A 115343-nucleotide genomic window follows, 5' to 3' on the forward strand; every position below is an offset into this window, starting at 1 on the left:
TTCGTCCTGAGCCAGGATCAAACTCTCCATAAAAGTGGTAAGCCCGAAGGCTTGGCCATTTTTAAGAATTCGCTTGTTAGCTCATTCAAAAAACTAGCTTTGCGAAACGTTATGTTTCGCGGTATTTAAAACATTTTGTTGAATCTGACGTGATTCATATGTTCAGTTTTCAAAGAACTTGTTTGTCTCACTTTCGTGGTGACAAGTGATTATTTTACCAGCTTCGTCATCATGTGTCAACAACTTTATTACTTTCTGTCGAAAGCTGTATGTTGTTGTTGCCGTATGTCTCAGAAGCGACAAGAAATAATTTAACATATCGGAAAACCCATTGCAACTTGTAAAAAATGACAAAGGAGCATGCTCTCTACGGTCTGCGTAGAATTCATGCTCCTAATCATTTACTACATCAATTACTGCAGTAGCTTAAGCAGTTCCTCTTCATCCTCGATAACGGTTACCCCGAGATCGCGCGCCTTAGTAAGCTTGCTGCCTGCACTCTCACCGGCGATGACGAAGTCGGTCTTCTTAGAAACGCTTCCGCTGATCTTCGCTCCAAGCGCCTCAAGCTTCTTCGCTGCCTCATCGCGCGTCATAAGGGAGAGCGTCCCGGTAAGCACGACGGTTTTGCCGCTGAATATGCTATCCGTCCGTGCAGCCTCTTGCTGCTCCGCTTCTGCTTTAACGCCAAGCGCCAGCATACGATCTAAGCTCTCCGCGATAATCGGATCGTTAAAGTACGTGTAGATGCTTTCCGCCACAATACCGCCTACGTCCGGTAAGCCTATAAGCTCCTCAACGGTCGCGGCCCGAACAGCACTCAAGCTGCCGAAATGATCCGCGAGCATCTTTGTCGTCGCTTTGCCAGTATTCGGAATACCAAGAGCAAATAGGAACGCTGCCAGATCGCGATCTTTGGACTTCTCAAGCGCCTCAAGCAGCTTACGTGCCTTGCGATCACCGAAGCGATCAAGTCCGATTAACTGATCATAGGTCAACGAATAGAGATCCGCAGGGTCGCGAACCCCGCACTCATCGAATAACTGCTCTGCTGTCATAATGCTGAACGATTCGATATCCATCGCATCACGGGACGAGAAATGCGTGATGCGGCCGATCGTCTGCGGTCTGCAGCCAAGCTTATTGTTGCAGAACAGATGCGCCCCGCGCAGCTCCAGAGGCGTCCCGCAGGATGGGCATGCGGTAGGCGCTACAATTTCTACGCCAGGCTCGTCGTCGGCTTTGCCCAGAATTTCCGGAATGACGTCGTTGGAACGGCGAATCACTACGTGGGTGCCGAGCGCGAATTTCAGATTCTTACGCTCGATATCGCCGATATTGTTGAGCGTACAGTTCTGAACGGTAACGCCTGCGAGATCAACCGGCTCGACGCGTGCGACCGGCGTGATTTTGCCGGTACGGCCCACTTCCCAGGAAACAGACTCCAAGATCGTTGTCGTCTCTTCTGCCTCGAACTTGAATGCTACAGCCCAGCGGGGGAATTTATCGGTATAGCCAAGCGCTTCGCGCGTCCGCATGTCCGTCAGCTTCACGACTGCACCATCAATGAGGAAGTCATGCTCGCTCCGTCCTTCGGCAACGCGTTCAAGCTCTGCTTGCACCTCTTCGATCGTCGTACAGTACAACGTATAGGGATTAACCTTAAATCGGTTATCCTTCAGGAATTGAATCATCTCTGCGTGCTGCTCGAAGGATACCCCCTCGGCAAACCCGATATTATAGAAGAACGCGTTTAGCTTCCGCTCTGCTGTAATCCGCGGGTTCTGATTACGAAGCGCGCCTGCAGCTGCATTACGTGCGTTCTTAAGCGGCTCAGCGGCCGTTACATTGTAAGCTTCGAGTACAGAGAGATTCATAATGCCTTCGCCTTGAACCTCAATAAGACCGTCTTTGAAAGGAATCGTAAGCGGTATGGAACGAATCGTCTTCACTTGCGCCAGAATCCCCTCGCCAACAACGCCATTACCGCGAGTCGATGCTTGCACGAGATTACCTTGATCGTAAGTCAAGTTAAGCGTAAGTCCATCAAATTTGAGCTCGATGACATAACTAGGCTCAGGCAGCGGATTTTCGCTTGGATTCTTGGTGTTATAGTCTGCGATTGCCTTCTTCACCCGCGTATTCCAAGCAAGCAGATCCTCGGTGTCCTGCGCTTTATCCAGACTCCAGAGCCGGGCGCGATGACGATGCGGCTCGAAGCCTTTCAAAATATCGCCGCCTACGCGCTGTGTCGGCGAATCCGGAAGCAGGCTGCCTGTCTCTTGCTCCAAGCTCACCAGCTCGTCATATAGCTCATCCCACTGTTTGTCGCTGATCGTCGGCCGATCCAGCGTGTAATAGTTGTGATTGTGCTCCGCAATGAGGTCTATTAGCTCGCGCATTCTCGCAAGCTTCATCGGCTCGGTATTAGGTCCCGGTTCCATCGCAGTCGTCATAGACGTTCTCCCTCTCTCGTTCAAATTACTTATACTTTCGTAATCGGTGCAAAGCTTGCGAGCAGCTTCTTCAGTCCTACCGGGGCTGGGAATGCGATTTGAAGCTCTTTGTCATTGCCTGTGCCTCGGACGGAAACAATCGTGCCGATGCCCCACTTGCCGTGTGACACTTTATCGCCGGCTACAAACTCGCCGCCTGCTCCCGCTCCAGCTGCTGCACCTGAAGCTGCACGCGCCGCATCCGCTGGCGAAGTGACTCTAACGCCGCTGCTATTACTACCAGCTCCGGATAAAGAGCCTGACCGCGCTGCCGGCGACGTCGCGCCGCTGCGGAATCCAAACCCCGTTGAACCGGAAGCTCCAGCGCCAGTTCCGCCTCCAATACCACCGGTACCACGGCTGCCTGAGCCAAATCCGATACCGCCGCCTGCCGGACGCCCGCGTCCCGTAGCAGATGCATCCGTCTTCAGCTCATCCGGAACCTCCCGCAGGAATCGCGAAGGCATATTCGCATTCGTCCGGCCAAACAGCGTACGCATGCGTGCGCTAGTCAGATAAAGCTGCTTCTCCGCACGTGTAATCCCAACGTAGGCAAGACGGCGCTCCTCTTCCAGCTCCTCGTTATCATTCATTGCCCGACTGTGAGGAAATACACCTTCCTCCATACCGATAATGAATACGATCGGGAACTCCAGGCCTTTGGCACTGTGCATGGTCATCAGCACGACTGCGTCCTTCACGCCGCCTTCCGGCTCATCTTTATCCATAGAATCGATGTCTGCAATAAGGGCAAGGTCTGTTAGGAATGAAACTAATGACTTGTCTTCGTTACGCTTCTCAAAGTCCTGCGTCACAGAGAGAAACTCGTCGATATTCTCCAGGCGCGCTTTCGACTCCAGTGTATTCTCACGATGCAGCTCCTCACGGTAGCCGCTCAGTTCCAATACCTTCTCCGTCAACTCTGTTACGGATAGGTATTCGACCATACGCGTTAAGTTATCAATAATATCGCGGAATTCCGCAAGCGCCGTGCGAGCACGCCCGGTCAGATCAAGCCAGTCCAACTGCTCCAGCAGCGCAAATACCGAAATCCCGCGCAGGCCCGCTTCGTCGAACAGCTTTGCAACTGTCGTATCGCCGATTCCCCGCTTCGGAACATTCACAATCCGTTGGAAACAGATGTCGTCATCCGGATTCGAAACAAGCCGCAAGTATGCAAGCAAATCCTTAATCTCTTTGCGATCATAGAACTTTACGCCGCCGACGATTTGATACGGAATATCGGATTTAATGAGCGTTTCCTCTATCACCCGTGATTGTGCATTCGTCCGGTACAGGATGGCATGATCGCCGAACTTCCGGCCGCCGCCAACATGTTTGCGAATAGCCCCGGTTACGAAGTACCCTTCGTCATGCTCCGTATCCGCCTGATAAACGGTGATTGCTTCACCTTCACCCTGATCCGTCCACAGCTTCTTCGGCTTCCGGCTGCTGTTGAGCTTAATGACGGCATTGGCCGCGTTCAAGATGTTCGCAGTGGAACGGTAGTTCTGTTCCAGCATGATCGTTTGCGCTTCCGGGTAGTCTTCCTCAAAGTTCAAAATATTTGTAATATCCGCGCCGCGCCACCGGTAAATCGATTGGTCGCTATCCCCTACAACGCAGATATTGTGATGTTTGTCGGCTAACATTTTGCACAACATGTATTGCGCTCTGTTCGTATCCTGATACTCATCGACATGGATGTAACGGAATTTGTTCTGGTAGAAAGCAAGAACATCCGGCTCGTCCTTGAACAATTGGATCGTCTTCATGATGAGATCGTCGAAGTCTAAGGAGTTGTTGCTCTTCAGCCGCTTCTGGTAAGCGGTGTACACCTTAGACACGATGCCGTCAAAATAATCCCCGATCTTCAGTTCGAATTGCTCCGGTGAAATCAGCTCATTCTTCGCCCCGCCAAGTGCAGCCTGCACACTCTTCGGCTCGACTTTCTTCGTGTCGATATTAAGATCCTTCATACAGTTACGGATAACCGACAGTTGGTCTGCGGAATCCAGGATGGAGAAGCTGTTCGTAAAGCCGATTCGGTTAATGTCTCTGCGCAAGATACGCACGCACATCGAGTGGAAAGTCGATACCCAAATATCTTGCCCGGCATTGCCGACCAGCGCACTTACCCGCTGCTGCATTTCTCGTGATGCTTTATTGGTAAAGGTAATCGCCAAGATGCTCCATGGCGCTACTCGCTTCTTCTCGATTAAGTATGCAATACGGTGCGTGAGCACGCGCGTCTTGCCGCTTCCCGCTCCTGCCATGATTAGCAGCGGCCCATCTGTTGCTTGCACAGCTGCACGCTGAGGCGCGTTCAATTTCTGAACGGCCTGGTCGATGCTGAATTCGTTTAACATAGAGAAAATAAACCCCTTTGTTCGCATTTGTTCGCCTTACTTCAGTCTAGACAACCGCCATGACTGTGTCAATTATAACCGATCGTTTGCAGGCATTTTCCTGTAAATAAAAACGGCCTCCGAAATGACGTAGCCGATTCATTTCGAAGCCGTTCTTGTTCATTTCTGCTATCGTTCGCTTACTTGGGCAGATCCGTAGATAATACAGCATCCACCGTGGACAAAGCCGCGGTCAGATCATCATAAATGACATTGCCTACGATAATCGTATGCGCCGCTTCTGCCGCCTGTCTTGCTTTTGCCGCATCATCAATGCCCCCGCCATAGAACAACCTTGCCCCCGTCACAAGCCGTGAGGCCCGCTTCACCAGCACCATGTCGCCGAACTTACCGCTGTACTCCATATAAATCACCGGCAAATGCATAAGCCGATCCGCCATATAAATATGAGCCGCTACCGTCTCAGAGTCAAGCCCTGCCTGAGCCCCCGTAAGCTTCGCCGCCAGGGCTTCCTCGTTCAAGATCAGGTATCCTTCTGCCGAAGTGTTCTCCCAGGGGATGAACGCTCCGAATTTACGCAACGCCTGTATTTGCCTGCCTGCGAGCCACTCTGCCTTATCGGTATTCAGCACAAGCGGAATGAAATAATGGTCAAATCCCGGCACTGCGGCCTCTTCGTTCGACACCTCAAGCGCGCAAGGCACCTCATACCGGCGAATGCGCGACATCAGATCGACGGTATTGTCAAAGGTAACACCGCTTGATCCGCCCACTATGATAGCGTCGGTTCCGGACATGCAGATGGCATCGAGCCGCTCATCACTGATTTCACGTTCCGGATCGAGCTTAAATACATGCCGCCATTCTTTATAAATTGCCGATTGCAGTTCCATGTTGCCCTCCGCCCAATCTAGATATCCTGTCATCTTCAAGCCGGCTTACAGCTCGAGCGCCTCAATTCGCTGCATAACGGCAAACTCATTGGGATAAATCATCATAAACTCCGTTAATCCTACCATGCGGAACAGCTTCTCGTAATGGGGCGTAATGCCCCATGCGAAAGTATGTACACCTGCTTTGCTGCCCATCCGAGCGAGCCGGATCAGCACCGCCATCCCGCCGCTATTAATATAATCGACTTTCGTTAGATCCAGTGCCAGAAACCGAATGCTTCGGCCGAGCTCCGATTCTTGCTCAAAGCCCGCGATCAGCTTACCCTCGGCTGCTTTGCTTAAATCGCCTTCCAGCTTCAGTACCATTCCGCTTGGGAATTTCCGCGTTTCAATTTGCAATGGTTGTTCGCTCATCTTCTCAAGCCCCCTTGTCCAGGTCATCAGTTATCCGCCAGAAGCCGTCTGTAATTTTCTCATAAAATAAAGCTCCGTATAAAATCCGCGCTCGTCTCGGCCTGTCGTCCAGTAATCGGCCAAGGAATCAATCATAACCAGTCCCCAGCCTCTCGGGTCCTCGGATTCCAGCTTCTTGCGCATCTCCGCTTCATCGCGGGAGAGCCTTGGATAATAGCCGCCGCCTTCATCATAAATGCGGCAAACGGACAGCATGCCGCCGATTTGGGCGATGACGGTAACGTAAGTATTCGGCTGCAGCTTATTGCCATGTTCAATCGCATTAATCATCGCTTCGCACACGGCACTCTGGACATCCTCTTTAATTCCGGATTCCGGCCATCTCTCTTGAATCCAGTCACCCAGTTTCAAGGCGATAATACGCTCTTCGCCGAGCTTGCTGCGCAAGGACCACTCGCGCGTCATAAACGGATTATCAAACGCGGCCGCTACATCACTGTATTCGCCTCGCGGAAGATCCAGTTTATCCAGTGCACTGCGATATTCCCCCACCAGCTCCAGCACTACCACGGTACGATCGTCTTGCCCCGGACCGCATGCCTGATCGACACGAGTGAGCCATTCATCCACAACGGCAGACAAATCGCCCTCTGACCAGGTGGCAATCTCCGCTTCCAGTCCTTCGAAGCTGTACATTTTGCCGGTTCGATCGATAGCCTCAATTAGTCCATCCGTATATAACAGGAAGCGGTCTCCATCCTTCAACTGTAAATCCTTCTCCTCGTAGATTGCCTCAGGGTCAATTCCAATCGGAAGTGAACTGCAATCAATGGCGGTGAACTGCCCGTCTTTGGCAATGATGTATGGCGATAGATGTCCTGCACTGGCATATTGTAACTTATTATTAGTTAAATCTATGACGCCTACACCGATGGAAACACAGCCTTCTTCCCCCATCGCTTCGCACAGCTGCCGGTTCATCCGCGCAAGCACCTCCGAAGGGCTGCCGTTTCTTCGGATTTCAGAGCGGAACACGAGAAGCTGCGCTGACATAATGAGTGCCGCAGGCAATCCTTTGCCTGACACATCACCAATCATGACCGCAAACCGGCTTGGGCCAAGCGACACGACGTCGAAGAAATCCCCGCCGACCTCTCGGTACGACTGACAGCGTGCTGTAATGTGATAGGCGCCAATCGTCAAATTCCCGGGTGGAAGCAGCTTCTGTTGCACATTGTAAGCCATTTTCAATTCCCGCTCCAGCGATTCATATTCCCGATTAATCCGATTTTGCAGCTCGCTGTATGCCACCGCAAGCTCTCCGGCTTCGTCATGAACAACAGACGTTGCATTGGCATGCCGAATATCATTGCCGCCAACCAGTCCCCGGATATCCCTTATGAGACCGCGAAGCTCCTGTCTAAATTGCATCGTCACATAGCTGAACAAACTTAACCCAATAAGAAAATAAAATAAAGCGATCAATCCGAATTTGTAGGGCTCCATCGATTCATGCGGTCTCGCGGTCACAATCGCCAGCTGAAACAAACTCAGAATCGTCACTAGGAAGGTACACGTATACGTAATAACCAGCGGCTGCGAAACAGAAGCTCGCCCGTCAAAGTTGCCGGAAAGCGGCTGCAGCTTCATCATATACGGACGAAACAGTCTCCGCACCGAGGTGAAGAGCACGAGTGCCACCGTCATGATCAGGCTTTGCTCGCCCGCCATAATGCCGGTCAACTGAAGCCAATCGAAGGAATACCCGTTCTCTTCATCATTCCACACCTGGATGATATCCGCCAAATGAAAGCTTGCTGAGATCAGCAGACCGAGCAGCAGCACGCTGACCAGAAGCTCATATGGCATACGATACAAACGGATGAGTGCGATATTCGTCAGACTGTTGTCGCGGCGTATTCCCTTCGAAGCGGACGACTCTTCTTCCTGGAGCTCCTTGATGACCGGCTGAAGCCGCCACGCCGATGCACAAACAAGAACGACGGCAAGCATGACAGCCCCGAGCACGTTCACGATAAACGGAAAAGGGAACATGGCCTCAAAGTGCGCAACCAGCATGGTTTCCGCACGCAAAATCATTAAACTGAGCACCAATGCAATGACATAGATGATCAATAACCGGTTAATCAGCGAGCGTCCTCCATTGGATGGCCGATTCTTGCTCGGTCTCGTCGTCAATTCCATAGCAGGTTCCTAACCTCTTCGAGCGGTTCACTGCCCAGTTCCTCTTTGCAAACACGCTCTAGGCGGCGATACCAGCCAATCGCTTCGATTCTCCGATCTCCGCGTAAGCATAATCTGATCATCGCCTCGTAAGCTTCTTCCTGGTCAGGCCGCAGAGCAATCCATTCCGCTAAACTCTGCTCAACTCTGGCCTCATCATGCAACTCACTGTAGTAGCCGGCAATTCGCTTAATCATATTCGTCTGCCGATCCAAGAGCTGTTCCCTGACTCGCTCCAGCCACTCCGCATACGGAAGCTCCGTACCGAGCAGACCATAGAGAGGCAGCGCCTTGTCGTACAAACGGCAGGCTTCTTCGCGGTCATCCATCCAGAGCTGGTCGCCAACACGTGACAGTGTCAAATAACTCTCCACATCGATTGCTTCAAAAGTGAGTTCCGAGATGCCGACAACACCTCGTTTGGCATAGACAAGATCCTCCGGCATGCCAAGCTCTCGCAACGAGGAACGTAAGTCATGAAGGGTGACATAGAGCTGATTAGAACGTTTAGCCGGATCGCCTTCACCGAAAACCCGTTCAATGACCTGCTCTCTGTTCGCCTTGTAGCCCGGTTGAAGCAATAAATACACGAATAATTCTCCGGCTTTCCGCCGTTTCCATATCGGCTCGGCCAGTTTGCCTTCAGGCGTACTGAAGCTGATCCCGTCAATGAGCTGTACTCGCCATTTCGCTGCCATGGTTTCAACGGCCTCTTCATTATCGTTCGCAGCGTCAGTCTCAGCATCCAGTTGTGTTTCTTCTCTATGCATCGGATCGGATCCGGACTGCTGGTCCAACTCGGATAATTGCTGCTGCCTAATTTGCTCTTGTGCAAAGAACGTAATCGTGTGCGCTTCCACATTCGCCTGTTCCGCCATCGTTTGCTTGATCTCCATTGCAATACGGTCTATCGCCGGCGTGGAGACAAGCTTACGCAGCCGATCCAGCTTCGGATAAAATTGTTCAGCGAGAACAAGCTGCCCCTCTTGGAGAAGTCGTTTCATTCGAGCGCCACTGGCAAAAATCGTGCTTTCAATATCCGCTGTCAGATCGGCAGGAAGCTCCTCATCCGGCTGCTGCATGAGAATGGCTTTGCTCAAATAAGCGAACCGTTCCGGAAGCCTCGCACACATCTCCGCGTCAGGCTCTTTACTTGTCAGCAAATGAACCAGCACCGTGCCTGATGGGTTGTTCGCCATATGACGCTTGAGCCAGTGCAGCCATAGCTGCCAATCGGGATGCTCCTTCTCGAGCGGATCAAACAACTGCCGATCGAGCAAAACAAACCCCATCCATAGCGGCTTGCCTTCTTCTCTAAAACGTTCAGCGGCCATAATAAAGAGACCCTGCGCCATTTCATATTGAGCGGCTCCATTCGCTGCCGCGCGGGCCAGTGCCCATGGCACAAAACCGCTGCAGTGCTCCGGATTACGCTCCCACTCCTGTGCCAGCAGTGCCATTACAGGCTTCGACTCCTGCTTATCGCCTACCTGCTCATACAATAGACCCAGCATCGCCATCATCGTCAGCATCGAGGAATCATCCGCTTGCGCGGCAAAACCTCGCAGCGCCGCTTCCAGCCTTTGCTTCGTTTCGATTAAGCGTCCGCTAAGCAGGCCATCCTCACATTCGGCACGAAGCAGCAGCGGCGACTTTAGTCTTATATCAGCCGGAATGGCCAGCAATTGCGTAATAGCGGGCATTTGGCCGTCCAGAATCGTCCGTTCGACCTTCAATACTTCCATTTGCCAACCGTCCTGGTTGGTCTTCACCTTGTTAGGTTGCTTCATTGGTTATCCTCACCAAGCCTATCTTATTCTCGACTCCCGGCAGGTCAGCATGACTTGCCGGCTCGAAATATATACAACATGAATTAATGCTACTATTCGCCCCCCAATCCCGAAAACCTCCCTGACTGTCGAAAATGAAAGAAATTTGTAAGGGGAGAATAGGAAATATAGACTATATAAGAAAAGAGGGGCCGCCAAAGCTGCCCCTCTACGTATTATTTTACCAGCTGACCTCTTGTGACGCCGAGTTGATTGATGGCTTTCAAACTGCGCCACACTTGCGTACCGCCAATGCGACCGGCGATTGCATCGCTGTACAGCTCGATAACCTCATCCACTTTATCGGCAGTCTCTTCCAGGAACTCAATCCGGAAAGAAGCTACACCGAGATCACCAAATTGTTTCATGTATTCCGCGCCTGACTGCTCGATGGCGTTATATACCGTATTCCGGCAGCCTTCGTCGACGCGAACCGGGTGAGACATGCCGATTCGGTCTTGCAGCGAAACGCGGCGGTCTTCACATGGTCTGCCGCAGTTCGTGAAGTCCGTGCCTTCGCTCAGGAACGTACAATATACGCAGTGCTCCGTATGGAACATCGGCAAATGCTGATGAATGACTACTTCCATGCGCGATGTATCGCTATTGCGAAGCAAATCGAACATCTGTTGTACGTTTAAGTCATAAGACGGTGTAACCAGGCTGCAGCCGGCATCGAAGAACAGATCAGCCGCTTTATGATTCGCAATGTTCAGCGAGAAGTCCCCGATTAACGTTGGGAACGGCTCATTGGGCTTGGAAGCACGTGCCCGCAAATAGTAATACAGCGCACCCGTATTCCGTACCAGGACGGCATCAGGCTTCAGCTTCAAAATATTCGCATGGTAGCCGTTCTCGTTCGGCATATGAATCCGCGGCGTCACCAGCCCAATCGGCTTGCCCGCGCTCCGCGCAAGCTCCATCGCAGCGGGAAGCTGCTTGATGAACTCGAAATCGGCATAAACCATGCCGACTTTCTCGGAACGCACCGCAGCTTCAAGCTGCGGCAAGCTGCGGCAGAGCACCGTCAGCTGTGCCCCAGCGCCGCGGCCCGCGGCCGCAAGCTCGCCACCGGCGCCGGCGCTGCCTGTGCCAGCGGCTTCGCCGCGTCTGCGCACGTCGTCGTAAACCTCGACGGGGCGCTTCACATACACGGGCGGCTTCGGCCGTTCGCCCGCCAAAGCCTCGGCCGCTTCGCGGCGCATCCGGTTCAGCTCGCGCATCGGCACGATGAGGTCGCCTTGCAGGTCGACCTCAAGCGATTCGAGCTGATACACCGTGCCGCCAAGGCGGCCCAGCTGCTCCTCGAGCAGCGCTTGGTCCATCGGACGTTTCTCCGCATGCTCCAGCAGAAGCTCGGAGGCAATCTCGACCGTATTGCCCTTCTCGACATCCGTCCACCACGTGCGAAGCGGCTGTCCAAGCTCGCCCGTCACTTTCACATGCAGCGGGAATACGCGGTAAGGCTTCTCGGTTTCATATGAAGCACGAAGACGTTTGTCCAGCGCCGGATCGTTTGTTTTCCAAACGCGATCGCCTACATGAACCTTGCGCAGGTCGATATCGTTACGCCCCGGCACCAATTCAATCACGGTACCCTCTTGTGCTTCGCCTTCGAACTTCGTGCCTTGTCTGCGCAAATCGTAGACCCGTCCGCCTTCTTCCTTCTTCGTCGGATCCCCGGCGTCGAAGACAATCCCGTCGCCGCGTTTAAGCGGCGCTTCGATCCGGCAGACAACCGCATCGCGAAGCACCCGCTCCACGCGTCCCAGATAGACGCCGCGGCTTTTCGGGAAAGTACCTTCCACGAGCTTCTTATTGTTGGTGCCGGTTAAGAAGCCATGTGTAAACCCGCGCGAGAAGCTCTGCTGCAGCTCGCGGATATCTTCCTTCGAAGGGGCAGAGCGATCCCCATCGAAATATTTATCAATCGCCTTGCGGTATTTGCTCACCACGTTGGCTACATATTCAGGGCTTTTGAGACGCCCTTCGATTTTAAAGGAAGTCACGCCTGCTTCGATCAGATCCGGTACAAGCTCAACAGCTGCGAGATCCTTCGGCGAAAGCAGGTACGTAACATCGCCCATCGGCTTCTGCTCCCCATCTACCATCAGATCGTACGGAAGCCGGCAGGCTTGCGCGCATTCGCCGCGGTTGGCCGAACGGCCTCCCCACATCTCCGAGGTCAAACATTGACCGGAGTACGATACACAAAGAGCTCCGTGAACAAACACTTCCATCGGAAGTTTCGCTTGCTCGCCGATTGTCTTGATTTGTTTTAAATTATTCTCCCGGCCAAGTACGACACGTTCGATATCGAACGGCTTCGTGAACTCTACCGCTTCCGGAGATGTAATCGTCATCTGCGTCGAGCCATGAATCGGGAAATCCGGCGACAGCTCTCTAATGAGCTTCACCAGGCCGAGATCCTGTACGATAACCGCGTCTACCCCTGCATCGATACAAGCTTCGATCAGCTGTTTCGCACTATTCAATTCTTCTTCAAACACCAATATATTAAAGGTCAGAAATCCTTTAACGCCATAGCTGTGCAGGAAAGCCATAATTTCCGGCAGCTCGTCCGTATGAAAATTGTTCGCCCGCGCCCGTGCATTGAATTTCTCTACACCAAAAAAAACAGCGTCGGCTCCATTTGCCACAGCTGCCCTCATACAATCCCAATCGCCGGCCGGTGCCAGCAGTTCGACATCTTGCCGCTTCATCATTACCATCTTGACTTCCGCCATCCTTATCTATCAATCACTTATTTGTTTTAAGTGTACCAGAGCTTTCGCCTAAACAAAAGCGACCGGCCTACGTATAAGTCTCTCCCTTCCGAAATATTTCCGGTAGAGAGCGACGCTTGTCGAGTACGACTCTTTAATTTTTGAATGCGAAGGAGTTAATAACTTCCTCGATCTTGCTGCGATTGCGCTCATGGGAATGCTAATCTTTAGGAGTCAGTATTTGTCCACTTACTATGCTTTTTTGGCATTGGAGACGTTGAATCTTAACCTTGTCTTCTGCCCATGCTATAATAAGAAAGGCCATTCGCAATACATATCCATTTGGGAGGTAACTATACACGTATGAAACTCGGCGTATTCTCTGTCCTATTCGCACAGAAATCATTTGAAGATGCTTTGGATTACATCGCATCTAAAGGCTTGGATGCTATTGAAATCGGAACCGGCGGCTACCCAGGCAACGCGCACTGCGACCCTGACACCCTGCTTGCTGACGAAAGCAAACTCAAAGCATTCAAAGATGCTATTGCGTCCCGCGGTTTGACGATCAGCGCGCTTAGCTGCCACGCTAACCCGCTTCACCCGCAAAAAGCGATTTCCAGCGAGCATGATGCCATCATCCGCAAAACGATCGTACTTGCTAACAAGCTTGGCGTACCTGTTGTAAACACATTCTCCGGCTGCCCTGGCGACCACGAGGATGCGAAATACCCGAACTGGCCGGTTGCACCATGGCCGAACGATTTCCAAGATATCTTGAAATGGCAATGGGAAGAGAAAGTAATTCCTTACTGGAGCGAGATTGCTAAGCTTGCTGCAGAAAACAATGTCAAAATCGGCCTGGAGCTGCACGGCGGCTTCTCCGTACACAGCCCTGCAACACTGCTTCGCCTTCGTGAGGCTTGCGGCGATGCAATCGGCGCTAACCTTGACCCTAGCCACATGTGGTGGCAAGGAATCGATCCGGTTCAAGCGATCCATATTCTTGGACGCGCTGGCGCGATTCACCACTTCCATGCGAAAGATACAACGATTGACACGAACAACGTGAACAAGCACGGCGTAACGGACATGCAGTCTTATGCATTGATGCTTGACCGCGCTTGGCAGTTCCGCACTGTTGGTTACGGCCACGATATGAAAATTTGGGCCGATATCATCAGCGCGCTTCGTCTTGTTGGCTACGACTATGTTGTCAGCATCGAACACGAAGACGGCCTGATGTCCGTAGACGAAGGTTTCACGAAAGCTGTTCAAAACCTGCAATCCATCCTCATCAAAGAGCCGCTTGGCGAGATGTGGTGGGTTTAATCTTCCTATAAGAAACTCCGGCCTATATGGGCCGGAGTTTTTTGTTGCATTGGTATTACGGTGAGCCTGAGTATCATGGCAGCACAAAAAAAGCCGCCCGGCCTTCTTGCATATGCGCAAGAACCGGAGCGGCTTATATCGGCACAGGCTGTATAAATTACTGCAGCCAGACTTTGAAGATCATAACGTAGTTCGCGAACAGAAACACGAGCAACGATACCGTTGTAAATCCGATTGCAAAAACGTTCTTCTTCGGGCGAGCCATGAGCAACCGCACCCAGCCGATAAAAATAACGATTGTAAACAAAAGCATCATAATATCCATGGGATCGAACTTTGCAAGTGTATTTGCTGCATTCTCAGCAAGAAACATTGGTGAAGACCTCCTTATTTTCGCACGTAGCCTATATTAGTTATGTTAGCCTCATCACGAGCTCGATGCAAGCCACAAACGAGAATCGTAACAAGTTTGTCACCATTCATAGAAGTAAAAGATCGCGAAGCCCTATTCTTTCTCCCATTTTGACGAAGGCGCATTCATTATAATCAGAGTCTTCATCTTTTATAAGTAACCCTTATAGATGACCCATTCCTTCTCATTGTCGCATGGTTTGAATTATGTTACCATTCATAATAGTAATTTCATACGGAAATCGTCGGATTTTCGAACCCTTTAGAGCAGAGCAAACCGAGCATAACATTCCTAGGAGGAACGAAGCAATGGCATATGAAGCCGTATGGATGAATGACCCTTCCAAATTAAATAAATTTGAGTTTATTAAAATGGAAAAAGACGGTCTGGATGTAATTCGTACCATCATCGACAAGTATTCGAAGGAAGGATATGCTTCCATTCCCGAAGACGATATGAACCGTTTCAAATGGGCTGGCGTTTACGAGCAGAAGCCCCGTGAAGGCTACTTCATGATGCGAATCCGGATCAACACCGGTATTCTTACATCTGCACAAGCACGTGCAATTGCTTCCATTGGCCGCGATTACGGTCGTGATCTTATTGATGTAACGACTCGTCAAGCGATTCAATATCACTGGCTTAAAGTCGAGGATCTGCCGGACATCTTCAACCGTCTCGAAGCAGTAGGCTTGTACTCCTACGAAGCTTGCGGCGACTGCCCGCGTACAATCGTCGGTAACCCGCTTGCCGGTATCGACCGCGATGAGCTGATGGATACGCGTGAGCTTGTTGAGCAGGTAAATGATTTTTACCTGATGAACCGTGATTTTTCCAATTTGCCTCGCAAATATAAAATGTCCATTTCTTCTAACATCTATAACAATGCGCATGCAGAGATTAATGACATTGCTTTCACGCCTGCAACTAAGGTGATCGACGGCGAAGAAGTCATCGGCTTCCATGTGTATGTTGGCGGCGGCTTGTCCGCAAAGCCTCATCTTGCGAAAGAGCTCGATATGTTCGTTCGTCCCGAGGACGTGCTTAAGGTTTCGATTGGCGTTACAACGATCTTCCGTGACTTCGGTTACCGCGAGAAGCGCCACCAAGCTCGCTTGAAGTTCCTCATGGCGGATTGGGGTCCTGAGAAATTCCAAGAGAAGCTCATCGAAATTATCGGTGAAATGCCAACTGCAGGCGAGAGCAAAATTGTAGGCTGGAATGCCGTTTACTATGATGGCGTTTTCCCGCAAAAGCAAGAAGGACTGAACTTTATCGGTCTGAACGTACCGGTAGGTCGGACGAACTCCGATGAGCTGGAACAGCTTGCTGACGCTGCAGACGAATTTGGCGACGGTACAATCCGTACTACGATGTCGCAAAACATTATGTTAGCCGGCATTCCGGACGATAAAGTGGAAGCCGCGCTTCAACTGCCTGTTCTGAAACGTCTCTCCCCTAATGCGAAGCCGTTCATGAGCCGTACTGTTTCTTGCACAGGCAACGAGTTCTGTAACCTGGCTGTTGTAGAAACGAAAGAACGCGCACGCCGCGTTGCTCAGTTCCTGGATGAACACGTAGAGCTGGATGAGAAAATCCGCATTCACTTCATCGGCTGTCCGAATGCTTGCGGTCAGAAGCACATTGCCGACATCGGTCTCCAAGGTGCGCTTGTGAAAACGCCTGAAGGCATGGTCGATGCATTCGATATCGCCGTTGGCGGTATTCTTGGACCAGGCGCTAAATTTAACGAATCGCTGAAAGGCCGCGTCAAAGGCGATGACCTTGGCGGCGTGCTTGCACAGCTGCTGCTGTTCTACAAAGAAGATCGCGAGTCCGGCGAAACGTTCCACAACTTCGTGAAACGTGTCGGCGTTCCGGCGTTCCAAGAGAAACTAACTGCTATTTTGGCAAGCTAATGATTAACGGCCCGAAGGATGATCCTTCGGGCCGTTATTTTGTGTTCTGAGTTATTCGGAAAGCCCCTAGGCTTATATTGGTGACCAACTGCCGTGTTTCATTCAGCTGGCTGCCTTTGTAGAGATTAGGGGCTTTGATGTATTGTTTGTGGCTTAAACGTTATTCTTCAATGCCGGCAGCAACGCTTTGAACTTCTCGCTGCTGTGCAATCGTCCGCTCACGGTCACGTTCCAGGATCGGCTTCAAGTAACGTCCTGTATACGAGCCCGCAACTTTAACCACTTCCTCCGGCGTACCTGTTGCTACGATGGCACCTCCGCCATTTCCGCCCTCCGGACCTAGATCCAGCAAGTAATCGGCTGTCTTTATGACGTCGAGATTGTGCTCGATAACGAGTACCGACTCGCCCGAGTCAACCAGACGGTGCAAGACGACTAACAAACGATCGATATCATCAACATGTAGACCGGTTGTCGGCTCATCGAGGATATAGAGCATCTTGCCCGTGCTGCGGCGATACAGCTCGGCTGCAAGCTTCACGCGCTGTGCTTCGCCACCGGAGAGCGTCGTTGCCGGTTGACCCAAGTTCATGTAACCTAGACCAACATCGAGCAGCGTCTGCAGTTTCCGGTGGATACGAGGCACATTGCGGAAGAACTCGGTGGCATTCTCAATCGTCATCTCCAGTAGTTCCGCGATGCTCTTGCCTTTATACTTCACATCGAGCGTTTCCCGATTGTACCGTTTGCCTTTGCAAATCTCGCAAGGCACATAAACGTCGGGAAGGAAGTGCATCTCAATCTTGATGATGCCATCTCCGCGGCAGGATTCACAGCGGCCGCCTTTGACGTTAAAGCTGAAGCGGCCTTTCTTATAGCCGCGAACTTTCGCTTCATTCGTCGATGCGTATAGATCCCGAATATCATCAAACACGCCGGTATACGTAGCGGGGTTCGAACGCGGCGTACGGCCGATCGGCGATTGATCGATATCGATAACCTTCTCGATATGCTCAAGCCCTCGGATCTCCTTATGCTCACCTGGACGAACCTTCGCTTTGTTAAGATCACGAGCGAGAGTCTTATAGAGGATTTCATTAACAAGCGTCGATTTACCGGAACCGGAAACGCCTGTTACGGCGGTAAAGACACCCAGTGGGAACTTCGCATTCACACCCCGAAGATTGTTCTCCTTCGCGCCTCTCACTTCCAGCCACTTGTCGCTCGTGGCACGGCGACTCAGCGGAACCGGAATGAACTTACGGCCGCTCAGATAAGCGCCGGTCAGTGATTGCTCGTCCGCCATCACCTCTTCCGGCGTTCCCATCGAGACCACTTGGCCGCCATGGATCCCGGCACCCGGTCCAATATCGATGATGTAGTCGGATGCCAGCATCGTATCCTCATCATGCTCTACGACGATAAGCGTATTACCCAGATCACGCATATGCTCTAGCGTCTGGATAAGCTTATCGTTGTCGCGCTGATGCAGCCCGATACTAGGCTCATCCAAGATATAGAGCACGCCCATCAGACTCGAACCGATCTGCGTAGCCAATCGAATACGCTGCGCCTCACCACCGGAGAGTGTACCAGCAGCACGGTTGAGTGACAAATATTCAAGTCCGACATTAACTAGGAAGCCCAGGCGGCTGTTGATTTCTTTCAAGATAAGGTTCGCAATCAGCTTCTCCTTCTCTGTAAGCTCAAGAGCATTGAAGAAACGATCTGCATCACCGATGGAGAGCGAAGTCACATGGGAAATATTTTGGCTGCCGATCGTTACGGCAAGACTTTCTTTGCGCAGACGATGGCCTTTGCAGCCTGCACATGGCTTAGCGCTCATGTATTGTTCGATATGTTCACGGATGCCGTCAGAACCCGTATCCCGATAGCGGCGCTCCAAATTGTTGATAATCCCTTCGAATGGCACGAGCGCTTCCTTGGAATGCCCGAAATCATTCTCATAACGGAACCGTACACGTTCTCCGCCTGTCCCGTTCAATAGCTTCTTCATATGATCTGCAGACAGTTCACTTACAGGTACATCCCTTGGAATACCGAAGTGCACACATACGGCTTCAAGGAATTGCGGGTAATAGTTCGATGTGCTGCCAGCCCATGCTTCGAAGGCGCCTTCTTCGATCGATTTGCTTGCATCCGGAACAAGAAGATCCGGATCCACGATCATTTTGGCACCTAGTCCGTCACAATCCGGGCAAGCGCCGTATGGACTGTTAAACGAGAACATCCGAGGTGCCAGCTCATCAATACTAAACCCGCAAACCGGGCATGCCAGATTGGAGCTGAACAACAGCTCTTCCTTCTCCATGACATCAACGAGCACTTGACCGCCCGACAGCTTCGTTGCTGTCTCGAGCGAGTCGGCAAGACGGCTCTGAATATCGCTCTTGACGACGATCCGGTCAACCACGACTTCGATATTATGTTTCTTGTTCTTCTCAAGCTCGATCTTCTCGCTTAGCTCGCGCAGCTCGCCATTGACGCGTACACGGACAAAACCTTGCTTCTGCACATCAGCCAGCAGCTTGGAATGCTCGCCCTTCCGTCCGGAGACGATAGGCGCCATAATTTGCAGCTTCGTCCGCTCTGGGTATTCCATAATCCGGTCAACCATCTGCTCTACCGTCTGGGAAGTAATTTCGATTCCGTGGTCCGGGCAGTGCGGTTTCCCTACACGCGCAAATAAGAGACGCAAATAGTCATAGATCTCCGTTACTGTTCCGACTGTCGAACGCGGGTTGCGGCTCGTTGTCTTCTGATCGATAGAGATCGCCGGCGAAAGCCCTTCGATGGAATCCACATCCGGCTTCTCCATTTGTCCGAGAAACTGACGGGCATAGGCAGACAGCGATTCGACGTATCGGCGCTGGCCTTCGGCATAGATCGTATCAAACGCCAACGAGGATTTGCCGGAGCCGCTGAGCCCGGTCAACACAACAAATTTATCGCGTGGAATCGTCACGTCGATATTCTTCAAATTATGGGCTCTCGCCCCTTTAATTACGATGGAATCACTGGCCACTGTTTAATCCTCCTAAGAATATAGCACGAACTATATTCGACTTCGTAAGCTATCTATAGCTTCAAACCGCCCTACATCCCCAGCTCTGCTTTAAGCTCAAGCAGCGCATCGCGAAGCTCTGCCGCACGCTCGAACTGCAAGCTCTTGGCCGCTTCCTTCATCTCGGCTTCCAAACGCTGCAGCAGCGACTGGCGCTCCTTCTTCGACATCTTCTCGACGCCGACACCGGATAAGAAATCGTTCTTCTGATCCGCGGACTTCGTCGCCTCGATAATGTCATGTACTTTCTTGCGGATCGTCGTAGGCGTGACGCCATGCTGCTCGTTATAAGCAATCTGGATCGTACGGCGGCGATTCGTCTCGTCAATTGCCTTCGTCATCGAGTCGGTCATCTTATCTGCATACATGATGACGCGGCCATCCGAGTTACGGGCTGCGCGGCCGATCGTTTGAATAAGCGACCGTTCCGAACGCAAGAAGCCTTCCTTATCCGCATCCAATATGGATACGAGGGAAACCTCCGGTAAATCCAAGCCTTCCCGAAGCAAGTTAATCCCGATCAACACATGGAATACGCCAATACGCAAATCACGCAATATCGCGAGTCGCTCCAGTGTCTTAATGTCGGAATGCAGATATCGAACCTTTATACCAACATCCTTCATGTAATCGGTCAAATCCTCTGACATCTTCTTCGTCAGCGTGGTAACCAGAACACGTTCGTCCTTGGCAATGCGATCGCGGATTTCACTAAGCAAGTCATCGATCTGCCCTCTCGTCTTGCGCACTTCGATAATCGGATCCAGCAATCCGGTAGGACGAATGATTTGCTCCACCATCGTAGGGCATTTCTCCAGCTCGTAAGGTCCCGGCGTTGCGGATACATAGATGACTTGCTTGACTTTCTCTTCAAACTCTTCGAAGCGAAGCGGACGGTTATCCATCGCAGACGGAAGTCTGAAACCGTGTTCGACCAGTACTTCTTTCCGCGCTCGGTCACCGTTGTACATGGCACGGATCTGCGGAATCGACACGTGAGACTCGTCGATGACGACTAGCATATCATCCGGGAAGTAGTCCATCAGTGTATAAGGTGTTGCACCGCGTTCACGGAACGTCAGCGGCCCGGAGTAGTTCTCGATCCCGCTGCAGAATCCCATCTCCTGCATCATCTCCAGATCGTAACGCGTCCGCTGTTCAAGCCGCTGCAGCTCCAGCAGCTTTCCTTGCTCACGGAGCTCGGCCAGCCGCTCTTCCAGCTCAGCCTCGATGTTCTTAATGGCGACCTTCATCGTATCCTCGTGAGTAACGAAGTGAGAAGCCGGGAAGATCGCGACATGATCGCGTTCGCCGACAATTTCGCCGGTCAACACGTCAATCTCGGTAATGCGTTCGATTTCATCGCCAAACAATTCGACCCGCATGGCCCGTTCATTGTTGGCTACCGGGAAAATCTCTATAATATCGCCGCGTACACGGAATGTTCCTCGAATAAAGTTAATATCATTGCGTTGGTATTGGATATCGACGAGTTTATGAAGAATGGCGTCGCGGGACTTCTCCATCCCTACCCGCAAACTAAGCACGAGCTTCCCATACTCCATCGGAGAACCGAGGCCGTAAATGCACGATACACTCGCTACGATTATGACATCACGCCGTTCGAACAAAGAGCTCGTAGCGGAGTGGCGCAGTTTATCAATTTCATCGTTTATGCTGGAATCCTTCTCGATAAAGGTATCCGAGGACGGGATGTAGGCTTCAGGCTGATAGTAATCATAATAGCTGACGAAATAGGAGACCGCATTATCCGGAAAAAACTCCTTAAACTCACTGCAAAGCTGAGCGGCAAGCGTCTTATTGTGCGCGATAACCAGCGTCGGCCGATTCAGCTTGGCAATTGTATTCGCAATCGTATACGTCTTCCCTGTGCCCGTTGCACCAAGCAGCGTTTGATGATGCGCTCCCGCTTCGATCCCATTCGTCAGTTGCTGAATCGCATTCGGCTGGTCGCCTTGCGGCGTATAATCCGATTTCAGATCAAAGAGCTTCTCTTGTCCTTGCTTCTCATACATCCTTCCTACACCCCAATCCTACGTCTTCTATGAATAAGCCTATTAATTTGTATGCCCAATATACAGGAAAAAAATAGATTGTCCGTTAAAATCATTCACTTTACAACCGCATAAGAATATGTGTTCCCATATGATGTTTATTATACCGATTAACAGGTTCAGTTGCAACGAAAGGTTACTACTTCCTGTCCGGTTTGGAAGGACTTACCGCATCATGAAAAATGCCCCGGCAACCGCCCATGAATGGACAGCGCCGAGGCACCGCTTCTTATTCTATAGTGTCGCCGATGTTGAAGATGAAGCCGCCGCACGCTGCTTCGACTTCGCCGTCCGTTTGCTCCAGAGCAGATCAAACAGGGATGCAGGCGCTGCCGCTGCGTAATAGTCGGCTTTGTCATCCGGTGCGAGCACGACGCCCAGCTGATGATGCTCGCCCGCGTAACGCGCACGCTGCGCAAACTTGATTTGGCCTTCATGATTGAGCACTTCAAGCTTACAAAAAGCCGAATTCACATGAAGCGCGCTATACAGCTCTTCCTTCGTCCAAACACGGACGCCATTCACCTTATGAATGACTTCACCAACCAAAATGCCCATTGATTCCGCAGGTGTACCCGGTATTACAGCCAGCACGCGCAAGCCCTGATCGTTATGCACATACATCGGCGCGCTTGCCGCTTCTTTGAAATAACTGACCGCCACGAGCGCCTCATGCAGCAATAAGGCACAAAGTGCAGCTACCAATGTTAGCGGACTCCAGAAGGAAGCTGCAACGGCCACGGCTCCGGTGCCAATCCCATAGAGCAGCAGCCCTTTCGAAGCACTGCGTGCCTTCGCGGCCGGAAGCAGCGAACGTGTCAGCTCCGAGAACCCGATCACCATCGGGAAGCCGATCATCGCAAACCCGCTGCTCCACTGGCTGCTGTCTCCGAGCAGCAGCGTCCAAGGCAGCGCTACATCTCCGCTTCCACCGGTAACAGCCGGTACAAGCAGGAGCATCGGCACCGGCCAATAGCCCTGAAGAGCAAGGCCTCCTACAAGCTTGCCTCTCTTGCCCTCAAGGAAGAGCGGGCTCGCAAATCGCGCTCCCTGCCAGCGAACGAGCAGCGCCTCTGCCACATGCATAAGCGCAACCAGCACAAGCAGTCCGGGGATATCTAAGCCGGCAAGCGAGGCTACTGCCGAGCCAATCCAGTCGCTTCGATCACCAAGCTCGGTCCAGCCGAACCCCCATTGCATGACACCCAGCAGACCTGCACTATAGGCAAAGCATAAGTACCTGACCCGGATAATGACTAGTACGGCGGCCGTTCCCCACATCCACAGCACCGCATCCGTAGTGACCGAGACCCCTAAAAACAAGCTAATGCATGAAATCAGTACACCAACGAGTAGACCCGCTATGATCGTTCTCCCAAGCTGAATCGGCCAAGCATGAAACCGGACATGGAACATCTTCCGCTCCATTCTTGTCTGCCGCATATATTGAAGCATGATCAGAAGCACCGCTACATAATAATACGGAGATAACAGCAATCCGATGGCCGCCGATCCCGCCTGACGAAGCAATTCCATTGCCGCTTCCAAAGCTTCCACTCCCTCTCGCAAACCATAGCCACATTGTGATCAAAATAAAAAGAAGGTCCCTCCGCATACCTACGCACGGAGACAACCTTCTTTCTATTCGACATCGTCCAAGCATTTTCCTGCCTGGCGTTATTGTCCGCTGGCAAGCTTCTGCTGCAGCACATTAACGGCTTTCAATAATTGGGTATCGTTCTTCTCATCGCGAATCTTCGCAACGAGCGCCTCTTCTACCTTCTCCGCAGTCACTTTATCGGCACTGCCGGTAATCGGCAATCCCGCCTTCTTCTGAAAGGCTTTGACACTTACGACGGTTTGATGGCTGTAATACCCATCTTTGCGATCGATCGTGTAGCCGAGTCCCGCGAGCATAATTTGAAGGCTGCGCGTATTCTCATTGATGGTGTCCGGCTGCAAGGTTGCTTCTTTGGACATACGGGCTACTGTGTAGTAATCCGGCGGCAGTACTTCGACGTCCGGCTTCAGCCCTTTCTCATGTACCCAGTTGCCAAGCGGCGTAAGCCACTTCGCAATGGTCATTTTGACTAAGCTTCCATCGGTCATCACTTTATCGTAACTGACTTGCACGGTCCCTTTGCCAAAAGAAGTCTCGCCCACCAGAGTAGCATGCGCCTCTTCCTTCAACGCCCCTGCCAGCACCTCGGACGCGCTCGCACTGCCTTTATTCATCAGTACGGCAATCGGGTACGTTTTGCCGGTTCCGGCAGACACGGTTTTCTCCCGATGCCCGTCCTTATCCTCTACCTGCACGATCGGCTCGCCTTTCGGCACGAAAGGCTGCGCTACCGATACAACGACAGGAAGTACGCCGCCGGGATTTCCGCGCACGTCAATGATTAACGCCTTCATCCCTTGCTTCTCCAGCTTCGTCAATTCCTCATCGAACCGTTCGCCGGTATTAAGGGAGAATTGACGGATCTCGATTACGCCGATGCCGCCATCACGCATGCGAGCATAGACCGTTTCATAATCGATATCATCCCGAATGATTGTGAGCTGCAGCGGCTGCGTCAGCCCGGCCCGCTGAATCACCAATTTCACCTTGGACCCTTTAGGTCCGCGGATTTTGGCGACGGCATCATTCAAGGAAAGCCCGTCCAGCTTCTCGCCGTTGACCGACAATAAGATATCGTTCGGGAGAACGCCTGCCCGCTCTGCCGGTGAATCCTTAATTGCAGATTCGACGGTGATTTTGCCATCCTTCATCTGGACGCCTGCGCCTATGCCTGTAAACGATCCTTCAATGGATTCAGAGAAATGCTTGGCTACTTCCTTCTTCATATAGACCGAATAAGGATCTCCCAGCGCCTCCATCATCCCGTTAACTGCCCCGTCAAGCACCTTCGTCCGATCTACTTCGCGAAAATATTTGTTCTCAATCAAACCGAGTACCGTGTTTAATTTCTGAAGCTCCTTCTCGCTTAGCTCATCATGTCCGGACGATTCCGATGACGCCGCTCTAGCTGTCGTTCCATCGCTCTCTATTGCTATCATGCGGTCTGCAACCGTCAAGGTTACAAGTGTAGATGCCGCCATTGTGAGCAAGATGAACGCTGCCACTGTTCGTCCTTTGAACTGCACGTCAACACCCCTTCGTGAGCATACCCTGCCTATGGTGAGATTGTTTTGCCCTTACTTTTACATCTCCCCTAGTATATGACAAGCCGCACCCAATTATTTGCATCTGGGTACGGCATCGTCAAGTCAGCATACGAGCCTCATCGGCTCCGCCCGTTATTTATTTCAGATAAGGCGCGGGATTAACCGCCTCTTGATTCTTACGCACTTCAAAATGCAAATGGTTCCCTGTAGACATGCCGGTGCTTCCGACCTCCGCAATTTTCTGGCCGCGCTTCACGGTTTGACCTTTCTCCACCTTGATGCCGCCATTGCGAATATGTCCATACACCGTCCACAGCCCGCCGCCATGATCAATGATGACACAGTTGCCATACTCGCTCCACCACTGTGCAACGATGACGAGTCCCGACTCAGCCGCATAGATCGGCGTTCCAGCCGGCGTAGCCATATCCATACCGGCATGCAGTTTCTTCCTGCCCGTTACCGGATGGATCCGATAGCCGAACGGAGAAGATAGACGCCACTCGGAACGAAGCGGCATTCCGAGTTTACCGCCGGTGTAATACACTTTAATTTTCTTCTTCTTCGCTTCCAGGTCGGACACTTTCTTCGCCAGACTAATCAGCAAATCCGCTTGCTCTTCGCTGATCTCTTCCAGCTCTTCCGCCTGGCTCTTATATTTAAGCACCATAACTTCTTTTTCTTTCTCTTTGTCCTTGAGCAGATCTTGGAAGCCTTCGAGCTTCGCATACATCTGCTTCACTTCGCCGAGCGACTTCTCCACTTCGACCTTCTTCTGCGCGATGAGTGCTTTGTCTTTCTTGTGGTCAGCGAGAATATCGCGGTCTTGGCTCAAGATCGACTTCAGCGAGTCCATCCGGTCAATGAAGTCTCCAAAGCTTGTTGCGCTGAGCATGACATCGATATAAGAGACGAATCCATTCGTATACATCAAACGAATGCGCGATTGCAGCAGCTTGTCCCGCGTCTTCAGACGTTTCTCCGCCGAATCGAGATCTTCGCCGGCTTGCTGCAGCTTCTCTTCCGTCGTTTCCACTTGGGCCTGCACGTTGCTAAGCTGCGTACTGACTTCGCTGATTTGCTGCATGATTTCGTCGACAGACTTGGCTGTTTTCTCTTTCATGGCCAGCACATATTCCTTGTCCTTGTCCGCTTGGTTGCGGTTATGGGAAGCTGCGCTCATTTCTTTGCGCACTTTAGCGAGCTCACTGTTGATTTTGTCTAGCTGCGAGGAAGCTTCGCCCTGATAAGGTTGAAACACAAATCCGGCAAATACGATAATGGCTAGAACGGCGAGTCCTTTCTTCACGTTCACGTTTCCATTCACCTACACTTTCAAGTACTTTCGCACCGACAAGGTGCTTCCCCAAATGCCAATCAAAATGCCGAGTCCCATAATGAGGACGGACACATTAAAGCCTGCTTCTTTCAATGTCACAAGTTTAATCATCATGAGTCCGAGCTCAACCTGAGACACCTCAACCAATCGGGAGTACCCGAACAGCAGCAAGGAAACGGTGACGGCCGAGCCCAGTATGCCGATCAAGGCTCCTTCGATAAAGAAAGGCCAGCGGATAAAATTATTCGTTGCTCCCACCAGCTTCATAATGCCGATTTCGCGGCGACGTGCCACAATGGTCATCTTAATCGTGTTGGAAATGAGGAACATGGCGGTTAGTCCAAGTCCTGCTACAATAACAAGTCCGATGTTGCGGACAGCGTTCATTATTTTGAACAGCGATTCGACGGTTCCTTTTCCGTACTTCACGCTCGTAATCGGCAATGTCTCGTCTGCTTTACCGATCGCTTCAATCTGTTTCGCGGCAAAAGCGATCTTCTGCGGCTCAAACACCTCGACAGTAAAGGAGTCCGGCAGCGGGTTGTTCGTCTTGTCATACCCTTCGAGCAGCTCAGCGCCGTCTGCACCGATGCTCTCGCGAAGGGATTCAAGCCCCTTCTCTTTGGATACGAATTCGATCTTGCTAACCTCCGGAATATTGCCGATGGCATTCTTAAGCTCGTTAATCTTGGCATCATCGGTATTCAGCTGCAAGTAAACCCGAATCTGCACCTGGCTCTCAATCTGGTCCGCCAAGTTGTTGACGTTCATTGCAAGCAATAGAAACGCACCCAGGATAAACAGGGAAATGACGATGGAGCTGACGGAAGCAAAAGTCATCCAGCCGTTGCGCACCACGTTCTTCACCCCTTCGCGAAGGTGGCGGATAATGGTGCTAGCTTTCATAGCCATACTCTCCTCTCACTTCATCACGCACAATCGTTCCGTTCTCGATGGCGATGACGCGTTTGCGGAGCGTATTCACAATCTCTTTGTTGTGCGTTGCCATGATGATCGTAGTGCCGCGGAAGTTGATTTCCTCAAGCAGATTCATAATGCCCCATGAGGTTTCAGGGTCAAGGTTGCCGGTAGGCTCGTCCGCCACGATGACGGCCGGATTGTTGACGATGGCGCGCGCGATGGCGACCCGCTGCTGCTCGCCGCCTGACAGCTGCTGCGGCAAGCTTGCATGCTTCCCGCGAAGTCCAACGAGCTCCAGCACTTCCATCGTCCGTTTCTTGATGACTCGGCGCGGCGCTTCGATGACTTCCATCGCAAAGGCGATGTTCTCATACACGGTCAGCTTCGGCAGCAAGCGATAATCTTGGAAAATAACGCCGATGTTCCGCCGAACATAAGGGATCTTTCGGGGCTTTAGCTTGCCGATGTTAAAGCCGTTCACGGAGATTTGCCCTTTGGTTGGAATTTCCTCTCGGTAGATCAGTTTCATGAAGGTGGATTTTCCAGCTCCGGAAGGTCCAACCAAGTAAACGAATTCATTACGGTCTATACGAACAGAAACGCCGCGGAGAGCGTGAGTGCCGTCTGCGTACGTCTTCCAAATATCTTGCAATTCAATCACAATATCACATCCTGTAGGTAGTCAGCTTTTAACTATTCGACATGTTCGCGGTAAATCCTCTACCAAAGTCCTGTTTTCTGCATTTTTCATATTTCTAATGATGCGAAAAACGGGAATCTAGTGCTTCGTACCGTATATTTTTCGACAAACGTCCTGCTCGCGGTTATTAACGGCTGCATTCATCGAAGAGAATTGTACAAACAGTTGGCAGAATTGAAGCCCTCGGCGCATATACATGTACGAATACTGGCCCCGAGGTGATAGGAAGCTATGAACACGAAACGGCTGCAGCTAATCTGGATTCTGGCGGGGGCGTGCCTGCTGCTCGCGTCTGCCGGATGGGGCGGGTTATGGATGTATGCGTCCCAGCAAACGATTCCGAAACAAGTACATGTTGTCTTGACGAAACCTACAGAGACGGACGGACAGATGCTTCAGAGCGACGCCGTCATTCCCATTGGTTCACTTCCTATTGAGGAAGCCAAGCAACTGCTGGCTAAGCGGAAGCAAACGCTCAAACAGCTTGCGATTACGATCAAAGGCGGAACCGGCGAAGGGAAGAAGAAAACGTGGACACTCGAACAGCTCGGCATTGAGGTGGAAACGAAGGAAGCCGAGGCGGCCATTGACCGTTTGACCAGCGGCAATTTGTGGACGAGGGCTAAGTATCGGTGGGGGTTTCAGCAGCAGCTGACCATTGGGGTGCGCTTGGACAAAGAGGTGTTCGTGGGAAAAATTCGCAGCACCTGGGGCTGGATGGACGCAGGGGAGCCGGTGAACGCAACGCGCAAGATTACGAGCGGCGACAAGGTCGTCTATACCCCGCACAAGAATGCCTATCGACTCGATACCGATAAAATGTATGCCAATGCTGTAGCCGCGCTTCAGAAGGCGATCGGGAGCAGTTGGGGAAAGAAGCTGTCTCCCATGACCTGGCCGATCGAACTCCGCGTCATCCATCCTTCTATAACCTTGCAGCGGCTGAAGGCTGAAGGGGTCGAGCGGCTGATCTCTTCTTTCACCACGGAGTTTCGGACGAGCGGCGCGGGCCGTGCTTATAATGTGACGATGACGGCCAAGACGCTTAACGACATGACGCTCGCTCCCGGAGAAGTGTTCGATTACAGCAAAATCATTGCCCTAACCAGCAAAAAATACGGCTATCGCCAAGCGCCCGTTATTCTAAACGGCGAGTTCGTTCCGGGCGTAGGCGGCGGGATTTGCCAAGTGTCCAGCACCCTGTACAATGCTGTGCTTTTTGCTGGCCTTGATATGGTAGAGCGGCGCAATCACTCCCTCCCCGTTGCTTATTTGCCTTTGGGCCGAGACGCGACCTACGCCGATGATGCGATCAATTTCAAGTTCAAGAATACGACCGGCAAGCATATCGTCATTCGGACGGCAGTGGAGAATCGGCAGGTAACCGTGAAGATCTTCGGGACATTGCCGAGAAATGTGCAGTACAAGATTGACTCCAAGACAGTGGCTACTGTCGTTCCACCGGTGAAAGAGGTTCCTTCGGCTTCCATGATGCCGGGTGAACGTCGGAAGCTTTCGTCCGGGAAGCCCGGCTATATAGTCGAGACTTACCGCACGAAGCTGGAGAATGGTGTGCAAGTATCACGCAACCGCATCTCGCGGGATACCTACCGGGCACAGCCGGTTGTCTATGCCGTCGCTCCGGAGCAATCGCACCCTGACAACGGCAAGCAAGAAGCGCCGCTGCTTGAGGACGGCGTGGCGCAATAGGCGCTGTTTAGGCAGAAAAAAGCCCGTTCTTCCTCGCTGAAGGTTCAGCGAGAGTAGAACGGGCTTCGATTCGTTTAGCGGCTGCGCTCCGCGTATTCGGTAATCCAATCCGCTGTTGCGGCTAGTTCTTGCTCCGCACGGGCGATGGCTTCCACGACCTGCGTCTTAGCAGTGCCGCCGTAAACGTTGCGTGCATTGACAACATTCTCCGGCTGCAGCACCTCGTAGATGCGATCATCGAACAACGAAGAGAACTGCTTGAACTCATCAAGCGTGAGATCGAGCAAGTATTTGCCTTGCTGGATGCAGTACAGGACGGTTTTGCCGATGACTTCATGCGCTTGACGGAACGGCAACCCTTTGCCAACCAGGAAGTCGGCGATGTCGGTCGCGTTCGAGAAATCTTGATTGACGGCTTGACGCATCCGGTCCTTGTTCACCTTCATCGTTGCCACCATTGGGGCAAACAACTGCAGTGCGCCTTGCAGCGTGCGGACCGTATCGAACATGCCTTCTTTGTCTTCCTGCATGTCCTTGTTATAAGCAAGCGGAAGTGACTTGAGCACAGTCAGCAGACCCACGAGGTTGCCGTAAACGCGACCTGTCTTCCCGCGGACAAGCTCCGGCACATCCGGATTTTTCTTCTGCGGCATAATGCTGCTGCCTGTGCAGAACGCATCGTCAAGCTCAACAAAATGGAACTCGGTGCTCGACCACAGGATGAACTCTTCGCTTAGGCGCGACAGATGCATCATGATGATGGACGCATGCGACAGGAATTCCAGAATGAAGTCGCGGTCGCTTACCGCATCGAGGCTGTTCTCGTAGACGCGGTCAAACTTCAGCTGACTTGCCACGAAATGGCGATCGATCGGGAACGTCGTCCCTGCCAATGCACCTGCTCCAAGCGGCAGCGTGTTCACCCGTTTGTAGCTGTCCTGCAAACGTTCGATATCACGGCCGAACATGGAAACGTAAGCCATCATATGATGCGCGAACAAGATTGGCTGCGCACGCTGCAGATGCGTATAACCCGGCAAAATCGTATCGATGTTCGCCGTTGCCTGCTGCACTAGCGCAGCTTGCAGCTTCTGCAGCAGATCAACGAACTCCACAACCCGCTTGCGCAGGTACAAATGCATATCCGTCGCAACCTGATCGTTACGGCTGCGGCCGGTGTGCAGCTTGCCGCCAACCGGACCCACATCGTCGATCAGCGTCTTCTCGATATTCATGTGGATATCTTCATCGGCAATGGAGAATTCGATGTCGCCGCGCTTGATGCGCTGCAGGACGCGGTGCAGGCCGTCCTTGATTTTCTCCACGTCGTCAGCAGGCAGAATGCCTTGCTTGCCCAGCATAGTGACATGGGCCAGGCTGCCTTGAATATCTTCTTCCGCAAGCTCTTTATCAAATAAAATGGATGCCGTATATTCCTCTACCAGTTGGTCGGTTTTCTTCGTAAACCGGCCGCCCCATAATTTACTCACACAGGTGCACTCCTTTATCGTTTCGCTTGCCTACTGCTTCTTGTTCTGCTCCACGCCGGAGGAAACTTTCAGACGCAGCGCGTTCAGGCGGATAAAGCCGGTCGCATCGCCTTGGTCATACGCTTTGGACGGATCTGCTTCCATCGTTGCGATATCCGGATTGTACAGGCTGACCGGGCTCTTCACGCCGGCGCCGATTACATTGCCTTTGTACAGCTTCAGACGAACTACGCCTGTTACGTTCTTCTGGCTTTCGAGCACTAGCGCTTGCAGCGCGAGTCGCTCAGGTGCGAACCAGAAGCCGTTATATACGAGTGATGCATATTTGGAAATGAGGGAATCACGCAGGTGCATGACGTCGCGGTCCATCGTGAGCGACTCCATCTTGCGATGTGCAGTGAATAGGATCGTACCGCCCGGTGTCTCATATACGCCGCGGCTCTTCATGCCGACGAAACGGTTCTCAACCATGTCAACGCGGCCGATGCCGTGCTTGCCGCCAAGCTCATTCAACTTCTCCATTGCTTGCAGAGGGCTCAGGTTCTCGCCATTAACGGCTACACAATTGCCGGCTTCGAATGTAAGCTCCACATATTCAGCTTGATCCGGCGCGTCCTCAGGGGACACCGACAAGACAAACATGCCTTTGTTCTCGTCGCTGCTGGGATCAAACCATGGATCCTCCAGCATGCCGCTCTCAAAGCTGATGTGCAGCAGGTTACGGTCCATCGAATACGGCTTAGCCGCAGACGCTTGAACCGGGATGTTGTGCTTCTCGGCGTATGCGATCATTTCGGCGCGACCCGGGAATTGCTCGCGGAACGCTTCGATGCGCCATGGCGCGATTACTGCGATGTCCGGAGCAAGCGCGGCAGCCGTCAGCTCGAAGCGCACTTGGTCATTGCCTTTGCCCGTTGCGCCGTGCGCAATAGCAGTCGCGCCTTCAGCGCGAGCGATGTCGACCATACGTTTAGCGATCAGCGGACGTGCGATGGATGTGCCCAGCAGGTACTGGCCTTCGTAGAGTGCGCCCGATTGGAACATCGGATAGATGAAATCTTCCGCGAACTCGTCGCGCAGATCGTCGATGTACACTTTGGAAGCGCCTGTAGCCAGAGCTTTGGCTTCCAAGCCATCCAATTCATCCTTTTGCCCGATATCTGCTGTGAATGCGATAATTTCCGCGTCATAGGTTTCTTTGAGCCATTTTAGAATAACAGACGTATCCAGACCGCCCGAGTAAGCCAGCACGATTTTTTCCTTCGCCATGATTCAGTCAACACTCCCTATTTAAAATTAAGTCCGAATAAGTTCGGTACTACATGATTGCAGCCATGATCGCCTTCTGCGCGTGCAGACGGTTCTCCGCTTGATCGAAAATAATCGATTGCTTGCCATCGATCACGCCTTCGCTTACTTCCTCACCGCGATGCGCAGGCAGGCAGTGCATGAACAGGTAGTCGCTCTTCGCATAGCGCACCAGATCCTCGTTCACTTGATACGCTGCAAAAGCCAGCTCGCGCTCTTTTTGTTCCGCTTCAAAGCCCATGCTCGCCCATACGTCCGTGTAAACAACGTCAGCGTCCGCAATCGCTTCCTTCGGATCACGGCAAACATGGATGCGCGAGCCCGTTTCGGCTGCGCTCGCTTTCGTCATTGCGACAACGTCAGCGTCCGGCTCGTAGCCTTCCGGCGTTGCCACCGAAATATGCATGCCGAGCTTCGCTGCGCCCATCATCAAGGAGTGCACCATATTGTTGCCGTCGCCGATGTACGCCACTTTAAGTCCTTCGAGGCGCCCCTTATGCTCGAGCACCGTCTGATAATCGCACAGCGCTTGGCACGGATGCGACAAATCTGTAAGGCCGTTAATGACCGGCACGGTAGCTGCACGAGCAAGCTCAATGACAGTACGGTGCGCAAAGGTACGAATCATCATGCCGTCCAGGTAACGCGACAGCGTTTGCGCCGTATCGGAAATTGTTTCGCCACGGCCAATTTGCAGATCGTTACGGCTAAGGAACAAAGCATGACCGCCGAGCTGGTACATCCCAACTTCAAAGGAAACACGCGTACGCGTGGATGATTTTTCGAAAATCATGCCGAGGGTTTTGCCCTTGAGCGGATGATAAATTTCGCCGGCTTTCTGCTTGCCCTTCAGCTCGATCGCAAGATCGATCAGGTAGCGAACTTCCGCAGGCGTATAGTCAGCCAAGCCGATAAAATCACGGCCTTTAAGGCCAATTGCTATTTCTTCAGTCAACAATTGAGACATGTGGGTGGTTCTCCCTTCTTTCTACAGCTGCGCTGGAGCCGTTTGATCCGCGAAAATCGAGGTCAGAATGCTCACCGCTTGATCTATTTCTTCACGCGAAACGAGTAGGCTAGGCAGCAAACGGACAACGTCCGGACCTGCTGTAACGACGAGCAGCCCACGCTTCTGGCCTTCTGCGATGATATTCGCAACCGGACCGCTGCATACGATACCGATCATCAGTCCCTTGCCGCGAATGTCCTTTACAAACGGATTGCCCGCAAGCTTCTCACGAAGCTGCCCAACGAGGTACTCGCCGCTCTCAGCCGCGCGCTCCGGTGCTTTCTCGCCGATAATGGCCTCCACCGTCGCCTTCACGACAGCTGTAGCAATTGGTGTTCCACCGAACGTCGAGCCATGGCTGCCGGCTGTGAACGCTTCGATCAGCTCGCCTTTGGCCAGCATAGCGCCGACAGGGAAACCGCTCCCCAGTCCTTTTGCCAATGTAAAGATATCTGGCTCGATACCGTAGTGCTCAAAAGCAAACAGCTTACCGGTACGACCCATGCCTGTTTGAATCTCATCTATAATTAGGAGCAAACCGCGCTCCTTGCAAAGCTTAGCCAAATGCTGCACAAACGCAGGCTCGACAGGGATTACGCCGCCTTCCGCCTGGATCATTTCGATCATGATGGCAGCCGTCTTATCTGTAATTGCCGCTTCCAGCGCTTCAATGTCATGCAGCGGGATGTAGCGGAACCCTTCCGGAAGAGGGCCGAAGCCTTCTTTCACTTTCTCTTGGCCCGTTGCCGTTAACGTCGCCAATGTTCTGCCGTGGAAGGATTGGGCGAACGTAATGATTTCATAGCGACCGTTGCCCTTTACTTTCTGATGGTAACGGCGGGCAAGCTTAATTGCCGCTTCATTGGCTTCCGCGCCGGAGTTGCAGAAGAACACCGCTTCGGCATGGCTGTTGTCCGTCAGCAGCTTCGCTGCCGCTTCTTGATTCGGAATGTGAAACAGATTGGATACATGCCACAGCTCGTCGAGCTGCTTCACAAGCGCATCTTTCACTTGCTTCGGCGCATGACCCAGATTCGTTACGGCCAACCCGCACATAAAGTCTAAGTATTTGTTCCCTTTGTCATCCCAGAGCCAGCTGCCTTCACCCTTCACAAGTGAAATCGGATATCTTGCATACGTCGGAAAAAGCGAGCTTCCAGCTGCTTCAGTACCTTTGTTCATATCGCTCATCATTCGTTCACCCCACTAATAATTAAGATTGTATAATTCTTGTGCCGATGCCGCCTTCGAGAACGGCTTTGCTGAGTACGCCCGGTACGTCGCCGTTTACGATGACGACTTCCTTCACGCGTCCTTGAATGCATGCGATCGCTGCGCGAACCTTCGGAATCATGCCTCCGTAAATTTCACCGCTGGCAATCATCTCTTCGATCTCTTCCACTGTTGCAGTAGGGAGCACTTGTTTCTCTCCGTCTACCTTCTTCAAAATACCAGGCACATCCGTTACCACGATCATCTGCTCCACACCCAGATGCGATGCAACCGCGCCTGCTGCAGTATCTGCATTGATGTTGTAGCGTTGTCCTGCCGCGTCGATGCCGATTGGCGCGATTACGGGGATGTAGCCCATGCCCATAACGCCTTCGATGATCGCTGCATTCACATCCGTTACATCGCCCACAAAGCCGATCTCTTCCGCGTTCGCCACAGGCTGAGCCGTGATAAGCTCGCCGTCAACGCCGGAAAGGCCAATTGCTTTCGCGCCGCTTTGACCGATACGGCGGACGATTTCCTTGTTGATCCGTCCTGCCAGCACCATTTCCACGACGTCGAGCACTTCGTCGCTTGTTTTGCGCAAGCCGTTCACGAACTCGCTCGCGATGCCCAGCTTGCCGAGCGTTTCCGAGATAGCCGGGCCGCCGCCATGAACGATGACGGCTTTAACGCCGCGTTCTTGCAAACTCCTCAAATCTTCGAAAAAAGAAGCCGGAAGCGCCGCAAGCGTGCTGCCCCCGCATTTCATCACAAACCGCTGTTCCATAGGTTCCGTCCGTTCCCTTCGTTCCCGAAATCCTGTTGCTATGTGCGATATGCAGCGTTAATACGGACATAGTCATAAGTCAGGTCACAGCCCCAAGCTGTTGCCACGCCTTCCCCCATATGGAGATCCACATGAATGACGACTGTGTCACCCTTCAAGTAAGCAAGCGCCGCTTCTTCGTCAAATGCGATTGGCCGCGACTGCGTAAGCGTCACGATATCGCCCAGCGCGATGTCGACTGTCTCCGGATTCACAGGCACGCCTGCGCGTCCAACAGCCGCGATAATACGGCCCCAGTTCGCATCTGCACCGAATACCGCAGACTTCACAAGCGATGATCCGATAACGGTCTTCGCGATCGCTTGCGCCGCATCGTCCGATTCCGCTCCGCGCACTTGCACTTCAACGAGCTTCGTAGCGCCTTCTCCGTCACGCGCGATCGCTTTTGCAAGTACCTCGCACACATAGCGCAGACCGTCTGCGAATGCCGCATAGTCAGGGTGACCGGCGTGAAGCTCTTCGTTGCCCGCAAAACCGCTTGCCATCGCAACAAGCATATCGTTCGTGCTCGTATCGCCGTCAACGGTAATCATGTTAAACGTTACGTCTGTTACTTGGCGCAGCAGCGTCTGCAACGCTTCGCTTCCGATCTCCGCATCCGTAGTAACGAAGCCGAGCATCGTTGCCATGTTGGGATGAATCATCCCGCTTCCCTTGGACGCGCCGGCAATATGTACGATCTTGCCGTCAATGGTCACGGAAACACAGACTTCCTTCTTCACAAGATCCGTCGTCAGGATCGCTTGGCAGAAATCATCTGCCGCTTCATAGGAGTCTGCCAATCGTGCAGGCAACTCCGCGATGCCGCCGCGTACGCGGTCCATCTTCAGCAGCTCGCCGATGACGCCGGTAGAAGCTACCGCCACTTGCTCGGCCGGTACGCCGATGGCTTCAGCGAATGCGCTGCGCATTTCATAAGCATCGGCATCGCCCTGCTTGCCTGTGCACGCATTCGCGTTGCCGCTGTTCACGATGACCGCGCGCAGCTTCCCGCCAGCGCCGATGCTCTCGCGCGTCACCTGAAGCGGCGCCGCTTGAAACACGTTCGTCGTGTACACGCCGGCTGCCGTTGCAGGCACTTCGCATACGATCGCGCCAAGGTCATGGCGCGTGGTCTTCTTCAAGCCGCAATGCAAGCCGCCGGCTTTAAAGCCTTTAGGTGTCGTAACGGAACCTTCCGGCACGACGATATAGGTTGGTGATGTGTTCCCCTGTCCCATTGTTCAATCGCGTCTCCTTTATTGAATGATTGCGGAGTCGACCTGAGGTCTCCTCTTTCTTTTACGGGTACATCGGAACGAAATTAAGGCCCAGCGCCTCGTCCCAGCCCATCATCAAATTCAAGTTTTGAATGGCCTGCCCAGCAGCACCCTTCACGAGATTATCTATAACCGACACAATCGTTACGCGTCCTGTGCGCTCATCCACGGAGAAGCCGATGTCGCAGTAATTGGAGCCGGATACTTCTTTGGTTGCCGGCCATGTGCCGTTCTTGCGAATACGGACAAACTTACGACCTTCATAATAATTACTATATAACGCAATGAAGTCCTCTACGCTGTGGCCATCCTTAACGGTTGCATAGATCGTGCTCATAATACCGCGCGTCATCGGAACCAAGTGGGTCGTGAACGTCGTCAGTACCTTTTCGCCTGCAACATCCGACAGCACTTGCTCTATCTCCGGAATATGCTGATGCTTATTGATTTTATAAGCTCTGAAGTTCTCATTGATTTCCGGATAGTGGTTGCCTACGCTCGTACCACGGCCTGCGCCGGAAACACCGGATTTCGCATCTATAATAATCGTGGAATGATCGATATAACCTTCTTGTACCGCAGGAATCAATCCAAGCAGCGCAGAGGTCGGGAAACAGCCCGGATTGGAAATAAGATCGACACCGCGAACAGCATCGCCATACACTTCACAGAGACCGTAAACCGCCTGATCCAAGTACCGCTGCTCCGCAGGCTCTTTCTTATACCAAGTCTCGTACTCGCTGCGAGATTTCAGCCGGTGGTCGCCGGAAATATCAATGACTTTCAACCCTTCAGCCAGAAGCGAAGGGATAAGACGGGCTGCAATGCCCGGTGGAGTCGCTATAAATACAACCTCAGCTTTGCTTCGTATCAAAGCCGGATCAACGTCATCAAGAATATCTGTGCAAATTTCGGTCAAATGCGGGAAACCTTCCGCGATCGGCGCGCCTGCGCTCGACGATGAAATGACAGAAGTCACTTCTACCTGCGGATGGTGGGCAAGAAGCCTGATAAGCTCAACGCCGCCGTACCCTGTTGATCCGATAATCGCTGCTTTCACTGCTTTACTCATGTCCGTTCTCTCCCATCCATATCCTTCCTAGCTATCCATTGTACACGAACAGGGGGATAGAGGAAATAGCTAACACTTTGTATTATTATACATACGTATTCATAATAATTCAACGTAAAAATGCGTATTTTTGCGGCAAATTTAAGGCAATTGGAAGCCTTCCCCCAGCACCTCCGCCGTATCGCTAATAATGACAAACGCATAGGGGTCTGCCGTCCTTACGAGCCCCTTCAGCTTCGACACTTCTCCTTGACCTACGACGACCATCAGTACCGTACGCGCTTCGCCTGTGTAACCGCCATGCCCATCCAGCTTAGTCAAGCCGCGATCCAGATCATGAAGCACCACCTGCGAAATCTCCTCCGGCTTGTCCGAAATAATGAAGGCAACCTTTGAAGTGGCAAGGCCCGTCTGTACAAAATCGATTGTTTTGCTTGTTACAAACAAGCCCACCAGTGCATAAAGCGCATTCTCCGGCGCAATGATAATCCCCGCTGCCGCAATGACGAGACCGTCGAAGCACGCTACCGCCAGTCCAAGGCGCACACCTGTAAAACGGTGCAGCAGCTGCGCCGCCAGATCCAGGCCCCCTGTCGAAGCCCGTCCCCGGAAAACGAGGCCAAGCCCTGCTCCAACGCCGATCCCCCCATAAATTGAAGCGAGCATCGCGTTATCGGTCGGCGGCTGCCAGTCCGACGTGAACAAGACAAGCAGCGGCAGCAAGAAGGAGCCGAGCGCCGTCTTCAGTGCGAAGCGTTTGCCAAGCAGCCAAAGGCCGAGCAGGAACAGCGGCACGTTAAGCGCCCACTGTGTATAGGCAGGCGGAATATCCCATACGCGATTGACCAAGATGGAAATACCCGATACTCCGCCTGACGCAATCCCCAGCGGTACCAGAAACATGTTGAAGCTGATGGCGATCAGAAATGACCCGATCAGCAGCAATGCCACGCTAAGCGCCGCTTCGCTCTTGGGTCCCATCGGTTTCCTTAGTCTTCGATTCTCTCTATGTAGCTTCTTCATCCCTTGCTCTTGCTGCGAACTCATTGCTGACCCCATCCTTCTATAGTTAACATCCTTTTTCCACAAAAAAGAGTCCCGACACATAGTAGTGTAGGAACTCTTACTCCAGGCTATGCACGCGAACATGCTAACCCTTCATCATTGCTCTTCATGACGGATCTTGCTCCGCAAGTAGCCATCGATAAAGATATTCAGATCGCCGTCCATCACGGCGCCGACATTGCCCGTTTCCACCGACGTGCGATGGTCCTTGACCATGCTGTACGGATGGAACACATAGGAGCGGATTTGGCTGCCCCATGCAATATCGGATTGCTCGCCGCGAATTTCCGCGAGATGCTTCTGCTGCTCTTCGATTTTACGTTCGTAAAGCTTGGAGCGAAGCATCTGCATCGCACGCTCGCGGTTCTGAATCTGCGAGCGCTGCGTCTGGCAGGAAACGACAATGCCCGAAGGCATATGCGTGATCCGAATGGCCGATTCCGTCTTATTGATATGCTGACCGCCCGCGCCGCTGGCCCGGTACGTATCTACCTTGAGATCCTCCGAACGGATCTCAATTTCGATGTCATCGTCAATCTCCGGCATAATGTCGCAGGAAACGAAGGACGTATGTCTCCGACCTGAAGCGTCGAAAGGCGAGATTCGCACGAGACGATGAACGCCTTTCTCTGCTTTCAAATACCCGTATGCATTATGGCCTTTGACGGAAATCGTAACGCTCTTGATGCCCGCCTCGTCCCCCGCCAGGTAATCCAGAAGCTCTACCTTGAAGCCGGACTTCTCCGCCCAGCGCGTGTACATCCGGTACAGCATTTGGCACCAGTCCTGCGACTCCGTGCCGCCTGCGCCAGGATGCAGCTCAAGAATGGCGTTTAACTTATCGTAAGGCTCGCTTAGCAGTAATTGAAGCTCAAACTCGCTTACTTTACTTACGAGTTCTGCCACGCTGCGCTTAAGCTCCGCCTCGAGACCTTCGTCTTCGCCTTCATCTTCCGCCAGCTCCAGCATCGTTTGCAGATCTTCATGCTCACTTTGCATCCGTTCGAATTGATCGACGACGGATTTGACGGCATTCATCTCGGAGATGGTGCTCTGTGCACGCTCGTTGTCATCCCAGAAGCCCGGAGCGCTCATTTTCTCCTCGAAATTGAGAATCATCTCTTGCTTAATATCTAAGTCAAAGAGACCCCCTGAGTTCTTGGAGACGCTTCGCCATTTCACGCAGATCTTGTTTCATCGTTATATCTATCATGACGGTCGCTTCACCTCAAAATTAACTTCGTTGCCCTACCTTATGCAATGGATGCGCTTATTGTCCATGGCATTGCTTGTATTTCTTGCCGCTGCCGCATGGGCACGGATCATTACGACGCACGCGTTCTTCTTTGCGAACCGGACGCTTCTGCTGCATTTCGCTGCTTCCGCCGGATTCCGTTTGACCTTTTGCCACCTCTTGGCGCTCCAGGTTGTTCTCCACGTGTGCTTTCATGATATATTTGGTGACTTCTTCTTGAATATGCTCAATCATTTCCTTGAACATCTCGAAGCCTTCGAATTGATATTCACGAAGCGGATCCGTACCGCCGTATGCACGAAGGTGGATACCTTGACGGAGCTGATCCATCGCATCGATGTGATCCATCCATTTGCTGTCTACTGCACGCAGCACGACAACCTTCTCGAATTCACGCATCGTTTCCTGGCCGATTCCTTCTTCACGCTGATCATAGAGCTCAATTACTTTGCCATACAAGAACTCGTTGATTTCTTGCGGCTCTTTGCCCCATAGATCGTCTTTCGTGATGGCACCCTCGTTCAGGAAGTTGCCTTCGGCGTAATCCACGATTTCTTGAAGCTCCCAGTTCTCGGGAACATCATCAGACGGACAGTGAGCATCTACGATCTTCGCAATAACCGGCTTGATCATCTCCAGCACGATTTCGCGGATGTTCTCGGAGAAGAGCACTTCACGGCGCTGCTTGTAGATAATTTCACGCTGTTGGTTCATAACGTCATCGTATTGCAAGACGATTTTACGTTGATCGAAGTTGTTGCCCTCTACGCGTTTCTGCGCGGATTCGATTGCACGGGAGATCAGACGGCTTTCGATCGGTTGATCCTCTTCGAAGCCAAGACGTTCCATCATGCCCATGATGTTCTCCGAGCCGAAACGGCGCATAAGCTCATCTTCCAGCGACAGGTAGAACTGCGAGGAACCCGGGTCACCTTGACGACCGGCACGACCGCGCAGCTGATTATCGATACGACGGCTCTCATGGCGCTCCGTACCAATAATATGCAAACCGCCAACACCTTCAACCGTTTCGCCAAGCAAAATATCGGTACCGCGGCCAGCCATGTTCGTTGCAATCGTAACCGATTCGGATTGACCGGCACGCGAAATGATTTCCGCTTCCTCTGCATGATACTTCGCGTTCAGTACTTTGTGGGTAATGCCGCGTTTCTTCAGCAATTCAGAAAGCTTCTCCGAGTTCTCGATGGAAACAGTACCTACGAGCACCGGCTGTTTGTTCTTGTGGCGTTTCACGATCTCTTCAACGACCGCTTTGAACTTGCCGTTCTCTGTTTTATAGACAACATCCGCGATGTCATCACGGATATTCTTCCGGTTTGTCGGCACTTGAATAACTTCAAGACCGTAAATTTTCTTGAACTCTTCTTCCTCTGTCTTCGCTGTACCTGTCATACCGGACAGTTTGCGATACATACGGAAGTAGTTCTGGAATGTAATCGTTGCGAGCGTCATGCTCTCGTTCTGTACTTTAATTTGCTCTTTCGCTTCAATCGCTTGATGCAAGCCATCGCTGTAACGGCGGCCAGCCATCAGACGGCCTGTAAACTCATCGACAATGATGACTTCTTCATCTTGTACCACGTAGTCTACGTCACGTTTCATAATGACATGCGCTTTGAGCGCTTGTTGAATGTGATGGTTGAGCGTTACATTGGCATGATCGAACAAGTTCTCGATGCCGAATGCTTTCTCAGCCTTCTCCACGCCTGCATCCGTCAACGTAACCGAACGCACTTTCACGTCAACCGTATAATCTTCTTCCACTTTCAAACGAATCGCAAAGCGATCTGCTGCAAAATAAAGTTCTGTCGATTTGGCAGCCTGACCGGAAATAATTAGCGGTGTACGGGCTTCATCGACAAGAATGGAGTCGACTTCGTCAATGATGGCATAATAAAGCGGACGCTGTACCATTTGTTCTTTGTACAGGACCATGTTGTCACGCAGGTAGTCGAATCCGAACTCATTGTTAGTTCCGTATGTGATGTCGCATGCGTATGCTGCTTGCTTCTCATCATGATTGAGGCCATGCAGGTTAACACCGACAGTTAAGCCTAAGAATTTATAAAGCTGCCCCATCTGCTCACTGTCACGCGTAGCCAGATAGTCATTGACCGTAACGACATGAACACCTTTGCCCAGAAGCGCGTTCAAATAAACAGCAAGGGTAGCGACGAGCGTTTTACCTTCACCGGTTTTCATCTCAGCAATTTGGCCTTCATGAAGAACCATACCGCCGATCAGCTGCACGTCGTAATGGCGCTTGTCCAGAACGCGTTTGGAAGCTTCTCTTACTACAGCAAACGCCTCTGGGAGAAGGGTATCGATGTCCTCGCCCTTTTCAAGACGCGCTTTAAATTCCTCTGTCTTCTCACGAAGTCCATCATCTGACAACTTGGAAACTTCCGACTCAAGGCCGTTAATTTCCTCCACGGTACGCATTAGACGCTTAATCTCACGTTCGTTGGCGTCTCCGAATAATTTCTTTACAAGTCCGAGCATGGTCTTCCCCTTTCGTCTGTTACGCCTGTTTGCATAAATTGTATCAGTTTGCGGCAGTTCCCGCAATGTTGACCCCCTGAGGGAGAAGCTGGATTGCACACGCAAACCCGCTATGATCCTGTATTTCTAGCAGGTTGCACGGAGCAGCGTCTCCATTATATGCCGCTTCCGTGACCCGCATGACCGCCTGTAAGCAAAAAGAGCCCCGGTTTCCCAGGGCCCGATGTTATCCTTATTAGTCTGCTTCTATTAATCCATATCGCCCGTCGCTGCGCTTATACACGACATTCACTTCTTTGGTAGTAGCATTCGCGAACATGAAGAAGCTGTGCCCAACCATGTTCATTTGAAGAATAGCTTCCTCTACGTCCATAGGCTTTAATAGGAAGCGTTTCGTCCGAACAAGCTCGTAGTCTTCCTCCTCCTCCAGCACCCGAACTGCTGCGCCGTCATCTTTGAACATCGTGCGAATGCCGCTTTCTTTGCGATATCGGCTGTTGATTTTAGTTTTATGTTTGCGAATTTGACGATCCAGTTTGTCCACTACCAAGTCGATGGAAGCGTACATATCCTCGCTCTTCTCCTCGGCTCTTAGCATAGCGTTCGAGAGTGGAATCATGACTTCAATGACATGTTTGCCTTTCGTAACAGACATGGTAACGTTTGTTTCGGAGGTAATCGGCTCTTCAAAATACTTTTCTAGGCGGCTTAGCTTCTTCTCGACATATTCGCGCAAGGCGTCTGTCACCAAGATGTGTTGACCTCGAATGTTGTATTTCATGTGGCATTCCTCCTTTTACATAGTCTTATTATAACACCCTCTGTAGGCGATCTCAAAGATATTTTCTGTATTTTGTGAATTATTTAATAATTTAATAGTTGGCAGTTTCTAGAAGTAGTTTTGTGGGTAAAAACAAGAAAAAGCCCTGGTTGCCCAGGGCTTCTGCCGATCACATACGGTTAAGCGCGTACCATTTATTATGTGGCCGCTTAACAGCGGTATGATTACAGTTTAGTAACGTTTGCAGCTTGAGGACCACGCGCGCCTTCGACGATGTCGAATTCTACGGATTGGCCTTCTTCAAGTGTTTTGAAACCTTCGGATTGGATTGCGGAGAAATGTACGAATACATCGCCGCCTTGTTCTGTCTCGATGAAACCATAACCTTTTTCTGCGTTAAACCATTTAACTTTACCTTGCATTGAGAACATTCCCTTCATCTTCAAATAGCTGCGAGATCACTAGGCGTGGCCCACAAATCGAATATAACACCCACTTCACAATATTGTCAATAAGTTTTTGTAAGCGAATACATTGCTGATTTCATTGGTTTAATTATTTCGCCATATACAAAAAACGCACCCACAAGGGTGCATTCATGTCTCTCATCGTATCACTAGTTCCTCTCATCGAAGAACATACTGTTGTCTACACCGTATGCCCCTCCGGCGCCATAAGCGTCGCGTTGAACACGTGCACGGTTGAATTTATCCATGCCCAGAGTGGCTTCGTTCTTAAGCTCTTCCATACGCCCCAGAATGCGCGAGTCGAAGCTAAGAATGCGATTCACCTGCTCACGACTCGTGCTGTCGGCCGGACGGAGTGCAAATTGAGCTTGGATCGCCTCAATTGCGCTCCCTCTTTGGTCCAGGAAGGCTTCGATCTGATCCACAGTCGCTTCATGGATGTCTGCTACAAGCTGCATCGTCAACTGTTCTAATTCTCTAAGGGCTTCCATTGCAATTATGAACTCCTCTGAACGCTCGCCACCGGTTTCGCGGCAGTGATCCAGGTTTCGCGAAGTTCGGTTAAATAACCAAGCACTTCTTCCACTGGAACTACGTCTTTCTTCAGGTTCGCTTCTCTTAGACGGATTTTGAAATAATCGTACAGCTTCAGCAGTCCGTCAGCCAGCTCCGATTTACGATCCAATGTGATCTCAAATTCCGCAACAATATCTTGAACCTTCACCAGGTTACGATGAGCGGCCTCATGCTTACCTTCTTTAATGGCCAGAATGGCCGCCTTCGAGAATCGAATCGCACCATCGTAAAGCATGATCAACAATTGCGCAGGTGAAGCCGTTTGGACGGAGTTGTCGAGGTATCTGTTCTGTTGTGCTTGCATCATCAACGTTTCCTCCTATTGTTAGCCCCCAATAGAGCTCATCAAACTCGACGATTGGGAATTCAACTTACTGATCGCTGTCTCCATTGCAGTAAATTTCTTGTAGTAATTGTTCTCCATATCTACTAACCGGCTGTTCCATGCAGCAATTTGATCATTTAACTTGGAGAGCTGCTTGCCCATAATGCTGTCTGACTTCAGTACCTCATCCGAGAATAAGGATGTACCGGCTTTGCTGGAGAGATTCTCTAATGTCCCCTTCAGATTGCCGTACATCTTCTGAACAATCCCGACATCAGACTGATCCGCATCCCCATTGCCGGCCGCTGAGAATAGAGCCAATACCGCATCCGGATCTTTCTCAATAGCCGTCTTGAGCTTCTCTTCATCCGTTATGGACAGCTTACCGTTATCTAAATAGTTAGTTGATCCGATTCCAATGGAAGAAAGCGTAGTATAGTTCGCATTTCCTGTGTTAACTACAGTTGAAGTGACAGTCCGCAAGGAAGCGATTGTTGAAGTGAAGATGCTGTCATTATGCAGCAAACCCGTCTTCGCTTTCGTTTCCCAAAGTTTAATGTCGTCTTCTTTCATATCTTTTCTCTGATCTTCGGTCAACGGCTGGAAGTCACGATTCTTCTTCTCTCCGACTTTGTCCTGCAGCGTCTTCAAGACATCATTATAATCCGCGATGAAGGTCTTAATTGAATCTACGATCTTGGCTGTATCGGTAGATACCCCGATGGAAGTAGCCACATATTTGCTTGGATCAGCCTCATCCACTGCATTACCTGCTACACCAGTGAACACGCTTTTTTGTTTCAGTACGATATCCATGTTGTTGACGGTGAATGAGTTGCTTTCTCGTTCTGTTTTAATTCCGTTTATCTCTAGTACTGCGTTTTTACCTGTACCACTTGCCGCAGGTAAATTTAGAATGTTAGCAGCAAAACCGCCGGTATCATTAGTGATCTTAATATCTGCTTTATCTCCAGTCGCCTTCGTCGTAAAACCAATTTGACCTGTGAAAGAATCGTAAAACGCATTCACATTCGTCGTCTTGTTGATACGAGAGATCACATCATTGAGTGAATCCACGCTTGTGTCCACATCAATCTGTGTACCGTTTATTTTGAAAGAGTAGTCCGTTCCGGTTCCTACAGCAGGAGTCGTAGCCAGTAATGCTTTCTGATCTTCGAGCGTTTTGGATGCATCGAATACAGGATCGGTAGGAGCACCTGGAGCTTTGCGGATATCTGCCCCCGTCATCTTAGCTGAGGTCGCAAGTGACATAACTTTAATTGTAGTCGTACCAATTGGCGCGTCAGCTCTTGCAGTTGCTGTAAACACTTGATTATCCCCACTGATCGTGGTCACCTTAGCTCCAAGCGTTCGATCGGCTTTGAAATTAAATACTTTATTATTACGGAAATCAAGCAATTTCTTGTTTAAATCCTTATAAGCATCACGCTGCCATTCAACCGTTTGCTTCTGCTGCTTCAGTTTATCTGCTGGTACCTTACCTGCTGTCATGAGTTGCTTGACGATCGTATCGATATCCATGCCTGAAGCCATTCCATTAATCCTCATTACCATTTCGTTACAGTCCTCCTTCTGACGCTACTATCTCCGCTCGTCGATCCATATGCCGGCTTTCTCACACATTGCGGCTACCATATTCAATATTTTCTCTGGCGGTACTTCACGAATCAGTCTACCCGTATCCTTCTCGACGACTTTCACCATGATCTGCTTTGTTTTCTCGTGGATAGAAAATTCACAAGAAGTCGCCACACCCATAACCGCTTTGTTTGCTTTCTCAATCGCTTTAATCAACATTTCTTCGCCAAGCGGCACCTTTACACCTGTGTTCTCAGCTTGCTTTAATTCCCTTGCATTTTGAAGCACAGGTACAGCGCTCTGCTGCTGATCTGACACGACTTGCCGATCATTGGCAGTATTAGTTATAGGACTGCTTATGGGAACAGAATTGCTGATTGGCAAATTCGTATTCATAATGCTTTCCTCCCGACGGTATATTACTTCTTATATCGGTGTTATAAGAGCAATCCTGTATAGCCTTGAAAAAAAATGTATCTGTTTAGCGAAAAGGGCTTCTCTATTGAGAGACCCTTTTTGCTAAACAGATACAAAACAAAAGAGACCCTAGAAAGACTAGGATCTCTTTGTTGTTCGTTAAGATTAACGAAGCAATTGAAGAACGCCTTGTGGTTGTTGGTTAGCTTGTGCAAGCATAGCTTGTGCAGCTTGTGCAAGGATGTTGTTCTTAGTTTGCTCCATCATTTCTTTCGCCATATCAACGTCACGGATACGGGACTCAGCAGCAGTCAAGTTCTCGGAAGCAGTTCCCAAGTTGTTGATTGTGTGCTCAAGACGGTTTTGTACCGCACCAAGCTTGGAACGCTCGCTGGAAACAGAAGCAGTTGCTTTATCAAGAACTGCAATTGCCTTAGCAGCATCATCTTTAGTGGAGATATTCAAAGCAGCTTCGCCTTTAACGTCGTTTGTTCCATCAGTTACAGTGTTAGCTGTTGTGAAACCAGCAGTTCCAGCTTTTGCTGTGATACCAAGAGCATTTGAACGCATATCGGAAACGGATAGGGACATGGATTGTCCAGTATTAGCTCCGATTTGGAAGGAAGTTTCGAAATCTTTTTGAATTCCTCCGTCTTTGAACTCAAGACTGTTACCAGCAACGCCACCTTTATTGGCAGTAACTACTACTTTAGTGCCGTTATTCGTAACAGTAACATCCGCGATTTTGGCCCCTACAGTATCAGCAATTGTTTTTGTAAGAGCTTTTGTTTGGTCGCCTGTTGCAGCCCATGTAGTTTGCAAAGCGGCATTAATATCAACCCCGAGCGCTTTACCAGTATAAGCGCCAGCAGTTGAATCATAGAATTCAACTTGTTGTCCGTTAATAGTCATTCCTGTTCCAGCAAGTGCTTTAATGTTAGCAGTTTCCACTGCTTTAGTTGCACCATTTAAGGAAGCTAAGTCAATGTCTGTGCTTGCTTGAACTGCGTTAGTAGTTGAACCTGCATTTGCAATTGCAGCACCACCTGTTAAACCAGTACCAGTTTGAGCATATGCAGCCATTGTACCAGCTGCACCTTCAAAAGTACCACCCTTAACAGCAGTAATTGTAATGCTACCTGCAGAGCCACTTACTACATATTGTCCTTTTAGAGTATCATTTGCATCGATCATTTTTTGGAAAGCGTCTCTTAAACCAGCTGCACTTCCGTTAGCCGTACCCCCTGCATCACGTGCAATGTTTGCAGAAGTAGCAGTTACGCCGTAACCTTGGCTATCACCTGCAACACCACCATTAGAACCTGATGCTGTAAATGTAGCTGTCAATGCAACGCCATTTAATGTGAATTTTGCAGTATCACCCACAACACCAGCAGCAGTAATAGTAACAGTTTGTGTAGCTTCAGTTGTTTTTCTATCCGCACCAGTAACAGTAGCTCCTACTTTACCAGCAGCTACTACTCCTGTGTTCGTCAAGTTAGTTTTGCCATCACCTTGAAGCAATTTTTGAGTATTGAACTCAGTAGTGTTACCTACGCGGTTGATTTCGGAAGTCAATTGGTTCATCTCATCTTGTAGCGCGCCACGGTCAGCATCAGTGTTAGTTCCGTTAGCGGATTGGTTAGCAAGTTCGCGCATACGTTGAAGGATGCTGTGAGTTTCGTTCAATGCGCCCTCAGCTGTTTGGATCAGGGAGATACCATCTTGGGAGTTCTTAGCAGCCATGTCCAAACCACGGATTTGACCACGCATTTTTTCGGAGATTGCTAGACCAGCTGCATCGTCACCTGCACGGTTGATGCGAAGACCGGAAGACAATTTCTCGATGTTTTTAGCTGTTGCTTGGCTGTTAGCACCCAGTTGACGGTGCGTGTTTAGTGCTGTGATGTTGTGATTAATTCTCATTTTATTCTTCCTCCTTGAAGTTGGGTAGTTCTCCACATCCTTGTGGAGACCTTATGGCTGTTCCGTAATCAGGTCGGCCGCCATGTTGCGAAACAGCGCCTATTGAATATATCGACGGTCACTTTGCTATTCTTTATAGCAAATTTCTCAAAAACAAAAAAAAACGACAATAAATTACGAGAACTCCGCTACGTTGCTCATCTATCCAACAAAAAAAACCAATGCCATCTAGGCATTGGTTTTTTTGTCCGCATTACTTGGAATCTGAAAACTCTTCAGATCCGCTAAGTTAAGCTGCTTCTGAAGCGCTTGTTTATTGCTCTCTTGTACCGCATCATACACTTCTTTGCGAAGAATGTTCACATCGCTTGGTGCTTTGATTCCTACTTTAACCTGATCCCCATCGATCGATGAAATCACAATCTCAATATCGTTGTTTAACAGGATCGACTGTCCTTTTTTCCGGCTCAATATTAGCATGATTGTTCACCGCTTTCCAATTGAACGACTTTGAAGAGAGGTTCTTTGGTACTATATCTGCTAGACGGAGGGAGAACACTTTGTTTGCCTTGTCCATTCTTCATATTCAATAGAATTGGCGCGAGTAAATTAATGGTTGAAGCTGTGAATGGTTCTGTAGTTGTCACAATGGTTAGGACACAAACATCCTCAGGTGCTTCGATTTCAAGCAGCTTCTTATCCTTCTCCTCGAGTTCGAAGGAGTAATCCTTATCTGCCGCAAATGGCGAAATGACTAAGAAGGAAATATAATCATGCTCCAGACTTTGTAAATAGGCAAAATGCGAATTCTCTTCCACTACTTTAATTGAGAACTCGTTGCACTCCTCGAAGCCTAGAATGCTTCCGTTTAATTGAAACGTTCTACCTTGTAAGAAATCGAGCATTAAAGAATACCCTCCTCTAACAGATAATGCTATAGCTTGCGCTATAGCATTTCAAATTATTATATGTATTTGTCGTATTCACCCACACTGAATTCAACGGAGTTCCTTTGCCGCAAGTACACTTCTACCGAACCCGGATTATACTGAGTCTCCGGCTTACGCGGCGTGTACTCTATAATCGGCTTCTGGGCTTCAATGTTGATGATTGGCGCGTGGGCTGTATAACGAACTCTTACATTATCCACGGAAGCCTCTCCGGTGTAAATAATCCGATTCTTATGCTGAAACGCTTCTCTTCCAATCTCCGCGAAAGCATTGTTGGGATTCGATATTTGGGCCATCCGATTGCCGTCTTCAACGATCTTCGCAATAGCCTGCAGCGCACAACTTTTGTACTGACTGTAAATCGAATTCATCCACTCTAAATGAGGCCCTGCACCTAAAGCCGTGAAAGCCGCTGTAGAATCAACTTCAAGCTCACCTCTCGGTGATTGAATGTCTACTATGGCCTGCGGCTGCTCAATTGACAAATCTCCGGGCGGAGATTGCATTTCTAAGCTGGCATTGTTCGTTTCAATACCGATCTGAGCATAGGTTTGATGAATCGATAAGCGCGGAAATTGAAATTCCAAAGCAATTCCCCCAATCGGATTATCTTATATAATCCAATAAGCTAGGCTGGATGATCTTGGCTCCGATAGACAAAGAAGCTTGATACACGTTCTGATCTTCTTGCAGCTTCGTGATGATTTCTGCCATATCGGCATCTTCGATTTTGGAATCCAGATCTGTCAAGTTCACATCGAGATCCTTAATACGAGCATCCATCAAATCAATCCGGTTCGATCTTGCTCCAACCTCTGCACGAACGTTCAGAATTTTGTCCATTCTGCTGCCCAATTGTCCTAATAAGTTCTGCACTTGTTTCTGATCCCCGGTAGAGAAAGCTGTTTGGAGACCACCCAGTACCGTGAACAGATTATCCGGCGTCGTAGCAGCTGCTGGCGGGGCTGGATTAGCTGCACCAAACACGGCATCACCTGTTACATTGATCGGAATCGTAACACCGGCAGCAAATTGATACATAATGGATTGCGTATCCGCTTGCTCTGTTTGCGCACCAGCTATTGTATAAGGATCTGTGTCCGTAAATTGTCCGTTAAATATGGCCTTGCCATTGAGCCTGTCATTCCCCAGAGAAACTGCTTGTTGATAGAGCTGGCCCATCTCTTCGGCAATCGCATCCAACGCAGATTGGGGGTTCGCACCGTTAGCACCTTGAACAGTCAGCTCATTGGCACGCTGCATAATATCAGTCAACTGAGATAGAACAGTATCCGTATGATCAACGAAAGATTTAGCCGAATCAATATTCTTCTGGTACTGTTCATTGGCAGAAAGTTCACTGCGATATCGCAATGCATAGGTAATACCGACCGGATCATCGGAAGGTGAGTTAATTTTCCTACCCGTTGAAAGCATATTCTGATGCTTGTCCATACGGCTCAAGTTATTATTAACGTTTCTAAGCAGCTGTGAATGCATCATACTTTGCGTAATTCTTAAAGACAACTTCATCCCCACCTATCTTAGATATTACCGGCCTACCGTACCCGTACCGTTAATGAGCTTCTCTAAAATCTCATCATAGGCTGTCATAAACCGAGCTGCCGCGCCATATGCATGCTGGAACTTAATCATATTAGACATCTCTTCATCGATAGAAACACCGCTGACAGCTTGACGGCTGGAGTCCACTTGCTCGGCAAGCACTTGCTGATTGTTAAGCTGCCGCTGCGCCTCTTGTCCTTGAACCCCTAGCTGTCCAACGATCGCTCTGAAATAATCATCGATGCTTCCGGTTGTTACGCCGCCGCTTGTTGTCGTAAAAGAAAACTTAGAATCTTTGAAATTCGATAACAGTACAGCGAGTGTGTTGTTACCTTTAACCGCCGTCTCGCTGCTCCCGGTCCCGGTTGTCCGCAGTGACGTCGCGATTAAGCTGGCATCAGCTGCAATCGTTGGATTTAAGCGGATGCTATCAGCTGTAATATCGCCAGATGCAGAGGTAAAGAAATCCTCGCCTGCTTTGGCAGGGGTGTCAAAGGTATAACCTAATTTATGCAGACCATTAAGCCCGTTAACAACTACTGTAGTATCCTTTGCCAGCAATCGAGTCGAGCCTGCGAATGTCAAACTGCCGCCATCCGGAGTTTTCAATGTTGTTCCTTCCGGAAGCATCGATCCCGCAGGAATGGTGATCGTAACCTCTCCGTTCGCAATGGTGTTGGCCAGTACGTTCAGTTGATTCTGGTAATCAGCGACATACTTCTCTTTCGCAACGAACATCCCGAATACTTCGCCGCTATTCAGGTCACCGGAACCATCTCCTGTGCCAAAAGCAGCCGTAAGTGCATCTACAGAGGTTGGTGAAGCAGTTCCGCCCGTAGTCAGGTTTATGCCGCCGACTGATATATCATAGCCAGCGCCAGTATTAACCACATTAATATTCACAATTTTGGACAAGTTGTCGGTCAGCAGATCCCGCTGATCTCTTAGATCGTTAGCGTCATTACCTAATCCTTCAATCCGTGAAATTTCTGTATTTAAATTAGAAACCGTTGAAATAATAGAGTTAATTTCATTGACTTTAACCTGAATGTTATTGGTCAAATCCGTACTTAAATCGCTTAACTGTTTGCTCGTTTGGTTGAAAGCATCTGTTAAAGCGATTGCACTCTCGCGTACAATCTTCCGGCCCGTCACATTCTCCGGATCTTTACTAAGATCGGACCACGACTTCCAGAAGTTGTCGAGCACCGTACGAATACCTGAATCCGAGGGTTCATTCACAATACTCTCCAGCTTGTTGAGCGTGTCAGCTTGTATCTCCCAGTTGCCCAGAGACTTGTTCTCGTTCCGGAATTGATCGTCAAGGAAGGACTGACGAACGCGAGTAATGGACGAAAACTCTACGCCTGTTCCCAATTGTCCGGGGACGTTGGATCTGCTTATGCCCGGGTATTCCATTGGTCTGGAAGCCTGCATATTGACTACTTGTCTAGAGTAACCTGCTGTATTAGCATTCGAGATATTATGACCGGTTGTATTTAATGCAGCCGTCTGCGTGAACAAACTCCGCTTGGCTGTTTCAATGCCATGGAATGTAGAACTCATTGCAGGGTTGCCTCCCTATCCTCTTGTATCAAATAAGCCGTTGCGAGTGTTTCCGTATCCGGGACTAAGTGGATGCTGGTATGTAACGTCACCGTTCGGATCCTCGACCAACAAATCTATCGAATAATCAATGAACTTAAGCGATTGTTCGATCAGCTGCTGATTCAGTTGACTAACCTTCTGCAGCTCATCAAGCAGTGTCGTAAGCGTCTCATGAAGTTCCGTCAATTTCTTCTTATCTTGAGATGATGTAACCGTCCGGATCATCTCGCTGATTTTGCCGCCTTTGTAACGAAGCATCCCAATACCCGAGAAATATTGGCCGGATAGTCTCATCCGCTGCTGCTCTAATTCCTCAGACGTCTTCAGCAGTTTCCGTTCTTTCTGAAGCGTAGCGTTTAACTTCTCCACTTGATTGTGGACAAGATAAGGCGTCTTCTCATTGGCCAATGCCAGCAGCTCCCGGTATACGCCCGCCTGCTGCTCAAGCGTTGCGATAATTGTTTCCACGATCACAAGGATTCACCTGTCTTGTTGTTAGTTTTTAAGAAAAGGAAGCAGCTTCTCTGCGATTTTGCCCGATTCCACATGATAGCTTCCGGTGCTTACGGATTGTTTAAGATCATCAATCAGCTTAGCGCGATCATTGTCATTGACACGACTGGAAGAGAGCATCTCCTGTGCTTCGGCGGATATTTGCACTTTATCCGTTTTACGTTTACGATCAAGCGCATTTGCCTGCTGCTCGCTTTGCTTCTGATACGGATTTACTGCATTGATCCGGTGCGATTGATTTATCTTCATCATAATCCCTCCAACAATTAAAAAAGCCGATAACTCTGTATAAGAGTATTATCGGCAAATGGGTGTAAATATTTAGAGATTTTAAAACTCCGCTAAATAATCAGTCTCTACCACGCTCTAAGTTCCGATAGGCAGACGCTGCGGAGGTCGGTGCCTTTGACTCCTCTTCGGATCTGTTTGCAATTTCTTGTTTTGCTTTGCTGACTTCTTTCAACAGCTTGGCCCTGCAGCTGTCACATTTGTTATTGTCCCGGATGAGTACGCCGCACATTTCGCACGGATACATCAAATTTGGAGCACCTACCAGTGAAATTCTGCCCTCACGAATAAACCTCGTGATTTGTTTTATAGAAACACTCGTCGCGTCTGAAAGTTCGTTGATGTTCGTGCCTTTATTCTTACGCAGATACTCCGAGCAAACCGTATATTCATTATCAATCTGCTTGATACAATTCGGACAAACATCGCGGAAGTTCTTAGCATACAGTTTCCCGCAGCGAGGACAATTTCCAAGATCCATCTTTCACTGCTCCCTTCGAGTCTAGCCACTTGTGACTCCATATTAACTCAAAGATAGACAAAATTCATCATTTATTTGATCGGATAATCATAGAGTTGAATTTGCTAGGAACGCGCAAGTGTAAGAACGAATATCTGAACATCCAAATGAGGTTCCAGTTGCTCTATGACCTCTCTCAGCGCCAGTGCGCAGGAATTCGCCGTACTGCCGGTAGTGTAAATATCATCGACGATTAGCAGCTTTATCGTAGGCTGGTCGATTCTGAGCCGGATTGCAGCAAGCATCTCCACAGTGACAGCTAGATCAGCCGCAAACAGCTGTTTCGTATCTCGCAGTCTCGCCATTCTTGTTTTGAAGCTTTGTTTGTCACTGTGCCGTATGCGTCTCAGAACGTCATAGAGTGCTAACGCTTCTCGATCGGCAAGATAAGAGGCTAATCGCTCAGCTTGATTAAAGCCCCGCTCCTGCAGCCGTTCGCCGCTTACCGGAACTGGGATCATGGCATCGAAACCGAACGAGGACTGGCTCTTGCTGGATTGTAGTGCAACCATACTGCGATACGCAGTAAGCAGTATTTCGCCTAATATGGGAGCCAGCCCTTCATGGCCGCGATATTTGTAGAGCGCAAGCCACTGCCGAATAACGGGATCATAAAGTACAGCTGAGCGATTGCAAATAAAAGCTGCTCCTTGGCGGCGACTGCAATCCGGACACCATTCGGGCCTGCCGCAAACAGTACAATAAATCCGTGTAATCCAGGGAATTTGACCAAAACAGTGCTGGCACAAATCCGGAAAATGGGCATGACTAGACGATCGGTTACCTGTCTTCCCACAAATGACGCATACGGAGGATCGGGTTGAGAGCATAGCCGTGGTAGTCTGGGATGTATGTTGGAAAAGCTGTTGAAGCTTACACAAGATAGTTGATATGGAGGAGGTTAAAAGGTTTGGAAGAATAGGCAGTCACGTCTTTCCTTGATGGATTTCGTATAGTGCTGGCCGGTTATAAAAGATACCCTCTTCGACGGGCGATTCGATTCATGATTTTGATTTGACGTATGGCTGACTGCTGTGCGCGTGTACGGGACGAACTGTAGAAGTAGACCCGTCCGGCTGGATCATCCTTTGATCTGCCGGCTCTGCCCGCCATTTGAATGAGAGAGGCATCGTCAAAAAGCTTCCCGTCCGCATCCAGAATGAACACGTCACTCTTGGGGACTGTGACTCCACGCTCGAGAATCGTTGTAGTTACTAGCAGTCGGATGCTGCGATCCCGGAATCGGGTTACTTTGTCTGCACGATTGGGATCTTTGGAGGACGTACCCTCCACGACAATGTTGGGAAAAGCGAGACGGAGCCGTTCCACCAGAGGTTCTACATCTCGAATTTGCTGGGCAAATACAAAAAGCTGAGCGCCTCGGTTAATGGACTGCCCGAGTGTCTTAAGAAGCTGGCTTGGGAGGCTGCGCTTGCCCAGCATTTTTCTCACTGTCGGGATTTGGAATTGCACGGGCACCGGAAGCGGATGACGGTGGAATCGAACCGGTACGCGCACATGCTCGAGTCTACCAAGCTTCGCTGCTCTTCTAAGTTCTGCGGGAGGCGTAGCGGATAAAAGGATGTTTACGCCATCAGGCCTGCATACATTGTCCGCGGCGTAGTGCAGCATCTCATCATTGTGATAAGGAAAGGCATCGATTTCATCGATAACAACGAGATCGAACCCTTGACGAAAACGGAATAATTGATGCGTTGTAGCCAGCGTGATCTCTCCTTGTTCCCAGCGTTGCTCACTGCCGCCATATAGCGTTACAACGGTTGCCGCCGGAAAGGCTTTGCGGATACGCGGATCTAGCTCCAGCACGACGTCTCTGCGCGGTGTCGCTATGAGTGCGCGGCCTCGGCGCTGTAGACAAGCCTCGATGAGCGGAAAGATCATCTCCGTTTTGCCCGCTCCGGTAACTGCCCACAGCAGAAATCTGCGCGAGGCGGATAGATTGGCTGGGCTGGTCGCCATGAAGCTGAGGGCGGCTTCGGCGGCCGCCTTTTGTGCGGGGCTGAGGCCCCAGGATGGGGCGATGGTGGGGGCGCTTGGCGGGGGAGCGCTGGCCGCGGGTGAGACACTGGATGCGTTGGCGCTTGGCGCGGGGGTGGCGCTGGACGCAGAAGCGCTGACCGCGGAGGTGGCGCTGGACCCGGAAGCGCTGACCGCGGGGATGGCGTTGGACCCGAAAGTGCTGACCGCGGAGGTGGCGCTGGACCCGGAAGCGCTGACCGCGGGGGTGGCGTTGACGCTTGGTGCGAGCAAGCGCGCTGCTGCGCTGCTCGGCATGCCGTGGATGAGCAGGCCGCATTCGCGGCTGCGGCCCATCGTGAGGCATGCCTCGCAGTACGCGCATGCGCGGCCGCACGCGGCGCATGCGGTTCGGCGCATGCGCGCCGTGCCGCTGCCGCACCGCTGGCAGCGGAGCCGCGGGCGCGGCCTGGCGCCTAGCGCCTCCCGCCACCGCAGCAGCCGAGGCTGCGGCTGCGGGGCGACTGCGCCGCCTAGGCGCAGCTGGCCAAGCAGCGCGGCCAACTGGAGCCCGGGGGCCGCCGCGCTCCAAGGCACCGCCGCTGCGCCGGCCAGCCCGGCCGCACCCGCGGCCCCAAGCAGGGCGAGCGCTTCGCTGCTGAGCAGCGCTCGTCCCTGCAAAAGCGCAGCGGCGCGACAAGCCCGCGCCGCTAGCCCATGCGCTGCCTCGCACAGCTCGGCAGCGCGAGGCACATAAGCATGTGCATCCTCGCGTCCTCCAGCCGGCAGGCCCATTCGGGCATCATACGCCCATGCTTCATGAACAAGGCGCGTCAGCACCTCGCGCATCTCCTCCTGCCCCGCTTCGCCAGGCCACCGTTCCACGACCCTTGCCGCCAAACCAAGCGGCAATTCCTCACTCCACAACACCGCGCTTTGCAATCCCCAGTTGCCCCCACTCGCATCCTCTCCTCCCTCACCCGCTCCTCGCATGCTCTCCGCTCCGGCCCCACCATCCAACACTCTCTCCGCCTCTTCCCGATATCCAGGCACGAGCCAGTACGCCATATCCACCTCCGGCGCAATTGACCACATCGCCCTTGTTCTCCCGTTGTCCCCAACCGCATATAAGAACACTTTCATGAAGGCCAGCACTCCTTTCATACTCTGAACTCGCTTTACCGCATCCTTACAACCCCACAAAACAACAAAAAAGCACACCCCAATCCGCCTCCTAGCAGATCATACGGGTGTGCTTCACTCGCTTATATTCAGTTGAATAGATTATACATTGTGCCTCGCTATCTTCGCAATTTACTTTTTGTCAAGCATAGCAGCTGTCCAAAAATCATCTGTCCGTTATTAGCCACCTTTAGAACGGAAGCTTCGACAGATCCGCAGGATCCCTTAAATCAATTAACACCGCATGGTCTTTTACAGAAACAACGCCTTCAGCCTGGAGCATCCAGAGCAAATTTGTCGGCTCTAATTTGCTATGCTTCTTAGCGCGGCCATCCGGACGCCGCCGTCCTGATATCCGCAACTTCGTACGAAAGCGATGCCATTTCGCCAGACTATCGCCTTCATCCTTCGAACTCGAGTGTTTCTCACTTTGCCCAGCTGGACGCTTCTCATCCTTCGAACTCGAGTATTTCTCACTCTGTCCGGCTAGACTCTTCCCATCCTTCGGACCCGCATGTTTCTCACTTTGCCCTACTACACGCTTCTCATCCTTCGAACTCGAACGTTTCTCACCCAGCCCACCAGACACTTCATGGGCTTTGACCGATGCAGGTCGGCTCAGCGTCTCCGGCAAGCGGCCGTACTCATCTGGCGAGGCAGAGGAGTGAAAATGAACATTCATGCCGTGCTTGGCAAAACACCGAGCAATACTCATCGTTTCATCCTCTGAGCCGCGGTCCACGACAGTCACTTTCACTTCTGTGCCAGTAAAATGAGAAAAACGCCGAAGCGAGCGCATATACCATTCCATCTGCAGCTGTTCATTACCGGCGATGAGGACGTAATGCTTGATATGACGTTCCCGTCTCCAGGTAAGTGCGGATACGGCATGTACGGCAGCCGCAGCCAAGGCGTAACAACCGAAGATCCATAACAAGACTGGAATCAAGGCAGCCACCTCCTTTTTTGTGACATCATATGCCGTAAACCGCCCATGGGTGACGGACATTCACGGACAAGTCGCAAAAAAGGGGCATGCGTCCCTGCGCCTGCCCCATAACTTTATTACCCTACTGCCCTATGCACTCACGCATTCACTCTCTTATGCTCGTACGCCCGCACTCACACACTCACTCTCATATGCTCGTACGTCCGTACCCTTGCAAGCCCTACTCCTCCATACCCCAACCCATAGGCAGCTTCCTACCCACTGCCATAAACCGCTGCAGCCCGTGATCAAGCTCTACCTTCTTATCACTCGGCAGCACCACCGTCAGTTGGCAGGAAGGCGTCGAGGCCATGAAGGACTTCCTTGCTTCCGGCTGCTTAAGCGTTACGTACATGGCATCGCCAACCAAGTGAGTCTCGAGTAACTCAACAGAGGAAGGAGCCGTTTCCCTGCTTCCAACTTCATATCGGCAGGAGCCGAAAGCTTGCACCTGATTAGATCCACTGGTATCGGCATCTATCGTCACCGAGCCGTTCCAATAATGCTCATCCTGGACGACGATCCGCTTTACGGCAGCCCCGACCTTCTCTGATACCTGCTCTGCTTTCACGCGAACTTCCTTCGCGCCGATCGAGCCCCGTATCTCATCCATCAATCCCGTAGCGTTTACCGTTGTGAAGAGTAGACAGCTGCCGCCAAGAACGGCAACCACGATAATGCTGAATAGATCATAGCGAAGCACCGGCTGTTCCGTTTTACTGCGCCACAAGTAAATAATAATCTCAAGGCCAACCAGCACAAAGAGCATCGGCCACCAAATCATCCCCTGATCCAGCCAGCTTATTCCACCGAACTGAACAGCAACAAGCAATATACCCATTGCGATAAGTGCCGTCCCCATCGATCAAGTACCGACTCGCCATTGTCTCATTGCGGCTTCACCGCCCTCTGCTTGCTTCCTGACAGAAGCTTAACTCCTGCTCCGATAAGCAGCAGCGCCGTTATACCGGTTTTGAAATAATAGCGGATATTTGACGTTAGCTGCCAATCTCCCCATACACGCTGCACATAGTCAAGAAGCAGACGATCCGCCGTATAGTAGAGACCGAGTGCCACTAGCGCGATTCCGAGCCATTTCTGCCTATGAATAAGCCAATCGACGATCGGCACATCCTCCAGCTGACCATCACCGTTATTCAACCGCGACTGCTGCTGCAAGGCATCGAAGAAGGAGAAACACCACAGCAGCGGCACCATGAAGAGGAATAAGGACAGCTGAAGCACATCCAGCAGGTAGATGGAGAGCAGGAAGCCTGCCATAAGCTGCAGTCCTCTCTTTTGCAAACCGAGATACATATGTCCCGCTCCCGGTAAAATCGATAATACCGTCGACAACCACCGGCTGCGCTTGCCGCCTTGACGGTGATCCTCCCAATCATCCAGAATGGACCGATCCTGCAGCGTCTCCCCGGACTGCTTCAGACCCACATGACGAATGGCATCAAACATGCCGAACAGCCAAATAATCGGAAGCGCCAGCAGGAACGTTAGGAACCCCGGCTGATCCGCGAGCACCGCCACGAAAATGATCATCGCGAGCAAGCCGAAAAATCCGATCATCAGATTAAGTCCGCGCTGCATCAGCCCCAGCTGCAGATGACCCAGTCCCGGAATAAACGACAAGAGGATCGTATAAAACCGCTCGCTTGACTGGCCATTCGACTCCGGAGCGTCTGTCGCGGTGTATGTCATTCCGCTTGTCATCTCCATCGGCATCGGGTGCGGACCATATACAGATTGTCCCGGTCCCGGTCCCGGTACCGGCGCGGGAATATGAATCTCCCTTGCACCACTGTGCCGAATTAAATAAATGATCAAGTCCAGCACGCTGATCGCCCAGATCAAGAATGCAAAAAACAAAAACATAACCATAAAGCCTTCATCGTTGTCGCCTGCCCCTGCAATGAACGCGAACAGGAAACACAGCCCGATTGACAACAAGTACAAGAGTCCGCGCCCGAAACGTCCTGCCTTCATATGCCCAATTCCCGGCAGAAAGCCCAAAAACAGCGTCGCCACTGGACTTTTAACCATACAATCATCTCGCCTTCTTCTTCGTATTATTTATTCGGCTTCTCGACCATTGCCTCGATAACCGCAGCGGTCCGCTCCATGATGGAGACGGATACCGATTCTTTCTTACTGATCTGATGCTCTTCCCACTGCTGCGGCTGCTCGGCTATGCGCTGAAACACGCCGGTAGACATGAGAACCAGCATGATGCATACCGCGATCAAATAGTGAATCATCGTTTGTTTGCGGCTGCTTCGTTTGACCGGACTCCGGCGCACGATGTCCACCTTCGGAGGAGGAATCCGGTCCTGCTCCATCTCGGCAATAGCCACCATAATGCGTTCCGTAATGGTTTCCGCTGCATCGCTATCCAGTGACTCAACCTCATCTACGCCGATCAGCAGCTCCATATATCGTTCTAGGCAGCTGCTGCAGACGGCCAGATGCTCCTCGGCTTCCAATCGTTCCTCTGCAAGCAGCTTATCCTCTGCATACCTCCGCCAGTAAGCCTCATCCCGATGCATCATTCCAAATCCTCCTCCTTCCAATGCTTGCGCATCCATTGTCTAGCCCTATACAGCTTAGACTCCACGCTTTTCACTTGCAGCTGCTCGTGCTCGGCGATTTCCTTGTACGGTCTATCCTCCAAGAAGTAAGACCTCACCACGCGCCGGTACCCTACCGGAAGCGTACTGACCATCGCGCGAACACGCCTTTTACGTTCTCGCTTCAGCGCCTCGAATTCCGCAGGCGGTGCATGCCCCGCCGCAGCCTCTACAGAAGAGCTTACTCCATGCTGAGCAGATGAAGCATTCCCCTTCGGTCTACTCGGAGTCGCAAGCCCCGCTTCCCCTTGCGATATGGCCTCTTGGCCGGCGCGCTGCAGCAGCGCCTCTTTGCGGGTGTTGCGTCTTCGGCAATCAATCGCGAGATTAACCGCTATTCGTGCGGACCAAGCTTTAAAGCCGTCACCTCGATAGTCGGGGAGGGAGAGATAGATCCGCACGAACGTCTCCTGCAGCGTATCCTCCGCATCGCGCCGATCGCGCACCACGCTCCAAATCAGCCGATACAGCTCATCCCGATACCTTGCGACCAGCTCCGTGTAAGCCTCGCGATTTCCATTTTGAATTTGTGTTATCAGCGCCTCGTCTCGAATCTCTCTCCCTCCTCTCTCTTTACTAGACGTTCCTGCTTTCGCTTACCCCTGCACTTCTTACTAAAATAACAGTAAACATCACAAAGAGCACTGCTTTTTCAGCGCCGCTGAATATAGCAATGCTCTCTCTTTTCATTTTACATCCCGGTTCAAGCTTATTTCTCGGCAAATGGAAAAAGCAGCTTCTGGTTTTCTTTCGAGTACATCGTCCGTTTCGTCACGACTTCGGACCCCGTATCGATTCGCTCGCTAATCTTCTCGTTCCGTATCGCTTGCACGGCTGTCTTGATGCCTAGGTAGCCCATATTGTAAGGCTTCTGTACGACGATTGCGCTCAGTATGCCGTCTTCGAGCATTGACACTTCATCCATGGAGCTGTCAAAGCCGACCATCGCTATGCGGCCGCCCATGCCAAGGTCGATCACGCCTTTTGCGGCGCCGACCGTGGACTGCTCATTCAACCCGATAATGGCACTCACATCCGGCTCCCTCTCCAGCAATTGCTTCACGAGCATGCGCGCTGTCTCTTCTGAGGCATTGCAGTACAAGGTATCGAGCACATGCAGGTCATCCCTTGCTGCGAGGCTCTTCCTCACGCCTTGCTCCCGCTCGATAGCCGTCGCGGATCCATGGACGAAGGAGACAATGGCCACTTTAGCTTGCGGTTTAAGCTCTTTCAGTGCAGCGTCCCCCGCCTTCTTGCCGGCCTCGATATTATCCGTCGCAATGAAGCTCGATGAGATGCCGCCTTTCAAACCGGAGTCGATCGTAATCAGCTTAATACCGGCTTTCTTGATTTGTTCGGCAACCGGCACGACTCGGCTGAAATCCGTAGCAGCGAGAATAATCGCATCCGGCTTATGCCCAATGGCATCCTGCAGAATTCGTATTTGTTCCTCGACGTCCCGCTCGGCAGCAGGTCCTGTCATTGTAACATCAACTCCGTATTCCTCAGCCGAAGTCGCCATACCTTGCTGCACAACCCGCCAGAATTCTACCTTTGGGTCAATCGTTTTGGAAACAAATACGATTTGCAGACGCCCCTGATCAAGCCGGGAGGTTATAAATTGAAAGCCGGCGGCAATAAGTGCACCGACAATAAGCGTGAGCAGCAACCAGCCCGTTATTTTTTTCGGCATCCTTATTCCTCCTCCGGCAATGCGGGTATACGCAAGATCGCGGTCGTCCCTTCGTCCGGCTCGCTTTCGAATGTCAATCCATAGCTCTCGCCAAAATACAGTCGAACACGCTCGTGAATATTCCTTGCCCCTACCCCTGAGCTGAGCGAGGATGCATGCTGATCCACCAGCAGCTTGGCCGCCTTATCCGGATGCATGCCGATACCGTCGTCCTCGACCCGAATCTCGACCACATCGCCTTCTCTCGAACCGGTAATCCGAATGTGCCCCTTCTCCGGCTTGTTCTTCATCCCGTGGTAGATGGCATTCTCTACGAGCGGCTGCAGGACGATTTTCAAAATCATGCAGCCCGCCAGCTCTTGATCGACTTCGATGCTGTAGGTGAATTTGTCTTTATAGCGAATCGTCTGGATCGTCAAATAGTTGTTGATATGCTCCAGCTCGACGGATAGCGGAATCAACTCCTCGCCCTTGCTTATGCTGGACCGAAGCAGCTTCGCGAGCGCCGAGGTCATCTTTACGACATCCTTCTGCTTGCCGGATTCCGCCATCCAAATGATCGAATCAAGCGTGTTGTACAGAAAATGCGGATTAATCTGAGCCTGAAGTGCCTTCAGCTCGCTAATCCGCTTCATTTCCTGCTCCTGCACAACCTGCCCCATCAGCCCCTTCATTCGCGCAATCATGAGGTTAAACGTCTTGGAGAGCTTCCCGATCTCGTTCGAGGTACTAATCTCAATCCGAATATCCAGATCGCCCTTCTCTACCTTCTTCATATGGGCTTCAAGCTTCTTCAGGGGCTTCGTCAGCTGAAAGGAAAGCAGCACCGAGATCGCCAGTGCAATCATAAGGAAGAGTGCACTCCACAGCGCAGCGGATAATTGAATTTCTCCCTTGTTGTCGACCAGCTCCTCCGGATAGGTGACGCCAACGATTTTCCAGCCAAAGTCGGTTGTGCGCAGCGTATAGATTTTTTTCTCGCCGCCCTGTGCCGTACGAATCGTCTGGTCCTTTGACTGCAGAATCGTCGGGATATTTTCGGATTTCAGGCCGGTATACACGATTTGCTGCTGCGGGTGGTAGACGTAATCGCCTTCCGGATCGACGATAAAGACATACCCCGTCTTGCCGAGCGCAATTTGGCGGCATAAATCATCGATCAAATTATAGTTCAAGTCCACGAGCAGCACGCCTCCGCCCTCATCTCCGGGCAGCTCGCGGCTGATCGATACCACCCACCGGTACTGATTCCGGAAGGTATGCTCCACATGCGAGGAGGAGATGATGATTTGTCCCGGCTTCGCCTTGGCCTTCTGATAGAAATCCTGATTGATCAGGTCTGCGTATGGCTTCAGCTCCGTATCCGTACGATTGGAGACGGCCGCTCCGTTCGAGCCCACGAAAATAATCGACGCCATGTCGCTGCGCGATTGCATAATGCTTTCAAAAAATTGACTGAGCTGCCCGGACAGCCGCTGCCCTTCCGGACCTCCCGGATCAGACAGTTTGGCAAGCTGCTGCAAGTCGCTGTTATACAGCGCCAAGGCTGAAATACTGCTCATATTGTCGATATAGGTTTGGATATTGCCATTCACCTGTTCGATCAGCTGTGTCGTATAGTCGAGTGAATTATCGGTAACGGCATCCCTCGATAATCGGTAGGCGTTGTAGCTCAGCACTAGCGTCATACACACAATCAATCCGCAGAACGCGAGGGAAATACTCGTATGAATGCTTTTGAACCGGAACCGGAATGCGGGCCAATTGTTCATGAAGAGGTCTGTCCTTCTTTCTGCTGCCTGAATTCCTTCGGCGATACGCCCGTGTTTCGCTTGAAAATAACGCTGAAATATTGCGGATCCTCATACCCGACCTTGGCTGCAATCTCATACGACTTCAGCTTTGTTGCCGCAAGCAGCTCCTTTGCCTTCTCCATCCGAGTCCGGGTTACATATTCGACGAATGTGTCCCCTGTATGCTGTTTGAACAAGGAGCTGAAGTAGCTGCTGCTCAAGTATACATAGGCGCATACCTGCTGCAGCGATAAATTCTCATCCGCATAATGCTCCTGAATGTACCGTTCCGCCATTTCAATTTGCGACTTATTGACGGTCTTGCGTTTCTCTTCGACATATTGAATGACGGTCACGCACATCTCGAGCAGCCACTGCCTGGCTTCATCCAGCGTCTTCAACTGGGAAATATGCGCAAACTGATCGCGGCCGAGCAGCTCCGTTTCGTCGAATCCCGCTTCCGCTATGAAACTCATCAAGGCGGCCAGCATCGCATGAATCGACACGTAGCACCGGTCAATGGGAGAAGGCAGACTTTTCAAATCGGCAATCCATTCGTCCAGCACGCGTTTGATGAGATGAGCTTCACCGGTCTTAACGGCCGACAACAGCTTCTTCTCCCATTCCTTATAACCGATACGCTCATAGCCGCTCCCGAATTCAAGGTCATTAATGGAGATTAAACTGCCTGTTCCTTGAAGAAACCGATAATCAAAGGCTGAAAGCGCTTCCCGAAAAGATAAATAGGTATCCTGCAAATGAGTGAACTTTCTCCCCATCCCGATTGTTACGGTCAGCTTCAGAAACGTACCTACGCTCTGACGCACATAATCGGCCAGTTTCTGCGCCTTCTCCTCGATTTCCTCCGGCAGGCCTGACAGCAAAACAGCCGTCTTCTCATCCCGTACTCGAAATACGATGCCCGGCTGCTCCTGCTCGAAGATCTCCTGCATCATATTATAAAACGCGAATCGAAGCAGCTCGAGATCGACATTCGACTTATGCCCGCCACCGACACCGCTCCCGCTGCCTGCCGTCTCATCCAAATCGCCAATAAGCGCGATATAGGCTGGCCCCGGTGCACATAAGCCATAATCGCTCAGCTTCCTGCCAATCTCCTCCGGAGGCAGCGGCATCGTGCTCCACTTCTCCATGAACCGTTCTCGCAGCAGTGGCAGGCTTTCACGCAGCTGAACGCGCAGCTTGCTTAAATCCTCCCGCTCCGCCCGCTCTCGATCAAGCTCTGACCGCAGCTTCAGCAGATACTCGGTAAATTCCTCCAAATTAATCGGCTTGAGCAAGTAGTCGTTTACTTTCAGGCGAATGGCCTGCTTCGCATAATCGAAATGCTCATAGCCGGTCACAATACTAACTTTGATATGACGGTACTTCTCCAGCACGCATTCGGTCAGCTTTAATCCGTCCATAAAAGGCATGCATATATCCGTAATCATCGCATCGGGCTGCGTTCGGCTCATAAATTCGAGCGCATCGCGTCCATTCTCGAAGTCACCGATCAGTTGAAAGCCGCAAGCCGCCCAATCGGTCATTCGAATCATCGCTTCTCTGACTTCGCTCTCATCGTCTACGATAATAATCGTATACATCGCCCGGTCGCCTCCTGCTTTTGCATTGTTTCCTCTGCCTATCATCCAATTATACTAATCCTTTCCATATAGAAAAAGGCTGTTCGCAAAGAACAGCCTCGATTTCTCGCTCGCGCATGGAATCAGTCGTATAGCAACGGCTTGATTTCGTCGGAGTCGATATTTGTTTTGTCGTACCAGTGAAAGCCGGTGTCGATCGATTTCTCTACCTTTTCGCCTTTGATGGCTTGAACGGCCGCTTTCACGGACCAATAGCCGATGCCAATCGGATCTTGCGTAATTGCTCCCGCCATTTTGCCGCTGCGGATCGCATCGGTTTGCTGCTTACCGGAGTCATAGCCAATGACGACCAGCTTGCCATCCTTCTTCATTTCCGTTACGGCGTTCACGACGCCGATCGCTGCGCCTTCATTGGAGCCGAAGATCCCTTTCAGATCCGGATGCGCCTGCATAATCGCTTTCGCCAGGTCAGTCGCTTTGAGCGGGTCCCCGGAGTATTGGATGTCGACGATTTTGATATCCGGGTACTTTTCCTCAATGCGATTCTTGAAGCCATCTCTGCGATCAACGCCCGTGCGGCTCGTTTGATCGTGCACGACCATTGCAACTTCGCCTTTGCCACCGATCAGCTCCGCCATCTTGTCAGCTGCAAGCGCTGCTGCCGCCACGTTGTTCGTAGCTGCGGTTGTAACCGGAATGTCGCTGTCTACGCCGGAGTCGAAGCCGATGATCGGAATGTTTTGCGATTTCGCCTTCTCCAGCAGCGAGGTTGCCGCCTTGCTGTCCAGTGCGGCGAACGCAATGGCTGCCGGCTTCTTGTCGAGCGCCGCCTGCAGCATCTCGATCTGCTTGTCGACCTGCTGCTCGGTTTCAGGACCTTCGAATGTAATGCGGACGTTAAATTCGGTAGCAGCCTTCTCAGCGCCTTGCTTAACCGCTTGCCAGAACTGATGCTGGAACCCTTTTGAAATAATCGGGATATAAATGTCTTTGCCGCTCGCGTCGCCGTTCCCGCTTGCTTCGGCTGTATTCGAGTTACCGGAGGAAGCATTATCCTTGTTATTGTTGGAGCTGCATCCCGTAAGCAGGGTGCTAAGTACCATAACCAATGCCACAATCGTCACTAACGCGCTTCTTCTTATGTTCGTTTTCACTTGTATAACCCCTTTACAAATGTATTGTATGACACTCCTTCGTCCACTGCCGCGGGAAATCCACGTCCACGTGCAAGGAGGGGATACCAACGCTAAGCCTTCCTGCTACCCTTTTCTTCTGCGCAATATATCCCCGTACACCGCGAGCAGGATGACGAAGCCTACGACGACCGTCTGCCACTCCTGCGGGACGGATAAAATACGGAGCCCGTTCGTCAGGACGCTCATAATTAAAGCCCCGATCACCGTGCCTATAATCGTTCCTTTTCCTCCGCTTAAGGAAGTACCGCCGATAACCACAGCTGCGATGGCTTCCAGCTCATACCCCATGCCAAGCGCGGGCTGTGCTGAATTGAGCCGCGAGGCCATAATAACGCCTGCCAGACCGCTGAACAGACCCGCAATTCCATAGATGACGATTTTCCAGTAGTTGACGTTTACACCCGACAGCCGCGTTGCTTCCTCGTTGCTGCCAAGCGCGAAGTTATAACGGCCGACAATGGTCTTGGACAAGACGATTCCGGCAAGGATGGCGCCTCCGAAGAAAATGAGCACTGCATTGGGAATATCGAAGCCCGGAATGATGGCACCCGTTATGGAGCCCATTGCAATTTGGTTAAACAGCGGCGAGTCGTTAAAATAAATCGGCTTCGTGCCGGAGATCACGAGCGCCAATCCTTTGGCAATCATCATCATTGCGAGCGTGGCGATAAACGGCGGGATCTTCATTCGCGCGATGGTAACCCCGCTTGCTAACCCGCAAAGCGAGCCAACCGCAATGCCGCCGATGATGCCGATTGGCAGCGGCAGCCCCCAGTTCGTAATGAACACGCCGGTCATGACTGCCGACAGCGTCATGACCGTTCCGACGGACAAATCGATCCCGCCTGTAATAATGACAAGCGTGGAGCCGAGCGCCAGAATACCGGTTACGGCCGTCGCCAGCAGGATGCCTACGATATTATCGAACCGGAAGAAGTTACCGGAGGCCGCCGAGAAGGTGACGACCAATACAATCAAACTTGCAAATGCCAGCATCTTTTGCGCGGCACCCAATGAGACTTTGCTCGCCGGTACCGCCCCATCGGATAATTTCATATTCTGCAACCTCCCGGAAGGAATAACTTGCTTCACATCGTCAGCTTGCTCTCTGGCGCTGTTCATCGCTGCACCACCTGACTTGCGCGCATCGTCGCATACCGCATAATGTCTTCCTGCGTAGCTGTGCTGCCTCGCAGTTCGCCGGTGACTTTCCCTTCGCACATGACGATGATGCGATGGCTTAATCGCAAGATCTCCGGCAGCTCAGAGGAGATCATAATGATGGACTTCCCCTCGCTTGCCAGCTGCTCGAGCAGCTTATAGATCTCGCTCTTCGCGCCTACGTCGATCCCGCGCGTCGGTTCGTCAAAGATCAAAATATCGCAGTTCCGATCGAGCCATTTGCCGATGACGACCTTCTGCTGGTTGCCGCCCGAGAGCAGTTTCACCGGCTGATGAATGGAAGGTGTCTTCACCTTCAACTGCCCAACGTAATAGTCGCTTGTTTCGGAAATCTTCGTATCATCCATCCAGCCGACCCGCCGCCGGTATTTGTCGTAAGCGGCAATCGCGATATTTGTTTTGACATCCATGTCGACCATCAGCCCGAATCGTTTACGATCCTCTGACAGATAGCCGATACCGTGCCGGACAGCATCATGCGGGCTATTGACCGAAGCTTTGGACCCTTGGATGATAATCTCGCCGCTATCGAGCCGATCCGCCCCGAATATGGCTCTCATGACTTCCGTGCGTCCCGCGCCCATTAGTCCGGCAAAGCCGAGTATTTCACCCTTTCGGAGCTGGAAGTGAACGTCCTGAAAATCAGGATCTCTCGTTAATCCGCGCGCTTCGAGCACGATTTCACTGCTCTGCCGTACCGCTGACGGTTTAGCGGTATTCGTCAGCTGACGGCCCACCATCATCGCAATAATATCCTCGATCGTCGTTCCTGCGGTCGGCACCGTATCGATATAGCAGCCGTCCCGCATGACTGTAATGCGCTGTGTAATCCGCTTCAGCTCCTCCATCCGATGCGAAATATAGACGATGCCCACGCCCTGCTGCTTCAGCCGATCGATGATTCGAAACAGCTCATCGATTTCCGCATTGGTTAACGCGGCTGTCGGCTCATCCATAATGAGCACCTCGGAGCGATAAGACAGCGCTTTGGCGATTTCGACCATCTGCTGCTTCGCGACCGTCAGCTCGGATACCTTCGTCAGCGGATCGATGTGCACATTCATGCTGACGAGCAGCTGCTGTGCATCCTGATTTAATTTCTTCTCATCGAGAAACAGACTAAAGCGCTTCCTGGGCTCACGTCCGATAAAAATATTCTGGGCCACCGTCAATTCGGGCATCAACTGCAGCTCCTGATGAATGATGCCGATGCCAAGCTCCTGGGCCGCTTTCGTGCCGGCAATCTCGAGCTCCTGCCCTTTATACCGGATGCTGCCGCCATCCTTCTGATACACGCCCGTCAATATTTTCATGAGCGTTGATTTGCCTGCTCCGTTCTCCCCAACAAGCGCATGCACCTCACCGGGAAGCAGCTCGAACCTGCACTGATTGAGCGCGTGTACGCCGGGGAAACTTTTCTCTATGCCTTCCATGCGAACCAGCGGTGTCCCCATTCGCCTATCCCCCTTCAGGCTGTCTTCAAGCCGCATTATTGTAAGCGTTCTCTTTTTGTTCTACAATTTGTATTGTAAGAAATCAGCCGACCCGCGAGAATAGAAAAATCGACGCAAAAAAGTTGAAAAATATATGACCGTCCGGAAATGGGCATAAAAAAAAGCTCCTGCATTAAGCAGAAGCTTCTCTCGTTTTTATGTATGCGTTACAACGTGACCCAGCCGTATTTTATTGCACTGATAACGGCCTGAGTCCGATCGTCCACTTCCATCTTTTGCAATATGCTGCTGACATGGTTTTTGACCGTTTTCTCACTGATAAACAAAAACTCGCCGATCATCTTGTTGCTCTTGCCTTCCGCCATCAGACGAAGCACCTCAGCCTCACGGCGTGTCAACGGGTTGTTCTCGCTTGGAATGAACTTCACGCCGGCTTCACGTGTCGCTGCCGCTCCGGAGGTTGCACCGATTTCATCGAGGTAGGTCATGCGGCGAAGCTGGTTAATCAGTTTGCCTGTTACCTTCGGGTGTATGTATGCATATCCGTTTACGACGGAACGAATCGCGTTCGCAAGTGCTTCCGCCTCCATATCCTTCAGCAGATAACCGCATGCACCTTTGCGCAGCGTTTCAAATACGTAACTCTCATCATCATGAATCGATAGAATAATAACTTTAACCTCCGGGAAAATATCGCGCAGACGCTCTGTCGCAACGACCCCGTTCTCGATCGGCATATTAATATCCATTAGGACGACTTCCGGCTTATTCTGGTTGCAGAATTCCAGTACTTGGATGCCATCGTTACATTCGCCGATTACTTCCAAATCATCTTCCATATTGAGAATCCGCTTCAGACCTTCACGGAATAACTGATGATCGTCGGCAATCAATACTTTAATTTTGCGTTTAACGCTTACATTCCTTGCTTCCATCGTTATTTTACTCCTTTCTCTGTTCCCCGTTAATAGGTATATGAATAGTTACTTTCGTGCCGTGGTCGATCGCGGATTCGATCTCCATCCTTCCATCTAGCAGCTCCACGCGTTCACGCATCCCGATCAGCCCAAAATGGACGCTGTTTTTTGCACGAGATTCGATTTGATCCACATGGAAGCCGACACCGTTATCTTTGACGACAATTTTAACCATTTGAGCTTGGTAAGTTATCTCGAGAATGACAAAGGTAGGATTGGCATGTTTGAATGCATTGCTGAACGCTTCTTGAACCATCCGGTAAATCCCGGCTTCCATCGCGGATGGCAGCCGGATTTCTTTACCGATCGTTTCGAACATCGTCCGAATTTTGCTTTTCTCTTCATAATCCTGAATATATTTACGCAGTGTAGGTACAAGTCCTAAATCATCCAAGGCCATAGGTCTTAGGTTGAAAATGATTTTGCGAATTTCCTCGATACCGGAACGCACCTGACTCTTCAAATCTATTAATTCTTCCTGAACGATTTGAAATTCCTGCTTCACAAGCATTCTTTCCGCAATTTCCGTCCTTAGCACTATATTCGCCAAAGATTGCGCCGGTCCGTCATGAATTTCTCTGGCGATCCGTTTACGCTCTTCTTCTTGGGCCAATATAATTTTGAGACCGATCTGCTGCCTGTTCTTCGCCGACTCCAAAATGCGGGTCACTTGGTTCAAATCACCCGAGAGATATTCCAGAACAACATTGATCTGCGATGCTATCGACTCTGCGCGTTCAATTGATTTCTCAACGTTGCGCACACGTTTCTGCAAATCATCCCTGCGGGCTTTCAAATACGTTTCTTTCTCACGGAACACCATGAGCTCTAGCTGCAACTGTGTCGCTTTCTCATAAGCCGCCTTTATATCCTCTTCTTTATAGCGGACAAAGTCGCGGCTTACCTCCGTCAAACGGATACGCGCTCTGCGATAATCCAGCTCTAGCTTATCTACCTTGTCGATAATAGCCGCAGCTTCAGCAAGTACTTGGTTCAATTCCTGACCGAGAGAGAACATTTCCTTGCGCGCTGACTCGCAAATTTCAAAAATTTGATATTTGCTGTCCTCCATCACTGAGACCGCGTTCTTGATCACGCGATCGATGTCGTTTATGCGATAATCCAAGATGTCTCGGCCCACTTTCTTCAAGTTATACTAAAACTATCATATCACATAACCGTTAGTAGGCGACCATCTCATTCAACGGTAATCGTACCCAATTTACCGTCCCAATTTACGTGTAGGCCCAATTGCTCAGACACGAGTCTAATCGGGACTAATGTACGACCGCTTCTCGTAATTGGAGCTACTTCAGACTGTTTCCGGACGCCGGTTAATAGGAAATCACTTCTTCCTACCCACATTTCCAGCAGCTTATCGCCGCGAAGTACAGACACGCGTTTAAGCGCGGCTTCCCAACCGATTTGTGCGCCCATAGCCTCTGTTACAAAGCGGAGCGGCAAATACGTCGTACCGTTCAGTAGAAGCGGTGCTACGTCCATCTTATAGGGCTGACTGTCGACCTTAGCCGATTTAGAACCAACCTTGAGTTCGATCTTCACATGTTTGGGTTCTGCAATTACCGCCGGATACTGGAACGCCAGGTTATCCATAGCCAATGTTCCTGCAAGCGCACGCTCATCCTGACCATCCTCAAGGGAGGCCACATAGAGTCGTTTCAATGTGACTGGATACGCCATTTGGTCAGCAGGCAAATTGACTTTGATCTGCTTCCAGCCGATCCAGTCTACCTGTTTGGCAAGGGTCACCAAGTGTGCTGCGCCTTTGCTATCAATAAACTCAGCTCGCACCCAGTTCAAGCTTCCATCGCCCATGACATCTACCGTCATCGCCGAAGGGTTGCCTTCTACTTTGCGTCCGGTACCGTTTAGCACGGCGTATGCCGCCTTAGTACCGCTGCCCCCGGTAAAATCATACTGCAATTGCAGGACGTTCGTTGTATTGTCGCCCGGTAGTCCCGAGACAACTGTAGAAGTTCCCACTACACCATTCGTACCTTGGAACGAAATTGGGTAGGTCTGCCCTTCAAAATCATCAAATTTTTTGTCGGTTCCTGCAACAAGCGCCGTCATCGCGGAGAACCCGTCATAACGGGCGATCAAATAGCCTACGGATGCGGACGGATTTACCGTTCCGATGGTCAATGTGTTCCCGCTCCATGCGCCCGTAAAGCCGCGCAGCTCCCACTTCACCGAGGACGCCGGCACTGTCAGCTGGCGGCCATCGTTCAAGGTTACATGCACCGGTGCGGTCAGCGATTTCCCACTCTCTAGTACTAGTGAACTTGCATCCACAGTCATAGAAGCGATCGATTCGCCGCCGATGACTTCAATATCCAGCTTATCGCTGATATCCCCGGATTTGACGCTAATGGATGTCTTCCCTACTTTAGTCGCTGTAAACGTATTACCGTTAAAGGTGCCCAGCGCATCAGCACTCTTCCACACCGGAGTTAACGACCCGGGATCTACTGGATTGTAGTAGGTGTCATAGGCTTTCATCGAATAGGCCGCTTGCTGCCCGAGGAACAGTACGCTGCTGCCGCTTGCTTTAATCCCTTTCAACTGGCCTTGCGGAGCCGTTGAGAACACGCCAAGGCCATTTGCAACCTGGCGCTGCGTATCGCCATATTCCGTTGGGAATGCCAATTGTGTGCTTGTATCGCCGAGCGGTCGCGCGATCATGGTCGTGGAACCGCCGCCATCGAGGTTAACGCCGCGCCACACGGATAACTGCACCATGAGCTGCTGCAGCTCCGGCAAGGTTACGCCTTGGCTGCTGCCGCTGTCTTCGACCGTAATAAGCATGACCTTCGTCCCGTCTTTGGAATAGCCGACTGCGGTACGTGCACGGTCCGTGTTTGGACTGATGCTGCTTGGGTTTCTTGTATAGGTCGCCGCTGCGCCATTATCCACAAGAATGGTGTGACCGCCAATCAGCATTTGCAGCGAATTCGGGTCAATCTTCTGTCCCGTAGATTGGGCAATTAAATTGTAGGATGCGGTTACCGGCTGTCCGACTTGAAGATGCTCCCGCGCATATTGTGCTGCCTTACCATGCGTCCGAAGAATATAGCCGTCCGCTGGGATTGTGTTGCCCGGAATCATGCCATTATCGACGAATTGCGTGACGATGCCATTCTGTACAAGCACCTCTGTCGGGGTTGTCGAGCTGTCCGTGACATCCGGACGCGACTGCGTCCAAGCGCTAGTGTAGATATACATCGCATTAGCATGACTGAATGCATTGTCCGGTTCCGTACGGTAAGCTGCCTTATTAATACCGGACAGCGTGAACGTCGAGCCATCGCCTGCCGTTACGCTTCCTTCGAATCCATAGGAATCAATAATTGGTTTCCGATCTGCCGTCACGGCAAAAGCATACATGCCCGTCAGCTTCGAGGGACTGACAGACAGCACCCCTCCGTTAACTTGCGCGCCGATTGGGCTCCCTTTGCCATTAGCTGTATTAAAATAATCGCCGTTAATGCCGGCAACCGCGCCTGTCTTGCTCACCATGTTGCCAACGGAGCTCACGCTGGATACCGAACCGGGTTTACCGTTCATTACATCGAGCTTAACGTAGGGGTTAGTCAGATCGATCTCGATAACATGCACTCGGGATATTACTGCCCCTGCCCCCGGCTTGCTTGTCCAATTATAGTCGACGCGCTTGGCGCCGGAAGTAATCATCTCTTCTGACATACGAACGAGTTGCTGTTGTTGTTGTTGAGTCACTTGTGTAGTTGTCGTTTGGGGTACGGCCTCTGTCTCGCTTGCTGCTGCGGCAGTGGATGACCATGCTATTGTGGAAATCGGCTGAACGAGCAGCGCTGCGCCCAGCGTCAGTGTAAGCAGTTGTTTGCCGGCCTGTGCGGTCTTCTTCTTCTCTACTAGTTTGCGCATTACTCTTGCAACTCTCCCATCACAAAAATGTCCTATGATGGTTAGACTATGAAACTAGTAGAAAAGTTACGTGTGATAGAAGACTCCTATCAACATCATTCGACCGACAAAAAAAAGCTATCCGCGTCGATTCGACAGGATAGCTCTTTTTCTCTTAAATATCGATAAACTCCAAGTAGCTTAGCAACCGCTTCAGCATGACTGCAGCCTCTGCTCTTGTCGCTTTATTTTTGGCACCAAAGGTAGTGGTCGTCAATCCGCTAATGATGCCGGAATCGACTGCTTTAGCGATGTCGGTTTGCGCCCATGTACCGATTTTGCCGCGGTCCGTATACTTCTTCAGCAAGTTCGCGGTCGTTTGCTTCGGTACGATTGAAACACCGGCCGCGCTTGCTGCACGTACCATCATGGATGCCATCTCTTCGCGGGTAATCGGATTGTTTGGCTTGAATGAACCGTCTGCCATCCCATTCACGATTCCGGCCGCACATGCCGCCCCAATATATGCAGCCAGTGCCGTAGAGGTATTCACGTCTTTGAATTTACCGGCTGCCGTACGGTCGCCGGCAAGGCCAAGCCCTTTGGCGATGAACATCGCAAACTCACCACGCGTAATAGCTTTCTTCGGCGCGAAGGTTGTGAGCGTGTTGCCCTCGACAATATATTTCTTTGCTAGCAGCAGAATATCTCCACGTGCCCAATGATTGCTTAGATCCGTATACCCAGCGGCACCCTGCACAATTGCATAGACACTGTTACCTTTACGTTTAAACGTAATAACCGTCTGTCCACTCTCGCGGGTAACATGCGTAGGTACATAAGCAAGCTTACCTGTTTGCGGATCCAGCCATACGGCAGATACGGCTTTGCCATCTAAGACTGCCCCCGTAGTGACGGACCTGGTTACATAGTTACTCAACGTATCCACATTCTTCGTTTGACCATTGCTTGAAACGGACATCTCGAAGCTGATTGGATTGATGAGGATTTGTGCATTAGATCCATTCAGCTGCGAGGTAAGAGACGAACCTAATGTTCCTGCGTTCGTATCTATGGACACATTCAACTGGCCTACTGCGCTTGCTGCATTCATCATTTGTCCGAGCTGTGCGTAATTCAGCGCGCTGAGCGGGAATTCATAGGTTACATTCTTGTACACGATCGCGAAGGATGCATTGGACGTCGCTTTCTTCGTGTCTTCCAATGTGCCAAGCGGCAGCGCCACTATAGCAGCCTTCTCAGAGTCCGGCACGGTGAAGACCACTCGCGGCAACGTACCGCCGGCTTTCCTTACCGCATTATAGGCTTGTGCCACCTTCTCCGAAGACAGCATAAACTTGTTCACTGCATTTCCTGCAGGGGATACGGCCGACGACGTCGTTGCACTGGCAACTTTGATTTCCAAGCCGCCGCCTGCCGCAGACTTGAAGTCACCGCTAGTCGCATCATCCCAAGTTGTCTGATTCGCCACATTCGAGTCCGTAAACGAAGCTGCGATCGCACCGGATGTGGAACGGATTGAAGTTCCCGCATTGCTGTAGCTCGCCTTGACCGCGTCGCCTACACTAATTGGCGTGTACAGGGAAAGTACGACAGCTGACCCTTTGATGGCTGCAGATGAGACCGGACGCGACACATTATTCACTTTCACACTAAACTGCGATGTTGAAGGCAAGTAGGACGTATTCAGGGCACTAGAGAATGTGAGTGTGACTTCACTGCCTTTTCCCACAATACCATTGAGAGGAAGCGTTGTCGTTCCTCCCACATTCGCCTGCATGCCGCTAAACACCTGTGCCGGGATTCCTCCGAGATCCGTAATTGCCGGTGTCCCGCCTAGGTAAGAGACCATGATGACATCGCTGGCAATCGTTGAGACTGGAAGACTCAATATGACTTGCGTCCCGTTTACTGTCACATAGGAGACCGTTCTTAGCGTTCCGTTCACCGTCACGTAGAACGATGAAGCGCTCGGAACCAGTGCCCCGTTAAGTGCCTCGTCATAGTTCAACGTAACGGTATAGCCTGACGAGGATACGGATTGCAGCAATGGAGCTTTCGAGTCTTGTCCATTCTGGATATAGAAGCCGCTAAAGGAAACAAGCGCATTGTTCGATAAATCGCGCAGCGGATAAGAGCCTGCGGAATAGGACAATGTAACCGACTGTCCTGTCGAAGCCGAATTGCCACTGAAATTCAGAAAAATCGTATTTCCGCTTCCGCTTATTTGCGACACTGTCCTGTACGCGCCATCAATCAGTACTGTGAATTGCGAATATGCATACTGATTGATAGCCGCGATTTCTTCACTCATCGTCAAAATGATCAAGTTCCCCGAAATAGTACCGCTCACTTGCCTTGGCGCTACGGAATCCGGCACGTTCGAAACAGCCAGATTCGAGAAATTGGCAGCAGCGGCTCCCGTCAAATCTTTAATCGGTTTGGAGCCGGCCGAGTAGGATACTCGAATTACTTGTCCATAGGATGCCGCACTCTGCAGCGTGAGCGTCACGACTTGACCGCTTATTTGTACAGCAGTCACTGCCCGCCCCGCACCATTCACGGTCACATAGAAATTAGCGGGGACCGGTATCGAATCTGTGCTGGTGCTTAGATTCTCGTTGAAGGTGATAGCTATCTTGGTGTTGCCTACCAGATCAGCTTTAGTAACAGCCGGAGCGCCTGCTGCTCCTGATGATGTTTTGAAGGTCCACTGATATTGATTGAGAATACCGTCAAAAGGATTACCCGCCAAGTCGGTTACGACACCGGCTGCCATTTCGACATAATAATCCGTATTCGGCAACATCGCGCTTGTAGTAGTAATTAGAAGATTTCGATTGTTATTCGGGTCAATCGCATACGTTGTTGCAATCGAGTTCCCTAAGCTGTTTGAAATAGGTCTGATTAGAATAGTAGGCGAATCAGCACCAAGTAGAATCGGTTCGCTGAACAAGGCCTCTAGCTTCATGCCAAGCACAGGAACATCAAGCGCCGTATTAGCAGGCGTTTGTGTCACGATTGTAGGTGTCACATTATCTTGGGTAACCGTGAAACGCCACGCATTCGGACCCGATAAGCCTGCAAAATAGTTTCCTTTCGCATCCGAGAACGCTTGTCCGCCGATTTCCACATAATAGCTTTGGTTGTTCACATAGGTTTTACTGGTATCCGTGACGATGATTTTAGTAGATCCTCCGCCACTAACTTTATAGGAAGTAACCGGAATAGTCGCGAACACGGCACCGGATGGCGAAGTGCGAATCGTGATGTTCCCCGTTCCCGGATAAACCGGTTCACTGAAGTTCAGCTCTAAATTAATAGACGTTGTCGATTGCGCATTGAGAGGCTTCCGGTCAGGCAGCATTGTAGGAGGCGTTGTATCATTGCCCGGATCCGTGTAGAAATTCCAGGAGGTCGCGTCCTGCAGCCCTTGATACTGCTTGGATGAATCTGATGCATCCACGAAAGCTCCCGCATCTATGAGGATATAGAAGCCTGTATTGGCCGCCAAGTCCGCGGGCGGATTAATGATGACCGTTGATCCGGCTCCGCCGGCAACGACCGATACCGCTGAAGAAGTAACATTAATGGTTTGCACCGTGCTGTTATCTGAAATTTTATTGATACTGATCGTGCCGGTATTCACCCTAACCGTACCTGGGAAGGAAAGCGTAAAGTTTGAGGCTACGCTCACGGCAAAAGCATTATCTGCCGGCGATAGAACAGCAGTCCCGATCGGCGGGGCATTAGTTGTAAATCTCCATCTGTTAGCCGCTATTCCGCTGAAGTTGTTTCCAGCAGCATCCTGAAACGCTCCACTCGGTACGATGACCTCATAGGTGCTATTCCCCTGCAAGCTGCTTGGCAAACTCACCACAATGGACTTACTCGCACTTCCGCTCCCTGTTACATTAATCGAGTTTACGCTAATGGTTTGCACATCAGCAGGCTGATTCACATTGGTGACGGTAATATTGCCGCTAGCTGCATATACAGGTTCAGTAAATACCATCGTCAATGAGGTACCTACCCCGGCAGTCGTGCCATTAGCCGGCGTTAGTGGATCTACGCTCGGAGCTGTCGATAAGGTCGGAGCTGTCGTGTCGATTGAAGATACGGTTGTGAATACCCAACCTACGGCGCTGTTCAGCCCTGCAAAGTTCGTATTCGCATCGTTCGCGAATGCACCTGCATCTATCGTCACATAGTAGCTCGTATTTAACGCGAAATTCGTGCTCGGGGTTATTGTTACAATATTCCGGCTCGTTCCGCTGCCAATCGACACTTTACTGTCTGTTGCAACCGTATACGATTCGAACAACTGATTATCGAGCTGCCTGCGAATCTGAATCGTAGCCGAGCCTGACCCTTTCTTCACGTTCTCATCGAAAGCCAAAATCAAATTGGTGTTTATCGGTACATTCGCGCTTTGGACCGACGGTGAGAAACTGGAGATGACCGGCCCGCTAGCGGCGGCCGATACCTGCGAAGGCTTGACTGCAATTCCGCCCACGACGAATTGCACCACCAACAGTGCTGCTATTAAGATTGATATCCATCTACGGTTTCGGACCAATATTACCCACTCCCTAATTAAGACACATGTATTATATTTTTCGGTTTGAAGGGGGCTGAAATGAAGATAAAGTTAAAAGTTGCACAAAAAAACCGCTCCTTGTGGGGAGCGGTTCATTTATTAAGTCAAATACTAGCGCAGAGCGTCTGCTTTCAGCAAATCTGCTTTGTCAACGCGTTCCCACGGAACATCGATGTCTGTACGGCCAAAGTGACCGTAAGCAGCTGTTTTACCGTAGATTGGACGGCGAAGGTCAAGCATCTTGATGATGCCTGCAGGACGAAGATCGAAGTTGTTCTTGATGACTTCAACAAGAACTTCCTCATCGACTTTACCTGTACCATACGTGTCAACGTTGATGGAAACCGGGTTTGCTACGCCAATCGCGTAAGCAAGTTGAATTTCGCATTTGTCTGCAAGGCCTGCTGCAACGATGTTTTTCGCTACATAACGCGCTGCATAAGCTGCGGAACGGTCAACTTTTGTAGGATCCTTACCGGAGAAAGCACCGCCGCCGTGACGAGCGTAACCGCCGTACGTATCAACGATGATTTTACGACCAGTAAGACCAGCATCACCTTGAGGTCCGCCGATAACGAAACGGCCTGTTGGGTTGATGAAGTATTTTGTTTCTTCGTCGAGCCATTCTGTAGGAACGACTGGAGCGATAACATGTTTACGGATATCAGCTTGGATTTGCTCCAACGTAACTTCTTCTGCATGCTGTGTCGAAACAACGATCGCATCTACACGTACAGGCTTGCCGTCTACGTACTCGATCGTTACTTGCGTTTTACCATCCGGACGGAGGTAATCCAAAGTACCGTTCTTACGTACTTCCGACAATTGACGCGAAATACGGTGAGCAAGCGCGATTGGAAGCGGCATAAGTTCAGGTGTTTCGTTCGAAGCAAAACCGAACATCAGACCTTGGTCGCCTGCACCGATATCTGGGTTTTCTTGATGAACGTTCTCTACCCCTTCACGAGTCTCAAGGGCAGCGTTAACGCCTTGCGCAATGTCAGCCGATTGCTCATTAAGCGATGTAAGAACCGCACAAGTGCTGTAATCGAAGCCGAACTTAGCACGCGTATAGCCGATATCCTTAATAGTACGGCGAACGATTGCAGGAATATCGACATAATCCGCTTTACTGCTGATTTCGCCGATAACAAGCACCAAACCGGTTGCTACCGAAACTTCGCACGCTACGCGCGCATACGGGTCAACCTCAAGAAAAGCATCCAATACCGCATCTGAAATTTGATCACATATCTTATCGGGATGGCCTTCTGTAACGGATTCCGATGTGAACAAGTGACGTCCTTTAAGTGACATCTAATCTCAACCTCCTACAGCTTTCAAAATTCTAAGTATGATGAATAACATGCACAAAATGCTGGGACTCTATAAGAAAATGAATACCCGAAAATGGGTTCTATATAATGCCCAACGTTTCGATTCCAAAAAATGAACCTTTTCCGACGTTGAAATCGGAAAAGGTCTCATGAATACTCTCTAAAACAGTATGATACCGAAACTGTCGCTTTGTGTCAATGGCAATAGTCAGCTAACTACGATAGCCCTTTGAGGACTTGCTCTGCGCGCTGGACGAGCAGCCTTGTCATATTACCGCCTACCGATCCCGCATCTCTTGTCGCAAGCTGCGACCAATTGACGTGGCCACCTGAACCGCCTGTTCCTCCAAGCTCTGTGCCAAACTCCGTATCCGCAGAACCGGCTGCATATCCACCCGACATAAGTCCAAGCTCTGCTGCAATTTCATACTTCATTTGATTGAGCGCTTGTGCACATTCCGGTACAACTTTACGGTTACTTCTCGACATGATAAGCACCTCCTGATGGGATGCTTATAGTTTGTTCCGGAATGCGCGGTTCAAAGCGGATAACTTGTTGTCAGATCGGGTAAAAATAACTATTGCTGGACTTGCATTTCATAATCCCCGCGAACAAGCACCGTTAATCCGGTCTTCTGTCCAACCTGTGGCGTCACACCACGGCCGCCGCGCGGGAACAGAATGAAATGATTATTAGGAACAGGTTTACCGTTCGTAATGTCTGCACCATCCGTCAGATCAGATATCCCATTAGCATCTGAACTGTAGGCCATCGCTTTGCCTGCACGAACGATAAATTCAGTACCATCTTTAGCAACTAGGCGCTTCCCAACAGGAACAGTAACAACTTCTACTTTAGATGAACCTCCGCTTTGCTCCATTTCTTCACGGAAAGCATCGAACATCTCCTGGAGTTTCTTATCGTCCGTACCCTGTCCGTTCTGTTTGGCCAGCTCTGCCTTCACAAGTTCCGCTACTTGTTTATCAATGTAGCTTTTCGTTACGACTGGGTCGTTGACGGAGCCTGGGGTATCGCTAGTGCTGTCACCATTTACTTGATTAGTCACCAAACTAAATACAACTAATCCGACACCAATAATGGAACAAAAAACTGCAAACTTCACGCTTCTCTTCAAGAATCCATTCACCTCATAACTTCATTACCCGTTTGTCATCGCCTGATTCAGCACTTTTGTCGCAAGCAGTTTCTTTTGACCTTGGAACTGATCATAGACATTTACGGTAAATTCTCGATAAATAATGCCCCACAGCTTCTCATCTTCGAACGAAACAGATTCTTTAATGTCTTCACCGATTTTCAGCGCGCCATTGCCTTTTTCCAATTCAAACATATGCTCGAACTTGTTATCTCTATCGACTAGTTCGACAACTAATTGATGTGTTCCTGCCATTTTCTCGTATTCAACGGTTTTGGCAAGATCGTATTCAAAGTCGATATTGAGCTTATACGCGTCCTGAAGCGATGGAGACAGTTTCGTCATCGACAATTTATAAGGATTAATGACTAAATTCTCGAATGTCGATTGAACCGTAGTTGTCTCAGCCGGCATTTCGTATTGAACGGCATTTACATACCCATCAGCTACTCCATCCGGGGCAGTGAGTTGGCCAGTAGTGATACCTTGACCAATGATGAGCTGAACACCGGTTAGATCATAATTCTCAGGGAAACTTGCGTAAGCCATAACAAGATTGAGTTTATTCGGCGTTATCTTATCCTTAATATTTTGGAAGTTTGCCGGAACATAGTTGCCATCTTTCGTCTTAAAATAAGCCTGCAAATTCGCTAAATTCGCAAAACGCTGCTCTAAACTCGAATAGTCAAACTCGGCATACAGAAGTTTAGTATCCTCATCCTTATTAAAGTACGTATGAGTTTGAGTAACTTGCAGGCTGGCTTTCCTGCCGATTCCCGAAATATTAAGCTGAGCAGTTGATTTAATTACCGGAATCTTCAATTGAGTGTTCTTCAGTTGGAATGTTCCGATCGGCGTTGAGCCAGAGCCAGCATCGCCTTCACTTTTCACTTCAGACAAAGAGACTGTAACATCACTAGCTGCAAAGGTATATGGCACCTTCGTGCTTACTATATATGTGGTATAGGAGTTTCCGCCAATGGCAACGATCTGTTCCGTCTTGATGAGCTGGATATCTTTATCATCGACCTTATAGTCGCCAAGTTGAATAGATGCTTTCAAATTAGGCAACGATTTCACATCAAACTGTGTATTCTTCACAGTAACAAGTGCATTAATCATATCCTGTTCGCCCCAAGGCAATCGTTCCGCACGCAACAATGAGAATTCAAACATTCCTTGTTGGGTAACGTATTTTATTGGTGCGGTGCTAATATTCTGACCGCTTGATTTAGGCGGTACTTGGAATAGACCAACCACATAACCCTTTTTGTTCTCTTCACTTGTTTTCTTTACGATAAGCTTGAGTGAATCCGTCTTAATTCCAGCAGGTAAGGTGAATTGCAAATACTGTTCTTTCTCGATTCCCGGGGAAAGTTCTACAGCCGTTGCCTGCGATTGTTTCGCCGGATACATGGCGCCTGTGCTGGTTAAAATATAATAGCTGTACGTCGGTAAGCTAACAGATGATTTGCCTGCGTTATTGAAGTTTAAGTACAACGATAAAGATTGCGTCTGCGCATCTTGATTGTAAAACGCATCTCTAATTTTCGTCGTTACCGCATTGCCTTCAATGGAAAGCTTGCCCGATTTGCCCGGCTTTACATAGACCTGTTCAAGCGAAAGCGGCTTTACGGTATATGTAGCGATCGGGGTTTCGGTCTTTGTTTCTTCATCCGAAGAAGTAACGATTAATTGCATGTTAGGATCGATCTTCGTAATGGGCAACGTGCCGTATAGCTGAATTTCTTTAGAAGCACCTGGTGCAAGCTGCTGGTCGCCACCTGCATCTGCACTTAGCTTGCTCAAGGTTCCACCCGAGCGCTTTATGTAAAAATTAAGATTATTCAAAGAAATGGTTTGGGAACTGTAGTTAGTGACTCTGTAAACAAGAGCACCTTCAAGCTGGCCACTAATGACAGCGAATTGAGATTTAGCAAGAATACTACTCATCTTCTTGTTACCAATCTTTACAACTTTACCAGTTGCTGCTGGAACAATGGGATTAAATGTGGAAGGAACCGCAACTTGACCAATAGTTCTCGTATAGTTTGCTTGGCTGAAATCCCATTTGATGAGTTTGAACGAAAAGTCAGATAAATTCAAATTCGGATTCACTTTAGCCGTAAAATGGTAATCCGTCGTCGTTTTTGCTACGACCTTTGTCTTCTTTGCATCTTGTTCATTCATTTTAATCGAGTACTTTGTACCCTTCTTTGTCCACAGCTCCACCCAAAAGTCGGAGAAGTCCAACTCTTTATTAGAATTGTTATATACAGATACGGTGAAATAAGCAGTCTTCTCGTTATCGCCGTACAAGAATTGCAGATCCGTTACTTGCGCGGTACTTCCCCCGCCTAAACTAAATGCTTTGATATTATTCACGACAGCTGCAGCTGCAAATGCATGGTTTGGCTGTGTAAGGTCTGCAACCGGTAATACAAATGTTGAAGCAAGTAGTAAGGAAAGGCCCGCACGTTGAATTAATCGCATCTATTCATCATCCTTTTTTAGATTCTACAGTTATAGACGGATATTACGTCGAAAAGTTTCTGAATATAAGAAAAAACAGGACCGATTGCTCGGTCCTGTTTCTCAGAGAGTTGAGTCTCTATTAAGCTTTAACAATAACTTTGAAGGAAATTGTTTTGCCGCCAACTACAGTAGTCACTTGGAACGTGTTACCTGCTGCAACAGCTGTGATAGCTTTGCCATCAGTTACGTTTGTGATGTAGTTTTTGTAAGTTGGTTCAGTTGCACCAGTCAACTCAACGCCGTATTGGTCTACAGCTTTAACAACTGCGTTAACCAAAGTGTTAACTTTAGTTGCGTCGTTAACGCTAGCTACGCTTGCGGAGATTACGTTAGTATCTTCTTTAATGAAGGCGCCGGATTCAACAACTTCAAGAGTCGATACGGATGGAGCAGCTGTAGTTACTTTAGCAACTTTAGTCAATACAACCGGACCGTTAGCACCTTCAACAACTGCAGTTACAGTTACGTCTTTAGCGCCGTCAGTGAAGCCAGCAGGTGTAGTACCGAATGCATTGAATTTGTCGCCAGTTACAGTAACTTGAGCATCAGTAGCTTCAACATCGAACCATGCTGTAGGTACAGCAACTTTCGAACCATCAGCCAACACACCGTTTACAGTGATGTCTTTTTGGTAGCTAGTGTTTGCTGCTGCTGCAGGAACATGGTATACAGTACCGATATCAGCAAGCTCGTAGGAAGCAACGTCTGCTTTTTCTACTACTTTGGAAGTGTAAGTGTACTCGCTGTTTGTTACGTCAGCACCAGCAGCAGTAACCAGTTTCAAAGTAACAGTGGACGAACCTTTAGCCAGAGCGTCAACAGTAACATTAGCAGCTGTTAGGTCGAAGAAACCTGTAGCGCCAACTGCAGTACCAGTCAATTTCACTTTAGCCGCATCGGAAGTCGATACGTAAACTTTGTAAGCACCTAATGCGATGTCACGGCCATATTGATCTTTAGCAACTACATTGTCTTTAGTCAATGTTGCTGCAGCGTCTTTAGCGAAGTTTTTGTTGAAGTCTTTGATGCCGGAGACTACAACTGGTTTAGCTGTCGCTTGAACGTTAATTGTCAGTTGAGTTACTTTGTTAGTACCAGTGATGATAGTTACGATTGCAGTTCCTTCAGCAAGACCAGAAACTTGCAGTTTTGCAGTGTTCTTAACATAGTCTTGAACGAAGTTGATTGTACCGCCACCAGTTACGGATTTGCTAGTTACACCTGCAATCAGGTCAGCAGCATTTGTAACCGCTGCGCCGAATTGGTCAACAGCTGTGAAAGGAATGTCAACTGTCTCACCAGCTACTGCAAGTGCAGGAGCGGAAGCAGTAAGTGTATCAACTTTAACAGTATCTTTTACAGCTACATCGAACGAAGTGTTTTTACCAGTAGTTTTGGAGATCATAGTGATCTTGGAAGTACCAGCAAGTGCAGTCGATACGCCAGCTGTTTCTGGAAGTTGTACTGGAAGCGATACATAAGTTGTACCGTCGATAGTTGTAGTACCGAAGTCAGCTACTGTTACGCCGCCAACAACTTTAGTCAACACGCCGGAAACCGATGGGTTGCTCGCGCTAACCAATACATCGTCTTCGAAGTATTCTGGTTTCGAAATCGAGTTACCGTATTGGTCTTTACCAGTTACGATTAGTACCCAGTTTTGGGAGTCATTCTCGTTCTTGGAAAGAGTTTTGCCATCAGCGTTGTACAGTTTATCGATTGTCAATTCAGCAACAGCTGCTTTGTCAACCACTGTCAATACTGCGGATGCGAAAGTGTTGCTGGAAGCGTCAAGTGCGCTTACTGCTACTTTCTCGTCTTTTGCAAATGCTGCTGCAGCACTCAGAACTAGGCTGCCGTTAGTGTTCAATACTGCAGTACCTTTACCAGCAGTTACTGTTACAGAACCTGCTTTAGAAGAAGTTACATCTTCACCGTATTGGTTAAGAACTTTAACTGTAGTGTAAACTGTTTTAGCTGTAGCGTCTGCACGGTCGATAACCGCTTTGTCAGAAGCGAACTCGATTTTCGAAACTTTCTCATCTTCTGCAGTTACTTTAGCGGAAGCAGTTTCTTCACCGTTTTTAACGTTTACAGTGTACTCGCCTTTAACAAGGTTAGAAGCGAATGCAAGTGTTGCAGTTTTCTTGTCAGTGGAGAAAGTTACTTCTTTAACGTTTACTACTGTACCGGAAGCGTTCTTAACTTCGAAAGTTGCTTTATCAGAAACTTTGTTAAGAGCTACGTCGATTTTCTTAGCGCCTGCAACTTTAGCAGTTGCTGCAAGAGTTGCATCTTCTGGTTGTGCAAGATCGTAAGCTACGTCTACTAGTTGACCGCGAGTTGCGTTCACTTGGTAGGAAGGAAGCTCAGGAAGCAAGCCAGCTTCGATAGCTGCTGCTACGAAACCTTTAGCCCAAGCAGATACTTTACCAGTTACTGCTTTGTCAGAAGGCTCAACGCCTGCTACCAAGTCAGCTACTTTAGCGATTTGCTCGATTGTTACTTTACCGGATGGACCGAATTTGCCGCCGCCAAGACCGTTAAGTAGGCCAGCTTCAGATGCAGCGCCGATAAATCCAGCTGCCCAGTGAGTTTTTGCTACGTCGGAGTAAACGTTAGCTGCAGAGTTTTCTGCAAGCTCGCTCAACTTCGTAAGTACTTTTGCAAACTCAGCGCGAGTCATTTCTTTGTCAAGACCAGCAGAACCGTCTGGGAAACCGTTGAAGATACCCGCTGCTTTAAGTGCGTCAAACTTTGCTTGTGTGGACAATTCAGTTGTAGTTGCGCCGTCAGCAGCAAATGCCACCGATGCTGTAGATAGAGTCATAGCTGCTGCTACGAGTAAGGATAAACTTTTTTTCATAACCTTTTTGTCTCCTCCTATATAATGCTTAGTTTCTTTAGAGTTTTGTTTAGAATATAGATTGCTCGTTTGTCTCATTGGCCGATTCACCCCCTTTCACGAGTTGAGCAGATTTAGTATAAATAATGTCTGCTAGAAGTATTCCTTGTAGGAACCTGTCGCAGAATCTTGTAAACAAAAGTTGACAAGAAAAATCTGGTAGAGTCTGAACACCACTATAACATTATACAATGGCCTATTTCTAGCGTAAAGAGCAATTTGAGAATTAGTTCCAAGTTCTCCGCTACGCTTCATCAGCTTTCCTGTTGCCTGGTTCATGTAATTAAACGCACAGGTTTCGAAAAAGTTGCGTTGTCAGGAAAAGTTTTTTTGAAACTTCTTCTCTAACGCTATTTAATCGAATTTGTCGATATGCCACATGAACTAGAACAACTTGTCTACCACGTTGTTTATTATAAGCCGAATGTCCTATATTCGTCGATAGATAACATTTCCCATGTAAAGATAACTCTAGCAATCGTTTGAAGTACTTGTAACAAAATGAAAGCTGCCCGGAATTCTCCCGGGCAGCACAACCATACCAACTTAGTTTAGTTTAGGAAGTCGCTTGAGATCAGCTAGCATTTTGCCGATAATGATAGCCGCATCGGAACGAAGCAGGCTGGATTTCGGTTCGAACGTAAAGCCTTTCTTCGGATCAGCAGGGTCTATCGGAGATCCCTTGATGTATCCCTTCTTGGCAATCGCAAGCACAGACGATTTAGCATAGTAGTCAATGTCCGCGTAATCCTTAAAGGTTTTTTGTAATGCTTTATCGATTTTATCAGGATCCGTATCGAGCTTCAAGTTAAGTGCTCTTGCAAGGAAGACGGCAGCATCTCCGCGTGATAAGTTTGCCGTTGGCTCAAACGCGCGCGGCTGTGTACCCCGGATAATCCCTTCACGTGCTGCGGTCTCGATCGTACTATAATCCCAAAGTGCATCTTGATTGATGATCGGAGGCACATCGTCAAAGTGAGGCTTGCTCAGCTCATAGTTAAGCGGAATATTAAGCGCCTTGACGATCATACTCGTAAACTCACCGCGAGTTGTGTACATATCAGCTCCGAAATCATCGAAGTTAGCCGCATTCATGACACCCTTCGAATAAATTGCTTCTATATAGTTACGCGCATACGGATGGTTCGTAACATCGGAGAAGGAGTAACCCATCTTAGCCACGACATAATATCCGAACTGGTCGAAGGGAACTGTAATGGTGTTCTTCTTCGAATCTACCGTACCGCCAAGGTTCACCCAGAACTTATTCTTCACGTCGTAACGGAATACAGTTACAATCGTTCCTGCTGTGTTCCGGATGCTTGGATCGAAGGAAAGTGTAAGCGTGCCGCGCTTGGAAGCAACAAGCTCACGGTCATCTGGTCGATCGTCATAAGTAGGAATCTTCGTATCTCCAGGGCCTTTCGCTCCAGGATATTGGTAAGGATCCACACCCATTTTGAGCGGGTCATAGTTTGGTGTAGATATATCGTCTGCAAGCCCGGCATCAATCCAGTAGACAGGACTGGACTTAACGAAGCGAGTTGGGAACGATACTCTGAATCTTGTGCCGAAATTCTGCATGATCAGATCAAAATCGGCTGGTGGATTGTCGTATTCACGGCGATCTACAACCCCATCTTCAGGGTTTGCAATGGCGAATAGGAGCTTATGGCCAGTGAAGATTTGGTTCTTCAAATTAGCCGGTACATTGTAATCGCGACGAATGAGCGCAGTTCCTTTTGGGAAAGTTAGCGATACCGCACCGTCAAATACTTTGTTCGAGTTCTTCATGTCATCCAACAACTGTGCGCCCGGTATGTTCGTTGGCGTATAGGTAACCTCAATAAAGTTACTCACTTTGTCGGAAGCACTCTCAATCGTAAAGCTGATTTTGTTTACGCCTGGTTTAAGACCTGAAATGGTAGCCTTAAAAGCGTTCGGATATTCAATACCGTTTGCCGGGGTGTTATCCGCATCGTAAGCGAATTTATCAGCTGCTTGTTTATTGATCGTGACTTTATTCGCACCTTTGGCATTGATAATGACATCAACGTAGTTCTTGTTGACGATCCCTTCTGCAGGTAAGTACGGGCGAAGTATCTTGTATGGTAGCACCGTCGGGTCAACTTCTAAACGATATGTCGCCTTCGGTCCGAGATCCCCACTGTTATACACATTGAATAGATAAACGCTGGAGCTTCCATCTGCGTTCAGCTCCTGTTTTCTCAGGAGGAATTTAAACTTCTCCGTAAGAACGTCATATTGGACTACCAAATTTCCATTGATACTGCCGTTTGCCGGAAACATGCCTAGTGGCGAATCCCCTTTAACAACTTGGAACGGATCGCTTAGTTTCCATGTAATTGGGGTCGTGAGAGACGCACCGGTGATTTTCAAAATATAATCGTCAGCGACTTTATGGCCGGATGCATTCACAGCTAGTAATGACGCCATTTTAGCTGCTATTTCAGTCTCATCGCCTAGATCAATGAAATCAAATGTACCAAAGACATTCATGAATGGTTCAGTTGTGGTGTAGATGGAACCTGTCTTCGGGAAGTTAAGATCATTCAAAATCGGCTTCGGATTCGTAATCGCATCCTCGAAAGTAAACGGGAATATGCCTATCGTATCCGGAGCTGGAATAACCGGAAGGTTCGTCGGTACTTTGTTTACCTTAACGACCTTCTCATAGTAGCTCTTGGAGCTTTGGAAAACAAACTTAATTTCGTTCTCGCCATTGAACATCGCACCGAGTGCATTCGTCAATTCAGTAGGCTTAATTTCAAATTCAGTGACGTCTGTGCCGACTTTTACAAGAGGAAACGGTACGTTATTGATGTAAAAGTAAACAGTACGTGGTCCTAATGTATTGTCATATCTGATTTCTGACGTATTATTGATGTTCTGCAGAACACCTTTGAAGTTACCCAGACTGTTCGTGATAATTTCAGTTACCCGCACTGTCGGGTCCAACGTTGAATCATCATAAACGGTCATACCATCGAAGATTTTATTAAAGCTGGCATAAGGACCATAAAGCAGCGTAAACTTCGCGGATTTCGTATCGCCGCCAGCCACTTTCACCGTAATAGTTTGCGTCCCCTCAAACGGCATTCGGTAAAACTCCAATATAAATCTCTCGAACGTTTGCGGTATACCGTTAACCGTTCTCGTCACGAACGATTTATCGCGAATGGCGTACTCACCTGAACCAAGCGATTGTCCGGGTAATGGCAGCGGCACCTCAGTTGGGTGTGCAGTAGGAGTATCGCTGTACAAGTCGTCAATATCAGGGACGGTAATAGTCGAACCTGTAGAATTGCCTACCAGCACCTCAATGCCTACTGGCAAACCATAGATGTTCTTGCCTTCGAGCGGCGTACCTTCAATGCCTTGATAGCTTGTAGGTTTATATCCTGCCAGGTAATTGATTTGACTGACAAACGGCTTGTTCTTATCACGCAGAGAGAAGTAGAGCGCATCTGTGCCTTGTTCAGTCGGTGTCAAGTTCAAATGAGCGTTCTCTTCATTGTAGCCGGTTAGCTTGACGTTATATAAGGTGTCCGTAATTAAGGTAAGTGCATTTGGAACTCCGAGATTAATTGTATAGTCATAAACAAAGAATTTATCCGTATTCGATGGATTCCCAACCGCCTTTAGGCTTGTCGTAAGACTGCCTGTAAGATCAGTATAAGTAGGGTCCCCTGGCTTCTTATAGCCAGCCTTCAACCCGGTCAATGGCGCGAGCGGATTCGGATGTGGCACTTCAATCGTTGAAGGCGGGTCGGCATAGTAGCTGTTCGGCACAATGACTTTACCCGTCAATTGCAGGTTATGAGTCGTATCAATTACAAAATTCGGGTTGTACTCCAGCGCTGCTGACTGCACAGAAACACCCGCATTCATTTCATTGATATTGACATCGTAGAACGTCACGCTTCCGTTGTAGAACGCGATGTCACGGGAGGTTTCGATGACTTGCGTTCCGTTCTTGATGCGGATCGTAACTTGATTCTTTCCTTTCTTCAACGTAATCGGTGCTGCTGCAAACGAATTGTTGTTCGCGCTGTTTACCGAGTACGTTTTACTGCTTCCATTCACAACAATCGTCACTTGCTGCGCATTCGGCGCTTTACCTGTAATGCTAATATCCGCAGTGTTGCGTCCGCGCGAGGTGGTGGACTGCACGACAGTCGTTCCATTATCCACAATTGGAAAGTTGTTTCCGTCCAGGCTTGCGGTCAAATCATAAAGCATCGGTCCGTTTCGATATTCGACGTAAATGGAGTTCGCTACTTCTCCTCCGCCTTGTGTCCCTTTAAATGTGATTTTATTAAGACCAGGAAACAATTGAATATTGAACACTTGCAAGCTGAAACCGTTCACCGAAATGTTACTGGTTAGATTCTCACGAACACTTCCGGGTTTGTCCGGCTTAGTCGGATCAATGATTTGCGACACGCTGTAAGATATCGATGTCGGGTCCACATTATTTAGCGTCCCTTGAAGTGTAATACGCTCATCGGTTGTTACTCTCGGGGAACCAATTTGATCGCTTTCACTTGGGAACGTAAAATTGCCTGTCGCTGCATGAGCAGTCTCAATGCGATTGGCAGGCACTAATTGAATCACTAAGGCCAACATAATAAACAACGCAACTAATTTTCTGATCACGGTGAGCCTCCTCCACTTCAATCCCATACACATAATTTGATGTATCCTTTTTATCGGCGCTAAGCCCCCAAAAGTTTAGACAAGAACCAGAAATCTAACGGGTAAAACCCCATACAAAACAAAAAACTCCGCTCCCCGTAAGGAGCGAAGTTTTTATTTAACTTATTGTTAATTATTTCGAGCGCGATTGTTCGGTGCCCATCACTAAACGCTGCAAGAAGTTAAGCAGCGGGCGGCGGCTTTTATCCACAATCCCGATAAGCTCCGCACCAATTTGGAGAATGAACACGAGAACGAGAATTACTCCGAAGGTAATCCAGTTTGCAGCATCGGATTGCACGATCGTCGATTGCAGCACTGCGCAGATCCCGAAGATCGATGCGATTCCGTAAATAATCAAAACGGTACGACGGTGGCTGAAGCCAAGCTCGCGTAGACAGTGATGCAGATGACCTTTGTCCGGCGCGAAGATAGGTTTCTTGTTCACCCAGCGGCGTACGATTGCAAAGAACGTATCCGACAAAGGTACACCAATGATAAGAAGCGGTGTAATGAAGGAAACCATCGTAACCTGCTTAAAGCCCATCATGGATAGTGTTGCAAGCGCGAATCCTAAGAACAAGGAACCGGTATCCCCCATGAAGATCTTCGCGGGGTGGAAGTTGTAAACCAAGAATCCGATAACGCCGCCAAGCAGCAAGGCGCTTAGCAAGATAACCGGTGCAGAGCCCATGAACGCAGCCATTACAAGAATACTGCTGATCGCAATACCGGACACGCCTGCCGCCAAGCCATCAAGGCCGTCAATCAGGTTGATCGCATTCGTTACGCCCACGATCCAGATAATGGTAAGCGGGATACTGATCCATGCCGCTATCGGCTGCATCGCATCGCCGAACGGAATGTTGACCAGGTCAATCTTAACGCCGAAGCCGAGTACGACAACGCAGGCCGCAATCAATTGGCCCAGCAGTTTTACTTTTGCAGATAGTTCGAAACGATCGTCCAGTGCGCCGATAATGACAATGATCGTGCCGCCAACAAGCAGCGCATTAATCAAGTTCAAGTCGTAGCTGCGCAGCAAGCCTTCCGGAATGAAAGGTTTCACTGCAAAATAAGCACCGACAAAAGCAGCATATATACCCAGGCCGCCAAGCCGCGGCATTATTCGTGTATGAACTTTACGATGATTGGGCTTGTCAATTGCCCCGATTTTGTTAGCGAATTTAATGACAAACGGGGTAAGTGCAAGTGCAAGACATAATGAAATAATAAATCCGATTGAGTAGAGTACGACCTGAGTCATTTCCATCTCCCTTTCATAGCTATCGCCGGATTGAATTATACGCTGTTTGAAAAAGAAACTCCACTCTCATTTTCAAGCAATTTTCACGGAATTCCCCTTTAAATCGCTTGCTTGGTCGAGTTATTGCGACATTTTCTTTCTCGCACAGCGCATTCGCTACATTTTTCGGCCATATATCTACACTTTAGTAGCTTTCGTGTTTGCTGGGGAGAGGGAGCATCCATATATTGATTAACGTAAAAATGTAGAAATTTGTTTCGCTGGAACACGCGCTTCTTCTTTTAATTGTGAAATGGCCTCATGATGAGCGGCGCGCCACCCTTGCGGATCGTCGAGCAGCTTGCCGATCGCCGATACGAAAGCTTGCGGATCAAGCGCTTCGGTCGTCCCGATTGGCCTTAGATTGATCCGGTTCAGGAACTGATCAATCTTCGGATCATACGATAGTCCGAGCATCGGAACGGACTGATTCGCTGCGTAGATAAGCGCATGCAGGCGCATGCCCAGCAGCGCGTCGCACCGGCTGACCTCCAGCAGCATGAGCTGCGGGTCATCGCCGGGCTCGGCAATCTCGGCTACGCTCGCGCCGAGATCGCCGAGCTGTTCCATCACCCATCGCGACGCTTCCGCGTCTGATGGGGTGTGGAACGGCAGGAACCGCAGCCGCACCGCCCGGCTGCGGGCCAGCGCGCCAAGCGCGGCGGCGACGCGCGCAAGGTCGGCGCCGTCCTTGCGCCAGTGGCGCAAGGACACGCCGACCACCGGCAGCGGCGAAGTCCCCGCCGCAGCCTTCTCCGCGTCTGCGCCAAAACCGCCGGCCAGCACCTGCGCGGCCGGCAACGGCAAAGCCATGACCGGATCGGGTACAACGTCGATCCGCTCACGCGGTACCCCCATCCGCCCAAGCAAAGCGGCGGATTCCGTGTCCCGCACAGAGACATACGCGCTGCGGCGCATGACACCGCGAATCAGCCGGTCCATCCACCGGCGATTCACGGGGCCAATCCCTTGCGCGTATGCAAATGTGGGCTTCCCAAGCAGCTGAGCCAGCTTGAGAATGCCCGTATAATAAGGAATCGTCTTGGCACCTGTTGCATCCTGCAGCAGGCTGCCGCCGCCGCTGATCAGACCGTCGCTGCCGCGAATAGCGCGAACGATCTCACCGAGGCGCATCCGATGTACAGCTTCTACGCCATACATCGAAGTCGTCCAAGCGGGATCAACGGACAACACGATCGGCACGATGCGAAGCCCCTGCTTCACACCCTCTTCGTCCAGCGCGAACAAAATCGACTTCAGCACCGCTTCGTCACCGCTGTTGCGGAAACCATAGTAGCCGGAGATGACTACACGCCGGACTTGAAGCCCTGTTTCAGTTGTGCGATTCGTGGTGCGCATCGTTTCCAAACTCCTTCCCCAATCTGCCACACGCCGATCATCACAAGTCCAATCAACGCGCCCAGTACAAGACCAAGCAAATCACGGATAATGGAAATCGGAAGCGGTGTATGAATATGCGCGAATGTGTCCACCATAGACAGCTGACCTATGGAACCTACAATAAATAATACCCACGCTGCACGATATCGAAGCGCAACGAAGAGGCCGAAGAAGAAGAGCGGGTGCGAGAGCAGAAACTCTTTCGTCCGCGGACGAACGCCGAAGGTCGACTCCAGCACATTACGGAACGATAGCTCAAGGGAGGAAGCTTGTCCTTCATTACCTGTACGGGACAGGTAATAGAGAGCCATAACACCCAATACGCCGGCTACGCCCACCCAGAGAACGGTAATTTGCATCTTCAACAGCTTGCGCAAATTGCCGATCACGGATTCACCCGTATACAGAAGCAAGTACAGTGCAACGAGTGCAATCGGAGCGAGATGCAGCAAGCTTACGCCGCGGAACTGCTCCAGTACCAGCTTGTAGGTAATATTGTTCAAGAGACCCACGATAAACGGAATTCCGCTCATGGAGATAACCGATGTTGCAGCAAAGATGGTAATAGCCATCAAGAAACGGCGTCCTGCGCTAATGCCCGGGAAGAACCAACGTACCTGTTGGTCGCCTCCGCCCGCTACGCGAGTCGCAGAAGCATCCGCCGCACCGCCGATCGGTCTGCGGTTGCCAACCGTGTGCGTCCGTACGCGGCGGATCGCCCAGATCATAGCCAGCGTTGGCGCACTGATTGCTGCGCCAAGCGCAAGTCCTTGCTCGAGAATCGACTTCGAAAGCACATATAAGCCTGCGCTGCCGAGAAGTCCAAGCACGAACACCGGAATGGCTACGCCAGGTAGGAACGCGCTGATCAGCAGTGTAATGAAGGCAACGGCGCCGAGCACCACGACAGCTTTAAGCGGCTTATGCCATGACGGCGATTCGTATTCGAACGGCTGCGGGCTGCCTATCGCAAAACCAAGCTTGTCCATTTTGGCCAATACGCCGTTCTTGTCTTGCATGGCATCATACAAATTTTGAAGCGGATCGGTGATCATCGATTTCACCGGATTGCTCGAAGGCGCTCCGTTCAGATAGAACATCCGAATGCTGCGGTCCTTCGCAGCAAGCTGGAAGCGATCTGCGATCTCTTCCGGCTTCATCGATGCCGAATCATTGTCTGAAAGCGAATAGAGTCTTACTACATTATAATGAGTCAAATAGCCGAGCGTGTTCATGCCCTTCTGAGGCTTAGAGTTCTCGATTGCCGCAATGCCGATTCCATGCTTATTCAGCAGCTCTGCGAATTGGTTCAAGCTCTTCAGCTCGGCGTTGTCCGCGAAACCTTTGACGGCATCGCCTTCAAACAGAATGCGCGTAACGCCCAATTGTTCAAAACCGCTAAGCATCGCATCTACCGAAGCGGCATCAAACGGCATGCGGTCCGACAAACGCGGCACGATCGTAAAACCAGCATCGTGAATCTCTCCGAGTGCAATCGGATCCGGAACCAGCGGCTTCAAGATCGCATTCTCGAGCGGCGTTTCCAGAATCAAGCCGCCTTGTCCTTCATAGCTCCATGAGGAAGTCGCAATGCCCCATTGTTTGTAGGTCGACTCCAAGATCGGACGAATGGCTTCCTCATCCTTGGCGCTAGAAAACAGCACATACGTATAATTATTATCTGCTGTAGCCGTTTTCCCTTGCAGCTCGCTTGCGCTGGCGGAATTGTATAGCGTCAAGCGGCCTGCCCAGCTCAGCTCTTGCAGCGAAGACTCGAATACCGCCATCGCCGTAATGCCTGCCTCATGCATTTTGGTAAGCTCATCCTTCACGAACTGCTTCGGATGGGCTTGATAAGCGGCGATTTGGACTAAGTCGCGGTAATCGAACACCATCTGAACCTTGTCGGAGGTTTTTTCCATTTTCCAGCGCGTAGCGCCGATAGGAAGCGCTGCAATCAAACCTAATATCGTTAATACACAAAGGACAAACGTTGCTTTGCGATTCCATTGTTGCCAACCAGTTTGCACATCTTCCACTCCTTAACATTCTCCGTAGGAATTATCGCTACGATTATCTGTCTGTGTTTCCGCAGCATATTCACGTACGGAAGCTCCGATCCCAATACCGATCTAGTTGTCCACGCGCTCCATCACAGCTTGTGTCAGGCGCGTAATCGCTGCCTTCGCTTCATCTTGTGAGCTGCCGCGTACAGCAAAATACACCTTAATCTTAGGCTCCGTGCCTGAAGGACGCAGGCAGAACCACGAGCCGTCAGCAAGTAAAAATTTAAGCACGTTCTCAGGAGGCAAGCCGCCCAATCCCGGCAAATAATCAAGCATTTGATCCACAGCGATGCCGCCGATTTCTGCAGGCGGATTGCTGCGCCAATCTTCCATGATCGCTCCGATTTGAGCAACGCCGTCAACGCCTTTAAGCGTACGGGATTCCAGATGCTCTAAATAATTGCCAAATTTCGCATACAGTTCAAGAAGGACATCGTACAGCGTTTTGCCTTTGCTCTTATAATAAGCAGCTGCTTCGCAAATTAGCATGGAAGCGATAACCGCATCTTTATCACGCGCATAAGTGCCTGCCAAGTAGCCGTAGCTTTCCTCATAACCGAATAGGAAGGTACGTTCTCCGCTTTTCTCATATTGCGTCATCTTCTCGCCGATATATTTGAAGCCGGTCAACGTATTGACGACTTCCGCTCCATAGGAAACAGCAATGTCAGCGCCCATTTCACTCGTCACGATCGTCTTCACTACGACGCCGTTAGCAGGCAGATCGCCGCGTTCCTTACGTGTGCTGAGCAAATAATTGACCATGATCGCGCCGGACTGGTTACCCGTCAGCACGACATATTCGCCTTCATTATTACGAACAACCGCGCCCATCCGATCGCAATCCGGATCGGTACCGATAATAATGTCCGCGCCTACCTCTTGCCCGAGCTTAATCGCGAGATTGAACGCCTCCCGCTCCTCCGGATTCGGTGATTTCACCGTGCTGAAGTAGCCGTCAGGCTGCTCTTGCTCGGGGACGATATGAACATTCGTCAGACCTGCTTGCTTAAGCACCTCGCGCACCGGCATGTTGCCTGCACCATGAAGCGGTGTATATACGACAGTCAGCGCCTTGCCAAGACCGTCCACAAGCAGTTTGCTGTTCAAGCTTTCCGCTGCGACTGTTGCGATATAATCGCGGTCTTCCGCATCGCCCAGCCAGTGCAGCAAACCTTTAGCTTCCGCTTCTTCCCGGCCCATACGGCGGACTTGATCAAATCCCGTTACTTGCTGGATCGCGCCAATAACCTCAGCTGCATCTTCCGGAACAAGCTGGCAGCCATCGGAGCCATAAGCCTTATAGCCGTTATATTCAGGTGGATTGTGACTCGCTGTGATAACAATACCGCTTGTCGCGCCAAGCGCACGAACGGCGTAGGACAGCTGCGGGGTTGGACGAAGGGCTTGAAAGACATGAGCCGTTACACCATTCGCAGCCAAAACAAGTGCAGCATCAAGCGCAAACTCAGGAGAATTGTTGCGTGAATCGTAAGCGATCACCACGGAAGGGGTGCTGCTCTTCGTAAGTACCCAGTTCGCCAGTCCTTGTGTAGCTTTTCCGACAGTGTAGCTGTTCAATCGGTTTGTCCCTGCGCCCATAACGCCGCGCAGTCCGCCTGTTCCGAACTCAAGCTCCCGGTAGAAACGATCTTCGATTTCTTTCTCGTTGCCTCTCAGCGCGGCAAGCTCTTGTTTCGTAGCAGCATCAATCATCGGATCGCTCAGCCAAGCCTCGTATCGTTCTACAGTAGAATGGTTCATCTCCAGCATCCTCTCTCCATCCGTAGTAAGTTACGGTTTTTTATATGTAGCAAGCTCAAGGCCCTGTCTTTATTAACCCGATAATGCCGGGTTTATTCAGGATCCTTCAGTGCGAACATAATCTCACCTTCAGCCACGACTTTATCGCCAACTTTGGCAACAGCCTGTCCTTTGCCGATCATGCCCTTCATTCTTGTAATTTCCACTTCTAATGTAAGGGTGTCGCCGGGAACCACTTGTCCACGGAAACGGCAGTTATCAATGCCTGCGAAGAAGCCGATTTTGCCGCGGTTTGCCTCTACTTTCAGAATAGCAACACAGCCGACCTGCGCCAGCGCCTCCACAATAAGCACACCCGGCATTACCGGGTATTGAGGAAAATGTCCCGTGAAGAACGGTTCATTCATCGTCACATTCTTGATGCCGACGGCTCGTTTGCCTTCCTCCAGCTCAATAATGCGGTCAACGAGCAGAAACGGCGGGCGATGCGGTATAATTTCTTGGATTTGTCTAATATCTAACATGATGTAAGCTCCCTTCAAGGTTGGTGTAATAAATTACAAGGTATTGTGCCAAAATAAGGCCATCCATCACGAAACTGCAGTCGTGGGGTTAAGATAAGGGGGATTGAACGCTAAAGCCGTTCCTCGCGGCCAAGGCGAATTCAATCTCCTTTTTACCATTATGCGGGCGGAGCCTTTGTATCTGTCTGCTCCTCTGTGCTTTGCACCGCGCTGCCTTGCTCCTCTTCGTCCTTATTCAAGCCAACGAAAAGAAAAATGTAAATAAATGAAGTGATAAATGAAAACGCAATGACGCCCCATAAATAGGTTCTGGCAAAAGGCATTTCAAAGAAGATAAACATGATGGCCAAGTAGTACAGGATGGTGGTCAGTTTCCCCATCCAATTTGCAGGGACTGTTTTCTTCCCCCGAAAATGAAAAAATGCCGATCCGACAATCATCCCCGCATCCCGGATAAATATAGCCGCTCCCGCGCTCCACGGAATATGTTCGGTAATAAGCAGCGACAAGATGACGGTAATCATCATCATCTTATCCGCGAGCGGATCCAGCATCGCCCCTACCGAGGTCACTTGCCCGTACTTCCGCGCCAGGTAACCGTCCAAAATATCTGTAAGCCCTGCGATGACAACAATCAAAAAAGCCCATTTCATATGATTCGAAGCGTCCGATGCAAATACGGCAACGTAAACGGGGATTAAAGCAAAACGAAGCATCGTGAGCAAATTAGGAAGATTCAAACGTTTACGCCCCCTTACCTTTATGGCGGAAAAGATGCTTCAAAGATTCTAACCCATTATACCTCTACGCTGGAAAAAATAAAACTGTCCGGGCTATGCCCAAACCAGCCGCAAGCCTCATTTCTTGCCGTTTCTTTGCACGCATTTGGCCATGACCTGCGAACTAAATTTGGCAATACCTATCTGACACCTTCAATTTCCCCCTTCTAAAGCCGTTAACTATAGAGGATAGGAAATTATAGTCTTTGGAGGTTTTAGACAATCATGCGCATGAACAAACAAGCTGCACCCCTGTGGCAACGCACCTGGCTTACAGTGATGCTTGCCATCGTCCTGAGCTTCTCTTCCTTTGCGGGACTCGCTTACGCTGATGAAGTCGTAACGGGAATTGCATTCGACAACGCTCCGTCACCCGCCGTGCTTTATATCGATGATGATTCGATTTCACTTGAAGTGAATGCCACTATACAAGGTGCAACTTCCGCAAAAAGCGTTACGACGGATGCCACTTGGAGCTCTTCCAACACGGCCATCCTGAAAGTGTCCGCCGGTGTTGTTACAGGTTTAACGAAGGGCACTGCAACGGTTAGCGCAACATACAAAGGCTATAAAATCACACTGCCTATCACCGTTAATTATCGCTACGACAGCGTAACGATTTCGGAGGGCGGGACAACTGTTGACGCCACTGAAGAGGTACATCTGGGCGACACGATCTCCTATACACTTACTGCTGCCAAGAGCGGCAGCGCTAATGAAGACGTCACCGATTCCGCAACTTGGACAAGTTCCAATCCGGCTGTTGCAACCGTAGACGATGGAGACATCAAGCTGCTTACTGCAGGCGAAACAACCATCACAGCCAAATACAAAGGCAGAACCGATACGGTGAAGTTAATCGTAACTTCTCCTTACGATAAGATCATCATTTCCCCTGACGATCTACTTGAGTTCTATGTCGGCGACGGCACTAAATCGTTAACAGCTGTAGTTACCACCGAAGATGACGATTCCGCGACGGTTACCGATACGGCACAGTGGACATCCGGCAATACAGCCGTTGTTACCGTGTCCAAAGGTATTGTCACTCCGGTCGGCAGCGGTACGACAACCGTTATCGCGTCCTACCTCGGCGTAACAAGCAGCATTAATGTCGTAGTTCGCCCTGCTTACGAAGCCATGCGGATGACACCGAAAGAAGACCAGCATTTAAGTATGCAAGATAGCCCGGTAACGTTCAACGTAACGGTTATGAAGGGGACCGGAACGCCTGAGGTTGTAACGAGCAAAGCAACATGGACCTCCTCCAATTTCTTTGTCGCAACCGTTAAGGACGGCGTCGTTACCCCTAAAGGCGTTGGTACCACGGTCATTAAAGCGACTTACTTGGGTCTTTCCCAGCAAGTTTCGGTCACTGTTTATCCGACTGTCAGCAGCCTCAAAGCAGCATCCGAGACCGTCGATGCCTTCTTGAACGATAGCGTTACACTGCCGAAGATTTCGGCTGAATCGATAGCTGAAGAGACGATCGACGTCACGAGCCTCGTTGCTTGGACGAGCAGCGACAAGGATATTTTGGACAAAGTAGATGGAAAGTGGACAGCGAAGAAGATCGGCACAGTCGTACTTACGGGTACCATTCAATCCAAGACGGTCACCGTTACTGTAGTCGTGCACGAGAAACCGCTTATGCTGACACCGGATCAAACCAATGCTTCCGTTGTACTTGGCAAAGAAGTGAAGCTGCCGGTTATCACGCTCATGTATGAAAGCGGCGAAGAGGAAGACGTAACGAGCCTTGTCACTTGGAAGAGCTCCTCCGCCAACTTGCTCGTGAAAGCTCCGAATATGAGAGGCTTGCAAGCCTCGAGCGTTACCCTTACTGCTTCCTACCTTGGGAAGTCAACTACGATCCGGGTAACCATTGAAGAGGAAATTACGAAGCTGTTCGTCGATTCAAGCAGTCTTTCGCTGAACATCTCCCGCACCAAAAACCTTAAAGTAACAGGGATTTATAAGAGCGGTAAGTCGGTTTCCCTAAGCTCCAAGATGAATTGGACAATGAACCCTGAAACACTTGCTTCTATTAAAGGAAGCACTGTAAAAGCGTTGACTGAAGGTACCGGCAAGCTGACAGGCACGTATCAAGGCAAATCGATCGAGGTTGCCATTACGGTCGTTGCTAAGGTGAAGAAGCTGACTTCGTCGGCTAAGTCCCTTACTCTTGCTGCAGAAGGCAAAGAAACCGTTAAAGTTACGGCTGAATACGATGTCGGTCGTATCACGGATGTAACGAAGAGCGCAGCATGGACGGTCGGCAACAATAAAGTAGCTGCGGTAGAAGCTGGCGTCATTACGGCAGTCGGCAAAGGAAGCACGATGGTAAGAGCGACATTTGACGGCAAATCCATCAGTATCCGCGTAACCGTAAAATAAGAATTAAACAGTAAACCAAAAGCACCTCCTTCGAAGTGTTCATCGCCAACTACTATGGTAGTCCGATGATATTCGGGGAGGTGCTTATTTATGCGGCGTGGAATAGAATTGAAAATCAAAAAACCTGCTCGAATGAGCAGGCTTCTATTAGTCAGCAAACACTAGATCGTACATGTGCTTCCAAGTGGCAATTTCGAACACTTCGTCTCCGGGCCGCTTGCCGATTATCGTATAGCCCATGTACATGCCGCCGAGCACGGCTGCGATGCACAGAATGGGAACGATACTCTTGCGAAGCGTCCACAGTAAAGCCCGAAGAGCCGGATTACGTTTCTTGCGCGCTGATGTCTTGCCTTTAGCAGCTTCGAGATCGCGCTCAGAGGATGTCGTACCGCTCTGTCGCTGCCTCTCGCTTGCAGGCGCGGGGTTCATCAGACTAGAACGCTCCATTTGAGAAACTCCATCTAAACCAGCCGCTGTTTCTTTCTTTGCATCCATACGCATTCACTCATTTCCTAGGCGCGCAAATTGTTTGCAAGGCCCAGCATTGTATCACTGGAAGATAATGCCCTTGAGCTGAGCTGATAAGCTCTTTGCACGCTAATCAATTCCGTCATCTCGTCGGACAAGACGACATTAGATTGCTCCAGAAAACCTTGTTTTATTGCGATCTTAGATTCGGCGCTCGCTGTAACATTATGCATGACATCATTGACCTGAAATCCATCCGCAATGGCGAACAAATTGTCTGCTACCTGCGACAAGAGGGAAGGCTTGTCCACTTGAACCAGCTTCAGCTGCCCCATCTGAACAATTTCACCGGATGGGAGCGTACCTATGATGCTGCCATTCGGATCAATTCTGACTTCCTTCATCTCTGCAGGTATTTCAATCGGATTGCCATCTACAGACGAGATCGGGTAGCCTTCTTTGGTTGTCAGGATATTGACGCCGTCCCGCGTAAACGTGGTCTGGAACGAGCCACCGCGTGTATAACCAAGATCACCTTCGGCATTAACCGTCACCTCAAACAACGCATTGCCTTCGATAGCTACATCGAGGGGTTGGTCCGTTTGTTGAATCGGTCCTTGGGAGAAATCCGGTTGAATCATCGTCAGACGCGAGCCCCAGCCTTGGTTGAAACCAAGCGGAGTCAGACGTCCGGGTTGATCAAACACCTCCGGCTGCTTCTTCAGCGTAGTCAGCAAATCTTCAAAAGTGCCGGTCTTGCGCTTATAGCCGACTGTATTCACATTGGCAATATTGTCGGCAAGCAAGTCCAGCTTCTGCTGCAGCCCATTCATGGACACCATCGCATTAATCATCGAACCATTCAATTCAGTAGCCTCCCCTGCTGTGCATCGTTAAGCATTGCTTGCGAGTGGTTATACTCTGCCAATCTCATTAACCGCTTTATCTAAGCTTTTATCATAAAATTGAATAACCTTCTGATTCGCTTCATAGGCGCGCGCCGCCGACATCAAGTCAACCATTGACTGTGCCGAATCCACGTTAGAGCGCTCGACGTAGCCCTGTTTCAGCTCTACCCGATCGCCTGCGGTCATCGTCCGAACGCCAACAGACTCATCGCCAAGCTTGAACTTCCCGTCCCCTTCACGCACAAGGTTATTCGGATTATCCACAACAGAGATAAGCAGTTGACCGGCGCTTTGACCCGTTTCCGGATCAACCAACTGATTGTCGCTCGTCAACGTCAGCTTGTTAAACGTCATGCCTGCCGGCAGCTGGAACGGCTTCTCATTAGCGCCAAGTACGCGGGAGCCGTCCGGCAGCGTCAGAAAGCCTTCGTCATCGAGCTTAAATTGACCATCACGCGTATAACGAGTTTCACCGTTCGTATTCTGAACGGTGAAGAATGCCTGCGGCTGGAACACGTAGTTTCCGTCCGCTGACATCGCTTTGCCCGATCCGTCAAACGTCATGCCGGGCACTTCAATGTCCGATACAATGGCAAAATCGCTGAACTGGTTCGTTTGCATCAAATCGCCCTGCAGGTTGATCTGCAGGCTCTCTTCCGCGAACACCCCGGTGTTCAGCTTTCCTACTACACGGCCTCCGCCGTCTTGGACGCCGGCCAAACGCAGCAGCATATCTGGAAAGGAGTGCGTAACCGCGCTCTTCTCTTTATAACCAGGTGTATTTAAATTTGAAATATTATTCGTTACTGTATCATGCCGGTGCTGCTGCGAAATCATGCCTGATGCAGCTGTATATAGACCTCTTAGCATGAAGCTACCTCCTGAGCGCTCAACGTACTGAATCGGTTACCTACGTTATATATATCGGTTAACCCATCCTCACGATGAATAGAACGATTGCATGACTTTTGAACTAACTATTGCGTACAAAAGCTTGTCCCTTGGCACGCCCCCCTAAAGGCGTCCTACCCGAACATTCCTGCATGCAGCCATTCAACCGTTTATCGTTTAGCGTCTTCCGTTCTCTCTGCGCGGTGAACGGTCTAAATGGTCAAGCAGCAAGCCTGTTCCTTTAACAACGCAGTGCATCGGGTCTTCAGCAATCAGAACGGGTACTTTAAGCTCTTCAGCCAGCAATGCATCAAGGCCGCCCAGCAGTGCGCCGCCACCGGTCAAGATAACGCCGCGGTCAATAATATCGGCCGATAATTCCGGCGGAGTCCGTTCCAGTACGGACTTAGCTGCGGACACAATGGACGATACCGGTTCCCAAAGCGCTTCACGCACTTCTTCCGAGTAAATCGTCACGGTCAGCGGCAAGCCTGTAACCATATCCCGGCCGCGAATATCGATCTCTTGTCTGAAACCATTATCGTAAACGGAACCGATCTTGATCTTAATATCTTCGCTTGTCCGTTCCCCGATCAAGAGCTTGTACTTGTTCTTGATGTATTTCATGATCGCTTCGTCAAACTTGTCCCCTGCGACCTTAATCGAAGAGGCGGTCACAACGTCGCCCATGGAAAGCACGGCCACGTCGGTTGTACCGCCGCCAATATCAACAACCATATTGCCGCTCGGCTGGTAGATATCCATGCCCGCGCCAATTGCAGCTGCCTTAGGCTCCTCTTCAAGAAAGACATCCTTGGCGCCGCTGCGCTCTGCAGCCTCGCGGATCGCCTTCTGTTCCACCGATGTGATGTTCGTTGGTGCGCAAATTAAAATACGGGGGCGACTGTACCAAGAACGGCCGCCCACGCGATCGATAAATGCCTTCAACATAATTTCCGTAATTTCAAAATCAGCGATAACACCGTCTCTAAGCGGTCTGATGGCGATTATGTTACCAGGGGTCCGTCCTACCATCCGATGCGCTTCCTCACCTACTGCAAGCACGCGCTTCGTCTCGCTCTCAATCGCGACGACAGAAGGCTCATCAAGTACAACGCCCCTCCCTCTTACATGAATGGACACGTTAGCTGTTCCTAAATCAATCCCAATATCCTTGCTGAACATAAGGTCTCTAATTCCTCCAGGGCGAATGACGAGTGCCGCATATACAAACTTACGCATGTACTCACAAAACAATCGTCTTTAGTAATCGATGCAATGATCATCTTGTTTAGTATTCGCTGAAATGTACGAAATTCCTCTATTTTTGTAGAAAAAATCGCTTACGATTTTGCTGCGGCAAGAACCTCGCGCTTACGTCCTGAGCTCTTCTTATACTTGATTTTGGTTGCTTCTCCTCCCCTCAGGTGCCGGATCGATTTGTGGTATTCCAGAATGTGCTTGACCTGGTCTGCCAAATCGGGATTTATTTCCGGTAATCGCTCGGTCAAATCCTTGTGCACTGTGCTTTTGGAGACGCCAAATTCTTTAGCGATCGTCCGCACCGTGTGCTTCGTCTCGACGATGCAACGGCCGATTTTTATGGTCCGTTCTTTGATGTAATCGTGCACGCTCCCGCCTCCCTACTCGAGATAGTTTGGTACATTATATGAGGGGTACGGGTATATATTCTTTGTGTCCAAGCGTGACAAGCCCAAAGAACAGCAATTATTTTCAGAAACGCGTACTTATCCGCTCCAAATGGCCCAAGAAGGCCGCAAATGAACATAAAAAAAGAAGGCAGGATTGTATCCTGCCTTCTAAGCACTCCGCTTGCTTCTAGTTCTCGGTTGCGCTTGCGGAATCAGTTGTGATAAACGTATTTGGGTTAACCGCTTTGCCGTCCTTGCGCACTTCAAAGTGCATGTGGACGCCCAGTTCTTTCTCCAGCTCACTTCTGCCGGCTTTCGCAATAACCGTACCTTGCTTAACTTCATCGCCCACTTTAACTTGGACGTCGCTCAAGCTGTGGTAGACGGTTACGATTCCGTCCGCATGCTTGATCTCGACAATGTTGCCGTTAAGCGGGTGTTTCTCGGATACGATGACGCGGCCGCTCAGTGCTGCCATGACATCAAATGCCGTATCGTTCTTCGCGAAGTCAATCCCCATATTCGTTACGAACGTGTTGCCCGATTGGATCAAAGCCGCTTGACGCTCTTCGCCGGAAGCTTTCGCATCATAGAACGGCGCTACAACATCCAGCTGGCTGCGGTCAACAGGCCATTTCATCAGTTCTGACTCCGATGAGTTCACAGCTTCATCATCTGCCGGCAGTTGCTCTGCTGTCATTCCATCCGTCGTACCTTGAGAGACTTCTACGTCGGTGCTGGCTGGCTTGTTACTAGTTTCCCCAGCTCCCCCATAGAGCCACATTAAGGTTACGATAATTGCTGCCGCGGCTAGGAATGCTGACGGTGCTGCCCACTTCTTCGAAAGCAGCTTTCTCCATGCAGATGGTTTGACGGCAGTGCCTCCCACTACATTTTTGGGAGCTTCTTCATTGAACTTTGATTTGTTATCACTCATTGTTCGATCACCTCACTAGCCATTGTTGCCACAACCTAGCAGTTTATACGTGAGGGTTTAACATTTTTTGAGATTGTTAGAGAAGCTAGGGGCGGCGGATATGCTATTCTACCAGCCCTTTCGCCTTCGATAGCTGCGTCCCCGAATAATAGTGTGCGAGAATGTCCGCTGCCGTTCCGCCGTTTTGAGCCATCCCGTTTGCTCCCCACTGACTCATTCCGACCCCATGGCCATAGCCGAAAGTGGTGATTTGGATATCATCATCGAGGATCGTCCAATTAAACTGGGAGGAGGCCAGGCCAAGCTTCTCTCGAATCTCTCGGCCGCTCAGCATCTCCCTGCCGACCATAACCGTCTTAATGCGTTTGCCCGCTGTCGTATCCAGAATCCGCATCTGACGGACCGCGCTTTTCTTTACGCCAAGCTTGTTGCTGAATTCGTTCAGCGTCAGGGTTACGGTTTCTTTGTAGTTGGGGGAAATAGCCTTGTCCCACGGGCTGGCTACGCTGCGCAAGTAAGGAAGATCAAGGTCCCAATAATCCGAAGCATTCTCTGTATATCCGTTACTCGTGGAGAAAAAGGCCGCTTGGATCGGCTCCCCCTCGTACGTCACGATTTGCCCTTTCGTTTGCTCTACAGCTTCATTGAGCTTCTTCAGGTTCGTTTCCTTGGTCGTCCCGCTCCAACGCGACAGAAGCGCGCCTAGAGGCACATACACTTGATTCATCACCGTATCGTTCACATCCGCCTGCTCCGCTTCACCGCTCAGCCCGCTATGGTCATTAAATTGCATTCGTTTATAGATATAAGTTCGGGCTGCGATCGCCTGCGCTTTCAACGCCTCCAGTTCAAAATCAATCGGCATCTCGCCGGCCAGCACACCGCGTACATACAGTTCAATGGGCATTTTCTCAATCCGCTTCTCCTTGGTGAGGTAGACCTTAACCCACATTCGGTCATAGGCGCTCAGCGTCTTCAGCCCTTTACTGCCGTTCTTGATCACGGTTGAAGCTTCCACCGATCGCTGTTCCTTCACCGGCTGCTTGTCCGTCTCGCTCGGTTCTGCGCTTTCCTCTACTTCGTTGTGCTCTGACGCCACTTCCCCGGGCACTTGCTGCTCCGTCGATCGGCCAGGCCCGCCTCCTGTGGCAGCGGCATCCCTATCATCGAGGAGATAGACAGCCCCTTTCACCAACACGACAAGCAGCAACCCCCATGTAAACCACAACAACCAGCCTCTCAACCACCGGCTCCTCGGACTGCCTGTCCGCCATCTCATACGCTCCATCTGCTGCTCCTTCCTGTTCTGCTAATCTCATTTCTCGCAATTCACATTTTGCTACAGTCTATGAACCGGAAAAGTAGGATAGTACCGAAAAGGGAGAAGAGATTGTTGCGAGGATGCGAGGATGAGGATGAACCTTGGTTTGACGATTCCGAACTGCGAAGCGTTTAGGGCGGGTCGGAGCGGCTTGCCGTTTCAACGCTAACGAACCGTAGAGGCCTTATTAGGCCGAATTTCTCGTCTCCGAAATTCCAACGAATCGTAGGAGTCTTATTGGGGTGAAATCGGCTCCGAATTACCCATTAATCGTCAAATAAGGCCTTCACGATTCGTTAGAATTTTTTTATAGCTATTTTGGTGCAAATAAGCCCTGTACGATTCGTTACAGCATCTCGAGATCGGCGTGGTTTCGAGGTTGAGCGTTCGATTTCCGGACGCTCAAGCTTCCTTCGAGGTGGGAGGGGGAGATAGTAACGGCAATGCTGCTCAAAACAAAAAGCTGCCTCATTAGTCACAAGTGACTTTGAGGCAGCTTCATCGGTTATGTGTTATGAATGTATCTTATGCCCAAGTAGGTTGAACCTTCAAGCGAGGCGTTTCTTTCTCGCGCTTCACAGGCTCTGCGGACATTGCCGCTACAACAACCGGTTCCTCCAGAACCGCAGCAACGCCTTCGAGTACTTTCGAATACACAGGCTCAGCCGGTACGGGATCGATACGGTGGATATCCGCGCCAAGCGCTGCCAGTTTACCGGTAATATCGACATACCCGCGATCTACGTGGTGAAGACCCGTAATTTCGCTCTCACCGTCTGCGCAAAGCGCCGCACATATAAGCGCCGCACCTGCACGAAGATCGGTAGCGGTTACTTTAGCGCCGGTAAGTGCTGTATTGCCGCTTACGATAGCCATGCGGCCGTCGATCTTGATCTGCGCACTCATCTTCTGGAATTCCTCGACATGCATGAAACGGTTCTCAAAAATCGTCTCCGTCACAATGCTCGTGCCTTCGGCAATCATCAGGATCGCCATCATCTGCGACTGCATATCTGTCGGGAATCCTGGGTATGGTAACGTCTTGACGTCTACGGACTTCAATTTCTTCGGACCCACTACACGCAGACCGTTGTCTGTTTCTGTAATCGCTACGCCCATTTCTTCAAGCTTGGAGATCACCGGTGCCAAGTGCTCGCCGATTGCGCCGTCGATATGAACGTCGCCGCCTGTCATAGCCGCCGCGATCATAAACGTACCCGCTTCGACGCGGTCCGGAATAACCGTGTGCTGAGCGCCTTTAAGCTCTTCCACGCCTTCAATACGAATAATGCCTGTGCCTGCTCCGCGAACCTTCGCGCCCATGGCATTTAAGTAATTGGCAAGATCAACGATCTCCGGCTCCTTCGCCGCATTCTCAATTGATGTTGTGCCTTCGGCAAGTACAGCCGCCATCATGATATTCTCTGTTGCGCCAACGCTGGCTACATCCAGATAAATCTTGGCGCCCTTCAGCTTGCCTTCTTTGCGTGCTTCAATGAAGCCTTGACCCAGAACGATTTCGACGCCCATAGCCTCGAAGCCCTTCAAATGCTGGTCAATGGCGCGTGTGCCGATCGCACATCCACCGGGGAGAGAAATTCTCGCGCGGCCTAGACGAGCCAGAAGCGGACCCATAACGAGGAACGATGCACGCATCTTGCGCACCCATTCATAAGGAGCTTCAAACGAAGTCAAATTAGCTGCGGAGATCCGCATGGTTTCATTGTCATATGTCAGCTTACCGCCTAGTGCGGCAAGCACTTGTTGAATGGTGATTACATCGTCTAAATTAGGCACGTCATGGATGACGCTCTCGCCTTCCTTTGCAAGTAACGTGGCAGCGAGAATCGGTAATACGGCATTCTTTGCTCCGCTTACACGAACATTTCCGGATAGTCGCTGGCCGCCGCGGACGATTATTTTGCTCATCTTTAGGTTTCCCTCCGCGTGCAGTAGATTCTGGTCTTATGCACAATTAATGGTACGGCGCTCCGTACCCAACCTACATCTTACCACCCGTTTACAAGAAACGACAAGCGTTATTTTCTACCTGTCGAACCTGCGCCTGAAATGGCATTTTTTATAGTCTTCGCAGCCTATTTCTCGTTTCGTACCGTCATATACTACCCATTGTTGACATATTGCCATCTTGTTATTCGACAATTCCCTTCAGCAAGCCCGACCAGTTCCAGTAATCAAGTACGAAGCCGGCAAAGCCATGCCCTAAGACAATGGCGAGCATAATTTGCAAAATGCGTGCCTGCGAGCTGCGCGGCCGCTTCAGGATGGTGTCAAACTTCAGCTCCTGCAAGACAATCCAAGCCATTGCAATGCTGAATAGCTCAACAACAATGGAAATAAGTGCATGTATACCGGCGTTAGCGGCTAAGTGATCCATCTGATTGACTCCCTGTTACAAATTCTACCTATTCATTGCCCGAAGCAGCAGCGCAGCGAACTCCGCTCGGCTTGCCGTCTGCTCCGGTTTGAAGCTGCCATCCGGGTAGCCCCCGAGCAGCTCTTGCTGCTTCATCGTCTGAATAGCCGGTGCGGACCAGCGCGTCAGCTTCACATCCACGAATGGGGATACGTAGGGACGAGAACTATTCAGTTGTAGGGCCCGGAGCAAAATAACCGCCATTTCTTCACGGGTTATCGGCTTGCCGGGACCAAAGGCTCCTCCGGGATAACCACCGACCCATCCGGTTCCCGAAGCTTTCGTAATGGCGGCGTACGCCCAGTGCTTGGTCGTTACATCGGTAAAGCTCGGTCCTGTACTCGCACTCGGATTCAGCGCCCTCACCAGCATGGATATAGCTTCTGCTCGTGTAATGCTCTTATTCGGGTAGAAGCGATAATTGCCGCTCCCTTCCACGATGCCTTCCTTGCTCAGCGCAACTATCGTATCCGCTGCCCAGTGACCGGTGATATCGCGGAATCCCGCTACGACCGGCTCAGCATCCATCCGAAAGCCATAGTACTGTCTGTCAAAGCTGCTGCTCGCCGTCACTTTGACGTAATACAGGCCTGCCTGTACGCGCTGCTCTTTGACCATGCCGGTTTCATTCTTTGCGGACTGCAAGGTAAATAACGGCTTCTGCCGTTTATCGAACACCTCCGCCTTCATTCGGATTCCACTCGGAATACCGTTAACCTGCACGGATAACACACTTTCACTTCCAAGGCGCAATTGATACCAGTCGGCATCATCGGCACCCATGACACCCCAATAGTCAGAACCTTTGGCAACACCTGTTGCTTCATACGATTTGTTGTTTGGCTCGTTGGGATCCGTATATTTAGAAATCAGCTCTATCTTCAGTGTATACGCCGCAGCAGACGGCCCGGCCTGCGCCGACATTCCGTTGTGAACGCGTATGTAGTAGATACCCGGAGTAACATGGATCAGCTCCGAGGTTTCCGTTTCCCCTTCACTGTTCTCGTCGGTTTCCTGCAGTTCTTCCCCCTGCCGCCCAAAGGCGAGTGCGGGATCAATCCGTGCGGAGTCGGTCGACAGCGAGAGCTTGAGCGTGCCCCCCGTTTCAAAATGAATGGCGTACCAGTCGCGGTCCCCTGTTTGATGGAAATTACCCTTCACCTGCTGGGATTGCGGCTTCAGCGTAAACGCTTGGTACTGCTTATCATTGATTTCGTAAGCATCCGGGGCAATCTCAAAGGAGGAGGTTAGCAAATAAGGCAGCCGCTGCTTGGTTGTTTGGTCGAAGAAGCGGAGCTCAAATTCATTCCTCCCTTTCTTAACGTTCCATTCCACGGTTTGGTTGCCTAGTTTCGTAACTTTTGTGCCCTGCACTGCGCCCCCCGCAACATGGGTCAGCTGGAGGATCGGCGATGTCTCCCCTCCGGCGAGGAGCCCTTGAAACTGAAGGGAAATCACACCATCGTAGGGCGCATCAAGCGTATACCAATCCTTATCCCGGCCACCTGCAAGTTCGGCCGCGATCCGTTTACCAAGCGGAAACTTACGCGATGTCTGCCTGGTGTCGTTCGGCTCGTAGCCATCTGCTCGAAGCACGCCCGTTACAGCACGGTCAATCTGAAGCAGGCCGTAGCCGCTAGCATCATCCACCCCCGGTTTGCCAATATCTCTTGCCGTCTGTCTGAGCAAAGCACGTACCTGGTATGGTTTATAGCTGGGATGTACCGCCCATACGAGCGCTGCTGCAGCTGCTGCCTGAGGTGCAGCCATCGAGGTGCCTTCTTCATGCTTGTACCCGCCTCCCAGTGCCGTCGTATAGACATGCCATGGTGCCGCAATATCAATCTCCGGTCCGGCATTGGAGCGCGGCTCCGGTTTCCCGTCCGCGTCAACACCGGCCACAGCAAGTACCGTAGCGTAAGCGGCCGGATATTTCACTTCGGCCTTCGAACCCAGCGCCAGCCCGTCGTTCCCGCTGGCAGCTACAAGCAGTGCCCCTTTAGACTCCGCGTACTGCACGATGTCGCGGAGGTAAGGGGAATAGCGATAAAGACCCACGGAGAGGACGATAATCCGGGCTCCGTGATCGACCGCATAGACGATCGCTTTGCCCAATCGTTCTTCATCGCCGAAGCCATCGGCATCCAGCGCTTTAATCGGCATGAGCTTGGCACGCCATAGAATGCCTGCAATGCCCTCTTTATTGTTCCCTTCCCCCGCAAGAACTCCGGCTACAGCCGTCCCGTGACCGTTGTCATCCTCGGGCGGTTTGCCCGGGTCGACCAGATTCGTGCCGGCCACCAGATTGTTCTTGAGATCCGGGTGATCCAAATCGACGCCGGTATCGATAAGCGCAATGGTCAGATCCAGCTGATCATGCACCTTCGTCCAGGCGGTTTTGGCTCCGATTTGATCCAGATGCAGCAGCTTCGGCAGCTCTGGATCATTGCTCGCCGGCGCAGCCAGCAGCTTGACGCTGCTGATCGGCTGGGCGTAAGCGATCTCCGGCATCCGCTGCAGCCGGAGGAGCCACTCGGACGTGTCCGCCCCCGGGTCCTCGGGGCGGACAACGTCCACCGCGCCCGCCGCCGGCATCGCCAGGCGGCGGAGCAGGCGCGTGCCCGGCAGCGGCTTCGCCAGCGCCGGGTCGCGCCATTTGATGAGCCAGCCGCCGGTGGGCGCGGGCTCATCTTGGCCGCCGGCGGCGGCGGGTTTGCCCGCGGCCGCGCCGTGCGGGCCGGCGGTGGCCGCCGCAGGCGGCAAGGCCGCGGGAGCGGCCCCTGCGGCGGCGGCGGATGCCGCACCCGCAGGGGCGCTCCAGAGCAGCAGCGCTGCGAGCGCAGCGTGCATCAGCGCGCGCGGCGCAAACGCGGCCGCGGCACAGATGCGGCCGCCGGCGTGGCGCACCGCAGAATTAAACGTATCTTCACTACAGCCTAGTGTTGGCATAACATCGACTGTCCCTTTCGGTCTCATACAATAGATAGATTCCCCATTGGAGTTGATCATCATAGTCTGCCTTTAACCCGCAGCCCGTGATCTGAAACGTTTCGCTTCCGGAGTCCCATTCTCCTTTAAGGAATTTGTAGAAACACCAATTAAAAGGTCGATAGTCCTGCTTTATAAGCCGTTTACTCCGATGTTTATGCGCCTTATAGCCTGACTTAATCTAAAGATTCATTGAACTCCGAGAACAAAGAACTAGGACGAGCAGACCCCCGAAAATTCAGGTAAGATGATAACTTGTCCGGTTTGTCCATACGTCGGGCGCCATTCCCCTTAGTTTAACATAGAAAAAGAGCGGACCCGCAGGTCCGCCCTCGTCCTTTCGACCCTAACCTAACCCTGCTTCGCTGCCTCGCTATCGTACAAACAGATCATTCACAATCGAGAAATGCGCGTTAATCCAGTTCAGCACCGGACTTGGCACGATACCGAGCACCACGGTTGCAACCGCGCACAGCCAGATGACGATTCCGCTTGTGACCGGAACCTGCACTTCATGATCGATGGTAGCGCGCATGAACATTTGCCTGATGATGCCGAAGTAGAAATAGTACGAGATTACGCTGCTCACGACCATAATGGCCGCAATCCAGTAGAGATGAGACTGCGCCGCGCCAAGCAAGATAAACAGCTTCCCGAAGAAACCGCCTGTAATCGGCAGACCGGCTAATGAGAGGACAAAGACGACCATCGCCACTGCGGTCCACGGTGCCCTGTAATAGAGCCCTGAGAAGGCCCCTACCTCGTCACTTCCGGCCGACTTGCTAACCGCTGTAAATACGGTGAGCGAACCGATTGTCATTAATAGGTAAGCCGCAAGATAGAAGATAAACTCACCGAAGTTGGAGGCGTGCATCCCTTTGAGCGAAAGCCCAAGGGGAACGAGCAGATAACCCGCATTCGCAACACCGGACAAAGCAATGAGCCGTTTCACATTAAATTGGCGAAGCGCCATTGTGGATCCGACCAGCATCGCAGCGGCCGCCATCACGTTTAACGCTAGGAAAATATCATCCGCAATCGGCTTATCCGGCGATGAAGCGTAGAAAGCCACATTGTACACGAGACGGAAAATAACCGCGAACGCCGCGCCTTTCGAGACAACAGCCAAGAAAGCTGTAATCGGCGTAGGCGCTCCTTGGTAGACGTCCGCTGCCCAGTAATGAAACGGTGCGGCGGCGATCTTGATGCCAAGACCCGCTAAGATGAAGAAGAAGCCGACATACAGCAGTGCCGGGAAGTCGGCCGCATGCTGTTGAACCCCCTGCGCAATCGCGCCAAGATTCGTAGCTCCTGTGATGCCATAGAGATACGACATCCCGAACAGGATCAGTGCCGAAGAAATACCGCCGGTCACAACGTATTTAAACGCGGCCTCAGACGATTGCACCGCCTGCTTGCGAAT

84 protein-coding genes (1 of these 84 running past the window's edge) are annotated in these 115343 nt (G+C 50.6%); 4 read left to right on the top strand and 80 right to left on the bottom strand.

Annotated elements, in window-relative coordinates; genetic code table 11:
* Window positions 1–413 precede the first annotated feature (413 nt).
* The 7 genes from ligA to AC50Y3_RS13500 all read right to left on the bottom strand — a co-directional run bounded on the left by ligA (window position 414) and on the right by AC50Y3_RS13500 (window position 12976).
* On the bottom strand, window positions 414–2456 hold the full coding sequence (gene ligA, locus AC50Y3_RS13470) for an NAD-dependent DNA ligase LigA (RefSeq protein WP_494819254.1): 2043 nt from the start codon (window positions 2454–2456) through the stop codon (window positions 414–416).
* A gap of 29 nt (window positions 2457–2485) precedes the next feature.
* Window positions 2486–4864: a DNA helicase PcrA gene (gene pcrA, locus AC50Y3_RS13475; protein ID WP_494819255.1), complete on the bottom strand. Its 2379-nt coding sequence runs from the start codon at window positions 4862–4864 to the stop codon at window positions 2486–2488.
* 179 nt (window positions 4865–5043) lie between these two features.
* Window positions 5044–5757 carry a heptaprenylglyceryl phosphate synthase gene (pcrB, locus tag AC50Y3_RS13480; RefSeq protein WP_494819256.1) on the bottom strand — a complete coding sequence of 238 codons (714 nt, stop codon included), beginning with the start codon at window positions 5755–5757 and terminating at the stop codon, window positions 5044–5046.
* A gap of 45 nt (window positions 5758–5802) precedes the next feature.
* Window positions 5803–6171, bottom strand: a complete 369-nt coding sequence (locus AC50Y3_RS13485; protein WP_091225055.1) for an STAS domain-containing protein — start codon at window positions 6169–6171, stop codon at window positions 5803–5805.
* Window positions 6172–6201: 30 nt separating this feature from the next.
* Window positions 6202–8376 (bottom strand): ATP-binding SpoIIE family protein phosphatase, encoded by a 2175-nt coding sequence (locus tag AC50Y3_RS13490; RefSeq protein WP_494819257.1) that lies wholly within the window; start codon window positions 8374–8376, stop codon window positions 6202–6204.
* Complete coding sequence (locus AC50Y3_RS13495; protein WP_494819258.1) at window positions 8367–10205, bottom strand: AfsR/SARP family transcriptional regulator; 1839 nt, start codon at window positions 10203–10205, stop codon at window positions 8367–8369. Before AC50Y3_RS13495 ends, AC50Y3_RS13490 begins: the two co-directional genes overlap by 10 nt.
* 215 nt (window positions 10206–10420) lie before the next feature.
* Window positions 10421–12976 (bottom strand): U32 family peptidase, encoded by a 2556-nt coding sequence (locus AC50Y3_RS13500; protein ID WP_494819259.1) that lies wholly within the window; start codon window positions 12974–12976, stop codon window positions 10421–10423.
* Between the two features lie 357 nt (window positions 12977–13333).
* Between AC50Y3_RS13500 and AC50Y3_RS13505 the strand changes: the two genes are divergently transcribed.
* The gene (locus AC50Y3_RS13505) at window positions 13334–14302 is read left to right on the top strand and encodes a sugar phosphate isomerase/epimerase family protein (RefSeq protein ID WP_494819260.1); all 969 of its coding nucleotides are present in this window, start codon (window positions 13334–13336) and stop codon (window positions 14300–14302) included.
* Window positions 14303–14459: 157 nt separating this feature from the next.
* On the opposite strand, the gene AC50Y3_RS13510 is transcribed toward AC50Y3_RS13505, so the two are convergent.
* Window positions 14460–14675 carry a hypothetical protein gene (locus tag AC50Y3_RS13510; RefSeq protein ID WP_494819261.1) on the bottom strand — a complete coding sequence of 72 codons (216 nt, stop codon included), beginning with the start codon at window positions 14673–14675 and terminating at the stop codon, window positions 14460–14462.
* A 347-nt stretch (window positions 14676–15022) separates the two neighbouring features.
* Here AC50Y3_RS13510 and AC50Y3_RS13515 point away from each other — a divergent pair, with 347 nt between their 5' ends.
* Window positions 15023–16633 carry a nitrite/sulfite reductase gene (locus AC50Y3_RS13515; protein WP_494819262.1) on the top strand — a complete coding sequence of 537 codons (1611 nt, stop codon included), beginning with the start codon at window positions 15023–15025 and terminating at the stop codon, window positions 16631–16633.
* A 160-nt stretch (window positions 16634–16793) separates the two neighbouring features.
* On the opposite strand, the gene uvrA is transcribed toward AC50Y3_RS13515, so the two are convergent.
* The 7 genes from uvrA to ftsE form a co-directional block, all read right to left on the bottom strand.
* Window positions 16794–19679 (bottom strand): excinuclease ABC subunit UvrA, encoded by a 2886-nt coding sequence (gene uvrA / locus AC50Y3_RS13520; protein ID WP_494819263.1) that lies wholly within the window; start codon window positions 19677–19679, stop codon window positions 16794–16796.
* A gap of 71 nt (window positions 19680–19750) precedes the next feature.
* Window positions 19751–21754, bottom strand: coding sequence for an excinuclease ABC subunit UvrB (uvrB, locus tag AC50Y3_RS13525; RefSeq protein WP_494819264.1), 2004 nt, complete (start codon window positions 21752–21754; stop codon window positions 19751–19753).
* 273 nt (window positions 21755–22027) lie between these two features.
* Window positions 22028–23341 carry a PDZ domain-containing protein gene (locus tag AC50Y3_RS13530; RefSeq protein WP_494819265.1) on the bottom strand — a complete coding sequence of 438 codons (1314 nt, stop codon included), beginning with the start codon at window positions 23339–23341 and terminating at the stop codon, window positions 22028–22030.
* A 129-nt stretch (window positions 23342–23470) separates the two neighbouring features.
* Window positions 23471–24940 carry a S41 family peptidase gene (locus AC50Y3_RS13535; RefSeq protein WP_494819266.1) on the bottom strand — a complete coding sequence of 490 codons (1470 nt, stop codon included), beginning with the start codon at window positions 24938–24940 and terminating at the stop codon, window positions 23471–23473.
* Window positions 24941–25097: 157 nt separating this feature from the next.
* On the bottom strand, window positions 25098–26276 hold the full coding sequence (locus AC50Y3_RS13540; protein ID WP_494819267.1) for a murein hydrolase activator EnvC family protein: 1179 nt from the start codon (window positions 26274–26276) through the stop codon (window positions 25098–25100).
* A 12-nt stretch (window positions 26277–26288) separates the two neighbouring features.
* Complete coding sequence (gene ftsX, locus AC50Y3_RS13545; RefSeq protein ID WP_494819268.1) at window positions 26289–27206, bottom strand: permease-like cell division protein FtsX; 918 nt, start codon at window positions 27204–27206, stop codon at window positions 26289–26291.
* Window positions 27196–27882: a cell division ATP-binding protein FtsE gene (gene ftsE, locus AC50Y3_RS13550; RefSeq protein WP_494819269.1), complete on the bottom strand. Its 687-nt coding sequence runs from the start codon at window positions 27880–27882 to the stop codon at window positions 27196–27198. Before ftsE ends, ftsX begins: the two co-directional genes overlap by 11 nt.
* A gap of 270 nt (window positions 27883–28152) precedes the next feature.
* Here ftsE and AC50Y3_RS13555 point away from each other — a divergent pair, with 270 nt between their 5' ends.
* Window positions 28153–29631 (top strand): VanW family protein, encoded by a 1479-nt coding sequence (locus tag AC50Y3_RS13555; RefSeq protein ID WP_494819270.1) that lies wholly within the window; start codon window positions 28153–28155, stop codon window positions 29629–29631.
* Window positions 29632–29705: 74 nt separating this feature from the next.
* Here AC50Y3_RS13555 and argH read toward each other — a convergent pair whose 3' ends face one another.
* The 54 genes from argH to AC50Y3_RS13825 form a co-directional block, all read right to left on the bottom strand.
* The gene (gene argH / locus AC50Y3_RS13560) at window positions 29706–31121 is read right to left on the bottom strand and encodes an argininosuccinate lyase (RefSeq protein ID WP_494819271.1); all 1416 of its coding nucleotides are present in this window, start codon (window positions 31119–31121) and stop codon (window positions 29706–29708) included.
* 30 nt (window positions 31122–31151) lie between these two features.
* Window positions 31152–32390, bottom strand: a complete 1239-nt coding sequence (locus AC50Y3_RS13565) for an argininosuccinate synthase (RefSeq protein WP_210663989.1) — start codon at window positions 32388–32390, stop codon at window positions 31152–31154.
* 49 nt (window positions 32391–32439) lie between these two features.
* The gene (gene argF, locus AC50Y3_RS13570; protein WP_494819272.1) at window positions 32440–33396 is read right to left on the bottom strand and encodes an ornithine carbamoyltransferase; all 957 of its coding nucleotides are present in this window, start codon (window positions 33394–33396) and stop codon (window positions 32440–32442) included.
* 21 nt (window positions 33397–33417) lie between these two features.
* Complete coding sequence (gene argD, locus AC50Y3_RS13575; RefSeq protein WP_494819273.1) at window positions 33418–34632, bottom strand: acetylornithine transaminase; 1215 nt, start codon at window positions 34630–34632, stop codon at window positions 33418–33420.
* 19 nt (window positions 34633–34651) lie between these two features.
* Window positions 34652–35440: an acetylglutamate kinase gene (gene argB, locus AC50Y3_RS13580; protein WP_494819274.1), complete on the bottom strand. Its 789-nt coding sequence runs from the start codon at window positions 35438–35440 to the stop codon at window positions 34652–34654.
* A 38-nt stretch (window positions 35441–35478) separates the two neighbouring features.
* Entirely contained in the window at window positions 35479–36720 is a 1242-nt protein-coding gene (gene argJ, locus AC50Y3_RS13585) for a bifunctional ornithine acetyltransferase/N-acetylglutamate synthase (protein WP_494819275.1), read from the bottom strand.
* Window positions 36721–36781: 61 nt separating this feature from the next.
* Window positions 36782–37831, bottom strand: a complete 1050-nt coding sequence (argC, locus tag AC50Y3_RS13590) for an N-acetyl-gamma-glutamyl-phosphate reductase (RefSeq protein WP_494819276.1) — start codon at window positions 37829–37831, stop codon at window positions 36782–36784.
* Window positions 37832–37972: 141 nt separating this feature from the next.
* Window positions 37973–38878, bottom strand: a complete 906-nt coding sequence (locus AC50Y3_RS13595) for a YitT family protein (RefSeq protein ID WP_494819277.1) — start codon at window positions 38876–38878, stop codon at window positions 37973–37975.
* A 114-nt stretch (window positions 38879–38992) separates the two neighbouring features.
* Window positions 38993–40109 (bottom strand): peptide chain release factor 2 gene (prfB, locus tag AC50Y3_RS13600; protein WP_494819278.1). Its coding sequence is split into 2 segments (ribosomal slippage): window positions 38993–40036 and window positions 40038–40109, totalling 1116 coding nucleotides; the frame shifts between segments, so codons are not numbered across the junction.
* 57 nt (window positions 40110–40166) lie between these two features.
* Entirely contained in the window at window positions 40167–42674 is a 2508-nt protein-coding gene (gene secA, locus AC50Y3_RS13605) for a preprotein translocase subunit SecA (protein ID WP_494819279.1), read from the bottom strand.
* A gap of 235 nt (window positions 42675–42909) precedes the next feature.
* The gene (gene hpf / locus AC50Y3_RS13610) at window positions 42910–43455 is read right to left on the bottom strand and encodes a ribosome hibernation-promoting factor, HPF/YfiA family (RefSeq protein WP_494819280.1); all 546 of its coding nucleotides are present in this window, start codon (window positions 43453–43455) and stop codon (window positions 42910–42912) included.
* A gap of 224 nt (window positions 43456–43679) precedes the next feature.
* Window positions 43680–43877: a cold shock domain-containing protein gene (locus AC50Y3_RS13615; RefSeq protein ID WP_090575545.1), complete on the bottom strand. Its 198-nt coding sequence runs from the start codon at window positions 43875–43877 to the stop codon at window positions 43680–43682.
* 194 nt (window positions 43878–44071) lie between these two features.
* Window positions 44072–44413, bottom strand: coding sequence for a flagellar protein FliT (gene fliT, locus AC50Y3_RS13620; protein WP_494819281.1), 342 nt, complete (start codon window positions 44411–44413; stop codon window positions 44072–44074).
* A gap of 5 nt (window positions 44414–44418) precedes the next feature.
* Window positions 44419–44805 carry a flagellar export chaperone FliS gene (gene fliS / locus AC50Y3_RS13625; RefSeq protein ID WP_494819282.1) on the bottom strand — a complete coding sequence of 129 codons (387 nt, stop codon included), beginning with the start codon at window positions 44803–44805 and terminating at the stop codon, window positions 44419–44421.
* A gap of 18 nt (window positions 44806–44823) precedes the next feature.
* A complete protein-coding gene (fliD, locus tag AC50Y3_RS13630) occupies window positions 44824–46398 on the bottom strand; it encodes a flagellar filament capping protein FliD (RefSeq protein WP_494819283.1) in 1575 nt (524 codons plus the stop codon).
* Window positions 46399–46425: 27 nt separating this feature from the next.
* A complete protein-coding gene (locus AC50Y3_RS13635) occupies window positions 46426–46818 on the bottom strand; it encodes a flagellar protein FlaG (protein ID WP_494819284.1) in 393 nt (130 codons plus the stop codon).
* Window positions 46819–47004: 186 nt separating this feature from the next.
* Window positions 47005–48765: a flagellin N-terminal helical domain-containing protein gene (locus tag AC50Y3_RS13640; RefSeq protein ID WP_494819285.1), complete on the bottom strand. Its 1761-nt coding sequence runs from the start codon at window positions 48763–48765 to the stop codon at window positions 47005–47007.
* 228 nt (window positions 48766–48993) lie between these two features.
* Window positions 48994–49245, bottom strand: a complete 252-nt coding sequence (gene csrA / locus AC50Y3_RS13645; RefSeq protein WP_494819286.1) for a carbon storage regulator CsrA — start codon at window positions 49243–49245, stop codon at window positions 48994–48996.
* On the bottom strand, window positions 49239–49670 hold the full coding sequence (fliW, locus tag AC50Y3_RS13650) for a flagellar assembly protein FliW (RefSeq protein WP_494819287.1): 432 nt from the start codon (window positions 49668–49670) through the stop codon (window positions 49239–49241). The genes csrA and fliW overlap by 7 nt, the downstream gene beginning before the upstream one ends.
* Before the next feature lie 59 nt (window positions 49671–49729).
* Entirely contained in the window at window positions 49730–50302 is a 573-nt protein-coding gene (locus AC50Y3_RS13655; protein WP_494819288.1) for a DUF6470 family protein, read from the bottom strand.
* Window positions 50303–50321: 19 nt separating this feature from the next.
* Window positions 50322–51242: a flagellar hook-associated protein FlgL gene (gene flgL / locus AC50Y3_RS13660; RefSeq protein WP_494819289.1), complete on the bottom strand. Its 921-nt coding sequence runs from the start codon at window positions 51240–51242 to the stop codon at window positions 50322–50324.
* A gap of 24 nt (window positions 51243–51266) precedes the next feature.
* Window positions 51267–52847, bottom strand: a complete 1581-nt coding sequence (flgK, locus tag AC50Y3_RS13665; RefSeq protein ID WP_494819290.1) for a flagellar hook-associated protein FlgK — start codon at window positions 52845–52847, stop codon at window positions 51267–51269.
* Between the two features lie 15 nt (window positions 52848–52862).
* Window positions 52863–53363 (bottom strand): flagellar protein FlgN, encoded by a 501-nt coding sequence (locus AC50Y3_RS13670; RefSeq protein ID WP_494819291.1) that lies wholly within the window; start codon window positions 53361–53363, stop codon window positions 52863–52865.
* A gap of 21 nt (window positions 53364–53384) precedes the next feature.
* Window positions 53385–53651, bottom strand: coding sequence for a flagellar biosynthesis anti-sigma factor FlgM (gene flgM / locus AC50Y3_RS13675; protein WP_494819626.1), 267 nt, complete (start codon window positions 53649–53651; stop codon window positions 53385–53387).
* Window positions 53652–53751: 100 nt separating this feature from the next.
* Entirely contained in the window at window positions 53752–54171 is a 420-nt protein-coding gene (locus AC50Y3_RS13680) for a flagellar protein (RefSeq protein WP_494819292.1), read from the bottom strand.
* A 104-nt stretch (window positions 54172–54275) separates the two neighbouring features.
* Window positions 54276–54722, bottom strand: a complete 447-nt coding sequence (locus tag AC50Y3_RS13685) for a ComF family protein (protein WP_494819293.1) — start codon at window positions 54720–54722, stop codon at window positions 54276–54278.
* A 454-nt stretch (window positions 54723–55176) separates the two neighbouring features.
* A complete protein-coding gene (locus AC50Y3_RS13690; RefSeq protein WP_494819294.1) occupies window positions 55177–57330 on the bottom strand; it encodes a helicase-related protein in 2154 nt (717 codons plus the stop codon).
* Window positions 57331–57559: 229 nt separating this feature from the next.
* On the bottom strand, window positions 57560–58318 hold the full coding sequence (locus tag AC50Y3_RS13695) for a hypothetical protein (protein WP_494819295.1): 759 nt from the start codon (window positions 58316–58318) through the stop codon (window positions 57560–57562).
* Window positions 58319–58538: 220 nt separating this feature from the next.
* Window positions 58539–59219, bottom strand: coding sequence for a LiaI-LiaF-like domain-containing protein (locus tag AC50Y3_RS13700; RefSeq protein WP_494819296.1), 681 nt, complete (start codon window positions 59217–59219; stop codon window positions 58539–58541).
* 26 nt (window positions 59220–59245) lie between these two features.
* Window positions 59246–60412, bottom strand: a complete 1167-nt coding sequence (locus AC50Y3_RS13705) for a hypothetical protein (RefSeq protein ID WP_494819297.1) — start codon at window positions 60410–60412, stop codon at window positions 59246–59248.
* A 26-nt stretch (window positions 60413–60438) separates the two neighbouring features.
* A complete protein-coding gene (locus AC50Y3_RS13710; protein WP_494819298.1) occupies window positions 60439–60918 on the bottom strand; it encodes a hypothetical protein in 480 nt (159 codons plus the stop codon).
* Window positions 60915–61550 carry an RNA polymerase sigma factor gene (locus AC50Y3_RS13715; protein WP_494819627.1) on the bottom strand — a complete coding sequence of 212 codons (636 nt, stop codon included), beginning with the start codon at window positions 61548–61550 and terminating at the stop codon, window positions 60915–60917. Before AC50Y3_RS13715 ends, AC50Y3_RS13710 begins: the two co-directional genes overlap by 4 nt.
* A 155-nt stretch (window positions 61551–61705) precedes the next feature.
* Window positions 61706–62689, bottom strand: coding sequence for a substrate-binding domain-containing protein (locus AC50Y3_RS13720; RefSeq protein ID WP_494819299.1), 984 nt, complete (start codon window positions 62687–62689; stop codon window positions 61706–61708).
* Between the two features lie 2 nt (window positions 62690–62691).
* The gene (locus AC50Y3_RS13725; RefSeq protein WP_494819300.1) at window positions 62692–64461 is read right to left on the bottom strand and encodes a cache domain-containing sensor histidine kinase; all 1770 of its coding nucleotides are present in this window, start codon (window positions 64459–64461) and stop codon (window positions 62692–62694) included.
* Window positions 64458–66089: a helix-turn-helix domain-containing protein gene (locus AC50Y3_RS13730; protein WP_494819301.1), complete on the bottom strand. Its 1632-nt coding sequence runs from the start codon at window positions 66087–66089 to the stop codon at window positions 64458–64460. Before AC50Y3_RS13730 ends, AC50Y3_RS13725 begins: the two co-directional genes overlap by 4 nt.
* A 122-nt stretch (window positions 66090–66211) precedes the next feature.
* Entirely contained in the window at window positions 66212–67192 is a 981-nt protein-coding gene (locus AC50Y3_RS13735) for an ABC transporter substrate-binding protein (RefSeq protein ID WP_494819628.1), read from the bottom strand.
* Between the two features lie 156 nt (window positions 67193–67348).
* Complete coding sequence (locus tag AC50Y3_RS13740) at window positions 67349–68341, bottom strand: ABC transporter permease (protein WP_494819629.1); 993 nt, start codon at window positions 68339–68341, stop codon at window positions 67349–67351.
* Window positions 68342–68403: 62 nt separating this feature from the next.
* Window positions 68404–69921 (bottom strand): sugar ABC transporter ATP-binding protein, encoded by a 1518-nt coding sequence (locus AC50Y3_RS13745; RefSeq protein ID WP_494819302.1) that lies wholly within the window; start codon window positions 69919–69921, stop codon window positions 68404–68406.
* Between the two features lie 206 nt (window positions 69922–70127).
* Window positions 70128–70856, bottom strand: a complete 729-nt coding sequence (locus tag AC50Y3_RS13750) for a response regulator (RefSeq protein WP_494819303.1) — start codon at window positions 70854–70856, stop codon at window positions 70128–70130.
* A 7-nt stretch (window positions 70857–70863) separates the two neighbouring features.
* A complete protein-coding gene (locus AC50Y3_RS13755) occupies window positions 70864–72024 on the bottom strand; it encodes a sensor histidine kinase (RefSeq protein WP_494819304.1) in 1161 nt (386 codons plus the stop codon).
* Window positions 72025–72095: 71 nt separating this feature from the next.
* The gene (locus tag AC50Y3_RS13760; protein ID WP_494819305.1) at window positions 72096–74825 is read right to left on the bottom strand and encodes a stalk domain-containing protein; all 2730 of its coding nucleotides are present in this window, start codon (window positions 74823–74825) and stop codon (window positions 72096–72098) included.
* Window positions 74826–74979: 154 nt separating this feature from the next.
* Window positions 74980–79404, bottom strand: coding sequence for an Ig-like domain-containing protein (locus AC50Y3_RS13765; RefSeq protein ID WP_494819306.1), 4425 nt, complete (start codon window positions 79402–79404; stop codon window positions 74980–74982).
* A gap of 132 nt (window positions 79405–79536) precedes the next feature.
* Complete coding sequence (metK, locus tag AC50Y3_RS13770) at window positions 79537–80742, bottom strand: methionine adenosyltransferase (protein ID WP_091225004.1); 1206 nt, start codon at window positions 80740–80742, stop codon at window positions 79537–79539.
* A 236-nt stretch (window positions 80743–80978) separates the two neighbouring features.
* Window positions 80979–81251, bottom strand: coding sequence for an alpha/beta-type small acid-soluble spore protein (locus AC50Y3_RS13775; protein ID WP_494819307.1), 273 nt, complete (start codon window positions 81249–81251; stop codon window positions 80979–80981).
* Between the two features lie 89 nt (window positions 81252–81340).
* Complete coding sequence (locus AC50Y3_RS13780) at window positions 81341–81898, bottom strand: hypothetical protein (RefSeq protein ID WP_494819308.1); 558 nt, start codon at window positions 81896–81898, stop codon at window positions 81341–81343.
* A gap of 24 nt (window positions 81899–81922) precedes the next feature.
* Window positions 81923–84412: a hypothetical protein gene (locus AC50Y3_RS13785; RefSeq protein ID WP_494819309.1), complete on the bottom strand. Its 2490-nt coding sequence runs from the start codon at window positions 84410–84412 to the stop codon at window positions 81923–81925.
* Window positions 84413–84533: 121 nt separating this feature from the next.
* Window positions 84534–87398, bottom strand: a complete 2865-nt coding sequence (locus AC50Y3_RS13790) for an S-layer homology domain-containing protein (protein WP_494819310.1) — start codon at window positions 87396–87398, stop codon at window positions 84534–84536.
* Window positions 87399–87905: 507 nt separating this feature from the next.
* Window positions 87906–92039: an S-layer homology domain-containing protein gene (locus AC50Y3_RS13795; protein WP_494819311.1), complete on the bottom strand. Its 4134-nt coding sequence runs from the start codon at window positions 92037–92039 to the stop codon at window positions 87906–87908.
* A gap of 172 nt (window positions 92040–92211) precedes the next feature.
* A complete protein-coding gene (locus AC50Y3_RS13800; RefSeq protein ID WP_494819312.1) occupies window positions 92212–93351 on the bottom strand; it encodes a glycosyltransferase family 4 protein in 1140 nt (379 codons plus the stop codon).
* A 225-nt stretch (window positions 93352–93576) separates the two neighbouring features.
* Window positions 93577–94743 carry a polysaccharide pyruvyl transferase CsaB gene (csaB, locus tag AC50Y3_RS13805; RefSeq protein ID WP_494819313.1) on the bottom strand — a complete coding sequence of 389 codons (1167 nt, stop codon included), beginning with the start codon at window positions 94741–94743 and terminating at the stop codon, window positions 93577–93579.
* On the bottom strand, window positions 94692–96815 hold the full coding sequence (locus tag AC50Y3_RS13810; protein ID WP_494819314.1) for a DUF5693 family protein: 2124 nt from the start codon (window positions 96813–96815) through the stop codon (window positions 94692–94694). The genes csaB and AC50Y3_RS13810 overlap by 52 nt, the downstream gene beginning before the upstream one ends.
* 102 nt (window positions 96816–96917) lie before the next feature.
* Window positions 96918–98624, bottom strand: coding sequence for a phospho-sugar mutase (locus AC50Y3_RS13815; RefSeq protein ID WP_494819315.1), 1707 nt, complete (start codon window positions 98622–98624; stop codon window positions 96918–96920).
* An 83-nt stretch (window positions 98625–98707) separates the two neighbouring features.
* A complete protein-coding gene (fabZ, locus tag AC50Y3_RS13820) occupies window positions 98708–99139 on the bottom strand; it encodes a 3-hydroxyacyl-ACP dehydratase FabZ (protein ID WP_090982305.1) in 432 nt (143 codons plus the stop codon).
* A gap of 158 nt (window positions 99140–99297) precedes the next feature.
* Entirely contained in the window at window positions 99298–99879 is a 582-nt protein-coding gene (locus tag AC50Y3_RS13825; protein ID WP_494819316.1) for a CDP-alcohol phosphatidyltransferase family protein, read from the bottom strand.
* A gap of 264 nt (window positions 99880–100143) precedes the next feature.
* Here AC50Y3_RS13825 and AC50Y3_RS13830 point away from each other — a divergent pair, with 264 nt between their 5' ends.
* Window positions 100144–102315, top strand: coding sequence for a hypothetical protein (locus AC50Y3_RS13830; protein WP_494819317.1), 2172 nt, complete (start codon window positions 100144–100146; stop codon window positions 102313–102315).
* Between the two features lie 147 nt (window positions 102316–102462).
* Here the strand turns inward: AC50Y3_RS13830 and AC50Y3_RS13835 are convergent, their stop codons facing one another.
* From AC50Y3_RS13835 to AC50Y3_RS13885, 11 genes are all read right to left on the bottom strand, one after another.
* Window positions 102463–102765 (bottom strand): DNA-directed RNA polymerase subunit beta, encoded by a 303-nt coding sequence (locus AC50Y3_RS13835; protein WP_494819318.1) that lies wholly within the window; start codon window positions 102763–102765, stop codon window positions 102463–102465.
* A gap of 65 nt (window positions 102766–102830) precedes the next feature.
* Window positions 102831–103652 carry a flagellar hook-basal body protein gene (locus tag AC50Y3_RS13840; RefSeq protein WP_494819319.1) on the bottom strand — a complete coding sequence of 274 codons (822 nt, stop codon included), beginning with the start codon at window positions 103650–103652 and terminating at the stop codon, window positions 102831–102833.
* Window positions 103653–103700: 48 nt separating this feature from the next.
* Entirely contained in the window at window positions 103701–104564 is an 864-nt protein-coding gene (locus AC50Y3_RS13845) for a flagellar hook-basal body protein (RefSeq protein ID WP_494819320.1), read from the bottom strand.
* A gap of 198 nt (window positions 104565–104762) precedes the next feature.
* A complete protein-coding gene (gene mreB / locus AC50Y3_RS13850) occupies window positions 104763–105770 on the bottom strand; it encodes a rod shape-determining protein MreB (RefSeq protein WP_494819321.1) in 1008 nt (335 codons plus the stop codon).
* 158 nt (window positions 105771–105928) lie between these two features.
* A complete protein-coding gene (spoIIID, locus tag AC50Y3_RS13855) occupies window positions 105929–106216 on the bottom strand; it encodes a sporulation transcriptional regulator SpoIIID (protein WP_090575384.1) in 288 nt (95 codons plus the stop codon).
* 208 nt (window positions 106217–106424) lie between these two features.
* Window positions 106425–107174, bottom strand: a complete 750-nt coding sequence (locus AC50Y3_RS13860; RefSeq protein ID WP_494819322.1) for a peptidoglycan DD-metalloendopeptidase family protein — start codon at window positions 107172–107174, stop codon at window positions 106425–106427.
* 103 nt (window positions 107175–107277) lie between these two features.
* On the bottom strand, window positions 107278–108462 hold the full coding sequence (gene spoIID / locus AC50Y3_RS13865) for a stage II sporulation protein D (protein ID WP_494819323.1): 1185 nt from the start codon (window positions 108460–108462) through the stop codon (window positions 107278–107280).
* Window positions 108463–109020: 558 nt separating this feature from the next.
* Window positions 109021–110424 (bottom strand): UDP-N-acetylglucosamine 1-carboxyvinyltransferase, encoded by a 1404-nt coding sequence (gene murA, locus AC50Y3_RS13870; protein WP_494819324.1) that lies wholly within the window; start codon window positions 110422–110424, stop codon window positions 109021–109023.
* Window positions 110425–110647: 223 nt separating this feature from the next.
* Window positions 110648–110893, bottom strand: a complete 246-nt coding sequence (locus AC50Y3_RS13875; protein ID WP_494819325.1) for a DUF1146 domain-containing protein — start codon at window positions 110891–110893, stop codon at window positions 110648–110650.
* A 24-nt stretch (window positions 110894–110917) separates the two neighbouring features.
* A complete protein-coding gene (locus AC50Y3_RS13880) occupies window positions 110918–113908 on the bottom strand; it encodes a S8 family peptidase (protein WP_494819326.1) in 2991 nt (996 codons plus the stop codon).
* A gap of 385 nt (window positions 113909–114293) precedes the next feature.
* Window positions 114294–115343, bottom strand: partial view of an NADH-quinone oxidoreductase subunit N gene (locus AC50Y3_RS13885; RefSeq protein WP_494819327.1) — the 3' portion only. The gene runs 513 nt beyond the window's last position; the window shows 1050 of its 1563 coding nt (coding positions 514–1563); its start codon lies off the right edge, out of view — the gene reads right to left on this strand; its stop codon occupies window positions 114294–114296.

Source organism: Paenibacillus sp. J22R98, assembly GCF_059383835.1.

Bases quoted from the DNA above. Each gene is read 5' to 3' on its own strand.
- ligA (WP_494819254.1), bottom strand. From the start codon at position 2,456: ATGACGACTGCGATGGAACCGGGACCTAATACCGAGCCGATGAAGCTT.
- pcrA (WP_494819255.1), bottom strand. From the start codon at position 4,864: ATGTTAAACGAATTCAGCATCGACCAGGCCGTTCAGAAATTGAACGCG.
- pcrB (WP_494819256.1), bottom strand. From the start codon at position 5,757: ATGGAACTGCAATCGGCAATTTATAAAGAATGGCGGCATGTATTTAAG.
- AC50Y3_RS13485 (WP_091225055.1), bottom strand. From the start codon at position 6,171: ATGAGCGAACAACCATTGCAAATTGAAACGCGGAAATTCCCAAGCGGA.
- AC50Y3_RS13490 (WP_494819257.1), bottom strand. From the start codon at position 8,376: ATGGAATTGACGACGAGACCGAGCAAGAATCGGCCATCCAATGGAGGA.
- AC50Y3_RS13495 (WP_494819258.1), bottom strand. From the start codon at position 10,205: ATGAAGCAACCTAACAAGGTGAAGACCAACCAGGACGGTTGGCAAATG.
- AC50Y3_RS13500 (WP_494819259.1), bottom strand. From the start codon at position 12,976: ATGGTAATGATGAAGCGGCAAGATGTCGAACTGCTGGCACCGGCCGGC.
- AC50Y3_RS13505 (WP_494819260.1), top strand. From the start codon at position 13,334: ATGAAACTCGGCGTATTCTCTGTCCTATTCGCACAGAAATCATTTGAA.
- AC50Y3_RS13510 (WP_494819261.1), bottom strand. From the start codon at position 14,675: ATGTTTCTTGCTGAGAATGCAGCAAATACACTTGCAAAGTTCGATCCC.
- AC50Y3_RS13515 (WP_494819262.1), top strand. From the start codon at position 15,023: ATGGCATATGAAGCCGTATGGATGAATGACCCTTCCAAATTAAATAAA.
- uvrB (WP_494819264.1), bottom strand. From the start codon at position 21,754: ATGTATGAGAAGCAAGGACAAGAGAAGCTCTTTGATCTGAAATCGGAT.
- ftsX (WP_494819268.1), bottom strand. From the start codon at position 27,206: ATGAAAGCTAGCACCATTATCCGCCACCTTCGCGAAGGGGTGAAGAAC.
- AC50Y3_RS13555 (WP_494819270.1), top strand. From the start codon at position 28,153: ATGAACACGAAACGGCTGCAGCTAATCTGGATTCTGGCGGGGGCGTGC.
- AC50Y3_RS13565 (WP_210663989.1), bottom strand. From the start codon at position 32,390: ATGGCGAAGGAAAAAATCGTGCTGGCTTACTCGGGCGGTCTGGATACG.
- argF (WP_494819272.1), bottom strand. From the start codon at position 33,396: ATGTCTCAATTGTTGACTGAAGAAATAGCAATTGGCCTTAAAGGCCGT.
- argD (WP_494819273.1), bottom strand. From the start codon at position 34,632: ATGATGAGCGATATGAACAAAGGTACTGAAGCAGCTGGAAGCTCGCTT.
- argB (WP_494819274.1), bottom strand. From the start codon at position 35,440: ATGGAACAGCGGTTTGTGATGAAATGCGGGGGCAGCACGCTTGCGGCG.
- argJ (WP_494819275.1), bottom strand. From the start codon at position 36,720: ATGGGACAGGGGAACACATCACCAACCTATATCGTCGTGCCGGAAGGT.
- argC (WP_494819276.1), bottom strand. From the start codon at position 37,831: ATGAGTAAAGCAGTGAAAGCAGCGATTATCGGATCAACAGGGTACGGC.
- AC50Y3_RS13595 (WP_494819277.1), bottom strand. From the start codon at position 38,878: ATGAGTTCGCAGCAAGAGCAAGGGATGAAGAAGCTACATAGAGAGAAT.
- secA (WP_494819279.1), bottom strand. From the start codon at position 42,674: ATGCTCGGACTTGTAAAGAAATTATTCGGAGACGCCAACGAACGTGAG.
- hpf (WP_494819280.1), bottom strand. From the start codon at position 43,455: ATGAAATACAACATTCGAGGTCAACACATCTTGGTGACAGACGCCTTG.
- AC50Y3_RS13615 (WP_090575545.1), bottom strand. From the start codon at position 43,877: ATGCAAGGTAAAGTTAAATGGTTTAACGCAGAAAAAGGTTATGGTTTC.
- fliT (WP_494819281.1), bottom strand. From the start codon at position 44,413: ATGGAAGCCCTTAGAGAATTAGAACAGTTGACGATGCAGCTTGTAGCA.
- fliS (WP_494819282.1), bottom strand. From the start codon at position 44,805: ATGATGCAAGCACAACAGAACAGATACCTCGACAACTCCGTCCAAACG.
- fliD (WP_494819283.1), bottom strand. From the start codon at position 46,398: ATGGTAATGAGGATTAATGGAATGGCTTCAGGCATGGATATCGATACG.
- AC50Y3_RS13635 (WP_494819284.1), bottom strand. From the start codon at position 46,818: ATGAATACGAATTTGCCAATCAGCAATTCTGTTCCCATAAGCAGTCCT.
- AC50Y3_RS13640 (WP_494819285.1), bottom strand. From the start codon at position 48,765: ATGAGAATTAATCACAACATCACAGCACTAAACACGCACCGTCAACTG.
- csrA (WP_494819286.1), bottom strand. From the start codon at position 49,245: ATGCTAATATTGAGCCGGAAAAAAGGACAGTCGATCCTGTTAAACAAC.
- fliW (WP_494819287.1), bottom strand. From the start codon at position 49,670: ATGCTCGATTTCTTACAAGGTAGAACGTTTCAATTAAACGGAAGCATT.
- flgK (WP_494819290.1), bottom strand. From the start codon at position 52,847: ATGAGTTCTACATTCCATGGCATTGAAACAGCCAAGCGGAGTTTGTTC.
- flgM (WP_494819626.1), bottom strand. From the start codon at position 53,651: ATGAAGATAAATCAATCGCACCGGATCAATGCAGTAAATCCGTATCAG.
- AC50Y3_RS13680 (WP_494819292.1), bottom strand. From the start codon at position 54,171: ATGGATCTTGGAAATTGTCCTCGCTGCGGGAAACTGTATGCTAAGAAC.
- AC50Y3_RS13685 (WP_494819293.1), bottom strand. From the start codon at position 54,722: ATGGTTGCACTACAATCCAGCAAGAGCCAGTCCTCGTTCGGTTTCGAT.
- AC50Y3_RS13690 (WP_494819294.1), bottom strand. From the start codon at position 57,330: ATGAAAGTGTTCTTATATGCGGTTGGGGACAACGGGAGAACAAGGGCG.
- AC50Y3_RS13700 (WP_494819296.1), bottom strand. From the start codon at position 59,219: ATGGGGACGGCACTTATCGCAATGGGTATATTGCTTGTTGCTGTTCAG.
- AC50Y3_RS13705 (WP_494819297.1), bottom strand. From the start codon at position 60,412: ATGGTTAAAAGTCCAGTGGCGACGCTGTTTTTGGGCTTTCTGCCGGGA.
- AC50Y3_RS13710 (WP_494819298.1), bottom strand. From the start codon at position 60,918: ATGATGCATCGGGATGAGGCTTACTGGCGGAGGTATGCAGAGGATAAG.
- AC50Y3_RS13720 (WP_494819299.1), bottom strand. From the start codon at position 62,689: ATGCCGAAAAAAATAACGGGCTGGTTGCTGCTCACGCTTATTGTCGGT.
- AC50Y3_RS13725 (WP_494819300.1), bottom strand. From the start codon at position 64,461: ATGAACAATTGGCCCGCATTCCGGTTCCGGTTCAAAAGCATTCATACG.
- AC50Y3_RS13730 (WP_494819301.1), bottom strand. From the start codon at position 66,089: ATGTATACGATTATTATCGTAGACGATGAGAGCGAAGTCAGAGAAGCG.
- AC50Y3_RS13735 (WP_494819628.1), bottom strand. From the start codon at position 67,192: ATGGTACTTAGCACCCTGCTTACGGGATGCAGCTCCAACAATAACAAG.
- AC50Y3_RS13740 (WP_494819629.1), bottom strand. From the start codon at position 68,341: ATGAAATTATCCGATGGGGCGGTACCGGCGAGCAAAGTCTCATTGGGT.
- AC50Y3_RS13745 (WP_494819302.1), bottom strand. From the start codon at position 69,921: ATGGGGACACCGCTGGTTCGCATGGAAGGCATAGAGAAAAGTTTCCCC.
- AC50Y3_RS13750 (WP_494819303.1), bottom strand. From the start codon at position 70,856: ATGGAAGCAAGGAATGTAAGCGTTAAACGCAAAATTAAAGTATTGATT.
- AC50Y3_RS13760 (WP_494819305.1), bottom strand. From the start codon at position 74,825: ATGCGCAAACTAGTAGAGAAGAAGAAGACCGCACAGGCCGGCAAACAA.
- metK (WP_091225004.1), bottom strand. From the start codon at position 80,742: ATGTCACTTAAAGGACGTCACTTGTTCACATCGGAATCCGTTACAGAA.
- AC50Y3_RS13775 (WP_494819307.1), bottom strand. From the start codon at position 81,251: ATGTCGAGAAGTAACCGTAAAGTTGTACCGGAATGTGCACAAGCGCTC.
- AC50Y3_RS13785 (WP_494819309.1), bottom strand. From the start codon at position 84,412: ATGCGATTAATTCAACGTGCGGGCCTTTCCTTACTACTTGCTTCAACA.
- AC50Y3_RS13790 (WP_494819310.1), bottom strand. From the start codon at position 87,398: ATGAGACAAACGAGCAATCTATATTCTAAACAAAACTCTAAAGAAACT.
- AC50Y3_RS13800 (WP_494819312.1), bottom strand. From the start codon at position 93,351: ATGGAAATGACTCAGGTCGTACTCTACTCAATCGGATTTATTATTTCA.
- csaB (WP_494819313.1), bottom strand. From the start codon at position 94,743: ATGCGCACCACGAATCGCACAACTGAAACAGGGCTTCAAGTCCGGCGT.
- AC50Y3_RS13815 (WP_494819315.1), bottom strand. From the start codon at position 98,624: ATGCTGGAGATGAACCATTCTACTGTAGAACGATACGAGGCTTGGCTG.
- fabZ (WP_090982305.1), bottom strand. From the start codon at position 99,139: ATGTTAGATATTAGACAAATCCAAGAAATTATACCGCATCGCCCGCCG.
- AC50Y3_RS13830 (WP_494819317.1), top strand. From the start codon at position 100,144: ATGCGCATGAACAAACAAGCTGCACCCCTGTGGCAACGCACCTGGCTT.
- AC50Y3_RS13835 (WP_494819318.1), bottom strand. From the start codon at position 102,765: ATGGAGCGTTCTAGTCTGATGAACCCCGCGCCTGCAAGCGAGAGGCAG.
- AC50Y3_RS13845 (WP_494819320.1), bottom strand. From the start codon at position 104,564: ATGCTAAGAGGTCTATATACAGCTGCATCAGGCATGATTTCGCAGCAG.
- mreB (WP_494819321.1), bottom strand. From the start codon at position 105,770: ATGTTCAGCAAGGATATTGGGATTGATTTAGGAACAGCTAACGTGTCC.
- AC50Y3_RS13860 (WP_494819322.1), bottom strand. From the start codon at position 107,174: ATGAGTGATAACAAATCAAAGTTCAATGAAGAAGCTCCCAAAAATGTA.
- spoIID (WP_494819323.1), bottom strand. From the start codon at position 108,462: ATGGAGCGTATGAGATGGCGGACAGGCAGTCCGAGGAGCCGGTGGTTG.
- murA (WP_494819324.1), bottom strand. From the start codon at position 110,424: ATGAGCAAAATAATCGTCCGCGGCGGCCAGCGACTATCCGGAAATGTT.
- AC50Y3_RS13875 (WP_494819325.1), bottom strand. From the start codon at position 110,893: ATGGATCACTTAGCCGCTAACGCCGGTATACATGCACTTATTTCCATT.
- AC50Y3_RS13880 (WP_494819326.1), bottom strand. From the start codon at position 113,908: ATGAGACCGAAAGGGACAGTCGATGTTATGCCAACACTAGGCTGTAGT.